This is a genomic window from Thermus thermamylovorans (assembly GCF_004307015.1).
GTDB classification, from domain to species: domain Bacteria; phylum Deinococcota; class Deinococci; order Deinococcales; family Thermaceae; genus Thermus; species Thermus thermamylovorans.
In genome coordinates this window covers 55,336-164,728 of record NZ_SIJL01000002.1, presented here as the reverse complement: position 1 = coordinate 164,728, position 109,393 = coordinate 55,336, and the positions used below count along the sequence as shown (strand labels likewise).

Here is a 109,393-nt window from a genome sequence, read left to right as displayed (position 1 = left end):
CGCCCGGCACGCATCACCGCCAGGCGGTCGGACATGACCAGGGCCTCCTCCTGATCGTGGGTCACGAAGATGAAGGTGGTACCAAGCCGCCTCTGGAGCTGCATGAGCTCCACCCGGAGCTCCTGGCGGAGCCGGGCGTCCAGGGCGGAAAGGGGCTCGTCCAGGAGGAGGACCAAAGGCTCCAGCACCAGGGCCCGGGCCAGGGCCACCCGCTGCCGCTGTCCACCAGAAAGCTCCCGGGGGTAGCGCCCCTCCAGGCCCAGGAGGTCCACCAGCTCCAGGGCCCAGGCCACCTTCTGGCGCACCTCCGCCTGCGGCAGCCCCTTCATCCGCAGGCCGAAGGCGATGTTGCCCTCCACGGTCATGTGGGGGAAGAGGGCGTAGTTCTGAAAGACGGTGTTCACCGGCCGGTCATAGGGAGGCACCCCCGCCATGTCCCTACCCGCGATCTCGATGCGGCCCGCGTCCGGGGTCTCGAACCCCGCCAGGAGCCTTAAGAGGGTGGTCTTGCCGCAGCCGGAAGGCCCCAGGAGGCTGAAGAACTCGCCCCTTCTGACCTCGAGGTCCACCCCGTCCAGGGCCGCCACCCCGCCAAAGCTCTTGCGCACCCCAAAGAGGCGCACCAGCGCGTCCCCGGCCACGGGGCCCAGTTTAGGGCCCGGGGCGCTAAGCCACAACCCCATCCCGCAGGCGGTCCCGGTGGACCAGGAGGACCAGCCCAAGGGCCAGGAGGGTGGCCATGAGGCTAGACCCCCCGTAGGAGAAAAGGGGCAGGGTGAGGCCGGTGACAGGCATCACCCCCAAGGCCACTCCCAGGTTCACCAGGACCTGGAAGCCCAGCATCCCCCCTATCCCGGCGATGAAGAGGCGGTCGGCAGCCCGGGGACAGGCCAGGGCCAGGCCGAAGAGGCGGGCCAGGAGTAGGGCGTAAAGCCCCAGGAGAGCCACGGTGCCCACAAAACCCCACTCCTCCGCCCACACGGCGAAGATGAAGTCCGTGTGGCGGAAGGGCACGAAGCCCAGCTGGGTCTGGGTGCCCTGGCCGTAGCCCTTGCCCAGAAGCCCCCCCGAGCCGATGGCGATGGTGGACTGGATCACCTGGAAGCCCTGGCCCAGGGGGTCGCGGTAGGGGTCCAGGGCGATGAGCACCCGGTCCCGCTGGTAGGGCTTGAGGTTGGGCCAGACCGCGGTGGGCACTAGGAGGGCCAGGGCCAGGGTCCCCACCAGGAGGTGCTTCCAGGGTAACCCCCGTACGAAGAGAACGGCGAAGGCCCCGAAGAGGACCACCAGAGTTCCCCCCAGGTCAGGCTGGCGTAGGAGAAGCAGGAGCACGGGAAGGGTGAAGAGGGCAGGGAAAAAGTAATCCCAGACCCGGCTTATTCTACGTTTTTCCAGAAATTTGGCCAGGGCCAGGACCACCGCCACCTTGGCGAGCTCCAGGGGCTGGAACTGCAGGGGGCCGAAAACGAACCAGGACTTGGAGCCGTTGATCTCCCGGCCCAGGAAAAGGACCAGGACCAGGAGCAAAAGGGCTAGGGCGTAAAGGGGGTAGGCCAGGGCGAAGACCTGGCGGCGGGAGAGGAACTGCACCCCTACCGCCAGGAAAAGCCCCAGGAGAAAGGCGAGGAGCTGCCGGGAGAGGAGAGCGGGCTCAGGAAGGGCGCTTTTTAGGTTGAAAAACCCCAAGGCTGCGATGGCCAGGACCAGGGCCACCAGGCCCCAGTCGTAGGCCAGGAGGTTAGGCCGCCGGAGGACCATCCCCCCTCCCTACCTTAGGGGGATGTCCGCCACCAGGACCATCTTCTCCCCCCGCTCCTCCAGGGCCACGGAAAGCCCCTCCTCCTGGGCGGGGAAGTAGCGGCGGAGGACCTCCAGGAGGTCCCGCTTGAGGTTCTCCACCAGGCCCGGGGAGAGCTTGGCCCGGTCGTAGGCTAGGACCAGCTTGAGCCTTTCCTTAGCCTTTTCCTTGCTCCTTTTGCGCCACCACATCAGCGACCTCCGAAAAGCCGGCGGATCGCCGCCATGAGGCCCTGGGCCTCGTCCAGACTGCGGAAGGGGACCTCCTCCCCCCGGATCCTGCGGGCGGTGTCCAGGTAGGCTAGGGCAGCGGGGCCCGTGCCCTTAAGCACCAGAGGCTCCCCCTGGTTGGTGGAGACGATCACCCCCTCGTCCTCGGGAATGATGCCGATGGGCTTGAGGCCCAGGATCTCCACCACGTCCTCCACGGAGAGCATGTCCCCCCGGGCCACCATCCTGGGCCGGAGGCGGTTGACGACGAGGTAGTTCTCCCGGATCTCCCGTGCCTCCAGGAGGCCGATGATGCGGTCGGCATCGCGGACGCTACTCACCTCCGGGTTCACCACCACCAGGGCCCCTTCCGCGGGGGTGGCGGCGGTCTGAAAGCCCTTCTCGATGCCGGCGGGGGAGTCGATGAGCACCCGGTCAAATCCCTCCTCCTCCAGGAGGAACTGGATAAGCTCCCGGAAACGGGCAGGGTTCAAAGCTTCTTTGTCCCGGGTCTGGGAGGCGGGGAGGAGGAAGAGGTTCTCCACCCGCTTGTCGCGGATGAGGGCCTGGCGCGGCTTGGCCCGGCCCTCCAGGACGTCCACCAGGTCGAAGACCACCCGCCCCTCCAGGCCCATGACCACATCCAGGTTCCTGAGGCCCACGTCCACGTCTACCACGGCCACCTTCTCCCCCAACTTGGCCAGGGCCGCCCCCAGGTTGGCGGTGGTGGTGGTCTTCCCCACCCCCCCCTTGCCCGACGTCACCACGATGGCTCTCGCCTTCACGGCCTACCCTCCTGAATCGGCTCCAATACGGTTTCCAATCCCTGCAGGAACTCGAGGACCCGCTTGCCTCGCGGGGTCAAGGTGTATTCTACCCGGGGTGGGACCTCGGGGTAGGCCCGCCTGTCCACCAGGCCCAGGAGGTGGAATTCCCTTAGCCGCTCGGCCAAGGTGCGAGGGGAAAGCAGCAGAAAGGTCTCCAGATCGGAGAAGCGGGCGGAGCCCCGGCTTAAGGCAAAGAGGACTTCGGGAGCCCCCCTGCGGGCCAGAACCTTGAGGACCTTGCGGGCGTTCTTGGACAGGACCATGGCCTAATGCTAGCAAAGGAGCTTGTAGCTATGCGGAGGAAAAGGGTTACGCCCCCAAGGGCGGGAAGGGGAGCGCCTTGCCGCCTCCAGGGGGAAGGGTTATCCTGAGGGAGATGCCGGAAGATCCGCGGCCCGACTGGAAGGACTTCCTGGCCCTGGTGCTGGCGGCCTATAGCCTGCTCCTGCCCCCTCTTTTCCTGATCCTGGGGGCCTTCGTCCTCTTCCTCCTCCTGGTGCGCTTCGTCCTGTAAAACTAGGGGCATGGAGGGCCTCTTCGAATCCCTGCCCGCAGGCTACCGGGAACGGCTGGGCCGCCCGGGGGAGTACCCTTTTACCCGGGGCATCTACCCCCGGATGTACCTGGAAAGGCTTTGGACCATGCGCCAGTACGCGGGCTTCTCCACCGCGGAGGAGTCCAACGCCCGCTACCGCTACCTCCTCGCCCAGGGGCAGACGGGCCTCAGCGTGGCCTTCGACCTCCCCACGCAACTGGGCTTGGACCCCGACCACCCCATGAGCGTGGGGGAGGTGGGCCGGGTGGGGGTGTCCATCGCCACCCTGGAGGACATGCGGAGGCTCTTCGACGGCATCCCCCTGGACCGGGTCTCCACCAGCATGACCATCAACGCCCCGGCCATGATGCTCCTGGCCCTCTACCTCCTGGTGGCCGAGGAGCAGGGGGTATCTTGGGACAAGGTCTCGGGTACCGTGCAGAACGACATCCTCAAGGAGTACTTCGCCCGGGGCACCTACATCTACCCCCCCGGGCCCTCCATGCGCCTGGTGACGGACGTCTTCGAGTTCTGCGCCCAGCGCGTGCCCAGGTGGAACACCATCTCCATCTCCGGCTACCACATCCGCGAGGCGGGGGCCACGGCGGCCCAGGAGATCGCCTTCACCCTGGCGGACGGCAAGGCCTACGTGCGGGCCGCCTTGGAGCGGGGCCTGGAGGTGGACGCCTTCGCCCCCCGGCTTTCCTTCTTCTTCGCCGCCCACGGGGACATCTTTGAGGAGGCCGCCAAGTTCCGCGCCGCCAGGAGGCTTTGGGCCCGCATCATGCGGGAGGAGTTCGGGGCCAAGGACCCGAAGAGCTGGGCCCTCCGCTTCCACACGCAGACGGGAGGCTCCACCCTCACCGCCCAGGAGCCCCTCAACAACGTGGTGCGCACCGCCTACCAGGCCCTGGCGGCGGTGCTGGGGGGCACCCAGAGCCTCCACACCAACGCCTACGACGAAGCCCTGGGCCTCCCCACGGAGAAAAGCGCCCTTCTCGCCCTGCGCACCCAGCAGATCCTGGCCTTTGAAAGCGGGGTCACCCGGGCCGTGGACCCCTTAGGGGGAAGCTTCTACGTGGAGCACCTCACGGAGGAGCTGGAGCGGGAGGCGGAGAGGCTCATCGCCGAGATCGACGCCCTAGGAGGCGCGGTGGCCGCGGTGGAGGCGGGCTACTTCCAGCGGGCCATCGAGGAGTCGGCCTGGCAGTTCCAGAAGGAGGTGGAGGAGGGGCGGCGGGTCATCGTGGGGGTGAACCGCTTCGCTGACCCGCAAAGCCACCTCAACGAGCCCACCCCGGTGCAGCGCATCGACCCCGAGCTCCACGCAAGGCGCAAGCGGGAGCTGGCCGAGTTCAAGGCCAGGCGGGATGGGGAAAGCGTGCGGGTGGGCTTGGAGAACCTGCGGCGGGCCGCCAGGGGAAGCGAGAACCTCTTCCCCTACGTGCTGGAGGCCTTCCGCCGCCGGGCCACCCTGGGGGAGGTCTGCGGGGTCCTGCGGGAAGAGTGGGGGGAGTACCAGCCGGGGAGGTAAGAAGGCCCTGCCTGGCCTCCGTCAGGGCGAGAACCTCCGCAAGGGACCTTCCCGAACCCGCGAAAGGGGGTACGAAGGAGGTAGGGATGGAAGGCGAGGCCGAGCTCTGGAGCTTTTTGGAAAGGCACCTGAGGAGCATCTACGAGGGGGACCCCGAGGGCTACCGGGCCACCACCCACGAGGAGCTCGCCCTCTACGAGTGGTTCGTGACCCCCCACCGCTTGGACGGCCTGCCCTTCCACCTCTACATGACCGAGCGCCGCTTCGCCACGGGGGGAAGGCCCTACCGGATCGATCTCCTGGAAAGGCGCCTCCAGCGCTACGGGGAGGTGGCCATCTTCAGCTACACCCTCCTCCTCACCGTGGAGGCGGAAGAGGGCCTCCGCCACCGGGCGGTGAACGAAAGCCGCATAGCGGTGCGCTTCCCCGAGGGCTGGAAGGTGGTGCACGTGCACAAGAGCCCGGCGGGGTAGCCCAGGCCCCCACCTGGTTCCAGGATGGGGTGGCCTAAAGGGGGCCGGGTTTCCCCGGCCCCTCCCCTTCTCCTAGGGCTACGCCCCCTCCTTCAGGCGCTCCACCACGGAGCGGTCCTCGAGGGTAGAGGTATCCCCCTTGATCTCCTTCTCCCCGGCGGCGATCTGCCGCAGGAGGCGGCGCATGATCTTGCCGGAACGGGTCTTGGGCAGGGCGTCGGTGAAGCGCACCTCGTCGGGGCGGGCGATGGCCCCGATGGCCTTGGCCACGTGGGCCTTGAGCTCCTCCCGCAGGGCCTCGGAAGGCGCGTGGCCCTCCTTGAGGGTCACGAAGGCCACGATGGCCTCCCCCTTGATGGGATCGGGGCGGCCCACCACCGCGGCCTCCGCCACCGCCGGGTGGGCCACCAGGGCGGACTCGATCTCCATGGTGCCCAGGCGGTGTCCGGCCACGTTCAGGACGTCGTCCACCCGGCCCTGGATGAGGTAGTACCCATCCCGGTCGCGCCGGGCCCCATCACCGCTGAAGTAGGCTCCCGGGTGCTGGCTGAAGTACTGCTGCAGGAAGCGCTCGGGGTCCCCCCAGACGGTGCGGAGCATGCCGGGCCAGGGGCGCAGGAGGCACAGGTGCCCCCCCTCGTCGGGGTTTTCCACGGGGCGGTGCTCGGCGTCCAGGATCTCCGGTACCACCCCGAAGAAGGGCTTCCCCGCATGGCCCGGCTTCATAGGGTGGGCCCCAGGCAGGGTGGTGATCATGATGCCCCCGGTTTCCGTCTGCCACCAGGTGTCCACGATGGGGCAGCGCCCCTTGCCGATCACGTGGTAGTACCAGAGCCAGGCCTCGGGGTTGATGGGCTCCCCCACGGTACCGAGGAGGCGCAAGGAGTCCAGACGGTGACGGGCGGGCCAGCCCTCCCCCCACTTCATGAAGCTGCGGATGGCGGTGGGGGCGGTGTAGAAGACGCTCACCCCGTACTTGTCCACCAGCTGCCAGAAGCGGTCGGGCTCAGGCCAGTTGGGGGCCCCCTCGTACATCACCGTGGTGGCCCCGTTGAGGAGGGGGCCGTAGACCACGTAGGAGTGGCCGGTGATCCAGCCCACGTCGGCGGTGCACCAGTAGACGTCCTCCTCCTTGAGATCGAAGACCAGCTTGGTGGTGAAGTAGACGTAGGTCATGTAGCCCCCCAGGGTGTGCAGGACTCCCTTGGGCTTCCCCGTGGAGCCCGAGGTGTAGAGGATGAAAAGGGGCTCCTCCGCCTCCATGGGCTCGGGGTCCGAGCGGTCAGGGGCGCCTTCCATGAGCTCGTGCCACCAGTGGTCCCGGCCCGGGGTCCAGGGCACCTCCTCCCCGGTGCGCCGCACCACCACCACGTGCTCGATGGTGGAAACGTCTCTTAGGGCCTCTTCGGCGTTCTGCTTGAGGGGCACCACCTGGCCCCGGCGGAAGCCGCCGTCAGCGGTGATGAGCACCTTGGCCTCGGCGTCCTTGATGCGATCGGCCAAGGCGCTGCTGGAGAAGCCCCCGAAGACCACGGAGTGCACCGCCCCGATGCGGGCCGAGGCCAGCATGGCGATGGCCGCCTCGGGGATCATGGGCAGGTAGATGGTAACCCTATCCCCTTTCCGCACCCCCAGGCGCTTGAGGACGTTGGCGAACTTCTGCACCTCCCGCCAGAGGTCGTGGTAGGTGAGGACCCGCTCCTCCCCCGGCTCGCCCTCCCAGACGATGGCGGCCTTGTTCCGGCGCCAGGTGGCCACATGGCGGTCCAGGGCGTTGTAGGCCAGGTTGGTCCTGCCCCCTACAAACCACTTGGGATGGGGTAGGCCCCCTTCCAGGACCTTCTGCCAGGGATGGAACCAGTGGAGCTCCGCGGCCACCCGGCCCCAGAAGCCCTCTGGATCTTGGATGCTCTCCTGGTAGAGCCTTTGGTACTCCTCCTCGCTCCCGATGTGGGCCCTTTGCCGGAAGGCCTCGCTGGGGTAGAAGACCCGCTCCTCTTTGAGAACACCCTCAATCCGGTCCATGCTCCCTCCTTTGTCCTTGAGGATAGGTTCGCTTCCAGGCAGGGTCAAGAAAAGGGGGGTTTTTCACCATTTGCCAAAGGAGGCCTTTCTTGACAGGGGCCCCCTGCCTTTGGAAGATGAACCCAGATGGCCAGGAAGAGGAGCCTCTCCACGGTCCAGGGGGCCCTGCGTATCCTGGCCCACCTGGCCGAGCACCCCGAGGGGGTGGGGGTCAAGGAGGTGGCCCGCCTCCTGGGGAAAAGTCTCTCCACCGCCTACGCCCTCCTGAACAGCCTGGTGGAGGAGGGCTTCGCCGTAAAGGCCGAGCGAGGTTACCGCTTGGGAAGTGCCAAGAACGTAGCAGCGGAAGCCCTTCCCCCGGTCCCAGGGCGAAGCCCCTACCTGGAGGAGGCCTTGGAGGAGCTCTACCTGCGCACCCGGGAGCGCTGCTACCTGGCCCTCCTCACCCCCGAAGGGGTGCGGCTCAAGACCCGGGGGCGGCAGGGCCAGCCCCACCCCCTGGGGGAGACCTTTCCCCCGGAGTGGCACGCCTTGGCCCTGGGCAAGGTGCTCCTGGCCTTCGGGGCCTTCCCCCTGCCTCCCCTCACCCCCAAGACCCCCTACACCCTCACCGACCCCCTGGCCCTGGAGGAAGAGCTCAAGCGGGTCAGGGCTTCGGGGCTGGCCGTGGAGATGGAGGAGTACGCCCTGGGCATCTCCGGCCTGGCCGCCCCCCTGCTGGACGGGGAAGGGAGGCTTTTGGGGGCCATAGGGGTTAAGATTCCCACCCGGCGTTTCCCCTTCGCCTTCGGCCGCCTGGCCCAGGCCCTAGCGGAGGTGGCCCAGGTTTCCGCCTACCTCAGCCCCCCTGAGCCCCCGGCTCCCCCTCCCCTTCCCGAACCCAGCCTCCGGATCGAGGCAGTAAGCCCCCCACCCGCCCTTGTGGAGAAGGCCAACCTCCGGGACTATGCCGAGGCCTACCGGGCAAGCCTGGAGGACCCCGGGGCCTTCTTCGGCCCCTTCGCCCGGGAGTTCATCTGGGAAAGGCCCTGGAAGGAGGCCTACGATCCGCAAAGCCGCCTCTGGTTCAAGGGCGGGCGTACGAGCGCCGCCTGGAACGCCTTGGAGCGCCACCTACCCGAACGGGCCCAGCAGGTAGCCCTCATCACCCTGGACGGGGAGGGGCGACTGGAGAAGTGGACCTACCGGGAGGTATGGGATCTCTCCCGCCGCCTGGGCGGGGTGCTCAAGGCCCTGGGGGTGAGGGTGGGGGACCGGGTGGCCCTCTACCTGCCCACGGGGGCGGAGGCGGCCCTAAGCCTCCTGGCCCTAGCCCGGCTGGGGGCGGTGCACGTAGCCCTGCCGGTGGGTCTCGGCCCCGAGGCCCTGCGGGAAAGGCTTCTGCAGAGCGGCGCCCGGCTCCTCATCGCCGCGGACGGCTACTACCGCCGCGGCCAGCTCGTCCCCTTGCGGCCGGTGGTGGAGGCGGCGGTCTCCGGCCTAGACCTCCCCGTCCTCTGGCATCCAAGGGGCTCCACGGAGTTCCTGGAACGGGCGTCGGAGGGGAGGCCGGTGGAGGCGGCGCCCGTGGAAGCCCAGCACCCCCTCTTCCTCCTCTACACCTCGGGCTCCACGGGGCGGCCCAAAGGGGTGGTCCACGGCCACGGCGGGTACATGGTGGGGGTGGCCTGGGCGCTCCGCTACCTCTTTGACCTGAGGCCCGGGGAGGTCTTCCACACCACCGCCGACCTCTTCTGGGTGGTGGGCCACTCCTTCGGCCTCTACGCCCCCCTCCTCCTAGGAGGAACGAGCCTCCTGGTGGAGGACCGGCCCGACCACCCGAGCCCCCCCGCCTTCTACGAGAGGCTTGGGCGCCTGGGGGTGGACGTCCTCCTCACCTCCCCCACGGTCCTCCGCGCCCTAAGGCGGCACGGGGAGGCCCGGCCCACGGGGCTTCGCCTGGTGGGGAGCGTGGGAGAGGCCCTGGCCCCCGAGGTCTGGCGCTGGGCCCAGGAGCACCTGGCCTGGCCCCTGGACAACTGGTGGCAGACGGAGCTGGGGGCCCCGGCCCTGGCCACCCCCCTTCCCCTCCCCGCCAAGCCGGGGTACGTGGGGGTGCCCCTCCCGGGGGTGGAGGCAAGGGTGGTGGACGCCGAGGGGCAGGTGCTCCCTCCGGGGGCCAAGGGTCACCTGGTGCTCCTGCGGGCGGGACCGGCCCAGATGGTGGACCTCCTGGGGGGGGAGAGCCCCTGGCAGAGGGGGCTTTACTGGACCGGGGACCTGGCCACCGGGGACGAGGAGGGGTACTTCCGCATCCTGGGGCGCACGGATGAGGTGATCAAGGTGGGGGAGGCCCGCCTGGGCACCGCCGAGGTGGAGGCCGCCGTCCTCACCCACCCCCAGGTGGCGGAGGCGGCGGCCATCGGGGTGCCCGGGGAGGAAGGGGAGGAGATCGCCGTCTTCGCCGTCCCTCGGAACAAGGATCTCCCCCAAGAGCTCAAGCCCCTCCTGGCCGAGAAGCTCAAGGCCCACCTGCTGCGCCACCTGGGCCCCGTGAATCCCCCCCGGATTTACTTTGTGGAAAGCCTCCCCCGCACCCGCAGCGGCAAGATCCTGAGGAGGCTTCTGAAGGCGGAGCTTTTGGGTTTGGATCCCGGGGACACCTCGGGCCTGGAGGAGGAATATGGCGCTGGAAAAGCTTCTTAAGGCGGAGGAAAGGCTTTGGGCACCCGAGGCCCTCAGAGGGCAGGCCAACCTGCAGGACTTTGCCGGGGAGTACCGGAGGAGCCTGGAAGACCCCGAGGGCTTCTGGGGCGAGTGGGCCCGGCGCTTTCACTGGGAAAGGCCTTTTGAGCAGGTGCTGGAGTGGCACCCCCCCGAACACCGCTGGTTCTTAGGGGGCACCACCAACATCGTCTACAACGCCCTGGAGAGGAACGTGGCCCGGGGCCTCAGGAACCAGGTGGCCCTCCTCTACCTGGGGGAGGACGGGCGGGAGGAGAAGCTCACCTACGGGGAGCTTTTGGACCGGGTGCGCCGCCTGGCCACGGGGCTTAGGCGCCTGGGGGTGGAGAAGGGGGACCGGGTGGTGATCTACATGCCCCTGACCCTGGAGGGGGTGCTGGCCATGCTGGCCACCGCCTACCTGGGGGCCATCCACAGCGTGGTCTACGCGGGGCTTGGGGTTTCCGCCCTGCGCGAGCGCATCCTGGACGCGGGGGCCAAGCTCCTCATCGCCGGGGACGTGAGCTACCGGAGGGGCAAGGGGGTGGACCTGCGCTCCATCGTGGAGGAGGCCATCCGGGACCTATTCCTAAAGGTGGTCTGGTTCCAGCGGGCCTTTCAGGCGGAGCTTCCCGAGGGGCACTATGACTTCCAGGAGCTCCTCTGGGGAAGCCCCCCCGAGGCCCGGGCGGAGATGGTGGAGGCGGAGCACCCCCTCTTCATCCTCTACACCTCGGGCTCCACGGGGAAGCCCAAGGGGGTGGTCCACGCGCACGGGGGGTACATGGTGGGCACCACCTACCACCTGCGGGCCTTCTTCGACCTCAAGGATGAGGACGTCTTCTGGACCACCAGCGACATCGGCTGGATCGTGGGCCACTCCTACATCGTCTACGCCCCCCTCCTGGAGGGGATCACCAGCCTCCTTAGGGAAGGGGCCCCCGATCACCCCGACCCCGGGGCCTTCTGGCGGGTGGTGGAGCGCTACCGGGTGAACGTGATGTTCACCGCCCCCACCGCGGTGCGCCTTTTCATGAAGTATGGCCCCGAGTGGCCCGCCAAATACGACCTCTCCTCCCTACGCCTCCTCGCCGTGGCCGGGGAGCCCTTAAACCCCGAGGCCCTGCGCTGGGCCTACCAGCACCTGGCAGAAGGGGGCAGGCGGGGCTTCGTGGCCGACAACTGGTGGCAGACGGAGCTGGGCGGCCCCACCCTGGGCACCCCCCTCGTCCTCCCCGCCAAGCCGGGCTTCGCCGGGGTAGCCCTACCGGGGGTGGAGGCGGCGGTGGTGGACGAGGCGGGGCGGGAGGTGCCCCCAGGGCAAGGGGGGCTCTTGGTGCTCAAGCGCCCCTTCCCCCACATGATGCGCACCGTCTGGGGAAACCACGAGCGCTACCTCCAGTACTGGCGGGAAGTGCCCGGGGGGGTCTACGCCAGCGGGGACGTGGCCAGCCGGGACGAGGAGGGTTACTATAGCGTCCTCGGACGGGCGGATGACGTCCTGAACGTGGCTGGGCACCGCATCGGCACCGCGGACGTGGAAAGCGCCCTGGTCTCCCACCCCGCGGTGGCCGAGGCCGCGGTCATCGGGGTGCCCGACCCTCTCAAGGGGGAAGCCATCAAGGCCTTCGTGGTCCTGCGCCTGGGACAGGCCCCCTCGGAAGAGCTCAAGGAAAGCCTCATCGCCCACGTACGCCGGGAGCTGGGCCCCATCGCCACCCCCGCGGAGGTGGTCTTCCTGGACCGGCTCCCTAAGACCCGCTCGGGCAAGATTCTGCGCCGCCTCCTCAAAGCCCAGGAACTGGGAAAGGACCCTGGGGACCTGTCTACCTTGGAGGAGTAAAGCCTCAAGGACCCCGAGGCTTCCTGTTGGGCTGGAGCCCATTCTTTTGCCACCTTGCCGCCAGGGCAGGCAGCGTGCCTGCGCGACCTTGCGAAAAAGCCGGGATTTCAGGTATTCGCCAAAAGGCCCTTTTCTTGACGGCCCGTAGAGGAGGGACTAAAATCCCCACCAGCAAGCGGGATAACGGTTTGCGCGGCGCGAGCCCTGCTTGCTCCTTTGCTTGAGGGAGGGAGGTATGGACAGAATCCCTGAGGCGGTCAAGGAGTGGTACTGGGGGGAGGTCAAGCGGCTCACCCTGCGCTCGCTCTTCTACTGGATCCTCATCGCCATCGTATTGCCGGTGCTTTCCCCCCTTTTCAAGGGGGTGATCATCGGCCCCCTGCCCTCCTTGCATTGGTACATCAACGGCTTCGTCGTGATCGTGCTGGGTGTCATTCTCATTTTCTGGTACGCTGCCCGCATGAATCGGCTGGACCAAGAGCTGGAGCAAAGGCTCCGGGAAGGGAGGTAGCGGATGGCTCCTGCCAAAGGCATGTCCCCTGTGGTGCGCAACCCCTTGCTGACGGCCATCGTGGTGGTGCTTCTGGCCCTCTTGGCCTACCCCGTGGGGCAGGAGTACCTGACCTCCTTGATCCTCATCATCGGCAGCATCCTGGTCTACCTGGTCCTGGCCCTCACCATCCGCTCCCAAGCGGTGGCCGACTTCTACGTGGCGGGCCGCTCCATCCCCCCAGTGGTGAATGGGGCCGCCACTGCCGCCGACTGGATGTCGGCTGCCAGCTTTCTCTCCATGGCGGGCATTATCGCCTTCTTGGGCTTTGACGCTATGCCCTACGTGATCGGCTGGACCCTGGGCTACACCTTGATGGCCTTCACCATCGCTCCCTTTGTGCGCAAGTCCGGAACCTACACGGTACCCGAACTCATAGAGCGCCTGGCGGGCAACTGGTCCACAGCCCGGGTTATCGCTGTGCTCATGGTTTTCATTACTTCGCTCACCTACCTCACTGCCCAGCTGGTGGGGGTGGGCGTGGTCTTCTCCCGTTTTCTGGGCATCCCCGCCACCATCGCTGTGTTCGTGGGTGTGTTTGGGGCCTTGGCCTACGCTTGGACCAGCGGTTGGCGCAGCATCACCTGGGTGCAGTTCGTCCAGTACTGGGTCCTGATCTCCATGTACCTCCTGCCGGTCCTCATAGCTGCCGCTTTCCTGGGGCTTTACCCCATCCCCCACTTGCAGTACGGCCCCTTGATGGCCGAAGTAGAGGCCCGGGAAGCAGCCGCAGGAATTAGCCCCTTATGGACCGAGCCCTTGGCCCGGCCCTTTGCCGGGGGCACGGGGATGCTGAACTGGATCCTGGCCGCCCTGGTCCTCATGCTGGGCACCATGGGCCTACCCCACATCCTGGTGCGCTTTTACACGGTCACCAACGTGCATGCCGCTCGCCTCAGCGTGGGCTGGGCCCTCCTTTTCATTGGCCTCCTATACACCACGGCCTCCATCTATGCTGCCATCGCCCGGCTCTCCATCAGCAACCTCTGGAACAAGCCCGTGGACGAGGTGATGAACACCCCTTGGATCCAAAAGTGGCTCCCCACGGGCCTGGTGAGGGTCAACGACGCCAACGAGGACGGAATCATCCAACCCGGGGAACTTGCCTTCCACAACGACATCGTGGTGGTGGGCATGCCTGACATGTTTGGGATGCTCTGGCTGATCTCGCCCCTGGTAGCCGTGGGCGGTCTGGCGGCAGCCCTCTCCACCGCAGACGGCTTGCTTCTCGCCATGTCCACGGCCATCTCGCGCGACATCTACAAGCGCTTTATCAATCCCCAGGCCTCGGAGGCGGGCGAGGTGGGCTTCGTGCGGGCCATGCTGGTGGTCATCGGCCTTATTGGCGGCTTCCTGGGCTACCTGGCCATCCGTGACCCCGGCTTCAGCCGCTACGTGGCTCTCCTGGTGGGCTGGGCCTTTGTCTTCGCCGCTTCCACCTTTACCCCCGCCATCATGCTGGGGATCTTCTGGAAACGACTCAACCGCTATGGGATCGTGGCGGGGATGATCGTAGGCATGGCCGTGGCCCTGCCCTACGTGCTGGCGGTGGGGATCTTCGATGCCCAGCCCCTGGTACTCTTTGGCCAGAAGATCGGCACCATTGCTTGGGGGGCCATCTCCTTCCTGGCCAACGCCCTCACCGCCATCGTGGTCTCCCTCCTTACCCCGCCTGAGGGCAAGGAACGGGAGGCCTTTGTGGACCACATGCGCATGCCCGATTAGCGCTAGGCCTTACGGGGGGGCCAGGCTACCCTGGCCCCCTTTTTGAACGCCGTGAGGACCAGGAGACGGAGGCGGCCAAAGCGGTAGACCTGGGTAACGGCCAAACGCAGACCCTCCCACTCGTCATAGCAGAAGACCCGGCGTCCCCCGAGAAGACGCTCCAGAGGCCCTGCAGCTTCGTCAAAGCACGTTACCGGGCGCCGGAGTTCCCCCTTGGTCCAGACGAAAAGGTGGCAAGCGAGGTTGTCTTCCAAACGACGCATCCTCCCCGGGGTTGGCACAAACCGCTCCACGTACTCCGCCAGCCTGGCGTAGATGGCCTCCCTCTCCTCCTCCATCACTTCTTCCATCATAATGGAGAGGACTGCAACGATGGCAACAGACCTCCTGGCCCGCACACCCCCCTTCGACCGGCTGCCGCCGGTGGAGCGGGAAGCCCTGGCCCAAATGGGGCAGACCCTTTCCCTAGGCCCAGGAACCTTACTCCTAGAACAGGGTGGAAATCCAGCCACCAACCTCTACCTCCTTCTAGAGGGCAAGGTAGCTCTTTTGGACGGGGACCGGGAGGTTGGGGTTCTGGGAGCGGGGGAGTTCTTCGGCTACCCCTCCCTCCTCTCGGGGGAACCCCCGGCCTTCAGCGTGGTGACTAAAGGCCCCGCGCAGGTCCTGGCTTTTCCCAAAGAGGCCTTTGAGCGACTCCTGGCCCATCCTGCTGCAGCCCGCTACTTTGGCCAGGGCCTGGTGGAGCGGATCCGCCTCCTCAGGGAGGCCCAGGACCTCTCTTTCATTACCCCTGTGGGCAAGCTAGTGCGCCGAGGGCCCGTGTTCATAGAGCCTTCGGCCACCGTGGCGGAGGCCGCCTGGAGGATGCGCCAGGAGGGGATCAGCAGCCTCCTGGTGGCCGGGGAGCCCCTGGGCATCCTCACCGACCGGGACCTAAGGAACCGGGTGCTGGCGGAAGGCCGCCCCCCCAGCACCCCCGTGGCCGCGGTGATGAGCGCCCCCCTCTTCGCCCTCCCCGCCGAAACCCCCCTCTACGAGGCGGTGGCGGCCATGGTGGAGCGGGGCATCCACCACCTCCCCCTCACCGAGGGGGAGAAGGTGGTGGGGATCGTCACCCACACCGACCTCCTCCTCAGCCAGGTGCAGAGCCCTCTCCTCCTCCTCCGGCGCATCGAAAGGCTCGATCTGGAGCGGTACAGCCTCGAGGTGGCCCGCCTGGTGGAAACCCTCCACGCCCAGGGCCTGGGGGGGATGGAGATCGGGCGGGTGGTGGCCTCCCTGAACGACGCCCTCCTCCGCCGCCTGGTCAAGGAGGCCGAGGCCGCCTTGGGCCCGCCCCCCGTGGCCTACAGCTTCATGGTCTTCGGCTCGGAGGGCAGGCGGGAGCAGGCCCTCCTCACCGACCAGGACAACGCCCTGGTCCTGGAGGAAGAGGGGCACGAGGCCTACTTTCAGGCCCTGGCGGAGCGGGTGGTGGGGGGGCTTTTGCGGGCGGGGATCCCCGAGTGCCGGGGGGGGTACATGGCCACCCGCTGGCGCCTGCCCCTCCCCGAGTGGGTGGCCACCTTCCGCAGGTGGATGGAAGCCCCCGAGCCCCAGGCGCTTCTGGAGGCGCAGATCTTCTTCGACTTCCGGGGGGCCGCGGGGAGCCTGTCCCTGAAGCCCCTGGAGGAGGCCGTCCTGGAAGGCAGCCGAAAGGGGATCTTCCTCTACCACCTGGCCCGGGCGGCCCTGGAGTTCCGCCCCCCCCTGGGCCTCTTCGGCCGGGTGCGCACCGAGGAAGGCCAGGTGGACCTCAAGCGGGGCGCCCTGGCCCCCATCGTGGCCCTGGCCCGGCTTTACGCCCTCATGGCGGGAAGCCTGGCCAAGGGCACGCCGGAGCGCCTGAAGGCCGCGGCGGAAGGGGGCACCCTGAGCCCGGAGGGGGCGGAGGGGCTCCTGGAGGCCTACCGCTTCTTCTTCGGCCTGCGCCTGGCCTACCAGCTCAGGGCCCTCCAGCAGGGTCAGCCCATCGGCAACCGGGTCCTCTGGGCCGCCCTCACCCCCCTGGAACGGCGGAGGGCGCTGGAGGGTTTCCGCCTCATCCTGGAACTCCAGGAGAGCACCGCAGGCCGCTTCCAGATGCGATGAGGGAGAAAGCCTTCGCCCTCTTCCTCCTGGCCCTTTTCCTCTTCACCCTGCCTCTAGGCCTCCTCTTCCGGGAAGCCTGGGGGCCCTTGGGCCTGCCGCCCCTCTACCTCTACCTCTTCGGGGCCTGGGGGCTTACCCTCCTCCTGGCCTTCCTCCTCTACCGGCGGCCATGAACCCCTTCTGGCTCCTCCTCCTCCTCCTGACCTACCTGGGCCTCCTCTTCCTGGTGGCCCTCTTCGGGGAAGGCCGGGGGCGGCGCCTGGCCCAGGGCCCCTGGGCCTACGCCCTCTCCCTGGCGGTCTACGCCACCGCCTGGACCTTCTTCGGGAGCGTGGGCCGGGCGGCCACGGAAGGGGCCACCTTCCTGCCCATCTACCTGGGCCCCACCCTGGTCCTTCTCCTCTGGCCCTTTTTGCACCTTCGGCTCCTGCGCCTGGCCAAGGCCTACGGCCTCACCTCCTGGGCGGATTTCCTGGCGGTGCGCTTCGGGCGGGACCCGGGGCTGGGCGCCCTGGTCACGGGCTTTTTGGTGGTGGGCCTCCTCCCCTACCTGGCCTTGCAGCTCAAGGCCATCGCCCAGGGCTTCCTCTTCCTGAGCGGGGAGGAGGCCCCCCTGGCGGACGCGGCCCTGCTCACCGCCTTGGCCCTGGCCCTCTTCGCCATCCTCTTTGGCACCCGCCGCCTGGACCCCGCCGAGCGGCACGAGGGGCTGGTGCTGGCGGTGGCCTTCGAGTCCCTGGTGAAGCTCCTGGCCCTCCTCCTCGTGGGGGGGTTCGTCCTCCTCCGCCTGGGGAACCCCTTCCCCGAGGCCCGAGGGAGGCCCGACCTCGAGGCCCTCCTCCTCTTCCCCACGGATCTGGAGGCCTACCTCTCCTGGGGAGCCCTGGTGGTCCTTTCCGGGCTGGCCTTCCTCTTCCTGCCCCGGCAGTTCCACGTGAGCGTGGTGGAAAACGTGAAGGAGGAGCACCTGCCCAAGGCCGCCTGGGGGTTTCCCCTCTACCTTTTCCTCATCAACCTGCCCATCCTGCCCCTGGCCCTCTACGGCCGCCTCCTCCTCCCCGGGGAAAACCCCGACCTCTACGTGCTCGCCCTCCCCCTCACCCTGGGAGGGGAGGGCATCGCCCTTTTGGCCTTCCTGGGGGGGGTTTCCGCCGCCACCGCCATGGTGATCGTGGAGAGCCTGGCCCTCTCCATCATGGTCTCCAACCACCTCCTCTCCCCCCTCCTCCTCCGCTTCCGGGCCCTGGGGAGCCTCCTCCTCTGGCGGCGGCTCGCCATCCTCCTGGTGATGCTCCTGGCCTACCTCTACTTCCGCCTGGCCGGGGAGGCCTACGCCCTGGTGGCCATGGGCCTCATCTCCTTCGTGGCCGTGGCCCAGCTGGCCCCGGCGGGGCTTTTGGGCCTCTTTTGGAAGGGGGCCACCCGCCAGGGGGCCCTGGCGGGGCTCCTGGGGGGGATGGCCCTTTGGGCCTACACCCTCTTCCTCCCCGCCCTGGCCCGCTCGGAGTGGCTGCCCGAGGTCTTCCTCACCGGACCCCACCCCCTCCTCCACCCCGAGGGGCTCCTGGGGATCCGGGGCCTGGACCCGGTGACCCATGGCTTCCTGGTGAGCCTCACCGCCAACCTGGCCCTGCTCCTCGGGGTGTCCCTCCTCACCGGCAAGGAGGGGGCCGAGGCCCGGGAGGCGGAGGCCTTCGCCCGAGGCCGGCCCCAGGCCGGCCGCCTGGGGGAGGCGGAGGAGCTGGCCCAGCTCCTCGCCCGGGTCCTGGGGCCGGAGGCCGGGGAGGCCTTCCTCCAGCGGGCGCAGGGCCTGGCCCCCTCGGAGCAGACGGCCCAGGCGGAGGCCATGCTGGCCGGGGCGGTGGGACCGGCCACGGCCCGGCTCCTCCTGGCCAGCGCCACCCGGGAGGCCCCCCCTGAGGCCCTCCTGGAGGAGGCGGCCCGGGAGTCCCGGGAGGTGCGGGCCTACGCCCGGGCCCTGGAGGAGGCCAGGCGGGAGCTGGCCGAGGCCTACGAGCGCCTCAAGGCCCTGGACGAGGCCAAGGACGAGCTCCTCGCCGCGGTCTCCCACGAGCTCAAAACCCCCCTCACCGCGGTGCGGGCCCTGGCGGAGATCCTGGAGGCCCACCCCGACCTCCCCGAGGGGGAGCGCCGCCGCTTCACCGCCCTCCTGGTCAAGGAGGCGGCCAGGCTCTCCCGCCTGGTGGAGGAGGTGCTGGCCTACACCCGCCTGCAAGCGGGCCTGCCCCTGGCGCAAAGGCCCACGGACCTCAGGGCCCTGGCGGAGGAGGCCCTGGCCCTGGTGGAGCCCCTGGCCGGGGAGCAGGGGATTAGAATGGAGGCCCACCTGGCCCCCCTCCGCGCCTTCACCGACGGCGACCGGGTCCTACAGGTGCTCCTCAACCTCCTGCACAACGCCCTGCGCCACGGGCGAAGCCGGGTGCGGCTGGAGCTTACGGCCGAGGGGGGGGAGGCCCTCTTCCGGGTGGCGGACGACGGCCCCGGGGTGCCCGCAGAGGCCCGGGCCCTGGTTTTCGAGCCTTTCCAGAGCTTTTCCGGGGGCACGGGGCTGGGGCTTTTCCTGGCCCGCAGGCTGGTGGAGGGCCTGGGAGGGCGGATCTGGCTGGAGGAAGGGCAAGGGGCTGCCTTCGCCTTCACCCTGCCCCTGGAGGTGAGCCATGAGGATCCTGGTGGTGGACGACGAGGAGAGCATCCTGATCCCCCTGGAGTTCCTCCTGAGGAGGGCCGGGCATGAGGTGGACCTGGCCCGGACGGGGGAGGAGGCCTTGGCGTGGCTGGGGGAAGGGACCTTTGACCTGGTGGTGCTGGACCTGATGCTCCCGGGGGTGGACGGCTTTGCCGTTTTGCAGCGGATCAAGGGGCAATCCCCCTCCCCCAAGGTCCTGGTCCTCACCGCCCGGGGCCGGGAGGCGGACCGGGCCAAGGCCCTGGCCCTGGGGGCTGAGGCCTTCATGGCCAAGCCCTTTGGCACCGAGGCCCTTCTGGCCGAGATCCGGCGCCTCTTGGAGGAGGGGTGAGGGAGGCCTTGCGCTTTCTGGGGGCCCTCCTCCTGGGCCTCCTCCTGGTGGGGGGAGCGGTGGGCCTCGGCCTCTTCCTCCTCCTCCAGGGGGAGGAGGCCCTGGGGCGGGAGCTCCTCCGGGTGGCCGGGGAGCGGTTCCCGGCCCTCCTTTTCGTGGGTGCCCTCTTTGTCCTGGTGCTGGCCGCCCTCCTCTACCCCCTCTTCCTGGGCTACCTGGCGGCCACCCGGGCCCTGGGCCAGGAGGCGGAGGTGCTCCTCGCCAACCCCGCCCACCGCCTGCGCCTCCGGGGGCCCTTTGAGCTCCAGGCCCTGGCGGGCCTCATCAACCGCCTGGCGGCGCATAGGGAAGCCCTGGAGAAGGAGGTGGAGGCCCGGGTCAGGGAGGCCAAGGCCCTCCTGGAAGGGGAAAGGCAGAGGCTTGCCGCCCTCATCGGCCACCTGCCCCAAGGGGTGGTGCTGGCCACCCCCCGGGGCCAGGTCCTCCTCTACAACGCCCCGGCCCGGCGGCTCCTGGGGGAGGGCCTGGGGGCGGGCAAGAGCCTCTTCGGCCTCCTGGACCGGGGGCTTCTGGTCCACGCCCTAGCCCTGCCCGAGGAGCGCTTCCTGGCCCCGGGGCCCAAGGGGCTCCTCCAGATCCAGGCGGTGCCCCTGGAGGGGGAGGGTGGCTTCCTGCTCCTCCTGGAGGAGGCCCAGGAGGGGGGGGGTCCGGAGGGGGCTACCTTGCACCGCCTCAAGGACAAGCTCGCGGGGCTCAAGGCCCTGGTGGAGGCCCTGGGGAGCGAGACCTTACCCGAGGGCCTGAAACCCCTGCTCCGCACTGCCCGGGCCACCGCGGAAGAGCTCTCCGCCCTGGCGGCCCGCCTCGAGGCCCCCCCCAGGGCGGCGGAGGTGCGGGCGGAAGACCTCCTCTCCCTTCTGGCCCAGGCCCTGGAACGGGAGGCAGGGGTCTCACCGGGGCTGGCCCTGGAGGAGGAGGCCAAGGGCCTCTTGGTGCGGGCCGACACCTACGCCCTGGTCCGGGGCCTGGCCGCCACCTTGCGGGAGGAAGAGGAGGTCTTCCTCCAGGGGGAGCGGGCGGGCGGGCTTCTGCGCCTCACCCTCACCCTCCCCCACCCCATCCCCGACCCCCATCCTTCCCTGGAGGAGGCCGTGGAGCGGGCCGAGGGCAGCCTGTGGCGGGAGGGTTTCAGGCTCCACCTCCTCCTGCCGGCCCGGGAAGCCCCCCGGCTCCCCCCCAGGGAGGGTCCTCCCCCCCGGGCGGAGGTCTTCGACCTCTCCCTCCTCGCCATTCCCGAGGAGCTGGAGGAGGCCCCCCTGGAGGGGCTTCTCTACACCGCCTTCGACCTGGAAACCACGGGCCTGGACCCCGAAAAGGACGCCATCATCGCCCTGGGGGCGGTGCACCTCCTGGGCCGCCGGGTGCTCCGGCAGGAGACCTTCGAGGCCCTGGTGGACCCGGGCCGCCCCATCCCCAGGGCTTCCACCGAGATCCACGGCCTCACCTGGGAGATGCTGCAGGGCAAACCCCGGCTGGAGGAGGTGTTGCCAGGCTTCCGGGCCTTCTTGGAGGACACCGTGCTCCTGGCCCACAACGGGGCCTTCGACATGGCCTTCCTGCGCCGGGCCGGGGTGGACCAGCCCCCCCTGGTGGACACCCTCCTCCTCTCCCACCTCCTCTTCCCCGACCTTCAGGACCACCGCTTGGAGCGGCTGGCGGAGCGCTTCGGGGTACCGGTCCTGGGCCGCCACACCGCCTTAGGGGACGCCCTCATGACCGCCGAGGTCTTCGCCCGCATGGTCCCCCTGCTGCGGGAGCGGGGGTACCGGACCCTGGGGGAGGTGCTCCGGGACTGCGCCCGGCTCCCCCTGGCCGGGCTCAGGTACTAGGCCGCCCCAGGGCCCTCCTCCCGATGTCCCGGCGGTAGACCGCCCCTGGAAAACCCACCTTCGGGAGGAAGGCGTAGGCCCGTTCCCGGGCCTCCCCCAGGTCCTTCCCCAGGCCCACCACGTTCAGGACCCGGCCCCCCGCGCTCACCAGACCCTCCCCTTCCCGCCTGGTACCCGCGTGGAAGACCAGGACCCCCTCGGGGGGCTCGGGGACGCGAAGGGGAATGCCCTTCCGGGGAGCCTCGGGGTAGCCCGGGGCCGCCAGAACCACGCAAACCGAAGCCCCCTCCCGCCAGGCGAGGCCGGCCCCCGTAAGCCGCCCCTCGGCCACCCTTAGGGCCAGCTCCACCAGGTCGCTCTCCAGAAGGGGCAGGAGGGCCTGGGCCTCGGGGTCCCCGAAGCGGGCGTTGAACTCCAGCACCTTGGGGCCCTCCCGGGTAAGCATGAGGCCGGCGTAGACCACCCCCCGGTAGACCACCCCCTCGGCCCGCAGGCCCCGGAGGAGGGGCCTCAGGATCTCCTCCTCCACCCGCCGCAAGGTGGCCCCATCCATGGGGTAAGGGGCCACCGCCCCCATCCCCCCGGTCATGGGCCCCTGGTCCCCGTCCAGAAGGCGCTTGTGGTCCTGGGAGGGGAGGAGGGGCAACAGGGTTTCCCCATCGGTGAGGGCCAGGACCGTGGCCTCCTCCCCCTCGAGGTACTCCTCGATGACCACCTCCCCCCCCTCGGCCCGGTTGAGGATGTTGGCCACCGCTTGCTTGGCGGCGTGGAGGTCGAAGGCCACCGTCACCCCCTTGCCCGCCGCCAGCCCGGAGTCCTTGACCACCACAGGCACCCCCACCTCCTCCAGGTACTCCAGGGCCAGGATCGGGTCCTGGAAGGTCCGGTAGCGGGCGGTGGGGATGCCGTAGCGCTCCATGAGGCCCTTGGCGAAGGCCTTGGAGCCCTCGATCATGGCCGCCTTTTGGGTGGGACCGAAGATGCGCAAACCCCGTTCCAAAAAGGCGTCGGCGATGCCCTCCACCAGGGGGGCCTCCGGGCCCACCAGGGTGAGGTCGATCCCCTCGCTCAAAGCCCAGTCCGCCAGGGCCTCCACCTCCCCGCTCCAGGGGACGAGCTCCGCCAAGGCGGCCATCCCGGCGTTGCCGGGGGCGGCGTAGAGCCTCTCCACCAGAGGGCTTTGGGCCGCCTTCCACAGGAGGGCGTGCTCCCGCCCCCCGGAACCCACCACCAGGACCCTCATAGGGGGGATTCTACCCGCTTCAGGGCCCCCAGGACCGGCCCCCGCACCGGTTCGGGGAGCTCTGCGGCCTCCTCCTTCAGGGCCGGGTGGGGACAGGCGAGGAGATGGGCAGCGAGGAAGGCCCCCCGGACCCAAGGGTCCCGCCCCCCCTCCCCAGGCTGGGGGGCGGCGAGGGCCTGAAGGGCCTCTCCCAGGAGGTCCTCCCGGCCCCAGGCCCGGAGGAGGGCGAGGGCCTTCAGGCCCAGGGCCCGCTCCCGGGGGGGAAGGGCGAGGAGGGAAGGCGCCAGGGGTCCGAAGGCCTCCGGGGGCCGGGCGAGACCCAGGAGGACCAGGCGCACCGCCTTGGGGTAGAGCCGGTGTTCCAGGCGGAGCACCCGCCTCTCCAGAAGCTCCGGGGTGTCCCCGGGGAGGACGGGCACCCGCCCCTGGAGCACGATGGGGCCGGTGTCCATCCCCTGGTCCACGAAGTGGACGGTGCTCCCCGTCTCCCGCTCCCCGGCCTGGAGCACCCGTTGGTGGACGCGAAGCCCGGGGTAATCGGGAAGGAGGGAGGGGTGGATGTTGAGGAGGCGGCCGTACCACCTCCCCACGAAGGCCGGGGAGAGGAGGCGCAGGAAACCCGCGAGGAGCACCAGGTCCACCCTCCGCTCGGCCAGGAGGGCCAGGGCCTCCCCCTCGAAGGCCCGCCGCCCCCGCCAGGGGAGGAAGAGGGCCTCCACGCCCCGCCCCCTCGCCCGCTCCAAGGCGAAGGCCTCGGGGTTGTCGGAGAGGACAAGGACCACCTCCCCCAGGGGGTGGCCCTGGGGAAAGGCCTGGAGGAGGGCCTCGAGGTTCGTCCCCCGCCCCGAGGCGAAAACGGCCATCCGCGCCGGGCGGCCTAAGGGAAAGGGGCTCAGCATCCTATGCCAGCGCCTCCGGATGGTGCTTCTGCCAGTAGCGCACCAGGCCCTGCAGGTTCATGAAGGGGGGATCGGCGAGCTCGTAGAGGTGGACCCCCGCCTCATCCACCCCAGCCCGCAAAAGCCCCTCCCGCCAGTAGGCCTCGAAGCGGGGGGTCAGGGCCTCGGGGGAAAGGCCCTCCTTGAGGCGGCTTAAGGTCCAGCCCGCCCAGTCCTCCAGGGCCTGGCGCAGGGCCAGGAGGTGGGCCTCCACGTCCCGGTAGGCCCCGAAATGGGTGAGGTAAAGGGCCTCGGGGCGGAGGGCCAGGACGCGGTCCAAGGAGGCGTACCAGCTCTCCAGGTGGATGTCGGGAGGGGGGGTGGGGGGGAGGACGGGCCCGGGGGCGATGCGCACCCCGGCGATGTCCCCGGCAAAGAGGGCCCCGTCCACCAGATAGGCGTGGTGGTGGCTGGCGTGGCCCAGGGTCTCCAGGGCCTGCACCCTAAGCCCTCCCAGATCCACCACCTCCCCGTCCCCCAGGACCCGCACCCTTTCCTCGGGCACCCCCCGGAGTTCCCCCCAGAGGGGCCTCAGCATGGGGCCGTAGATGCGCTCGGCGGAGGCCAGAAGGCGAGAGGGGTCCAGGAGGTGGGGAGCGCCCCGGGGGTGGACGTACACCGTGGCCCCCCCCTCCGCCAACCGCCAGGCGGCCCCCGCGTGGTCCAGGTGGATGTGGGTCACGAACACGTGGCGCACCTCCTCCGGGGCGACCCCCTCCTCCCGCAGGGCCTCCACCAGCCGGGGGTAGGTGCTCTCGGGCCCGGTTTCGATGAGCACCGGGCCCTCCCGGGAATCCAGGAGGAAACTGGCGATGACCCGCTCCGCCCCCTGGAAGCGGAGGTCCAGGACCCTCACCACGGGCGCACCTCCTTGGGGCCGATACGGGTGTGCAGGGTACCGATCCCCTCCACCGCCACCTCGATGCGGTCCCCTGGGTTCAGAACCCCCACCCCCTCGGGGGTGCCGGTGAGAACCACGTCCAGGGGCTCCAGGGTCATGAAGCTGGAGATGTAGGCCAGAATCTCCGCCACGCTGAAGATCATGGCCGAGGTGTGCCCCTCCTGCCTTAGCTCGTCGTTCACGTAGGTGCGCACCCAGGTGTTCTGCGGGTCCAGGCCGGTTTCGATCCAGGGCCCCAGGGGCAGGAAGCCGTCGGCGCTCTTGGCCCTGACCCACTGCAGGTCCCGCCTCTGGGCGTCCCGGGCGGTGATGTCCACGGCGATGGTGTAGCCCAGGACGTGGTCCAGGGCCTTTTCCGGGGGGACGCGGCGCATCCGGTCCCCGATGACCACCGCCAGCTCCCCCTCGTAGTGGAGCTCCTGGGTGAAGAAGGGGTAGGGCACCGCCTCCCCGGTGTTCCAGGGGTCCCGGGGATTCGCCGGGTGGGCCAAGGCGTTGGGGGCCTTGAGGAAGAGGCCCGGCTCCTTGGGCAGGTCCTGGCCGAAGTCGTGGCCCATCTCCCGGATGTGCTCCCGGTAGTTCCGCCCCACGCACACGATCTTGCTGGGGGTAGCGGGCACCAGGAGGCGCACCGCTGCCAGGTCGTAACGCCTCCCCGTGGGGTTGCCCCCGGGGCCGTCCGTCTCCACCACCGTCTCCCCCTCCAGGATCCCCCAGCGGCCTCCGCCAAAGCGCAGGATCTTCATGCCCCAAGGCTACCACCTTCCCCGGAGAATCTGCACGCCCCTCAAGGCCACCAAGGCCGCCACCAGGGCCGCCCCCAGCCGCCCCCCCTCGGGGACCAGGAGGAGGAAGGCCAGGTAGCCGAAGGCGGCGCCGAAGGGAATGGGGTAGATGCCCCGCCGGCGCAAGCGCCAGTAGAGGGCGTGGTAGAGCCCCGCCACCCAGAGCCCCACCCCGGCCGCCGCCAGGGTCTCCCCCGGAAACCAGACCAGGAAGAAGCCCAGGGAAGGGGCGATGCCCCCGCCCCCCCGGAAGCGGAAAAAGAGGGGCCAGTTGTGCCCCGCCACCACCGCCGCCCCCGCCAGGGGCCGCCACTCCAGGGGGGTGAGAGAGGCGGCCAGGGCCCCCTTGCCCAGGTCGAAGAGGACCACCAGGGCCGAGGCCAGAGGCCCCTTGCGCCGGAAGACCCCCGAGCCCCCGGGGAGATCCCGCCCCCGCACCTCCGGGAAGAGGAGGAGCCCCGCCACCAAGGAGCCCAGGAGGTAAGCCAGGACCAGGTAGCCCACGGCCCCATTCTTGCAGGAAGGGCCTCCCTGCCCTATCCTGAGGGTGGAAGTTTCCACGGGCGCGCTCCCTCTTTGCCCCGATCCCACCATGAAAAGGAAAAGACCTACCATCCACGAAGTGGCCACCCGGGCCGGGGTGGGCCTGGGCACGGTGAGCCGGGTGCTCAACAACCACAAGGCGGTGCGCCCGGAAACCCGGGCCCGGGTTCTCCGGGCCATGGAGGAGCTGGGCTACACCCCCAACCCCCACGCCCGGCGCATCGCCGGGGGCCGGAGCTACACGGTCTCCATCCTCCTCCCCTTCGTGGCCACGGAGTTCTACCGCAGGCTCATCGAGGGCCTAGAGGGCGTGCTCCTGGAGAAGCGCTACGACCTGGCCCTCTTCCCCATCCTCTCCCAGAACCGCCTCCGGCGCTACCTGGAGAGCACCACCCTGGCCTACCTCACCGACGGGCTCATCCTGGCCTCCTACGACCTCACGGAGCACTTCGACGGGGGACGCTTGCCCACGGACCGCCCCGTGGTGCTGGTGGACGCCAGAAACCCCCGGTACGACTCGGTGTACCTGGACAACTCCCTGGGCGGCCGCCTGGCGGGGGAGTGCCTAGCCCGCTTTCCCGGGGCCATCTTCGCCATCAAGGTGGAGGAGGAGCCCGACCGCGCCTTCCGGCACACGGTCTTTGCCGAACGGATGGCGGGTTTCGCCGAGGCCCTGGCGACGGCGGGGCGCCCTTTCCCTCCGGAGCACCTGTACACCACGAGGCTCTCCCAGGAAGGGGGGAGGCTGGCCCTGCGGTACTTTCTGGAGAGAACCTCTCCCCCCCTCAACGTCTTCGCCGGGGCCGACCTGGTGGCCCTGGGGGTCCTGGAGGAGGCGGGGCGCCTGGGCCTGACCGTGGGGCGGGAGGTGCGGGTGCTGGGTTTTGACGGCCACCCCTTCGCCGAGGAGGTGGGGCTTTCCACCATCGCCCAGCCGGTGGAGGCCATGGGGGCCAAGGCGGCCCAGCTCCTCCTGGACCGGATGCAAGGCTACACCGGCCCTCCCCGCGAGGTCCGGTTCGAGCCCATCCTGATCGAGCGCGAGTCCACCGGAGCGGGCGCAGGGGCGCCCTACGTTCCCTAGGGCCATGGGGGCCCACCTGGCCACCACCCTGGCGCGGATCGCCCTCCTCCTGCCCATCGGCGCCATCTTCCTGGGAGGCATCTACTTTGCCGTGCAGTCCCTCCTCCTGGTCCTCGGGGCCTTGCCCCTGGAGCTCAACGAGGCCCTTCCCCGCCTCATCAAGGCGGTGGAGGTCTCCCTTCTGAGCGCCACCTTCTTCATCTTCAGCCTGGGCCTCTTCGAGCTCTTCATCCGCTCCCTGCCGGAGACCAGCCGGAGCGTCTTCTTCGTCCAGAACCTTTCCGGTTTGAAAAACCGGCTGGGGGAGGTCATCATCACCCTGCTCCTGGTCATCTTCTTCGAGCGGGTCCTCTTTCTGGAGCTGGAGGCGGCCCTGGACTACCTGCTCTTCGCCGCCGCGGTCCTCCTCCTGGCGGCGGCCCTTTGGCTCCTGCGCCGCCAGCGGGAATAGGTGCCATGCTGGTCTACCTGGACCAGAACTACGCCAGCCGCATGGCCAAGCACCTCCTGGGCCAGGGGGGGCACGAGGCCTTCGGCCGGCTCTACCGGGCTCTCAAGGGCCGGGCCCTGGCCCCGCCGAGCCCCTTCCACGTCCTGGAAACCCTACACCCCGTGCGGGGGCCGGAGGAGAGGGTGGGCTACCTCCTCCCGGCCCTCCAGGAGGTTTTCGCCGCCCTTTCGGGAGGCCTTTGGGTCCGCCCTTGGCAGGAGGTGGCCTGGAGGCAGGCCCGGGGGCTCTTTCGGGAAGACCTCCTCTGGACGGGGGGGAGCTGGGAGGTCCCCGCGGACCTCTCCCCCTTCCTGGGCCTGCCCGAGGCCCTGAGGGGCCTCCCCTACCGGGAGGCCCTCGAGGCCGCTCTGAAGGAGGTAAAGGGGCGCACCGGCCTGGGCGAGGTTCCCTTCGTGCGCCTCCTCGCCCGCCTCCTCGCCCTCATGGCCACAGACCCTCACCGCAAACCCCGCCCCTCCGACCTCTTGGACGCGGTGATGGCCGCCACCTTGTACCCCTACGCGGACCTCCTCCTCACCGACCGCTACCTCCGGAACCTCCTGCCGGAAAGGAGCGTGGGGGGAAGGCAAAAGGAAGTGGAAGCCCTGGTCGACCGCCTCTCCCACGGAGTAGACTCCTCCCCGTGAAGGGGATCAGAGACCCCAGGCTCCTCCCCATCGCCGAGAAGGTGGAGGCGGGGGGACGGCTTTCCTTCCAGGAAGGCCTCGTCCTCTACGAGACCCAGGACCTCCCCACCCTCATGCGCCTGGCCAACCGGGTGCGGGAGCGGAAGCACGGCCACAAGACCTACTTCGTTCACTCCATCCGCGTTTCCCAGACCAACATCTGCTACGTGGGCTGCACCTTCTGCGCCTTCCAGCGCAGGTTCGGGGAGGAGGGAGCCTGGGACTGGGAGGTGGAGGAGGTGGTGGCCTGGGTGCGGGAGCGCTACCAGCCCGGCCTCACGGAGATCCACCTGACCGCGGGCCACCACCCCAAAAGGCCCTTTACCTACTATCTGGACCTGGTGCGGGCCCTGAAGGCCAGTTTCCCCGGGGTGCAGGTGAAGGCCTGGACCGCGGCGGAGATCCACCACTTCTCCAAGATCGCCCGCCTGCCCTACCGGGAGGTGCTCCAGGCCCTCAAGGAGGCGGGCCTGGATGCCATGCCCGGGGGCGGGGCGGAGATCTTCGCCGAAAGGGTACGGCGGCGGATCGCCCGGGCCAAGGTCTCCGCGGAAGGGTGGCTTTCGGTCCACCGCACCGCCCACCAGCTGGGGATCCCCACCAACGCCACCATGCTCTACGGGCACATCGAGACCCTGGAGGAGCGCCTGGACCACATGGACCGCCTGCGCCGCCTCCAGGACGAGACCGGGGGCTTCATGAGCTTCATCCCCCTGGCCTTCCAGCCAGACGGAAACCCGCTGGCCCGGGAGCTCGGCAAGCGGGAGCACACCACGGGGCTGGACGACCTCCGCAACCTGGCGGTGGCCCGGCTTTACCTGGACAACATCCCCCACATCAAGGGGTACTGGGCCACCCTGACCCCGGAGCTGGCCCAGGTCTCCTTGGACTGGGGAGTGACGGACATCGACGGCACCCTCATCGAGGAGCGCATCGTGCACATGGCGGGAAGCCCCACCCCCGAGGGGCTTTCCAAGGAGGCCCTGGCCCAGATCATCCTGGCCGCGGGGCGGATCCCCGTGGAGCGGGACGCCCTCTACCGGGAGGTGCGGGTCTGGGACCGGGTGGGAGCCTGATGGCCTACGTCCTGGGGGTTCCCCTTTACGCCAACACCGCCCCCCTCTACCGCTTTCTGGAGCCCGATGGCTGGACCCTGCGCTACGGCGTGCCCTCGGAGCTCAACCAACAGGTTCGCTCAGGGGAAATAGGGCTTTCCCTGGTCTCCAGCTACTTCTACCTGAAACACCAGGAGGAGCTCGCCCTCCTTCCCGACTTCTCCGTGGCCGTTTTGGGCCGGGTCTACTCGGTGAACCTTTTCCACCGGGGGGAGCTTGCCCACCTGAAGCGGGTGGCCCTCACCACGGAAAGCGCCACCAGCGTGGCCCTCCTCAAGCTCCTTCTCCGCGAGCAGGGCCTGGCGCCCAGGTACGAGCGGGCGGAAGGAGGGTTGGAGCTTCTGGAGGCCTACGACGGGGTGCTCCTCATCGGCGACCGGGCCATCCAGGCCTACGCCCGCCTCCTCCCCGCCCTTCCCGAAACCCCCCACGCCCTCCCCACCCGCTTTGGGGAGGTAGGGGTGGAGGACCTCTCCATGCTCTGGTTTGCCCGCACCAAGCTCCCCTTCGTCTTTGCCGTCTGGGCCTACCGCAAGGAGAACCCGCCCCCTAAGGCCCTGGTGGCGGCCCTGAGGCGGGCCCGGCGGCTGGGCCTGGCCCGCCTGGGGAAGGTGGCCGAGGCCGAGGCCCGGCGGCTTGGGGTCCACCCCGCCCTGATGGAGCACTACCTTTGGAACTTCCGCTACCACCTGGAGGAACCGGACCGCCTGGGGCTTTCCGCCTTCGCGGAGGCCTTGGGCCTGCCCTTCGCCCCTATGTACTACTCTGAATAGTGCTTGACTTTATATAGCACACCGCGTAGCATGGCCTTGGGCCCCAGGCCCGAAGGGAGGAAAGGATGCGTTGGAACCTAGACCCCGCCCACACCAGCGTGGAGTTCGCCGTGCGTCACATGATGATCGCCACGGTGAGGGGTACCTTGAACCTCAAGGAGGGCTACGTGGAGACGGACGGGGCGGGAAGGCCCCTCAAGGTGGAGGCCCGGCTGGACGCCCAGAGCATCCACACGGGGGTGGCCGACCGGGACGCCCACCTGCGCTCGGCGGACTTCCTGGATGCGGCCAACCACCCCGAGATCCTCTTCCGAAGTGAGCGGATCACGCCCCTCGGGGAAGGCCGTTACCGGGTGGAAGGGGAGGTCACCATCCGCGGCGTCACCCGGCCGCTGGCCTTTGAGGTGGAGACCTTTGGACCCGCCAAGGATCCCTGGGGCAACGAGCGCATCGCCGCCCACTTCCAGGGCAGGCTGAACCGCAAGGACTTCGGCCTCAGCTGGAACGTGGCCCTGGAGATGGGCGGGGTGCTGGTGGGGGAGGAGGTGCGCTTCAGCGTGGACACAGAAGCGGTCAAGGCGCAGGAGGCGGTGGCGCGGTAATGGCCTTCCCTAGGCGGCTCCTAGGCCTGGCCCTCAGGGTGCGGGACCTGGGAGCCGCCTTGGGCTTTTACCGGGACCTCCTGGGGCTTGGGTTAGAGGAGGGTTGGTCCCGCTACCGACTGGCCCCCGAAGGGCGGGGCTTTTACCTGGAGCTTCTTCACGATCCTCAGGCTCCCATGAGGCCCTACCCCTCGTTAGGCCTCTACCACTTTGCCCTCCTCCTGCCTGACCGGCGAGCCCTGGCGGGGGTGGCCAGGAGGCTTTTGCAGGGCGGGGCCACCTTTGAGGGCGCAGCAGACCACGGGGTCTCCGAGGCCCTTTACTTCCGCGACCCGGAGGGGAACGGCCTCGAGCTCTACTGGGACCGGCCGCAGGAGAGGTGGCCCGGAGGGACACGGATGTTCACCGCCCCCCTGGACCTGGAGGGGCTCCTCAGGGAAAGCCCTGGGCCGAGCCCCCTCGCCCCGGAGGCGCTCCTCGGCCACATCCACCTGCACGTGGCTAGCCTCCAAGAAGCGAGACCTTCTTCGCCGGGGCTCTGGGCATGGCCACCACCCTGCGCACCTACCCGGGCGCCCTCTTCTTCGCCTGGGACGGCTACCACCACCACGTGGGGGCCAACACCTGGGCGGGCAAGCGCCCGGCCCCGCAAGGGGCCACGGGGCTCCTGGGCTATGCCCTCCTGGACCCCTTGGATCGGGAGGAGGAGTTTCTGGACCCCTGCGGGGCCAAGGTCCGCCTGGTGCGAAAGGTGGCCTAACCCCGGCCCGCGCCCCTTGACAAGGCCCGGGGCCTCGCCTAGGCTTAGGGGCAATATGCGGACCTTCGGGCGCCCCTTCGGCTTTTATCCTCCTGCCGGGGGCGCTTTGCGGTCTGCATAGGCTTTGGCCGCAAGTGGGCGCCCCCAAAAGGGGGCGCCCCAGGCTTTTTAGGAGGGGAGCATGCTGATCGTGATGCGGCACGGGCATACGGAGGAGGAGCTTTCCCAGGTGATCCGGGAGATCGAGCAGGTGGGGTACCGCCCCCACCTCTCCCGGGGGGTGGAGACCACCCTGGTGGGGGCCATCGGCCGGGGGCCCACCCCCGAGCTCATGGAGCACTTCCGGGCCCTGCCGGGGGTGGCGGAGGTCATCCCCATCTCCAAGCCCTGGAAGCTGGCAAGCCTCGAGGTCCAGCCCTTCCCCACCGTCCTGGAGTTCCCCACGGGCAAGACGGGGGGCGGGCACGTCCTGGTGGCGGCGGGCCCCTGCGGGGTGGAGTCCAGGGAGCAGACCCTAAAGGCCGCCCGCTACGCCAAGGCCCACGGGGCGGGGATGCTCCGGGGCGGGGCCTTCAAGCCCCGGACGAGCCCCTACGCCTTCCAGGGCCTGGGGGTGGAGGGCCTGAAGATCCTGGCGGAGGCCCGGCGGGAAACGGGCCTCCCCGTGGTCACCGAGGTGCTCTCCCCCGAGCAGGTGGCGCTGGTGGCGGAGTACGCGGACGCCCTCCAGATCGGGGCCCGGAACGCCCAGAACTTCGCCCTCCTCCAGGCGGTGGGGGAGGCGGGCAAGCCCGTCCTCCTCAAGCGGGGAATGAGCATGACCCTGGAAGAGTTCCTGATGAGCGCGGAGTACATCCTCTCCCGGGGGAACATGCGGGTGATCCTGGTGGAAAGGGGGATCCGCACCTTCGAGCGGGCCACCCGCTTCACCCTGGACGTGGCCGCGGTGCCCGTGCTCAAGAGCTGGACCCACCTCCCCGTATGGGTGGACCCCTCCCACCCCGCAGGGCGGCGGGAGTGGGTCATCCCCCTGGCCCTGGCGGGGCTCGCCGCGGGGGCGGACGGCCTCATCGTGGAGACCCATCCCGAGCCGGAAAAGGCCCTCTCCGACGCGGCCCAGCAGCTCCAGGAGGAGGAGTTCGCCGAGCTGATGCGCCGGGTCCGGTCCCTGGTGGGGGCTTTGGGCAAGGCGCTTTCCGCGCCGGCGGCGGTATGAAGCCCCTTTTTGGCAAGGTGGGGATCTTCGGGGTGGGCCTCCTGGGGGGAAGCGTGGCCCTGGGCCTCAAGGAGCGCTTCCTGGCCCAGGAGGTCCACGCCTACGACCAAGACCCCCTGGCCCTGGAAAAGGCCCTCTTCCTGGGGGTGGTGGAGCGGGTGCACGCGGGGCTCGGGCCCTGGGTGGGGGAGCTGGAACTCGGCATCCTGGCAGCCCCCGTGGGGGCGCTACCGGGCCTGGGCCGGGCCCTGGCCCCCCTGGCCCACCCCCAAAGCCTCTGGACGGACGTGGGGAGCGTGAAGGGGGAGGTGGTGGCCGCCCTGGAGGGCCTCTTCCCCCGCTTCCTGGGGGGGCACCCCATGGCGGGGAGCGAGCGGGCGGGGGTGGAAAACGCCCACGCCGGGCTCCTGCAGAACGCCGTCTGGGTTCTCACCCCCACGGAAAGGACGGCCCCTGAGGCCAAGGAGAGGGTGCGCCAGCTGGTGGAGGCCCTGGGGGCCTACCCCCTGGAGATGCCTCCCCTCCTCCACGACCGGCTGGTGGCCCGGGTCTCCCACCTCCCCTACCTCCTGGCCGTGGCCCTGAACCGCATGGTGGCGCGAAGCCCGGAGCGGGACCTCCTGATGTTCCTGGCCGCCGGCGGCTTCCGCGACCTCACCCGGGTGGCCTCGGGCTCCCCCCGGATGAGCCGGGACATGGTGGTGACCAACCGGGAGGCCCTCAGGGAGGCGGTGGAGGAGCTGCGGGGCCTCCTCCTGGAGCTGGAGGAGCTTCTGGAGCAGCCCGAGGCCCTCCTGGAGGCCGCCGAGGAGGCCAAGCGCACCCGGGACGCCCTGCCCATCGTGCGGCGCAGCCTGCTTCCCGAGATGCACGACCTGGTGGTCCAGGTGCCGGACCGCCCCGGGGAGATCGCCCGCGTGGCTACCGCCCTCGGGGAGGCGGGGGTGAACATCAAGGACCTCGAGGTCCTCACCATCCGGGAGGAGGCCGGGGCCCTCCGCCTCTCCTTCGCCACCCGGGAGGAGCGGGAGACCGCCCGGAGGGTCCTGGCCCGGGCGGGCTACCGGCTCCCCTGAGGGGCCCCCCCGGGGCCCGGGTGGCGCTCCACCCGGTCCTTACCCCGGCGCTTGGCCAGGTAGAGGGCCTCGTCGGCCTGGCGGAAGAGGGCCGCCAGGTTCCCTCCGTAGCCCGCCACCCCGAAGCTGGCGGTGACCCCCAGGGCCTTCAACCCCTGGCGGAGCCGGTGGGCCAGGACCTCGGCGCGGTGCGGGTCGGTGGCGGGCAGGAGGAGGGCGAACTCCTCCCCGCCCCAGCGCCCCACCAGATCCCCCCGGCGCACCCGGGCGACCAGGTAGCGGGCCACCTCCCGCAAGAGGCGGTCCCCCTCAGGGTGGCCCTTCTGGTCGTTCACCCGCTTGAAGTCGTCCAGGTCCAGGAGGATCAGGCTGAAAGGCCTCTCCCCCCGCTCCACCCGGGCTACCTCCCGCTCCAGGGCCATCTCCAGGGCCCGGCGGTTGGGCAGGCCCGTAAGGGGGTCGGTGAGGGCCTGCTCCCGCCAGAAGCGCACCTGGCCGGAAAGCTCCCGGAAGCGGGCCAGCAGGACGGTGAGGGCCAAGAGGACGGGCTGGGCCAGGGCCAGGTGGGCCCACAAGGGCCCGGTCTCCCGGCCCAGGGCCGGGGGCAGGAGCACCAGCAGGCCCCCCCAAAGGAGGCCGTGGAAAAGGGCCCAGGGCGGCCCGTAGGCGAAGGCGGCCAGCAGGTACAAGGCAGGGGCCCAGAAGCCCACCCCTACCCAGGCCTCCCCCGAGCGCAGGAGTTCGAAGAGGAAGTAGGCCCCCAGGAGGGGGACGAGGAGGCGGGGAGCCCGCCTGGGGCCCCGGACCAGGGCCAGGAGAAAGAGAAGGGCGAAGGCCAGGTAGGGGAGGCCCGTAAGGCCCTGGGGAGGGAAAAGGCGGACCTGCAGACCCATCCCCAGGAGGAGCCCCACCCAGGCGGCCCAGTAGAGTGCCCGCGCCAAGCCTGCCACGGCTTCAGGCTAGGCCTCTGCCATAAAAAGCCCGTGAAAAGGGAAGGCATCCCGCCCCCAAGGCGGGGGCCCTCAGGGGTCAGGGAGGAGCTTGCCCGGGTTCAAGAGCCCCTGGGGGTCCAGGGCTTCCTTCACCCGGAGAAAGGCCCCCAGGGTTTCGGGATCCACTGCCTCGGCCATGAAGGCACGCTTCATGAGGCCGATGCCGTGCTCCCCGGAAAGCACCCCCCCGTGGCGCAGGGCCACCCGGGCAATCCCGTGGGCCAGCTCCCAAACCTTCGCCTCAGGCTCCACCTTGGGGTCGAAGAGGATGTTGGGGTGCAGGTTCCCGTCCCCGATGTGGCCGAACTGGGCCACGACCAGGCCAAAGGCCCGCCCCAGGGCCTCGATCTCCCCCACCACCCGGGGCAGGGCGGAGCGGGGGACGGCGATGTCCTCGTTCACCCGCTTGGGCCGGATGCGGCCCAAGGCCGGGCTCACCGCCCGCCGGGCCCGCCACAGGGCCTCAGCCTCCTCCCCGCCCGCGGCCCGCTCCACCTGCGCCCCCAAGTCCAGGGCTGTCCTCTCCACCAAGGAGAGCTCCTCCTCCACCAGCTCGGGGTCGTCCCCGTCCGTCTCCGCCAGGAGGAGGGCCCGCCCCCGGGGGAGGCCCATCCCCAGGTAGTCCTCCACCGCCCCCACGCAGACGGGATCCATAAACTCCAGCTTGGCGGGGAGCGCCCCCTGGGCCACGGCCCGGGACACCGCCTCGGCCAGAGGCTCCACCCCGGGGAAGAGGGCCATCAGGGTGGCCCGGTGCCGGGGGAGGGGGAGCAGCCGCACCCTGGCCCCGGTGAGGAGGGCCAGGGTGCCCTCGGAGCCCACGAGGAGGCCCGGCAGGTCGTAGGCCTCTCGGGAGAGGCGGTGAGCCTCCCCGAAGGCGTCCACGAACTCCAGCTCCAGGAGGTAGTCCCCCGTGACCCCGTACTTGAAGCACAGGGGCCCCCCGGCGTTCTCCCCCAGGTTCCCCCCCAGGGTGCTGGTGCGCCAGGAGGCGGGATCCGGAGGGTAAAAGAGCCCGTAAGGCCTGGCCTCCTCCGAGATGCGGGCCGTGGGAACCCCCGCCTCGGCGAAGGCCGCCTGGGCCTCGGGGTAGACCTCCAGACGGAGCATGCGGGTGAAGGCCACCACCAGGCTGCCCTCCTCGGGCACCGCGCCCCCCGAGAGGCCGCTCCCCGCCCCCCGGGGCACCAGGGGGAAGCCATAGCGGCGGGCGAGGCGCACCAGGGCCTGCACCTCCTCAAGGCTCTCCGGGAGGACCACCGCCAGGGGCTCAGACCCCACCAGGATGGCGTCGTAACGGTAGACCCCCTTTTCCGGCCCCAGGAGGGCCCGGGGACCGAAGAGGGCCTTGAGCTCCCTTTGCACCGCCTCGAGGACCCCCATGCCTTAAGGCTACCAGAGGGGGTCGCAGGCGGAGGAAGCGTCAGGGCGGACGGGATTTCGGGCAGGGACAAAGGGCCCCGCCACCCCCCCGGTGAAGCCCCTAAGCCAAAGCCTGCGCTCCGGCAGGGGCTCCACCACGATCCCCTGGGGCAGGACTTCCCCCTGGCTCTGGGGGGTGGTGAGGGAAACCGCCCGGATCTCCCCGGAGGGGGTAACCTGGAGCCAACCCCGCAAGGAACCTCCCCGGATAGGACCCCAGAGGGCATACCTCTCTCCGGGCCGGGCGTCCTGGGGACGCTGCCCCTCGGCAAGCCAGTAAAGCTCCAAGCGGTCCAGGCTCCCTTCCAGGAGGAAGCGGAAGTCCACCCGGGTGTCCCCGTAGGTGCAGTAGGTCCTCTGGGTCTCCAGCCCCGAGATGCGGTGGCCGGGGTAGACTAGCTCCAGGGTCAGGGTGCAGGCGGGGAGTAGGGCCAGGAGGGGGAAGAGCAGGAGCCGGGCCATGCCCCCATCCTCCTCGCGGGAACCCCGCAAGGGGCTTGGCCCCGGCTAAAGACCCCTTTAGACTCCAGGGCATGGCCTACTGGCTCCTCAAGTCCGAGCCCGAGGTGTACAGCATCCTGGACCTCAAACGGGAGGGAAGGGCCATCTGGGACGGGGTGCGGAACTACCAGGCCCGCAACTACCTGATGCAGATGCAACAAGGGGACCTCTGCTTCTTCTACCACTCGGGCGCCAACCCTCCGGGGATCGCCGGGCTCTGCCGGGTGAAGGGGACCCTTCTCCCCGACCCCACCCAGTTTGACCCCCATAGCCCCTACTTCGACCCCAAGGCCACGCGGGAAAGGCCCCGCTGGTACACGGTGGAGGTGGAGTACCTGGAGGCGTGGCCCCTGGTGCCCCTCGCCGAACTCAAGGCCTGCTTCCCCCAGGACCACCCCCTGGTGAAAAGGGGGAACCGGCTCTCCGTGATGCCGGTTCCCCCGGAGGTAGCGGAGAGGCTCATTGCACGGAGAGGGTGCCGATGATGCGGAAGAGGGGCAGGAACATCCCCGCCACGATCATCCCCACGATCACCCCCAGGAAGATGATCATGAGGGGCTCGATGGCCGCGGTGAGGCTGGCCACCGCCTCGTCCACCTCCCGCTCGTAGAAGTCGGCGATCTTGGAGAGCATGGTGTCCAAAGCCCCCGTCTCCTCCCCGATGGCCACCATGGAGCTCACCATGGGCGGGAAGACGAAGGGGTGCTGGGCCAGGGTGAGGTTCAGGGGGTCGCCCTGCTGGATCCGCAGCTTGGCCGCCTCCACGATCTCCTCCACCACGCTGTTGCCCGCGGTGCCCTTGGTGATGTCCAAGGACTCCACGATGTTCACCCCGCTCTGGAGGAGGAGAGCCAGGGTGCGGGAGAAGCGGGCCACGGCGGTCTTGCGGTTCAGGTTGCCGAAGACGGGGATGCGCAGCTTGATCCGGTCGATGGCCTTCCGGCCCTGGGGGGTGCCGTAGTACCAGCGGTAGGCGAAGACGAGGACCACGAGCAGGAGAAGGAGGGGCAGGGTGGCGGCCCGCAGGAGGTCGGAAACCGCGATGAGGAAACGGGTGAGGAGGGGAAGCTCCGAGCCCAGGTCGGTGAGAATCTGGGCGAACTGGGGCACGATGCCGGTGAGGAGGAAGTAGGCCACGCCCACGGCGAAGATGAATACGATCACGGGATAGGTCATGGCGCTGCGGATCTTGCCCCTCAGCTCCAGCTCCTTCTCCAGGAAGGCGGCCAGGCGGTCCAGGATCACGTCCAGCCCCCCCGAGGTCTCCCCCGCCCGCACCAGGTTCACGTAGAGCCGGGAGAAAAACTTGTGCTTGGCGAGGGCTTCGGAGAAGGCCATCCCCCCCTCGATGTCCGTACGCACCTGCTTGAGGATCTCCCGGAACTTCCTGTTTTCCGTCTGCCGCTCCAGGATGGCCAGGGACTGGAGGAGGGTGAGCCCGGCCCCCAGCATGGTGGCCAGCTGCCGGGAGAAGATGGCCAGGTCCTTGAGTCCCGGGCCCCGCTCCAGGGCGGGGATCCGGACCTCGGCCTGAAGACCCTTCCCCGGCTCCTTGATCTCGGCCACAAAAAGCCCGCGGTCTCGGAGGAGCCTGGCGGCGGTGCGCAGGTCCTCGGCCTCGATGGTGGCCTCCACCAGGCGGCCCTGCCGGTCCCGGGCCTTATACTGGTAGACTGGCATGGCCGAAGTATACCAGAAGGAGCTCGCCGAGGCGGTGGCGGTCCTGCAAAGGGGCGGTCTGGTGGCCTTCCCCACGGACACCGTCTGGGGGGTGCTGGCCCGTATGGAGGACGAGGCCGCCTGCCGCCGGATCTACGCCCTGAAGGGGCGGGAGGAGAAAAAGCCCCTCCAGGTGCTGGTGGCGGACCTAGAAGCCGCCTTGAGGCTTGCGGAACTGGGTCCCTTGGAGGAGAGGTTTTTGCGCCTGGCCCAGGCCTTCTGGCCCGGGGGGCTCACCGTGGTGGTGCCGGGAAAGGGGATTCCCCTCTGGATCAGCCCGGACGGCTCCGTGGGCCTCAGGATGCCCGCCCACGAGGCTCTGCGGGAGTTTCTCCGGCGGGTGGGGGGGCACGCGGCGGCCACGAGCCTCAACCGGAGCGGCGAGCCCCCGGTGCGCAGCGAGGCCGAGGCCCGGGGCTTCGCCGTGGACTACGTCTTCCCCGGAGAGGCAGGAGGCCTCGCCTCCAGCGTGGTGGACCTGCGCACCGGGGAGGTGCTCCGGGAAGGGGCTATCCCCCGGGAAGCCCTCCTGCCCTACCTGCGGGATGCCTGACCTCAAGGGGGAGCTCCTGGCCGTCCTCTTCGCCGCGGGGAGGCCCGTGGGCCTGAGGGAGCTGCGGGCCCTGGGCCACCCGGAGGAGGCCTTGCTGCGGGCCCTCGCCGCCTTGGCCGAGGACCTCGAGGCGGGGCACCTGGGGGTGGCCCTAGAGCGGGTGGCCGGAGGATGGCGGCTCGTGGTGCACGAGCAGGCCCTCCCGGCGGTGGAACGGGTGCTGAAGCCCTCCCCGCCCCGCCTGTCCAAGGCCGCCCTGGAGGTTCTGGCCCTCATCGCCTACCACCAGCCCGTGGCCCGGGGGGAGCTGGAGGCCATGCGGGGGAAGAGCGTGGAGGGTGTCCTGGAAAGCCTTTTGGAACGAGGCCTCATCCGGGTGGTGGGGGAGAAGGAGGCCCCGGGACGGCCCAGGCTCTACGGCACCACCGAGCGCTTCCTGGAGGTCTTCGGCCTGGAGAGCCTAAAGGACCTCCCGCCCCTCGAGGGCGGCCCACCCCTCCTCCTCCGGGGCTAGGACCCCGTGGGCGGGGATGGGGAGGGGAGTAAAGAGCTCGTTTTGCCGCACGAAGGCCAGGAGGAAGCGCGATAGGAGCCGCATCTGGCTGCGGTGGGCCCGGATGGCCTTCTCTTTGAAGCGCACCTCCTCCTCGGTGAGGGGAAAGCGGCGCCAGAAGAGGCCCCGGCCCCTAGGGGGCGGGTAGAGGGGCAGGCGGGGATGGAGGCCCTTGGGCAGGGGGTACTGGTACCCCCCGTGGACCAGGTAGTACTCCAGATGCCGCTCCATCCCCAAGGCCGCCGCCGCCCGCATGCCGAAGTAGGCGGTGGCCTGGTGGTCCCGGTGGGCGTCCAGGGGGCTCGGCAGGAGGATGCGGGTGGGCCTGAGGTCCCTCAGGAGCTCCACCAAGGCGGTCTCCAGGGCCTTCCCCGTGTAGGGGAGCCCCGGGCGGTAGCACCCGGGGTAGGCCACCCCCCGCAGGCCCGTGTGGGGGCTCTCGTAGGGGAGGTAGTAGTGGGCGGTGAAGAGCTGGAAGAGCCCCTGGTCGGGGAAGCCCAGGAACAGGGCGCTTTCCCGGGAAAGGCCCAGGGCCTCCAGGCCCCGCCAGGCCTCCACCATGCGCCTCAAGGCCAGGCGGCGCAGGGCTTCTTGGGAGGAAAGGGGACCTCCTGCTGCCAGGTCAAAGGCGTCCCCGGAGGTGAGGTAGACCACGCTCACCCGCCCCCCCGCCAGGAGGGTGCGGCGCATGCGGCCCGCGGCCGCCAGCACCTCGTCGTCGGGGTGGGGGGCCAGAACCAAAAGGTGCTCCCCCGGCGCAGGCTCCTCGGCGGGGGGCAGGCGGCGCACCCGCAAGGAGGTGGCCAGGGCGTGGTAGTAGGCAAAGACGAAGCGCCCGTTGATGAAAGCCCAGACCGCCAGGGCCGCGAGGAGGAGGGCCACCCGTTCGGCCCAGAGGAGGCCGAGCCAAAGCCTCAGGGCCTCGGCCAAGAAGGCGTAGAGGAGGAGGAGCAAGAGCAGCCACTGCCACGGGGCCAGGCGGCGCACGGGGGCATTTTACCCCCGGCCGGAGGAGGGTCCTTGGCCGCTACCGCGGCGAGGGATACCTTCCCTGGCAGGGGGCGGGAAAGGGCCCTTAGACTGGTCCCATGGCCTGCCTGCGCCCCGCCCGGGAGGACGACCTTCCCGCCATCAGCAGGCTTTCCCACGGAAGCCTCCTCCTGGGCCGGGAAGGGCAGGGGGTCTTCCCCAGCCAGAGGCTCTGGGAAGAGCTCTTCGTGGCCCCCTACCTCCGGCGAGGATGCTGCAACCTGGTGGTCGAGGAGGAAGGGGCGATCCTGGGCTACATCCTGGGGGCCTGTTCCGAACTGGCCCTGGCCCTCTACCTGGTCCCCCGCCTGCCCCTACTCCTCCTCGGCCTCCTCCTGGGGCGCTACGGCCCGCCCCTCCCCCACCTGCGCTACCTCCTCCGCCTCCTCCTCTACCCGGGGCCCAAGGCCCCCAAGGGGCGCTACCCCGCCCACCTGCACATCGCGGTGAGCCCCGAGGCTCAGGGCCGAGGGGTAGGAAAGGCCCTCCTCGGGGCCTTTCTGGACTGCCTGGGCCACAAAGGGGTGCGGGGGGTGCAGCTCTCCACCACCCGGGCCAACGCCGCCGCCCGCAGGCTTTACCGGTCCCTGGGCTTCCGGCTTTACGCCAAGCGGGCCAGCCCCTTCTGGGCCCCCTACCACGGCCATCCTGTGATCCACGAGGTCTGGGTGAAGGAGCTCTAGGGGGAGCCATAATGGAGGGGTGCTGCCCGAGGCCCTGAGGGGATGGGGGAGCTACCGGGAGTGGCTGGAGGCCGACCCCGAGTTCCGGGGCCGGGTGGCCTTCGCCCGGATCCTGCCCGCAAAACCCCCCCGGAGCGCCCCCTACCGGGGAGCCTTCGCTGGGGTGCTGAAGGCCCTGGGCCTTGTGCCCTTCGCCCACCAGAAGGAGGCCCTCCTCCGGGTGGAGGAAGGGGAAAACGTGGTCATGGCCTACTCCACCGCCGCCGGCAAAAGCCTGGTCTTCCAAGCCCCGGTGCTCAAGGCCGCCCTGGAAGGGGGCACGAGCCTCCTCCTCTTCCCCACCAAGGCCCTGGCCCACGACCAGCTGAAGCGCCTGAGGGCCATGGCCGAGGCCTTGGGGCTGAGGGGGGTCTACCCCTACGACGGGGATACGGGAGGCCACCTGAGGCGGAAAGCCCGGGAGGAGGGCCTCGTCCTCCTCTCCAACCCCGACATGCTCCACCATGGCCTCCTGCCCCGCCACGGCCCGTGGGCTCCCTTCCTCTCCCGCCTCCGCTACCTGGTCCTGGACGAACTCCACGCCTACCGGGGGGTCTTCGGCACCCACGTGGCCCTGGTCCTCTTCCGCCTCCTGCGGCTGGCCCGGCACTACGGGGCCAGCCCCCAGGTGATCGCGGCCAGCGCCACCATAGGAAACGCCAAGGAGCACGCGGAGAACCTCACCGGCCTCCCCTTCGTGGAGCTCAGGGAGGAGGTTGCCCGCTCGGAAAGGGAGCTCCTGGTCCTTCTCCCCAAGGCGCTGGACCGCAAGGGGGAAAGGCGCCGGAGCCCTCTTCTGGAAGCCGCCTACTTGGCCCGGAGCCTGGCGGAAGGGGGCCTCCGGGCCATCGTCTTCGCCGGTGCCAGGAAGAGCGCCGAGCTCATCGCCCGCTACGCCGCCCACCCCGTGGTGCGCCCCTACCGGGCGGGCTACACCGCCCGGGAAAGGCGCCGCCTGGAGGAGGCCTTGAAGCAGGGGGAGGTGCGGGTCCTGGTCTCCACCAGCGCCCTGGAGCTGGGGGTGGACATCGGGGAACTGGACGCCGTGGTCCTGGTGGGCTACCCGGGCTCGGTCTCCGCCTTTTGGCAGCGGGCGGGAAGGGCGGGCCGGGGGGAAAGGCGGGCCCTGGTGGTCTTCATCCCCCGGGAAGACCCCCTGGACGAGTACTTTCTCCAGCGCCCCGAACTCCTCTTGCAAAGCCCCCCGGAGCACGCGGTGGCCGATCCCCAAAACCCCGTCCTCTGCCCCCTGCACCTGCACGCCGCCGCCTGGGAGAAGCCCCTGACCAAGGAGGAGGTGCTCTGCCTCGAGGCTTTGGGGGAACTCCGGGAGCGGAACGGGCTCTACCATACCCCCAGGCGCCACCCCCACCGGGACCTTTCCCTAAGGGGCTTGGGGTCCACCTTCACCCTGCGGGGCCCCGAAGGGGAGGTTCTGGGCCACCTGGACGAGCGCCAGGCCTACTGGGAGGCGCACCCGGGGGCGGTCTACCTCCACGGGGGGGAGGGCTACCTGGTGCGGAACATCGACCGGGAGAGGCGGGAGGTGTGGCTCCTCCCCGCCTTGGAGGACTACTACACCGAGCCTCGGGCGGAAACGGACCTGGAGGTGTCGGAGGGGGAACCCCTGGGCCATGGGGTTTGGGTGGGCAAGGTGGTGCTGCGGGAGCGGGTGGTGGCCTACGTGAAGAAGCGCTTCTTCACGGGAAGCGTCCTGGAGGAAGTGCCCCTTTCCCTCCCCGAGATCAGCTTCCCCACCGAGGCCCTCTGGTTCCACCCCCCCGAGGCAGTGCCCCCCCACCAGATCCCCGGGGGCATCCACGCCCTGGAACACACCCTGATCGGGCTCCTGCCCCTCTTCGTCCTGGCGGAGCGGCAGGACATCGGCGGGCTCTCCTACCCCTTTTACCCCCGGCCCCTGCCCTCGGGAGGGGGCCCCACGGTCTTCATCTACGACGGCTACCCCGGGGGGGTAGGCTACGCCCGGACCGCCGCCCGGCGCTTCCCCGAGTGGGTGCGGGCGGCCCTGGAGCTCCTGAAGCGCTGCCCCTGCGGGGAGGGTTGCCCCCGCTGCGTCCTCTCCCCCAAGTGCGGCAACGGCAATCAGTACCTGGACAAGAAGGCGGCCCTTATGCTGGCCGCGGGCCTGGCCTTCTCCCTCCCCCGGCGGACGGTGCATTAGACTCCCCTCATGAGCCCTAGGGGCCCCGCCATCGAGGAAAGTCCGGAGAGCTTCTTTGCCCGCTTTCAGGAGCACGCCCTCGTGGCCCACCTCTTCCCGGAACCCTGGGGGAGCCCCCTCCTGGAGGTGCTGGCCGAGGGGCACCTGGTCTACGCCTTTGACCGGGGAGCCCCCCCGGCCCCTACGGGGAAGCAGCCGGTCCTCCTCCACGGGGTGGTGCGGGAGGCCCGGCCCCTGGAGCGGGAGCCTTTCCTGGAGCGGGAGGGTGCCGCCTACCGCCTGGGGGGGCGGGCCGTCTTCCTGGGGGAAGGGTTTTACCTGCTCCAAGGCCCCTTGCGGGTGGTGCTTCACGCCGAGGTGCCCCTGCCGGAAAGCGCCGAGGTCCTCCTCTGGCCTCCCCTCATGCTCTTCCGGGAGTGAGATGCGCTGCGAGTGCGGAGAGAAGAACCCCCCGGAGGCCCGCTTCTGCATGGCCTGCGGCCGGGCCCTGGGGGCGCTTTTGTCCGAAGAGCGGCGCTTCGTCAGCGTGGTCTTCTTCGACCTGGTGAATTCCACCCAGGGCTTCGCCCAGGACCTCCACACCGCCTACCACCGCCTGCAGGAGACCCTGGAGGGAGCGGCCCGGGCGGCCCGGGCCCGGGGAGGGTTCGTCCACCGCTTCCTGGGGGACGGGATCCTGGTGCTTTTTGGCGCTCCCCGGGCCCGGGGCAAGGAGCCCTGGCGGGCCCTCGAGGCGGCCCTGGCGATGGTAGGGACCTCCCCCCTCCCCGCCCGGGCCGGGGTGGCCAGCGGGGAGGTGCTCTGGGCCCCTCTGGGGGATGGCCAGGCGGGGGAACCCACCGCCGTGGGACCGCCGGTGATCCTGGCCGAGCGGCTTTCCAAGCAGGCGGAAGGCGGCCAGGTGCTCACCGAGCCCGCGACCCTGGCCCTGGCCCCCGGGGTGCGGGCGCGGGGCTTGGGCGCCAGGGAGGCCAAGGGTCTGGGGGAGGTGGAAGCCTTCCAGGTGGAGGCCGTGGCCGTGGACCTGGGTCCGGAAGGAGAGCGGCTTTTGCGCCTCCTCCAGCGCACCTTCCTCCGCGCCCCCGCCCGGCTGAACCTGGTGGGCCCCCCGGGAAGCGGGAAGAGCCTTCTCCTGGAGCAGTTTCTGGCCTCGTACCCGCACCCCGCGGTGGTCCTGGAACGCATGGGCCCGGAAACCCCCCTGCGCTCCACCCTCCGCCAGGCGGTGGAACGGACCTTCGGTCAGGCGGAGGCTTTGCTGGCGCAGGCCCAGCTTCCCCAGGAGCTCGCCCTGGCCTGGCGCTACAGCCTGGGCCTGACCCCCCGGCCCCCTTGGGACCGGGAGGCTTTGGCGGAGGCCATCCTCGAGGCCTGGCGCCAGGTGCTGCTGGCCCTGCCCGAGCCCCTTCTCCTGGTGCTCAAAGACCTCCATGCCCCCGACCCCACCCTGGCCCGGCTCCTGCAGCACCCCTTCCCCCATCTCCTGGTCCTGGCGGAAAGCCGCAAGCCCCTCTTCGCGCCCACCCTGGAAGTGCGGGGCCTGAAGGCTCCTCCCCTGCCCTCCCTGCAGCCCGCCCTGGACGCCCTGCCCCTGGCCGAGCGCCAAGCCCTCCTGGCCCTGGGCCTCCTGGAGGAGGCCCCGGCGGAACTCCTCCGCCAGCTGGTGGGCCCCTTCTCCCTGGAACGCCTGGAGCGGGAGGGGCTGGTGGAGGGGGGAAGGCCCGTGCCCGAGGTGGCGCTGGCGGCGCAGGCCATGGTCCCCGAGGCCCAGGCCCAAGCCTGGCACCGCGAGGCGGCCCGCTTTTACCGGGAGGCCCAGCGCCCCCTGGCCATGGCCCGGCACCTGCGGCAGGGAGGGCTGGGCCGGGAAGCCGCCCAGGCCCTGCGCATCCTGGCGCAGCGGGCCTGGCGGGAGGGGCGGCCCGAGGAGGCCATCCCCCTGTACGGGGAAGCCCTGGAGGCCGCTCCCGCGGGCTGGCGCCAGGCCCTTTCCCTGGAGCTCCAGGACGCCAAGGCCTCCCTGGGCCAGGCGGAGGAGGCCCGGGAGGGCCCTCGAGCCCAGGACCCCGTGCTCCAGGCCCTGAAGCAGATCCAAGACCCCCTGGCCCTCCTCCCCCTCCTGTCCGGGCTCAAGCCCTACCCCCTGGAGGAGGCCCAGGCCCGCTTGCTGGCGGCCGGGGCCCTGTGGCGGACCTTCCAGCCCCGGCTGGCCCTGGAGGTCCTCACCCCACCCCACCCCCTGGTGCCCCCCGCCCTCCAGCTCCACCACCGCAGCCTGAGGGCGGGCCTCCTCATGGACCTGGGGCGGTATGGGGAAGCGAAGGCCCTTCTCGGCCCCCCGGAGGGAGGAAGTCTGGGGCTGGAAGGGGTGGACCTCGAGGCCCGCGTGCGCTTCCACGCCACCCGCCTCCGGTTCCTCCTGGAGGTAGGGCGCCTGGAGCGGGCGGTGGCGGAAGGGGAGGCCATCCACCGCGAGGTGCCCCACCCCTGGCTGGCCGCCGCCCTCCTCAGCACCTGGATCCTCAAAGGACGCTTCCGCGAGGACCTCTTCTTGGAAGCCCTGCAACACCCCGACGGCAAGGGCCTGGCGGTCTTGGCCCTGGCCCACCACCGCTGGCGGAGGGGCCAAGACCCCACCCCCCTCCTCAAGGAGGCCCTCAAGGAGGGGCGGCGCCTGGCCAACCCCTACGTCTACCACCTGGCCCTCACCTCCCTGGCCCTCCACCTCTGGCCCCGCTCCCCCAGGAAGGCCCAGACCCTCTCCCAGCACCTCCTCTACCAGACCCACCGCACGGGCTTCGCCGTGCACCAGGAGGTGGCGAGGCTTCTAAGGGCCCAGCTCCTCCTGGAGGAGGGGGAAAGGGTGGAGCACCTCCTGGGTTTCACCCCCTCCGTGCCCCTGACCCGGGCCTGGCAGGCGGTCTTGGCCGGGGAACAACCCCAAGAGGACCTCCGCGGGTACGGTATCCTGGGAAGGTGGGTACGGGAGCTTTGGCGTAAGCGGGGGGCAGGATGGACACGGCTCAGGCGGTAGAGGCCATCAAGCGCCGCCTCTCCTTGAGGGAGGTGGTTTCCCGTTACGTGGCCTTGAAGCCCGCAGGCCGGGGCCGCTTTAGGGGCCTCTGCCCCTTCCACCAGGAGAAGACCCCCTCCTTCTACGTGGACGAGGAGAAGGGTCTTTTCCACTGCTTCGGCTGCAAGGCAGGGGGCGACCTCTTCGCCTTCGTGGAGAAAATAGAGGGCCTGGACTTCCTGGGGGCGCTGGAGCGCCTGGCAGAGGAGGCCGGGGTGGAGATCCCCCAAAGGGGCGCCCCGCAAAACCGCCGGGAGCTTTTGGAGGTCCTGAGGCTCGCCCAGGCTTACTTCCTGGAGGGGCTTAAGGCCTCCCCGGAGGCCCAGGCCTACCTGAGGGGACGGGGCCTTTCGGAGGAGAGCCTGGCCCGCTTCGGCCTGGGCTACGCCCCCCCCAAGGCGGAGGGCCTCCTCCTCTACCTGAGCCGCCACGGGGTGAGCCCGGAAGAAGGGCTGAAGGCCGGAGTGCTGGCGGAGAAAGACGGGCGCTTCTACGACCGCTTCCGCCAGCGCATCACCTTCCCCATCAAGGACCCCCTGGGGCGGATCGTGGCCTTCACGGGCAGGGCCCTGGGGGACGAGGCCCCCAAGTACCTGAACTCCCCGGAAACCCCCCTCTTCCGCAAGCGGGAGGTGCTCTTCGCCTACCCCGAGGCCAAGCCCAGGCTCCGGGAAGGGCGGGCCATCGTGGTGGAGGGGCTTTTTGACGCTATCGCCCTGCACCAGATGGGCTTTGCCGAGGCGGTGGCCGTCCTGGGCTCGGGGCTTTCCGAGGAGCAGGCCCGCCTCCTCAAGGGCCAGGAGGTGCGGGAGGTGTACCTGGCCTTTGACGCGGACGAGGCCGGGCAGAAAGCCGCCCTCCAGAGCCTGGACCTGGCCCTGGCCCGGCAGTTTCTCTTTTACGCGGTGCGGCTTCCCGCCAAGGACCCAGGCGAGCTCCTCCTCCACCCGGAAGGCCCCGCCCTCTTCCAAAAGGCCCTGGAGGAGGCCCTCCCCGAGGTGGCCTTCCGCTTCCAGGAGGCCGCCCGGGGCCTGGACCTCTCCCGCCCGGAGCACAAGCGCAAGGTGCTGGAGGCCCTCACCCCCAGGATGCTCTCCTCCGAGCCCTTCGACCCCGTGGCCGAGCGGCTCAAGGCCCTGGTGGTGGAACGCCTGGGCCTCCCCCCACGCCAGCTGGAGGAGTACCTCCTGAGCCGTAGGCGGGGCAAGGTCCCCCCTCCTCCCCCACCCAGGGCCGAGCCCAAAAACCGGACCCTCCTTCTGGAGCTGGACGTGATCGCCCTCCTCCTCACCCTGGACGAGGCCCGCTTCGTCCCTTGGATAGCCTACGTGGCCGACCACGTCTGGCCCCCAGAGGGCTCCCTCCTTGCGGAGTTCCTGGACCTGGCCCGCAAGGAACCCCGGCGGGACCACCTGCGCCAAGTCCTGAGCCGCAAGAAGGCGGGGGGTATCCTCTTTGAGCGGCTGATGATGGCCCCCAGCGTGGAAGAGCCCCGGCTTCAGGAGGTCCTAGAGAAGACCCTGGCCCGCCTGCGGGAGGCCTACTACCTGGAGCGGCGGTCCAAGCTCAAGGAGGCTCTGCAGCAAAACCCCAGCCTGGACATCCTGCGGGAAATCCAGGAGCTGGATCAGGCCATCGAGGCGGAAAGGCGCATCTACCGCAGGCTCTAGGGGTAGAATGCCCCTGGGCGGAAGCCCGTGGGAGGTCAAACCATGAAAAGCCCCGTTCGGGTGGCGGTAACCGGCGCCGCAGGCCAGATCGGCTACAGCCTCCTCTTCCGCATCGCCGCGGGGGAGATGCTGGGCAAGGACCAGCCCGTGATCCTGAAGCTCCTGGAGATCCCTCAGGCCCTCCGAGCCCTGGAGGGGGTGGTGATGGAGCTAGAGGACTGCGCTTTCCCTCTCCTGGCAGGGGTGGAGGCCACCGACAACCCTAGGGTAGCCTTCCAGGACGTGGACTACGCCCTCCTGGTGGGGGCCGCCCCCCGGAAGGCGGGCATGGAGCGCCGGGACCTCCTGGAGATGAACGGCAAGATCTTCACCGAGCAGGGCCGGGCCCTGGCGGAGGTGGCCAAGCGGGACGTGAAGGTCCTGGTGGTGGGCAACCCTGCCAACACCAACGCCCTCATCGCCTACAAAAACGCCCCCGGGCTCGATCCCAGAAACTTCACCGCCATGACCCGCCTGGACCACAACCGGGCCAAGGCTCAGCTGGCCAAGAAGACCGGGGTGGGCGTGGACCGGATCCGCCGGGTGGCGGTTTGGGGCAACCACTCCTCCACCATGTTCCCCGACCTCTTCCACGCGGAGGTGGACGGCAAACCCGCCCTGGAGCGGGTGGACATGGGCTGGTACGAGAAGGAGTTCATCCCCACCGTGGCCCAAAGGGGCGCGGCCGTCATCCAGGCCCGGGGGGCTTCTAGCGCCGCCAGCGCCGCCAACGCCGCCATCGAGCACCTCCGCGACTGGGTCCTGGGCACCCCGGAGGGGGACTGGGTCTCCATGGCCGTCCCCTCGGACGGCGCCTACGGCACCCCCGAGGGCATCGTCTACTCCTTCCCCGTGACCGCCAAGGGCGGGGAGTACCGGATCGTGGAAGGCCTGGAGATTGGCGAGTTCGCCCGGAAGCGGATGGAGATCACCGCAAAGGAGCTTCTGGACGAGATGGAGCAGGTCAAGGCCCTAGGGCTCATCTGAGGACACCCCGCCCTCAGCCCCTGGGGCCTGAGGGGTGGGGGCTCCGGCGTGGGGCTGCCGCGGGCCTTCCCCCGCGCCTAGGGGAGGGGTGGGAAGGGTTTGGCGGGAAAGGGCATCAGGTTTTGTCCAGCTCAAAGGCCTGGTGTACCGCCCTCAAGGCTGCCTCCGCGTACTGGGCGGGGATGATGACGGAGATGCGCACCTCGCTGGTGGCGATCATCTCGATGTTGGCCCCGGTGGAGGCCACCGCCCGGAACATCTTGGCGGGGATCTCCGGGGCCGAGGCCAGCCCCACCCCCACGATGGACACCTTGGCGATCTCCGGGCGGAGGATGGCCTCGCCGCCGATCTCGGCGAGTACGGGCTCGAGGGCCTCCAAGGCCTCCTGGGCGAAGTCCCTTTTCACCGTGAAGGCCATCTGCTGCCGGGAGGGGTCGTGGCCGGGCACCCCCTGGATGATCATGTCCACGGCGATGCCCCTTTCGGCCAGGGCCTGGAAGACCTTAGCCGCGATCCCCGGCTGGTCGGGGATGCCGATGAGCCCGATCTGGGCGTGGTCCAGGTCCAGGGCCACCCCCGTCACCGCCTTGCCCATTTCCATGCTGACCTCCTTCACCAGGGTACCGGGGTTGTAGGAGAAGCTAGAGCGCACGTGGAGCACCACCCCGTAGCGCTTGGCGTAGTAGACCGCCCGGGGGTGGAGGACCCTGGCCCCCAGGGCGGCCATCTCCAGCATCTGGTCGTAGCCGATGGTTTCCAGCTTCCTGGCCTCGGGGATCAGGTGGGGGTCGGTGGTGTAGACCCCTTCGGTGTCGGTGTAGATCTCGCACTCCTTGGCCCCCAGGGCGGCGGCGATGGCCACGGCGGTGGTGTCCGACCCCCCCCGGCCCAGGGTGGCGATCTCCCCCTCCGCCGTGGTACCCATGAAGCCGGCGATCACCGCCACATAACCCTGGTCCAGAGCCTCTTGGATGCGGCTGGGGTCCACCTCCAGGATGCGGGCGTCCCCGTAGCGCCCGTCGGTCCGGATGCCAATCTGGTGCTGCACAAAGCCCCTGGCGGGGATACCCATGGCCCAAAGCTGCATGGCAAGGAGAGCCACCGAGACCTGCTCTCCCGTGGTGGTGAGGAGGTCCAGCTCCCGGAAAGGGGGTCTCGGGTTCACCCTTTTGGCCAGGGCGATGAGCTCGTCGGTGGTGTGGCCCATGGCCGACACCACCACCGCAAGTTTATGCCCCTTCTCCCGGTAGTGGGCGATGCGCTGGGCCACCTTGTGGATGCGCTCCAGGTCGCCCACCGAGGTGCCGCCGTACTTCTGTACCACCAGGGCCACGCGCGCCTCCTTCCCGCCCAGGGGGCGGCTTGAAGAGGAATACTATCACATTTGCCCTCCCGCCCCAAGACCCGTATCCTGGAGCGTCGTGGCCCTGACCCTAGCGGAATACCACCGCCTAACCCCCCTGCCCCGGTCCGGGGGGGTGCTTTACGTGAAGCCGGGGGCCCGGGGCTACCGGGACCCCGTCTACGGCCTGCTGCAGCAGACCGTGGCCCCCTTCGGGGAGCGGGCTTTGGACCTCAACCCCGGGGTGGGCTGGGGCAGCCTCCCCCTGGAGGGGCGGATGGCCGTGGAGCGGCTGGAGACCTCGAGGGCCGCCTTCCGCTGCCTCCGGGCAAGCGGCCTCTCTGCCCGCCTCGCCCCCCCTTGGGAGGCGGAAGAAGAGGCCTACCACCTGGTGGTCTTGGCCCTGCCCGCGGGCCGGGGAACAGCCTACGTGCAAGCGAGTTTGGTGGCCGCTGCGCGCGCCCTGAAGATGGGGGGGCGGGTGTACTTGGCGGGGGACAAGAACAAGGGCTTCGAACGCTACCTCAGGGAGGCCAAGGGCCTCTTGGGCTACGGGGAGGTGCTGCGGCGGGAAGGGTCGGTGCGGGTGGCCCTGTTGGAGAAGGAGAAGGAGGCCCCGCCCTTTGCCCCCCTCTGGCGGAGCTTTCGCGCCTGCCTCCTGGGGGAGGAGTACGCCTTCTTCCACCTCCCCGGGGTCTTCTCCGCGGGCAAGGTGGACCGGGCCTCCCTCCTGCTCCTGGAGGCCCTCCTGGGGGAGGTGGGCCGGGAAGGGGTGCGGGGCCAAAGGGTCCTGGACCTGGGGGCAGGCTACGGGGCCCTCACCCTGCCCTTGGCCCGGATGGGGGCCGAGGTCACCGCGGTGGAGGACGACCTGGTCTCCGTCCTCTCCCTCCAAAGGAGCCTGGGGGGAAACGGCCTCACGGCCCGGGTCCTGCACTCCGACGTGGACGAGGCCTTGACGGAAAGGGAGCGGTTTGACATCATAGTGACGAACCCCCCCTTTCACGTGGGGGGTGCGGTCATCCTGGATGTGGCCCAGGCCTTCGTGGAAGCGGCGGCGGCCCGGCTGAAGCCGGGCGGTGGGTTTTTTCTGGTGGCCAATCCCTTCCTCAAGTACGAACCCCTGCTGGAGGAGCGTTTCGGCGCTTTTAGGACCCTTTTGGTACGGGAGTACAAGGTGCTCTTCGCTGAAAAGTCGAGGCCAAGCCAGCCTTAGGGAGGTCGGCGTTGAAGAAGGCCAAGAGCAAGAAGACCAAGACCATGGCGAGAGAAACAGGCGAGCACCCGAACCCCCGGGGCGAGGGGCAGGAGGAGGTGGAGGCCCCCTCCAGGACCCAGGTACTGGAGGTGGAAGCCCTCCCGGAGGAGCCTCCGGACCTCCCCGAGCCCGACCCCGAGCTCCTGGAGGCCGACCCGGACCTAGGCGCCTTGGACGAGCCCTTGGACCTCGAGGCCGACGACCTCCTTCTGCCCGAGGGCGAAGGCGAGGAGCTCTTCGAGGAGGAGGAGCTCGCCCTCCCCAAGGTCTCCACCTCCGACCCTGTGCGCCAGTACCTGCACGAGATCGGCCAGGTCCCCCTCCTCACCCTGGAGGAGGAGATCGAGCTGGCCAGGAAGGTGGAGGAGGGGATGGAGGCCATCAAGAGGCTCTCCGAGGCCACGGGGCTGGACGGGGACCTCATCCGCGAGGTGGTGCGGGCCAAGATCCTGGGGGCGGCCCGCATCGCCGAGATCCCCGGGCTCAAGGAGAAGCTGGACCCCAAGGTGGTGGAAGAGGTAGACGCCGGGCTCAAGGGCCTCCCCAAGGAGCTCAAACGCTACCTGCACCTCGCCCGGGAGGGGGAGGCCGCAAGGCAACACCTCATCGAGGCCAACCTACGCCTGGTGGTGTCCATCGCCAAGAAGTACACGGGCCGGGGCCTGTCCTTCCTGGACCTCATCCAGGAGGGCAACCAGGGCCTGATCCGGGCGGTGGAGAAGTTCGAGTACAAGCGCCGCTTCAAGTTCTCCACCTACGCCACCTGGTGGATCCGCCAGGCCATCAACCGGGCCATCGCCGACCAGGCGCGCACCATCCGCATCCCGGTGCACATGGTGGAGACCATCAACAAGCTCTCCCGCACCGCTCGCCAACTCCAGCAGGAGCTGGGCCGCGAGCCCACCTACGAGGAGATCGCCGAGGCCATGGGCCCGGGCTGGGACGCCAAACGGGTGGAGGAGACCCTCAAGATCGCCCAAGAGCCCGTCTCCCTGGAGACCCCCATCGGGGACGAGAAGGACAGCTTCTACGGGGACTTCATCCCCGACGAGCACCTGCCCTCCCCCGTGGAGGCCGCCGCCCAGAGCCTCCTCTCCGAGGAGCTAGAGAAGGCCCTCTCCAAGCTTTCCGAGCGCGAGGCCATGGTGCTCAAGCTCCGCAAGGGGCTCATCGATGGCCGGGAGCACACCCTGGAAGAGGTGGGGGCCTACTTCGGGGTTACCCGGGAGCGCATCCGCCAGATCGAAAACAAGGCCCTGAGGAAGCTCAAGTACCACGAGTCCCGCACCCGCAAGCTGCGGGACTTCCTAGACTAAAGGCTTTTGTCCGGTTTCCGCTGGGCCAGGGAACGGGACAGCCTCACCCAGGACCCAGGGGGAAGCGGGCGATCTCCACCAGGTCGTCTCCCTCCTGGTCCTTCACCAAGGCCACCTCCCGGACCAGGAAGGAACCGCGGGGAGGCGGAGGCAGGCTTCGAAGCAGGCGTTGCGCTTCCTCCTCGGGAAGCTCCAGGGCTAGGGTCAGATGGGGCACATAGCTTGGCCCCTCGATCTCCTTAAGGGGTGGGGCCAGGGGTTCCAGGGCGTGGTAAAGCCGCCTGAAGGGGGTCCCCCCGTAGGCCCTGAGGTAGACGACCCCTTGGGGAAAATACGCCCATCCCCCAAGGCGCAGGCGAAAGGGAGCGTGCCCACGCAGGATACCCGCAAGGGCGATCTTCAGGGCCTCCTCTTCATAGGGCCAGTCAAAGGGCTGGCGGAGGTTCAGGTGGGGCGGGCCGAAGCCCTTCACCCCATGGGCCGCCTGAAGTTCCTCCATAAAGGCCATAAGGTCGGCGGGCGGCCAAACCAGAACCCCGTACACGCCGCCAGTATACACCCCCGGTTTATTAAATTAAATCTAGTTTACCCCGGTAAACCCGGCCCATGGACCTCCTCCCCTCCCAGAGGGTAAGGTCGGCCCGCATCCTTGGCTCCAGGCGGCCGTAGTCCCGCCAGCCCGCCGCCAGGGAAGCCCCTTCCGCGGGCGCCCAAAGGACCTTTTCCGGGGAAAGGCTCTCCTCGGGAACCAGGGGGTGGGAGGTGGCGGCGAGGAAGTTTCGCCCGTACCCCAGCGGGGCCACCGGGGCGTCGGAGCCGAAGGCCAGGGTTCCGCCCTCCGGAGCAACCTTCGCCCTGATGTCCCAAAGAGGGAACCGAGCCTTAATCTCAGCACCCAGCTTGCCGGGCCCTCAAGGTAGCCATTCCCCTCCCGGCAAGGGTCTACTTGATTAAGCGATTTTCTATTAGGTAAATATCATTAAAAAGACGCAAAACTTCTACCTTAGTAAGGGACTGATTACCCTTGACTTTCATTATAGTTGGGGTAAACACTACCCACAACCAAGGGAGGTAACCATGAAAAAAACCGTTTTGGCCTCTCTGTTTTCGATTCTGCTGTTGGCTTCTTTCAGCGCATCCACCATTCCCCGGGAGTGGGCGGAAAGCCCCCACAACAACAGGGAAATGGGTTCCCAAACCCTCCAGCAGGTTCCCGTGGAAATCCGGGGAGAGGGAACCCGCCATTGTGCCCGCTGCCACAGCGAGCAGGGCTTTTTGGCCTGGCTAGAGCAGTTAAAGCAGGGAAATCCTGGTCATCTGGTAGGACCCGACGGCAGGCTCGCCACGGTGGAGCACTTGCGATCTTTGGGCCTCACCCAGGCCGACGTCCGACCCATTACCTGCCAAACCTGCCATGACGCGGACTGGAACCTGCGCGTGGTCAACAACACCCCGGTACTGCCCTCCGGCTTCCAGGCCAGTGCGGTGGGTGCGGGCGCCCTGTGCATGGTTTGTCACAGCACCCGCGAAGGGAAGATCAGCTGGAATGCCGCCGATCACGGACGCTACACCTCCCCCCACTATTCTGCCCAGGGCGATGTGCTTCTGGGCAAGAACGCCTACTTCGTGGACGACACGCAGGAATGGCTGAACCCCCACGCCCACTTCACTGGTGGCTCCTGCGTTACTTGCCACATGCGGCTCACCCGGGAGGAGTACACCAGCCACACCTTTAAGGCCCCAGAAAACCTTTGCACCTCCTGCCATGGTCCGAAGTTCCAGCGGGAGATGGTGGCCCAAGGCTTTGAACAGCTGATGAAGCAGGTAGAGGCCCGCATCAGCCAGCGGGTAGCAGCGGTCTCCAACCGCATCAGGACGGTACGGGCCTACAACCCAGAAACAGGGCAGTTTACCCCCAACGTGGCCGTGGAGGGACGGGTAAGGAGGGTAGAAATCCTTTCGGCAGCGGGACAAATCGCCTTGCGGCTCGTCTTGGAAGACGGTAGGGAACTCATCAGCCAGCTAGGAGATATCCGAGACGGGGAAGGGCAGCCTGTGTTTCCCACCGGAGACCCTGTGGTGCGGGCTGCCTGGAACTACCTCCTCCTGAAGTACGGGGGAGCCAGAGGAGTGCACAACCCTACCTACACCTATACAGTCCTTACCGCCACCCTGGAAGCTCTGAAGTAACTCCCCGCTCTCACCACAGGCCCCGGAGCACGCCCCGGGGCCTTCCCTTAAGATGGGGCCGTGGAGCGCACCTATCTCTACCGGGGCCGCATCCTGAGCCTGGCCCTGGAAGGCCGTTACGAGATCGTGGAGCACAAGCCGGCGGTAGCCATTTTGGCCGTGCGGGATGGGAAGATGCTCTTCGTGCGCCAGCACCGCCCGGCGGTGGGGCTCGCCCCCTTGGAGATCCCCGCGGGGCTTATTGAACCCGGGGAAGATGCCCTGGAGGCCGCCAGGCGGGAGCTGGCCGAGGAAACGGGCCTCACCGGGGACCTCACCCCCCTCTTCAGCTACTTCGTCTCCCCCGGGTTCACCGATGAGAAGACCCACGTCTTCCTGGCGGAGAACCTGAGGGTAGCAGAAGCCCCTCCCGACGAGGACGAGAGGATCGAGGTGGTCTGGCTGGAACCGGAGAGGGCTTTGCAGCTTCACCGCCGGGGCCAGGTGGAATTCTCGGCCACCGGGATCGTAGGGATCCTCTACCACCATGCTTTTCTCCGAGGTCGCTGACGTACCCCAGGGGCCCAAGGTGGTGGCCGTGGGCTCCTTTGACGGGGTGCACCTGGGCCACCAGCACCTCCTTCGCCAGGCCCTGGCCGAGGCCAAGGCCTTGAAAGAACCCCTCCTGGTCTACACCTTCGACCCCCCCGCCAAGGTCTTCACCCGGGGAGAGGGCTTCCTCATGGACCTCACGGAAAAGGTGGAGGCCTTAAGGGCCCTGGGGGTAGAGCTGATCCTGGCCGTACCCTTCAACGAAACCTTCGCCAGGAGGCGGGCGGAGGAGTTTCTGGAAGACCTGAGGGCTTTGGGGGCCAGCCGCATCCACGTGGGGGAGGACTTCCGCTTCGGCCAGGGGCGGAGGGGGGGCCCGGAGGACCTGGCGCAGGTGGCCCCGGTGCGCACCGTCCCCCTCCTCACCCTGGGGGGGGAACCGGTGAAGTCCAGCCACATTCGGGCCCTCCTCCAGGAGGGCCGGGTAGAAGAAGCCCGCCACCTCCTGGGCCGCCCCTACGGGGCCTACGGGGTGGTGGTGGAGGGGGATGGGCTGGGGCGGAGGCTGGCTTTCCCCACCGCCAACCTGGCCGTCCATCCCAAGAAGGTCCTCCCCCCCGGGGTCTACGCGGTGGAGGCCCAGGGGGCTTTCGGCCGCTACCGGGGGGTGGCCAACGTGGGTACCAGGCCCACCTTGGGCGGAGGGGAACGGCGGCTTGAGGTCCACCTCTTGGGTTTCGCCGGGGAGCTTTACGGGGAGGAGGTACGTGTGTCTTTCCTGAAACACCTCCGGGAGGAAAAGCGCTTCGCCAACCCAGAGGAACTCAAGGCCCAGATCGCCAGGGACGTGATGGCTGCCCGGGCCTACTTTGGCCTCTAGGGACACCTTTCCCCCCAAGGCGGGCGTAGGCTGGAACCGTGGACTGCACCCGTCTGGCCGAGGTTCTAAGCGAGGCCCGGGGACGACAGGAGGTTTTTCGCCGGGCCCTTACTGCCCTGGAGGAGGCGGGGGTTATCCGCTGCGGCGAGGCCTACTGGGTGGGAGAGAGCCTCTCCTTATTGCAGATGCAAGCCTGCCGCGCGAACTGCTCTCTAGCACCCTGGTCCCGGGCCCTGGCGGAGGAAGCCCTACGGCAGGGAACCCGGGTGGAAAGGGATGGTTTCGTGGCCCTGCCCCTGCGGCAAGGGAGCAGAACCTTGGCCGTGTTGGTGCTAAAGTTAGAATTGGGTCAGAAAATTCCAGAAGCCCTCCCTGCCCTCCTCCTCCTGGCCTTAAGGCGCCCCGGGCTGGAGCTTTCGGGAAGGCTCCTTTGGGCCCAGGAGGAGGAAAGGCGCCGGGTGGGCCGGGAACTCCACGACGGAGTAGGCAGCCTCCTCACCGCTGCTCTCCTCACCCTGAAGGTGGCAGAAAGGCGGCCGGAACAGCTTGCCGAGGCCCGGAGGCGTGTGGCGGAGGCCCTGGAGGAGGTCAGGAGGCTCTCTAGAGAGCTCCGCATGCCACTTTTGGACGACCTGGGCCTTAAGGAAGCCCTCAAACGCTATCTAGAGGAGTATCGCAAGGGAGGGGTGGAGGTCGAAGCTCATCTGGAGATCCCACCCCTGCCCAAGGAGAAGGAGGTAGCCCTCTTCCGGGTGGTGCAGGAGGCCCTCACCAACACCCTGCGCCACGCCCAGGCCCAGCGGGTGCAGGTGCGCCTGTGGCGGGAAGGGGACCGGCTTTTCGGGGTGGTGGCGGACGACGGGGTGGGCTTTGACCCGGAGAAGACCCCGGCCTCCGTAGGGATGCTGGGCATGCAGGAGCGCATCCAGGGCCTGGGGGGAAGCCTCCTGGTCCACTCCGTCCCGGGGCAGGGAACACGGGTGGAGTTCGGGGTGCCCCTATGAGGGTGGTGCTCCTGGAGGACCACCACCTGGTCCGGAAAGGGCTCCGCCTCCTCCTGGAGGAGGGGGGGCACCGGGTGGTGGCGGAGTTCGCCACCGCCGAGGAGGCCCTGGCCGCCCCCTGGGAGGCGGACCTGGTCCTTTTGGACCTGAACCTTCCGGGGATGGGGGGCCTCGAGGCCCTCCCGGAGCTGGCCAAGCGGGCCAAGGTGCTGGTGGTCTCCATGCACGACGAGCCCGCCTACGTGGCCCGGGCCTTTCAGCTCGGAGCCCGGGGCTACCTCCCTAAGCACGCCCTGGACCAGGAGCTCCTGGAAGCCATGGAGCGCCTGAGGCGGGGCCTGCGCTACCTGCACCCGAGCCTCACCGAGGCCCTCCTGGATGGGCAGGCCGAGCCCGGCCCCGAGGCCCTTTCGGAACGGGAAAAGGCGGTGGTAGCGCTCCTCGCCCATGGCTACACCCTTTCCCAGGCCGCCGAGCGTCTGGGGCTTTCCGTAAAGACCGCCTACACCTACAAGCAGCGGGCCCTGAACAAGCTGGGCCTTATGGACACGCCGGACCTGGTGCGCTGGGCCCGGGAGCACGGCCTGGCCTGACGGCCTCCCCTCCCGGGCAGGGTAGACCCCGGGTGGGCACTCGGGACATTTTTCCCAAGGACATTTGCCTTAGGATCCCTTCCGACAGGAAGCGGTAAACCCTTCCGTCTTGTGAAAGAGAGGGCAAGCTCTAGCTTGGAACCAGGAGGTGCGCGATGGAACTCCTGGGCTGGGTTACCGCAAGCCTCTTCGCACCACCGGGGGAGGCCCTCTTCCGAGGGTTTGGGGCAGGAACCCTGGAGGAGGCCTTGGAGGAGCTTACCGGCCACCCCGTGGTCCTGCCTCGGGTGCCCCCAGAGGAGCTCCAGGCCGCCTACACCGCCCTTTTTGTAGCCAATCCCAGGGGCGTCCCCGCTCCCCCTTACGCCGGTTACGCCCTGGACGGGGAGCTTCTCGGCCCTTCCCTCCACCGGCTCCTGGCAGTCTACCGGGAGGGGGGCCTCGAGGTGCAGGAGTCCTGGCGGGACCTGCCCGACCACCTGGCGGCCCTGGGGGAGGCTATAGCCCTCCTGGGCCCCCGTCGGCCCGACCTGGCCCGAAGGCTCCTGGAGGAGTTCCTGGGCCCCTGGCTGGGGCGCTTCGGTCAGGCGGTAAAGGCCCACGACCCCACCGGCTTCTACGGCACGCTGGTGGGCCTGTTGGAGGAGGCCATCCATGCAAAGACGGGAGTTTCTCAAGCTTAGCGCCCTGGGCGTGGGGGTAGGGGCCCTGGCCCTCAAGGGGAGCGGCCCCGCGAGGGCCCTAAAGACCCCTTGGTACGCCCAGGAGGTGCGGACGGTCTACCAGATCTGCGAAGGGTGCTTCTGGCGCTGCGGCATCGTGGCCCACGCGGTGGGCAACCGGGTCTACAAGGTGGAGGGGTACGAGGCCAACCCCAAAAGCCGGGGCCGCCTCTGCCCCCGGGGCCAAGGGGCGCCCCAGACCACCTACGACCCCGACCGCCTGAAGCGGCCCCTGATCCGGGTGGAAGGGAGTGAGCGGGGCGAGGGCAAGTACCGGGTGGCCACGTGGGAGGAAGCCCTGGACTACGTGGCCAAGAAGATGCTGGAGATCAAGGAGAAGTACGGCCCGGAGGCCATCGCCTTCTTCGGCCACGGCACGGGAGACTACTGGTTCGTGGACTTCCTGCCCGCCGCCTGGGGCAGCCCCAACGCCGCCAAGCCCTCCGTATCCCTCTGCACCGCTCCCCGGGAGGTGGCCGCCCAGTGGGTCTTCGGCCGTCCCATCGGCGGCCACGAGCCCATCGACTGGGAAAACGCCCGCTACATCGTCCTCATCGGCCACCACATCGGGGAGGACACCCACAACACCCAGCTCCAGGACTTCGCCCTGGCCCTGAAACGGGGGGCCAAGCTGGTGGTGGTGGACCCCCGGCACTCCACCGCCGCGGCCAAGGCCCACCTCTGGCTTCCCATCAAGCCGGGCACGGACACCGCTTTGCTCCTCGCCTGGATCCACGTGCTCATTTACGAGAACCTTTACGACAAAGAGTACGTGGAGAAGTACACCACGGGCTTCGAGGAGCTCAAGGCCCACGTGAAGGACTTCACCCCCGAGTGGGCCGAGGGGCACACGGAAATCCCCGCGGAAACCATCCGCCGGGTGGCCCGGGAGATGGCGGCCCACAAGCCTAAGGCGGTGCTGCCCCCCACCCGGCACAACACCTGGTACGGGGACGACACCTACCGGGTGATGGCCCTCCTCTACGTGAACGTGCTCCTGGGGAACTACGGGCGGCCGGGCGGCTTCTACATCGCCCAAAGCCCCTTCCTCCCCGAATACCCCACGCCGCCGCTTCCCCTCAAGCCCGCGGCCGGGGGGTGCGCAGGGCCCGCGGTGGGCGACGCGGAACCCGAGGGCTTCCGCCCCAGGGCGGACAAGGGCAAGTTCTTCGCCCGCACCACGGCCATCCAGGAACTCATCGAGCCCATGATCACCGGGGAGCCTTACCCCATCAAGGGCCTGTTCGCCTACGGGGTGAACCTCTTCCACTCCATCCCCAACGTACCCCGCACCAAGGAGGCTCTCCGGAAGCTCGACCTCTACGTGGCCATCGACGTCCTGCCCCAGGAGCACGTGATGTGGGCGGACGTGATCCTGCCCGAGGCCACCTACCTGGAGCGCTACGACGACTTCGTCCTGGTGGCCCACCAGCGGCCCTTCATCCAGCTCCGGGTCCCCGCCCACGAGCCCCTCTTCGACACCAAGCCCGGCTGGTGGATCGCCCGGGAGCTGGGCCTCAGGCTGGGCCTGGAGGAGTTCTTCCCCTGGCAGACCATCGAGGAGTACCTGGACACCCGCCTGCAGGCCATCGGCTTCGACCTGGAAACCCTGAAGGGCATGGGCACCCTGGTGCAGCGGGGCCGGCCCTGGCTGGAGGACTGGGAGCGGGAAGGCCGCCTCCCCTTCGGCACCCCCTCGGGAAAGATCGAGCTCTACTGCCAGGCCTTCAAGGAGGCGGGCCACCAGCCCCTTCCCGTCTTCACCCCCCCGGAGGAGCCCCCGGAGGGCCACTATCGCCTCCTCTACGGCAGAAGCCCCGTGCACACCTTCGCCCGCACGCAAAACAACTGGATCCTCATGGAGATGGACCCGGAAAACGAGGTCTGGATCCACCGAGAGGAAGCCCAGAAGCTCGGGCTCAAGAACGGGGACTACGTGACCCTGGTGAACCAGGACGGGGTCAAGGAGGGCCCGGTGCGGGTGAAGGCCACGGAGAGGATCCGCAAGGACTGCGTCTACATCGTCCACGGCTTCGGCCACAAGGCCCCCCTCATGAAGGTGGCCCACGGCCGGGGAGCCTCGGACAACTACCTGCAGACCCGGTACAAGCTGGACCCCATCTCCGGCGGGGCGGGCCTAAGGGTGAACTTCGTCCGGCTAGAGAAGGCAGAACGCCCCAGGCTCCCCTCCCTCACCGCCTTGGCCAAGCGGCCCTTTGACGAAAGGAGGACGTGATGCCCCGGTACGCCATGGCCATAGACCTTAGCCTCTGCGTGGGCTGCGCCGCCTGCGCGGTGGCCTGCAAGATGGAAAACCAGGTGCCCCCAGGGGTCTTCAACCTCTGGATAAGGGAGCGGGAGGTGGGGGCCTACCCGGACCTCACCGTGGAGTTCCGCCCCGAGCAGTGCCTGCACTGCGAAAACCCCCCCTGCGTCCCCGTCTGCCCCACGGGGGCAAGCTACCAGAGGGAGGACGGGCTGGTCCTGGTGGACCCCAGGCGGTGCATCGCCTGCGGGGCCTGCATCGCCGCCTGCCCTTACGACGCCCGCTACCTGCACCCCGCGGGCTACGTGGAGAAGTGCACCTTCTGCGCCCACCGCCTGGAAAGGGGCCAGGCGCCCGCCTGCGTGGCAACCTGTCCCACCTTCTGCCGCACCTTCGGCGACCTGGACGACCCGGAAAGCCCGGTTTCCCGGGCCCTGCGGGAGGCGGGGCGGGTGGACGTGCTTCGGCCGGAGCTGGGCACCAGGCCTAAGCTCTTCTACCTCAACGCCCCCTCCAAGCGGGGGCTCACCCAGGAGCGGCAGGTGAAGGAGGTGCGCCATGACTGAGTTCTACGGCCTCCCCAACGCGGGGGAGTTCTGGCACTGGACCAACGCCCTCCATTTCGTGCTGGTGGGGCTAGCGGGGGGGATGGCCCTTCTCGCCGCCCTCCTCCACCTCAAGGGGCACGAGGAGGCGCGGCGCTACACCCTCCTCGCCCTCCTCTTCATCGCCCTGGACCTCTTCGTCCTCTGGGCGGAATCCCCGGCCCGCTTCCGCTTTAGCCACGCCTGGCTCTTCCTCTCCTTCCAGCCGGCAAGCCCCATCTGGTGGGGAGCCTGGGGGCTGGCCCTGGGCTTCCTCGCCTCCGGCCTCCTCTACCTGGGCAGGGGGCCGCGGAAGCCCCTGGCCTGGGCCCTGCTCCTCTGCAGCCTGGTAGCCCTGGCCTACCCGGGGATGGCCCTGGCGGTGAACGCGGGCCGTCCCCTCTGGAACGCCCTCATGGCGGGGATCTTCCCCCTCACCGCTCTAGCCCTCACCCTGGGGGTGGCGGCCCTCCTCCGGGGCGTCTGGGCCCTCTACCCCTTGCGGCTCCTTCTCGGGGCTTCCCTCCTCCTGGCCTTCCTCTACCCCCTCACCTTAAGCCCCGAGGCCCGGGGGCACCTGTGGGAAGAGGGGGGGATTCTCTACGGCCTCATCCTCCTCCTGGGCCTGGGGGTTTTCTGGCGGGAGCGGCTTGCTCCTTGGGCGGGCTTCTTGGCGGCAGCAGGCCTACGGGCCCTTTTGGCAATGGTGGGGCAGTGGCAAGGTCTTGGCCTTTAAGGGGTCTTACCCCTTGAGCGCAAAGGAGGTGTAGGATGAAAGGCTACAGGTTCGCTTGGCTCGGTCTCCTTCTGGTCCTTCCGGTTCTGGCCCAGGCCACTACGGCCACCTTCTCCGCCATGACGGTGCGGGAGGTAGGCAACTTCCTCTCCACCCTGCCCGCGGGGTTCTACGCCATGGCCCCGGCGGTGGCCAAGCAGCAGATGGACGCCATGGACGTCTTCCTCCTGGACGTGCGGGAGCCCAGCGAGTTCCAGGCGGAGCGGATCCAGGGAGCGGTGAACATCCCCATCCGCGACCTGCCCCGGCGCATCGGTGAGGTGCCCAAGGGCAAGCCGGTGATCGTGTACTGCAAGGTGGGCCACAGGGGCGCCATGGCCACGGTCTTCCTGCGGGGCCAAGGCTACAACGTCCAAAGCATCAGCGGCGGGCTGGACGCCTGGAAGGCCGCGGGGCTTCCCGTGGTGAGGTAGATGGAAGTAGGCGGGGGCGGGGCCTTTAGCCCCGCCCCCTTTTCCCCTAGGGAAGACCCGGCTCGTCGAAGTGGGTGAGCTTGGGCTGCCGGTTGGCCCTGAGCTCATCCAGGCGGCGCACGGGGGTGGAGTAGGGGGCGCCCTCGAGCCACTCCTTGGGCTTTTGCAGGAGGGCCCCCATGGCCTCGGCGAAGGCCTCGAGAGTCTCCTTGCTCTCGGTCTCCGTGGGCTCCACCATGAGGGCCTCCTTGACGATCAAGGGGAAGTAGACCGTAGGGGGGTGGAAGCCGAGCTCTAAAAGGCCCTTGGCGATGTCCAGGGCGCGGAACCCCTGGGGGGGTTGGGCCACGAACTCGTGCATGCAAGGCCCCTCGTAGGGCACCCGGTACCCCTTCTCCTTGAGGAGTTCTTCCAGGTAGCGGGCGTTGAGAACGGAGAGGGCCGCGGCCCGCTTGAGGCCCGGAAGGCCCAGGGTGCGGATGTAGGCCCAAGCCCGCACCAGGGCCAGGAAGTTCCCGTAGAAGCTCCGCACCCGGCCGATGCTCTTGGGGCGGTCAAAGCTGAGGTAAACGCCCTCCTCCCCCCGCTCCACCGTGGGCACGGGCAGGTAGGGGGCCAGGTGGGCCCTCACCCCCACCGGCCCCGAGCCCGGTCCCCCGCCCCCGTGGGGCACGGTGAAGGTCTTGTGCAGGTTCAGGTGGACCACGTCGAAGCCCATGTCCCCGGGGCGGGCCCAGCCCAGGATGGCGTTCAGGTTGGCCCCGTCGTAGTAGAGCTGGACCCCGGCCTCCTTGGCCAGGCGGGAGATCTCCAGGATGCGCCGCTCAAAAAGGCCCAGGGTGTTGGGGTTGGTGAGCATGATGGCCGCCACGTGGGGGCCGAGCTCCCGCTTCAGGGCCTCGAGGTCCACCTCCCCGTCGGGCCCCGAGGGCACCTCCTTCACCCCGTAGCCCGCCATGCTGGCGGTGGCGGGGTTGGAGCCGTGGGCGGAGTCGGGAACCAGGACGAGCCTGCGGGTCTTCCCTTCCCCCCGGTCCTCGTGGTAGGCGCGGATGATGAGGATCCCCGTGAGCTCCCCGTGGGCCCCAGCCGCAGGCTGCAGGGTGATGGCGTCCATGCCGGTGAGGGCCTTCAGGTACTCCGCAAGCTGCCACATGAGCTCCAGGGCGCCCTGGGCCGTCCCCGGGTCCTGGTAAGGGTGGAGGTGGGCGAAGGGCCTTACGGCCTCCTCGTGGAGCTTGGGGTTGTACTTCATGGTGCAGCTCCCCAGGGGGTAGAAGGTGGTGTCCACCCCCACCTGGCGGCGGGAGAGCCCCGTGTAGTGGCGCACCAGGGTGAGCTCGTCCACCTCGGGGAGGCGGGGGGGGCTTGGCCGCAGGAACTCCTGGGGAAGGAGGTCCTCCGCGGGGGGCACCCCCTTCACGAGCCTCAGGCCCCGCCTGCCCTTGCGGCTCCGCTCGAAAATCAGGGGAAAGCTCATGCCAGCACCTCCTTGAGGGCGTCCCTAAGCCGGAGGAGGTCTTCCTCCGTGTGCAGCTCGGTGGCGGCGAAGAGGGCCAGGTTCTCCCCGTACTCCCGGGGCACGGGGGTGGCGGCGTGGAGGCCCCTTTGGGCCAGGGCCCGCCGCACCTCCACGGGGGGCTTGGGAAGCCTCAGGGCGAACTCGTTGAAGAAGGGCTTCGGGGTAAAGGGCTCCACCCCCGGGATCTCCAGAAGAAGCTCCCGGAGGCGGTGGGCCATGGCCACCCCCTGCAGGGCCACCTCCTTAAGCCCCTCTGGCCCCAGGGCCGCCAGGTACATGGCCCCCATGAGGGCGGTGAGCTGGGCGTTGGTGGTGATGTTGCTCTTGGCCTTGGCCCGGCGGATGTACTGCTCCCGGGCCTGGAGGGTGAGGATGAAGCCCCGCCTCCCCTCCGCGTCCACCGTCTCCGAGACCAGCCGTCCGGGGATCTGGCGCACAAAGGCCTTCTTCGTGGCCAGGTAGCCAAAGTGGGGCCCGCCAAAGCCCATGGGCAGCCCCAGGCTCTGCCCGTCCCCCACGGCGATGTCCGCCCCGTAGGCCCCCGGGGGCTTGAGCACCCCCAAGGAGAGGGGGTCGGCCACGACCACGAAAAGCGCCCCCGCGGCGTGGGCGGCCTCCGCCAGGGGGGAGAGGTCCTCCAGGGCCCCCAGGAAGTTGGGGTTTTGCGCCACCACCGCCCCCACCCCCTCGGGCACCTCCCCCAAGGGGGTGCGGCCCCCCTCCAGGGGCAGGGTGTGGAGCCCCGCCCCCACCGCCTCGAGGTAGCTCCCCAGCACCTGCCGGTACTCGGGGTGTACCCCCTGGGAGACCAGGACCCGCATCCTGCCCGTCTCCCGGAGGGCCAGGAGCACCCCCTCCGCCAAGGCGGTAGCCCCGTCGTAAAGGGAGGCGTTGGCCACCTCCAGGCCCGCAAGCTCGGCGATCATGGTCTGGTACTCGAAGGTGGCCTGCAAGACCCCTTGGCTCACCTCCGGCTGGTAGGGGGTGTAGGCGGTGAGGAACTCCCCCCGGGAGCCCAAGGCCTGGACCACCGGGGGGGTGTGGTGGCTACGGATCCCCCCGCCTAAGAAGGCCCTGTGGGCGGGCTGGTTCCTCGCGGCAAGGCGGTTTAGCTCCTCCAGGACCGCCCACTCGGGCAGGGGTTCGGGCAAGGCGATCCCTGGGTTCAAGATCTCCTCGGGCAGGTGCCGGTAAAGGTCCTGAAGGCTTTCCGCCCCCACCTTCTCCAGCATGGCCCGGATCTCCTCTTCCGTGTGGGGCGCGTAGTCCATACTCCCATCCTTAAACAAAGGCCCCGGGCCATTTGACCCGGGGCCACAGAGGGGGCTTGCCGACCCCTTAGGCGCCGGACCCGGCCAAGCCCCCGGGCCGCCATGGCCTCAGGCCTCACCCTCCAAAGCCTCCTGGTACCCCTCCGCGTCCAGGAGGTCGTCCAGGTGGTCTATGTCCAGGGGGCGGATGCGGAAGATCCAGCCCTCCCCATAGGGGTCCTGGTTGATGAGCTCCGGGGTCTTCTCCAAGGCGGCGTTCACCTCCACCACCTCCCCGGCCACGGGGGCGTAGATGTCGGAGGCGGTCTTCACGCTCTCCACCACCGCCACCGCTTCGCCTTTTTCCACCTTCCGCCCTACCTCGGGAAGCTCCACGTAGACCACGTCCCCCAAAGCGTCCTGGGCGTAGTCGGTGATACCCACCAGCACCGTGTCCCCTTCGGGCAGGGCCCATTCGTGGGTCTTGGTGTAAAAGCGGTCCTTGGGTATGTCCATGGCGCCTCCTAACCCCCGCTATTTTAGCGGCACGAAGGGCAGGGGGCTAAGGGAAGCCCGTACCAGCCTGCCCCGTATCTCCACGAAGAAGGGCTCCCCCGCCTCCTGCCCCACGTAGGCGAGGGCGATCCCCTTTTCCAAAAGGGGCGAGAAGCCCCCGCTCGTCACCCGGCCCACCCGCTCCTCCCCGGAAAGCACGGGGTAGCCCTCCCGGGGGATGCCCGTCTCCAGCACCAGGCCGACCAGCTTTTCCTGGCAAGGAGAGGCGAGCAGGGCCCCCTTGCCGTAGAAGTCCTTTTCCCTTTTCACCACCCAGGCCCAGGGGGTGCACAAGGGGTTGGTGGCGTCGGTGAGCTCGTGGCCGTAAAGGGGAAAGCCCGCCTCCAGCCTCAGGGTGTCCCGGGCCCCGAGGCCACAAGGGGTAGCCCCCGCCTCCAGGAGGGTTTCGAAGACGGGCTCGGCATCCTCGGGGGCCAAGAAGAGCTCAAACCCGTCCTCCCCCGTGTACCCGGTGCGGGCCAGCCGGGCGGGCCTCCCCGCCACCTGGGCCTCCCAGACATCGTTTTTCCTCTTCGTGGCCAGGTCGGTATCCGTGAGGCCCTGCAAAAGCTCCGCCGCCTTGGGCCCCTGCAAGGCCAAGAGCGCCGTTGCCTCGGAAACGTCCTGGAGCTCCGCCCGGAAACCCCGGGCCAACCCTTGGAGGTGGGCCAAGTCCTTGGCGATGTTGGCTGCATTCACCACCATGAGGTACGCCTCCTCCCCCAGGCGGTAGAGGTAGATGTCGTCCACCACACCCCCCTGGGCGTTGGGGAGCATGGAGTACTGGGCCCGGCCCACCTTCAGCCTGGCGGCGTCGTTGGCCGTGGCCCACTGGAGGAAGGCCTGGGCCTCAGGACCCTGCACAAGGAACTCCCCCATGTGGCTCACGTCGAAAAGCCCCACCCCTCGGCGCACCGAAAGGTGCTCCTCGCGGATGGAGGCGTACTGCACCGGCAGGGCGTAGCCCGCGAACCCCACCAGGCGCCCCCCGTGGCGCAGGTGGGCTTCATAAAGTGGGGTCTTCTTCATGGCAAGGCCATCTTACCCCCAGGACGGAGGCCTCCCCGTGGGTTCCTCGCGCGGCCCAGCTGCCACCCCCAGGAGGCGTCAGAAGAGTTCCCGCCTGAGCGCCTCCGCGGAGTTGTCCTCCAGGACCTCCTCCCGCTTGGTGGCCCAGGCGGGGAAGGGGAAGCGCACGAGGAGGGGCACGGGGATCTCGGGCTGGGAGAGGATCACCGCCCCCTGAGGCAGGATGAGGGCCCGCTGGCGGAAGGAGGCGGGCAGGTGGCGGTACTCGGGCCGCTCGGCCTCGGCGGCGTCCAGACGGCCCACCACCCGGATGGCGGCGTTGCCCACCACCCTGCGCTCCACCTCGCTCGCCGTCTGCTGCGCCCCGATGAGGATCACCCCTAAGGAGCGGCCCCGCTCGGCGATGTCCAGGAGGACGTCCTTGATGGGGCTTTCCTCGTCCCGGGGGGCGTACTTGTTGAGCTCGTCCAGGACGACGAAGACCTGGCCCCGGTACTGGCCCCGCTCCTTGCGCTCGAAGAGGTCCTTGAGGAGAGCGCCCACCACGAACATCTGCGCCTGGGGCCGGAGCTTGGCCAGGTCCACCACGTGCACCTGCTCCCCCTTCAGGGGGTCCGGGGGGTTCCCGGGGCGGTCCCCCCGGAGGAGGTGGCCCACCCCTTCCACGCTGGCCCGCAGGCGCCGCACGAAGGCCTCGAGGGTGGGGCGGGCCTGGCGGGCTGTCCAGGCCCGGTCCCCCTCCCCTTCGCCGCTTTCCGGGCCCAGGAGCTTGAACTCCAGGTAGGCTACGAGCTCGGCAAAGCCCTTGAGGCGCACCTTGCCCAAGGCGTCGAAGGTGATGCCCTCGGGCAGATCCTCCCCTGGCCAGTCCTCCACCAGGAGGGCCGGCCCCTTCTGCCCCTGGGCCAGCCGCCTGAGCTTTTCCGCCACGTGGGCCACCAGGAAACCCAGGTTGGAAAGGGCCCCCTTGTCGGCGAAGAGGAAGGGGAGGAGGCCCCTTTGGGCGAACTGCACCAGGTCCCAGTGGTAGGCCCTGACCCCCTCCAGCCGGGTGTCCACGTCCGGCAGGTACCCCTCCTTTTTGGGGGGGGCCAGGAAGGCCACGCTGCCAAAGGGGGTGGCGGGGAGGCCCAGCCGGGCATAGGCCGCCCTGGCCTCCTCCGTGAGGCGGGCGTTCTTCTTGTCCAGGAAGAAGAGGTCTTCCCCCTTCACGTTGAAGAGGAGCACCTTGGCCTGGTGGGCCTCCTCCAGGACCCCACTTTCCAGGAGGCTTTTGAGGAGGAATGTGGCGTAGCTGGTCTTGGCCGCCACGCCGCTGATCCCGGAGATGTTCACGTGGCCCCCCTTTGCCCCGTTCAGGAACTCCAGGTTGAGGTAGGCCACCTCCCCGTTCTTGAGGAGGCCCGCGGGGAGCTTGGTGCTCCCCCGCTGGTTGCGCATGGCCTCGTAGTAGAGGGCAAGCTCCAGCTCTTCCCCTTGCGCGAGGTAGACGGGGGAGCCGGGGTCCGGGGGGAAGAACTCCTCGGGCAGGATGCGGGTCACGCTCACGTGGGCCACGTAGGCCAGGCTCACGGGGATCTTCCCCTCCACCGCCAAAAAGGTGTCCGTGTCAAAACTCTCCCCCTCGTGGACCTTGGCCACGCGGTCCACCATGCCGAAGTAGCGCACCCTGCCCACCTTGGGGTGGTGGCCCTCCACCACCACCAGGTCGTCCAGGCGCAAAAGCCCTCCCCCCTCCACCCCCACCCAGAACTCCAGGGGGGTGGCCTCCCGGCTGCCCAGCACCACACCGATCCGCTCCACTATCCACCTCCCAGGTACCGGGCCAGGATGCGGCCCACCACCTCGCGGCTCCCCATCCTTCGGGCAAGCTCCCGCTCCAGCCCCCCCACGGGCAGGAGGTTCTGCGGGGCCCGAGGGTCTTTCAACGGGTGGGAGGCCAAGGCGGGAAAGAGGCTCAAGGAAAGGTCGGCCAGGGCGCGGAAGTCCCCCAGGAGGGGGGTTTCCACCCGGAGGAGGCCGCTTTCCGGGGGGCGCACCCCCTCCGGGGCAAGGGGCAGGCGCAGGTACCAGCTGGCAAGCTCCATCCCCTTCCTGCGCACCCGGAAAAGGGGGGTGCGCTCCCCTGGGACGAGCCTCCGGAGGAGGCCCTCCTGCTCCCTGGGCAGGTAGCGGGCCCAGTGGGTTTTGATGTAGCCCAACACGGGGCCTTCTCGCACCCAGCGCACCGGCCCATCCACCACCAAAAGCCCCCCCACCAACCCCTTAGCCAGCTCCCGCTCCAGGCCAGCCCGGGCCTGGCGCAAGCCCTCTTGAAGGCCCTCGAGGCCCTCCCCCACGGGGGGCACCGCCCCGTAGGCCAGCTCCCCCACGGAAAGGGGCCCCTCCAATCCCACCCCCACCCGGCGCACGAGGGGAGCGTGAAGGCGCATCCGCCCTCCTTCCCACACCGCGGCTCCCGCAGCCACGCACCCCAGGAGGGCGAGCCTACTCCCCTCCGCCACCAGGGCTTCCACCCGCTCCCGCCCATCCAGGAAGCAAAGGGGCTCTGGCCAAGGCGTGGGAGGGGCGGCCTTGGCCTCCCAGGGCTCCTCCAGGGGATGGAACGCTTCCGGTTCACTCCCCTGGGGAAGGGCCTCCTCCACCTCCCGCAAGGGAAGCTCCAGGGCGTAAAGCCGCCAGGCCATGCCCCTAGATTACCGGGGCCGGGCGGTAGGGGAGGTACCGGGGCTCCCAGAAGCGGGAGCGCACGAACTCCATGAGCCCCTTGAGGGAAAGGCCCAAGACCCGCTCCTCCTCCGCCACCCCCTCCTCGAGGGCCCTCCCCATCACCCGGGCGGCCACGTAGGGGGAGACCTCCCTGAGGCGGGCCACCGGGGGGTAGAGAAGGTGGGGGAAGTGAGCCTCCGTGTAGTCGTAAAGGGCGTAGGCTGCCTCCAGGACCATCCCGTCCGTGACCTCCCGGGCCCGGGCCAAGACCGCCCCCAGGCCCAGGCCGGGGAAGACGAAGGCGTTGTTCCCCTGGCCCACGGGGAGGGTGCGCCCCATGTACCCCACCGGGGGGAAGGGGCTCCCCGCCGCCACCAGGGCCCTTCCCTCCGTCCAGTAGATGAGGTCGTCGGGCANCACCGGGGGGAAGGGGCTCCCCGCGGCCACCAGGGCCCGCCCTTCCGTCCAGTAGATGAGGTCATCGGGCAGGGCTTCGCAGGCGGAAGTGGGGTTGGAAAGGGGGAAGATCACGGGCCTTTGGGTGTTTTCCAGCATGGCCCGGGCTACGGGCTCGCTGAAGCTCCCCCCCTGGCCGGAAAGGCCCAGAAGCACGGTGGCCCGGGCGTTGCGGATGGTTTCCAGGAGGTTGGGGTAAGGACCCGCAAACGCCCATCCCGCGATGCGCCCCCGCCTTTGCGCGTAGGGCTGCTTGTAGGCCTCCATGCTCCGCCCCTCCACCAAAAGCCCTTTGGAGTCCAGGACCAGAACCCGGGCCTTCGCCTCCTCCTCGGAGAGGCCCTCCCGCTTCATGCCCTCCACCAGGGCCCAGGCCACCCCGATGCCCCCCGCCCCGGCCCCGTAGACCACCACCACCTGGTCCGAAAGCCTTTCCCCCTTCAGGCGGCAGGCGGAGAGCACCCCCGCCAGGGCCACCGCCCCCGTGCCCTGGATGTCGTCGTTGAAGGAGGGCACCACCTTGCGGTAGCGCTCCAAGACGGTGAAGGCGGTTTCTTTGGCGAAGTCCTCCCACTGGATGAGGGCCTTGGGGTAGCGCCTGCGCACCGCCTCCACGAAGCGGTCCAAAAAGCGGTAGTACCCCTCTCCCCGGAGGCGCCGGTGCCGCACCCCCAGGTAGAGGGGGTCCGTGAGGAGGTCCTCCCGGTCGGTGCCCACGTCCAGCTCCACGGGCAGGGTCTTGTCCGGCCCCACCCCCCCTGCGGCGGTGTAGAGGGTGAGCTTGCCGATGGCGATGGCCATGCCCCCGTACCCCTGGTCCCCGATGCCCAGGATGGCCGAGGAATCGGTGGCCACGATGAGGCGCACCTCCTCCAGGGGAACGTTCGCGAGCGCCTCCTCCACCCGGTCGATGTTCCCCGTGCTGGCGGTGAAGCCCCGGGGGTAGCGGTAGATGTGGGAGAACTCCCGCACCGCCTCCCCCACGGTGGGGGTGTAGAGGATGGGGAGCATCTCCTCCAGGTGGTCCACCAGAAGGGCGTAGAAGAGGACCTCGTTGCGGTCCTGGAGATGGCGCAGGTAGATGTGCTTCTCCAGGGGGCTCGTGATGAGGCGGTAGCGGCGGTAGACGCGCTCCTTCTGCTCCTCCAGGGTGTTCACGTAAGGGGGAAGGAGCCCCTCCAGGCCCAGGGCCCTCCGCTCCTCCTCGGTGAAGGCCGTGCCCTTGTTGAGGAGGGGAAGCCTCAGCAGGAGGAAGCCGGAAACGTAGGGCTCCAGATACCGCTCGCCTCTTTCGTCCCGCTTGACGTCGTAATAGCGGCTGACCGGCACAACCCTATTTTCACACGTTGAAGCCGAACATGCGCATCATGCGCTTGCCCTCCTCGGTCATCTTGGCGGGGGTCCAGGGGGGCGTCCAGACGAACTCCACGTTCACCCCCTGCACCCCGGGCAGGCGCATGACCGCCATCTCCGCGTCCGCCTTGACCACGTCCTGGGCCGGGCAGCCGATGGCGGTGAGGGTCATGGTGACCTCCACCACCCCGTTCTCGTGGACCTCCACGTCGTACACGAGGCCCAGGTCCACGATGTTCACGGGGATCTCCGGGTCGTAGACCACCTTCAGGGCCTCGAGGACCTGCTCCTTGGTGGGGAGCTCCTTCACCTCCCTGTCCATGCCCCCAGTATAGCCAGGAAACCCCATCCCCTTTTGGGTATAATGGCCCCGGTTGGGGAGTAGCCCCAAGCCGGCCTCCCGTCAGGACGGGCCCCAGGGCCCCGGGAGGCCGGGGGCAGGAAGCCCGGGCAAGACCACCGCAGGAAGCGGTGGTCCTTTCTTTTGGAGGGGTGAATGGAAGCGGGCGTTCTCTCGGTGATCCTGATCCTGGTGGCCCTGGAGGTCATCCTCTCGGCGGACAACGCCCTGATCCTGGGGGTGATGGTGCAGAAACTCCCCCACCACCTGCGGCGCAAAGCCCTCTTCTACGGCATCCTGGGGGCCTACGTCCTCCGCGGCCTGGCCCTCCTCTTCGCCGCCTTGGTCATCAAGCTCTGGTGGGTGCAGGCCCTGGGGGCGGCCTACCTCCTCTACATCGCCCTCAGGCACTTCCTGAAGCCGGAGGAAGCCCACGCCCCCCCTCCTTTGGAGGTAAGCGCCGCAGGGTTTTGGAAGGTGGTGGCCCAGGTGGAGCTCATGGACCTGGCCTTCGCCGTGGACTCGGTCCTGGTGGCCGTGGCCCTCTCCGACAAGCTATGGGTCATCTACACCGGGGTCTTCCTGGGGATCCTGGCCCTAAGGATGCTGGCCAGCCTGGTGGTGAGCCTCCTGGACCGCTACCCCCGCTTCAAGCACCTGGCCTACGGGGTGGTGGGCCTGGCGGGGGTGAAGCTCCTGCTGGGCGGCTGGGACAAGTTGGCCAAGGAAGCCCTCCATCGCCCCGAGCTGGCGGTGGGCCTGGACAAGGAGACCTTCAGCCTCCTCATCCTGGGGGTGCTCCTCCTAGGGAGCCTCTGGGCCTTGCGCAAGCCGGCGCCCCAAGCCTCTTAAGATGAACGCCTCCTGGCCCTACCTGGTCCCCACCCTCCTCCTCTTCCTGGAGGTGGGCTTTCCCTTCGGCCTCCTCGTCCCTGGGGGGGATACCCTCCTCCTGGCCCTGGGGGCCCTGGCCGGGGAAGGGAGGCTTGGCCTCTTCCCCCTCCTTCCCCTCCTCTTCCTGGGCAGCTACCTGGGGCACGGGGTGGGGTACGCCCTGGGCCGGGCCTTGGGGCCCAGGGTGAGGGCCCGTTTCCCCCAGGGGCTTATAAGGCGGGCCGAACGGCTTCTCTTGCGCTATGGCCCTTCCGCGCTGCTCCTCGCCCCCTTCGTGCCGGGGATGCGCACGGCGGTGCCCTTCCTGCTTGGGGCCCTAGGGTTCCCCCTGTTGCCCTACCTTCTCCTCACCGCCCTGGGAAGCCTCCTCTGGACCCAGGGCCTGGTCCTTTTGGCCTTCTTCCTGGGGCAGACGGTATCCCCCTGGATCCTCTGGCCCACCCTGCTCCTCCTGGCCCTTTTGCCCCTCCTGCACCGGAAGCTCAGGGCGCCTGGGGCCTGAGGGGCTGAACCGAGGCCTACACGTACTTCTCCCCCCGGACCACCCAGACGTTCTCCACGTAGGCGATGACGGCGTAGTGGGGGAAGTAGGCCTCCTGCAGGCGGGCGAGGATCCTGAGGGCCACCTCCTCGGGAACGATGGTCTCCAGGCGGATGTTCTGCCCCTCCCAGTCGATGCTCCGCATCCCCCGGGAACCCTCCCCCCGGGCGGGTACAACGGTGTACCCCTTGGCCCCCAGGCGCTTGACCTCCTCCACCAGCTTCTTCTCCAAGACGCTTTCCGCCACGATGGTCACCAGCTTCAAAGGCACCAGGTCCATGCCTCACCCCCCTATCCACCTGGCCAAAGCGTGATACATGGGGATACCCAAGACCAGGTTAAAGGGGAAGGTCACCGCCAGGCTGGCGGTGAGGTACAGGCTGGGGTTGGCCTCGGGCAGGGCGATGCGCACCGCAGCCGGGGCAGCGATGTAGCTGGCGCTGGCGCTCATGGCTCCAAGCACGGTGGCCCCGCCCAGGGAAAGCCCCGCCAGGTGGCCGAGGTAGACCCCTATGGCCCCATGGAGGAGGGGGAGGAGGGTGCCGTAGAGCAGCAGGCGGAAGCCCATCTGCTTGAGGGTGGCGAACCTCGAGGCCGCTACCATCCCCAGGTCCAGGAGGAAGAGGGTGAGGACCCCGTAGAAGGGGTCCACGAAGAAGGGCTTGACCCGCTCCATCCCCGCCTCCCCCGAAAGCCCCCCCACGGCGAGCCCTCCCAGGAGGAGAACCACGCTCCTCCCCGTGAGCACCTCCTGGAAGGCCTCCCCCAGGTTCCCCCCACCCCGCTTGGCGAGGAGGAGGGCCAGGACGATACCTGGCACCTCCAAAAGGGCCACCAGGGTGGGGAGGAAGCCCTCCGGCCGGTAGCCCAGCCCCTGGGCGAAGGTGAGGGCGGCGAGGAAAGTGACCGCAGAGACGGAGCCGTAGTGGGCGGCCAGGGCCCCCGCGTCCACCCGGTCCACCCGGAGAAGGCGCCGGGCCGCCAGGTAGCCGGAGAGGGGTCGGGCCAGGCCCAGGAAGAGGGTGGCCAGCAGGGGCAGGAGGAGGACAGCCAGGGGCGTTTTGGAAAGCTCCACCCCCCCCTTGAAGCCGATGGCGAAGAGGAGGTAAAGGGAAAGGGCCGTGTACAGGGCCTCAGGAAAGGCCAGGTCGCTCCTGAGGAGGCGGGCCAAAACCCCCAGGGCGAAGGCCAGGACCATGGGGGAAAGGAGGTTGAGCCTTAGGAGTTCCAGGGCGTCCATGCCCTGCCTTCTACCACGGGGAAGGGGGCTTGGTACAATCCGGTACGATGCGGCCTTTGGTGGGCGTGATCATGGGTTCGAGGTCGGACTGGGAGACCCTGCGCCACGCGGCGGAGACGCTGGACGCCCTGGGCGTGCCCTACGAGGTGCGCATCGTCTCCGCCCACCGCACCCCGGACCTCATGGCGGAGTACGCCAAAAGCGCTAAAGAACGGGGCCTCTTGGTGATCATCGCCGGGGCGGGAGGGGCGGCCCACCTCCCCGGCATGACCGCCGCCCACACCCCCCTGCCCGTCCTGGGGGTGCCGGTGGAAAGCCAGGCCCTAAGGGGCCTAGACTCCCTCCTTTCCATCGCGCAGATGCCCGCGGGCGTTCCCGTGGGCACCCTGGCCATCGGCCGGGCGGGAGCGGTGAACGCCGCCCTCCTGGCCGCCAGCATCGTGGGGCTTTCCCACCCCGAGGTGATGGCGCGCCTTCAGGCCTACCGCCAGGCCCAGACCGAGGCCGTCCTGGCCCACCCCGACCCCCGGGAGGAGGCGTGAGGGTCGGCGTCCTGGGCGGGGGCCAGCTGGGGCGGATGCTGGCCCTGGCGGGCTACCCCCTGGGCCTTGCCTTCCGCTTCCTGGACCCAAGCCCTGAGGCCTGCGCCGGAGGGGTGGGGGAGCTCGTGGTGGGGGACTATCTGGACGAAAAGGCCCTCTTCCGCTTCGCCCATGGGCTGGACCTCATCACCTACGAGTTTGAGAACGTGCCCGTGGAGGCGGCGCGGAGGCTTGCGGAAAAGCTCCCCGTCTACCCGCCCCCCAAGGCCCTGGAGATCGCCCAGGACCGCCTTGCAGAGAAATCCTTCATGCAGAGCCTGGGAGTGCCCACCCCTCCCTTCCGCAGGGTGGACACCTTAGAGGAGCTTGGGGAGGGCCTGGCGGAGGTGGGCTTCCCTGCCCTCCTCAAGACCCGCCGGGGCGGGTACGACGGCAAGGGGCAGGCCCTGCTCACCTCATGGGAGGAGGCGGAAAAGGCTTTCCACGCCCTGGGGGGAGAGGGGTTGATCCTCGAGGGCTTCGTCCCCTTCCACCGGGAAGTGTCCCTCCTGGCGGTGCGGGGCCTTGGGGGGGAGGTGGCCTTCTACCCCCTGGTGGAAAACCGCCACCAGGGGGGCATCCTCCGGCTTTCCCTGGCCCCGGCCCCTGGAACCTCCCAAGCGTTACAGGAGAAGGCAGAAGGTTATGCCCAGAAGGCCATGGAAGCCTTAGGATATGTGGGGGTTCTAGCCCTGGAACTTTTTCAAGTGGGGGAAGAACTCCTCTTCAACGAGATGGCCCCCCGGGTGCACAACTCCGGCCACTGGACCCTCGAGGGGGCGGAAACGAGCCAGTTTGAAAACCACCTCCGGGCCCTCCTGGGCTTCCCCTTAGGCCCCACCGCCCCCCGGGGCCATAGCGCCATGGCCAACCTCATCGGGGTAAAGCCCGACTTCCGGGAGGCCCTGGCCCTCCCCGGCCTCCACCTCCACTGGTACGGCAAGGCGGTGCGCCCGGGGCGCAAGGTGGGGCACCTGACCCTCAGGCGGGACACCTGGGAGGACCTGGCCCGGGACCTTCCCCGCCTCCTCGCCCTGGCGGGGGCGTGGTAAACTTCCGGCAAATGCTGGAACGGGCCCTGGAAGCTTACCTAAAGGACTACCGGGAGGTCTTCCACCACCCCGCCCCGCCTCCCGGCTTTTCCCCGGAGGACCAGCTCAAGGTGCTGGTGCGGAACCTCTTCCGCCGCCTGGGCCTGGAAGCCTTCACCGAGGTGGCCCACCACAGCGTGGGGCGGCCGGATTTGGGCATCTTTCAGGGTACCCTCCTGGTGGGCTACGTGGAGGTCAAGGCCCCTGGGAAAAACCTGGACCCCAAGGCCTTCGCCGGGCACGACCGGAGGCAGTGGGAGCGCTTCAAGCACCTCCCCAACCTCATCTACACCGACGGCCTCACCTTCCTCCTCTACCGGGAAGGAGAACCCCTGCACCGGGCAGACCTGAGCCCCAAAGGCCCAAGCCCCGAGGAGGTGCGGGCCTTTGAAGCGCTTCTCCTGGACTTCAAGGGCTGGGGCCTTGCCGCCCCCAAGGACCCCCAGGAGCTGGCCCAGCTCCTCGCCCCCATCGCCCGCTACCTGCGGGAGGAGGCCCTGGAGGCCCTGGAGGCCCCCCCGCCTCGAGGGGAAAGCCTGAAGAAGCTCTACGAGGAGTGGCGGCGCACCTTCCTGCCCGGGGCCGACGAAAAAGCCTTCGCCGACGCCTTCGCCCAGCTCCTCACCTACGCCTTCCTCCTGGCACGGCTGGAGTGGAGCGAGGCCAAAGGGCCCTTCGCCCTGGAAAACATCCTGGCCTACCTCCACGAGGGCCACGGCCTCCTAATGGACGCGCTTTTCCTGGCCAACCATCCCCTTGTCATTCAAGAAATCTACGCGGGCTATAACCTCCTGAGGCGGGCCCTGGCCGCCATAGACCCCCAGGCCCTGGCCAAGCGGGGAACCGAGCCCTGGCTCTACTTCTACGAGGACTTCCTGGCGGCCTACGACCCCGAGCTCCGCAAGGACATGGGGGTCTACTATACCCCCAAGGAAGTGGTGGGGGCCATGGNCCTGGCGGCCTACGACCCCGAGCTGCGCAAGGACCTGGGGGTCTACTACACCCCCAAGGAGGTGGTGGGGGCCATGGTACGCCTGGTGGACGGGCTCCTGAAGGGGCGCCTGAAACGGGCGGGGGGCCTGGGGCACGAGGGCGTGACGGTTCTGGACCCCGCCCTGGGCACCGGCACCTTCCTCCTTGGGGTGCTGGAACGGGCCCTGGAAAACGCCGAAGCCCTCTACGGACCGGGCTTCCGGGGCCAGAAGGCCACGGAGGTGGCCCAAAGGCTTTTTGGCTTTGAACTGATGCTCGGCCCCTACGCCGTGGCCCAGTTCCGCCTGAGCCGGGCGGTGCGGGAGGAAGGAGGCCAGCTTCCTGAAGGGGGCCTCAAGGTCTACCTCACGGACACCCTGGAAGACCCCTACGGGGGCAAGCCCCTGGAGCGCCTGGGCATGGTCTACGAACGTCTGGCCGAGGAGCACGAACGGGCCAGCCGGGTGAAGCGCGAGGAGCCCATCCTGGTGGTCCTGGGCAACCCCCCTTACGACCGGGTGCAGGGGGAAAGCGAGGAGGAAAGGCGCAGGCGGGCAGGCTGGCTCCTGCATCCCCGCGACCCGGAAAACGGCCAAAGCCCCCCCTTACTGGAAGACTTCCTGAAGCCCCTGGAGGCCCTGGGCCTGGGCGTCCACGCCAAGAACCTCTACAACCTCTACGTCTATTTCTGGCGCTGGGCCCTGTGGAAGGCTTTTGAGCAAGACCCCAGGCGCCCCGGCATCGTGGCCTTCATCACCGCCAGTTCCTACCTCACCGGCCCCGGCTTTGCGGGGATGCGGGCCCACATGCGCCGGGTGGCGGACGAAATCTACGTCCTGGACCTGGGGGGCGAGGGCCGGGGGGCGGTGAAGGAGGAAAACGTTTTCGCCATCCAGACCCCCGTGGCCATTGCCCTCGCCGTGCGCTATGGGGAGAAGGAGGAAGGCCGCCCTGCCCGGGTCTTCTACCACCGGGTGCCCGGGGCCACGCGGGCGGCAAAGCTCGCCCATCTGGCCGAAATGGAGGACCTAAAGAGGGTTCCCTTCCAGGAGGTAGGGCGGGGCCTTTACGACCCCTTTGTGCCCGAGCCCGCCGGGGCCTACGCCGCCTGGCCCAGGCTCACCCACCTCTTCCCCTGGCAGCACAGCGGGGTAGAGTTCAAGCGCACCTGGCCCATCGGCCCCACCCGGGAGGTGTTGGAGGCGCGCTGGCATGCCCTCCTCACCGCCACCAACCTGGAGGCGGCCTTCCGGGAGGAGCGGGACCGCCGGGTGGACCGCGCCTACCCCGCCATCCTGAGGGGGGAGAAGCTCCCTCCCTTGAGCTCCTTGAGCCCCACCGAACCCCCGGAGGCCATCCTGCGCTACGGCTATCGCTCCTTTGACCGGGCCTGGGCCATCGCGGACGGCAGGGTGTGCAGCTACCCTCGGCCTGCCCTTTGGCGCGTCTATGGCCCCAAGCAAATCTTCCTCACCTCCCTTCTCACAAGCCCCCTGGGGCAAGGGCCTGCCCTAACCGCCACCACCTACGTACCGGACCGGCACCACTTCTCTAACCGCGGCGGCAAGGACGTCATCCCCCTCTACCGGGACCGGGAAGGCCGGAGGCCCAACCTGGTCCCCGGGCTTTTGGAACTTCTGGAAGACGCTTACGGCTTCCCCGTGGCCCCGGAGGATTTCCTGGCCTACGTCTACGCCCTCCTGGCCCAGCCCGCCTTCAGCGAACGCTTCCGGGAGGAGGTGCGCCACCCCCCGGTGCGGGTGCCCCTCACCAAGGAGGGAACCCTCTTCCAAAGGGGGGTGGAGCTGGGAAGGCGCCTCCTTTGCTGCCATACCTTCGGGGAGCGGTTTGGGGGGGCCTGCCTCCTCCACGGGGAGGCCCGCTGGCAAAAGGCCCCCTCGAGCTACCCTCAGGACCACGCCTACGACCCAAAGACCCGGACCCTGAGGGTGGGGGACGGGGAGGTGGCCCCCGTGACCCCGGAGGTGTGGGGCTACGAAATCTCGGGCTTCCAGCCCCTCAAGGCCTGGCTGGACTTCCGCACCCGGGGGGCGGGCAGGAAGGGAAGCCCTCTGGACCACATTCTTCCCACCGCCTGGGGGCCCGACCTCAGCCGGGAGCTTCTGGAAGTGGTCTGGGCCCTGGAGTGCACCCTGCGCCTGCACCCGGAGCAGGAAGCCCTCCTCGACCAGGTGCTGGAGGGTCCGCTCTTCCAGGAAGAGGAACTCCCCAAACCAAAACCCGAGGAGCGCAAGCCCCCCGAGGAGGAAGCGGAAGAGGCGGGCGAAGCGGTCCAGGACCGGCTCCTCTAGGTCCCGGGGAGCGGCCGGTCCCGGTGGGGTATAATCCCCTCCCAAGGAGGCCAGCATGGACCGGATCGCCAGGCTCAGGGAGGTCATCCGCGCGGCTAAGGAACACCCTGTTTACCGGGAAAAGTTCAAAGGCGTGGACCCGGAAGGGGTCGGCCTGGAAAGCCTGGGGGAGCTTCCCCTCACCACCCGGGAGGAGTGGGTGGCCTACCTCAAGGAAAACCCCAGGCCGCCCACGGGGGCGAGCCTCATGCACCTCACCCCAAGCCCCCTCCTGGGCTGGATGCCCGAGTACCTCTCCCAGGACGACCTGCGCTACCAGGCCGAGGCCCTGGCGGAGCACTACCGCAGGCTCGGCCTCACCGGGAAAAAGGTGCTGGTAGCCTTCAGCTACCACGTCTTCGCTGGGGGGTGGCTTTTCCACCAGGCCCTCTGGCGCGCCGGGAACCTGGTCTTCCCCCACGGGCCGGGAGAGGCGGCCCGCATCGCGGAAATCGGCCAGGCCTATGGCTTTGACGTCCTGGTGACCAACCCCTCCTTCGCCCTCAAGGTGGGCCAGGCGGGGGGGCGCTTCCCCCTTCTCCTGGCCGGGGGGGAGCCCTTCACCTCCGTGCCCGGCTTCCGGGAGAAGGTGGAGGCCGTCCTGGGGTGCACTGCCCTGGACGCCTACGGCACCAGCGAGCTCGGCATCGTGGCCGGGGAGCGCCTGGAGAAAGACGGCCTCTGGGAGATCCCGGAGATGGCGGTGCTGGAGGTCCTGGACCCCGAGACCCTGAAGCCCATCCCCGAGGGGGAGAAGGGGGAGCTGGTGGTGACGGCCCTAAGCCGCACCCTCATGCCCATGGTGCGCTTCCGCACCGGGGACCTGGCCATCGCCGAGAGGCGGGAGGGGCTTACCGTGCTACCCCGGGGGGTCTTCGGCCGCACCGACCAGATGGTGAAGGTGAAGGGGGTCAAGCTCTACCCCACGGAGCTCGCCCCCATCCTGGGAGGCTTCGGCCTGGACCCCAAGGGCTTCCAAGTGGTGCTGGAGAGGAAGCTGGAGGGCACGGACAAGCTGGTCCTCCGCCTCAAGGCGGAGAAGGTGCCCCCGGGCCTCCTGGAGGCCATCCAGAAGGCCACGGGCCTGAAGGTGGACGAGGTGGAGCTCGCCTCCGAGCTGGAGGGGGGCCTGGTGGTGGACCGGCGCTTTTGAGCACCCCGCAGCAAGCCGGGAGCGGCCTCCCTGCGGGGAGGCCACTTTGTTATCGTCTTCTCATAACCTGCGGATATACTCTCCGGCAAAGCAACGGGGCCCTTGCGCTATAGTGGGGGTAAACCCTGCGCCTTGGCGGAAGGAGGCAAGATGCGGTTTTTCGTGCTGGGGGACGTTTCCGTGGACCTTCTCTTCTTCGTGGAGCGAATACCGGAACCGGGGGAGGAGATCCCCTCCCGCCGGGCCCTGATGAAGCCCGGGGGAGCTGGGGCTACCCTGGCGGCGCAGCTGGCGAGCCTGGGCCACCGGGTCTACCTGGCCGGTCGGGTGGGGCAGGACCCCTTCGCCGAGCTGGCCCTGGCCCGGGTGCGGGAGATGGGGGTGGACCTCCGCCACCTGCAGGAAGATCCCGAGCACACCACCAGCTCGGTGCTGATCCTCCTGGTGCCCGGGGGGGAACGGGCCATGGTGAGCGCCGAGGGGGCAAGCCGCCACCTGGACCCTTCCCTCTTCAAGCCCCGCTTCCTGGACCAGGCGGACGCGGTGGTCCTCTCTGCCTACGCCCTGGTGGGGGGGCCCAGCCGCAGCTACGCGGTGGAGGTCCTGGAGGCCGCCCGGAAGCGGGAGATGCCCGTCTTCGCCGACCTGGGCACGGGGGCGGTACGGGCGGCGGGCACGGAGCTCTTAAGGTACCTGCGGGGCGTAACCTGGCTTCTCATGAACCAGACGGAGCTTCTGGCCCTGACGGAGGCCTCCTCCCTCTCCGAAGGGGTGGGCCGTCTCCGGAAAGAGGGCTTCCACCGCCTGGCCATCAAGGTGGGGGCCATGGGCTCCATCGTGGTCACCCCGGAAGGGGAGGAGCTCATCGAACCCTTCCCCGTGGAGGACATCGTGGACTCCACCGGAGCCGGGGACGCCTACACCGCCGTCTTTGCCCACGCCATCCTGAGCGGGAAAACCCCGGTGGAGGCGGGCAAGCTCGCCAACCTGGCAGGCGCCCTGGCGGCCACGGGCCTGGGGGCCCAGGGGAGGCTCATCCGCCTAGAGGACTTGGAAGTAGCGGTGGGCCAGGGCTAAAAAGGCCAGGCCCGCCTTCCCGCTCTTTTCCGGGTGAAACTGGGGGGCCAGGAGGTTTTCCTTGGCCAGGAGGGCGGTAAAGGGGGTGCCCCCGTACTCCCCCCGGCCAAGGGAGTACGAGGTAAGGGGGCCATAGTAGGAGTTGGCGAAGTAAAAGTGCCGCCCCGAGAGCTCCGCGAAGAGGCCAGCAAAGGCCACCCGGTTCCAGCCCATCTGGGGCACGCGGCCGTGGGTAAAGCGCCGCACCACCCCCTCCACCAGACCCAACCCTTTAACCCCGGGAGCCTCTTCGCTCTCCTGGTACAGGACTTGCATCCCCACGCAGATGCCGAGGAAGGGAAGCCCCCTTTCCAGGTGGGCCAGGACCCGGTCCACGAAGCCGCTTCCCTGAAAGGCCCCCATCACCTGGCCGAAGTGGCCCTGGCCGGGGAGGACCAGGAGGCTGGCCTCGAGGTGCGCCCGAGGGTCTGAGGAAACGCTCACGGCAAAGCCCGCGGCCTCGAGGGCCTTGGCCGCGCTCCGGAGGTTCCCCGAGCCGTAGTCGATGAGGAGGGTCCTCACGGGCTAAAGCACCCCCTTGGTGCTGGGAAGCCCCTCCCCCGTGACCCGGGTGGCCCGGTGGAGGGCCCGGGCCAGGGCCTTAAAGCTGGCCTCCAGCACGTGGTGGGCCTCCCGCCCGGAAAGGAGCCGCAGGTGCAGGGTGAGGCGGCCGTGGTTGGCGAGGCCCCGCAGGAACTCCCGGAGGTGGTAGTGGTTCACCCCCCCCGCCTCTCCCACCACGGGCCATTCCTCCGGGCGGTACTCCAGGTGGGGCCTGCCCGAGAGGTCCAAGACGCAGAGCACCAGGGTCTCGTCCATGGGGGCATAGGCCTCGGCGTAGCGCTCCAGGCCCACCCCCTCCCCCAGGGCCTCCTTCAGGGCCTGCCCCAGGGTGATGCCCACGTCCTCCACCAGGTGGTGGGGGTCCACCTCGAGGTCCCCCCTGGCCTCCACCTCCAGGAGAAAGCGGCCGTGCCGCTGGAGCTGCAGGAGCATGTGGTCCAGGAAGGGCAGGCCCGTGGCCACCTTACCCCCCACGGGGCCATCCAGGCCCAGGCGCACCCGGACCCAGGTCTCCGCCGTGGCCCTTTCCACAGAGGCCTCACGCATAGGCCACCCCAAAGGCCGCCCGCAAAAAGGCGTCCATCTCCTCCTTGAGGCCCACGCTCACCCGCAGGCACCCCGCAAGCCCCGGGTAGCGGTCCTGGCGGCGCACCAGAACCCCCTGGGCCAGGAGGTGGCGGAAGGCCGCCTCCGCGTCCGGGGTGCGCACCAGGAGGAAGTTGGTGTGGCTGGGGTAGGGGCGCCAGGCGGGGTGGGCGAGGAGCCTCCCGTAGACCCTTTCCCGCTCCCTCCGCACGTAGGCCGCCACCTCCGCGGCGTAGCCGGGGTTTTCCAGCACCACCTCCAGGATGGCCCCGGTGTGGGCGGGGAGGACAAAGGGGGGGAGCACCTCCCGCACCACCCCCGCCACCTCGGGGGCGGCCAGGAGGTACCCTGCCCTCACACCCCCCAAGGAGAAAGCCTTGGAGAAGGTGCGCAGGAAGGCCACGTGGGGGTTTTCCCGCCCCAGGGGGCTAAAGTCGGTGCCGGAAAACTCCCGGTAGGCCTCGTCCACCACCAACAACCCCCCCACCTCCTTAGCCCGCTCCGCCAGAGCCCGCAAGGCTTCCTCCGGGAAAAGGGCCCCCGTGGGGGCGTGGGGGTTGGGCAGGAAGAGGATCCCGCCCCGGAAAGCCTCGAGGAGCCCCTCCAAGGGCAGGGCAAACCCCTCCCCCAGGGGCACCGCCCGGTAGGGGGTGCCCGCCATCCTGGCGGCGTGGGCGTAGTGGGGGAAGGAGGGACTTAGGTCCAGGACCTCCTCCGCCGCCAGGCTCAGGGCCAGGATGAGGAGGTTGGACCCCGGGGCCAGGACCACCCCCTCCTCCGGCCAGCCCGTGAGGGCGGCAAGCCTCCTCCGCAAGCCCTCCGCGTGGATCTCCGGGTAGCGGTTCCAGGGAAGCCGGGCCATGCGGCGCAGGGCCTCCTCCTTGAGGGGCTGGGGCAGGTCAAAGGGGCTTTCGTTCTGGTCCAGCTTCACCGGGGCCTCCGCCTTCTTGTAGGGGTAGGGGGAAAGGCCCTGGAGGTGCGCCTTGAAGGCCCGCATACCCTGGAGTATAGCCTGAAGTCGGTAAACTGGAAGGGTGAACCGGGCCAAGGACTGGTTCCTCCAGGCGGAAAGGGACCTGGAGATGGCCGAGATCGCCCGGGGAGCGGGAAGGCACGAGTGGGCCTGCTTCGCCGCCCAGCAGGCCGCGGAGAAAGCGGTCAAGGCCTTGCACCTCCACCTGGGCCAGGAGGCTTGGGGTCACCTCATCGCCCGGCTCCTCCGGGAGCTGCCCCTGGAAGTCCCCCCCGAACTGGTGGAAAAGGCAAGGTACCTGGATGGGCTCTACATTCCCACCCGCTACCCGGACGCCTTCCCCGAGGGCCCTTCCGCGGAGCACTACGGCCCCCTGCAGAGCGAGGAGGCCCTGCGCTATGCCCGTGAGATCCTTGACTTCACCCGTGCTCAGATGGCCTAGCCGGGAAGAGGTGGAGGAGGCCCTTCGGACCTGGCTTCGCCGCCACCCCATCCCCGGCCTCTTGGCCCTGGGCTACTTCGGTTCCTACGCCCGGGGGAACCATGGGGTGGGGAGCGACCTGGACCTGGTCCTGGTGGTGGCGGCCTCGGAACTCCCCCCCTGGCAAAGGCCCACCCGGCTCCCCCTGGAGGAGCTTCCCGTGCCCGCGGAGGCCCTGGTCTACACCCTGGAGGAATGGCGGGCCCTCTCCGGGCGAAGCCCCCGTTTCGCCAGGACCCTGGGGGAGGAAACCCAGTGGCTCCTAGGGGCGGAAGTGGTCGTACCCCTTTCGGGGAAGGGGTTCCCCCCGGAGGAAGACCCCCCTTCCCTCCCCCACCCGCCCCGCGCGGAAAAGGGGTAGGCCCCCCGCCTCCGCCCGGGCCAGGACCTGGGCCTCGGCCCCGGGGGGCACCACCAACACGGCCTCGAACTCTTCCCCCCCGTAGAGGACGAGGTCCAAAGCCGCCTCCTCGCTTCCCGCAAAGGCCAGGACATCGGGGTAGAGGGGAAGGGCTTCCAGGTCCACCCGCACCCCCAGCTCCGCCAGCTGCCAGAGGGTTTCCGCCAGGCCATCGGAGGAGTCCAGGCTACCCCGGGGAAGTCCCTCGAGGCTTAGGAGTTCCCGCCGGGGCAGGGGGTAAAAGGCCGCCTCCCGGATCTTCGGGTAGGCCCCCAGGTCTCTTTCCTGGTAGTGGGCCCGTATGGCCGCCCCCGTCCTGCCCCAACGGTCCCCGGCCAGGTAGAGGAGATCCCCGGGGAAGGCCCTTCGGGGCAGGGGGCTGGCGGTTCTGGCAAAGCCAGAAACGGTGAGGGCCACCTCGCGCCCGGCGTTGGTGTCGCCGCCGAGGAGGGGGGCCCCCAGCCGCCTGGCCGCCTCCGCCGCACCCTCCACCAGGTCCAGGACAAAGGACGCCTCGAGGTCCGGGGGCAGAAAGAGCCCCAGGGCAAACCCCAAGGGCCTCCCCATCTTGGCGATGAGGTCCGAGGCCGTGGCCGCCACCCCCCTAAAGCCCACCTCAAAGGGCCCCATGCCATGGAGGGCCACTTCCCGGTAGAGGAAGCCGTCGGTCTTCAGGAGCCAGGCCTCCCCCCCCACCCAAACCCCCCCGGCGTCGTCCCCTGGGGGCAGGGGGGCCTCCTCCGGGTAGCCCATGGGGGAAAGCCTCGCCAAAAGGGCCCGCTCGCCCAGGTCCTTGAGCCGCATACGCCCAGGCTAGGGTATCATGGCGGGGTGTGCCGGGTTGACCTCTGCCGGACACCGGCCCCCAATCCCCTAGTCCTGGTGGAAGCCCTGCCCGCAGGGAGCGTCCTTAGCCTGCTCTTGGCCCAAGGGGCCACAGAGGTCTGGGTGGCTCCAGGGCCCAAGGTGGCCCGCCTCCTGGCGGAGGAGCTGAAGGAAGAGGTTCTGCTCTTGGGTGAGGTGGAAGGCTTTCCCCCCGAGGGCTTCCACGGCCGCCTCTCCCTGGTGGACCTGACGGGGGCCGAGGTCCGGGGGAAGAAGGCCGTCCTGGTGGCCCCTATCCTGAACGCGAGCCTCCTCCCCGAGGAAGAGGAGGTCTACTTGGCCAACTTCCGCAACGCCAAGGCCGCCTTGGCGGCCCTGCGCTCCCTGCCAGGGCCCGTCCTGCGCCCCGCCGGAGCCCCCGAGCCCCTGCTTTCGGCGGTGGTGGCGGCAGGCTTTCTGGCCAAGCGCCTCTTTCCGGAAACCCCCCCCAGCCTGGCCACCGCCCTCCTCAAGGCTTTCCCCGACCCCCAGGAAGCCCTCTTCCAAAGCCCAGAGGGCCAGGCCCTGCACCGCCAGGGGCGCACGGAGGAGCTGGCCTGGGCCAGCCTCATCGGGGTGGATCCCGTGGTGCCCCGGCTCGCCGGGGTGCGCCGCTTCCCCAAGGAGGCCTTCGGCCTCACCCAGGACCGCTACGCCCAGAGGTTCGTGGCATGGAGCGCCTAGAGCTTTTGGGCCTCCCCCTGGACCCCGTGGGGATGGCGGAAGCCCTGGAGCGCATCGCGGGCTTTCTCCAGGCGGACAGGACCCACCAGGTGGTGACCCTGAACCCGGAGATCGCCGTGCGGGCCCAGGAGGACGGGGCCTTGAAGCGGGCCATCCTCGAGGCCGAGCTCGTCACCCCGGACGGGGTGGGCATCCTCTGGGCTGCCAGGCGGCTTTTGGGGGTGGAGCTCAAGGAAAGGGTCACCGGGGTGGACCTCACCCTGGCCCTCTTCGGCCGCTTCCCCGGGATCCGGGTCTACCTCCTGGGGGGCAAGCCCGGGGTGGCGGAGCGGGCGGCCCTCGAGGCGAGGCGCCTGGGGGCGGAGGTGGTGGGCTGCCACCACGGCTACTTCCGGGAAGAGGGGCCGGTGGTGACAGACATCCAGGGGAAGCGCCCCGACCTCCTCCTGGTGGGCATGGGGGAAAGGCAGGAGGTCTTCATCCACCGCCACAAGGCCCACCTGGGGGCCAAGGTGGCCATGGGGGTGGGGGGCACCCTGGACGTGCTGGCGGGGGAGGCCCAAAGGCCCCCCCTCTGGGCCCGGCGCCTGGGGGTGGAGTGGCTCCTAAGGGTGGGCCTGGACCCCAAGCGCTGGCGGCGGGCTCCCCGGCTTTTCCGCTTCGCTTACACCGTCCTCAGGAAAAAGGGCTAGAATGCCCCCGTGAAGTGGATTCTGGCTTCCCTCCTCCTTGGGGCCAGCGCCTTGGCCCAGGGCCTCGTCCTGCCCTTTGAGGGCCCCGAGGGCTTCCGCCTGGCCCAAGCCTTCGCCCAGGGGCTTTCAGCCCCGCCTCCCTCGGCGGTGGCCCTGGTCTTCCCCGACCTGCCCTGGCGGGGAAGCTACGACCTGGCGGGGGGGCTTTACACCCGGGCCGGGGCCCGCCTGGCCCAGGCGGCCACGGGGGCGGAATGGGTCCTCCTGGGCCGGCAGGAGGCAGGGGGCCTGAGGCTCATCCTGGCCCGGGAAGGGAAGGCCCAAGAGGGGATTTTCCGCACCCCGGAACTGGCCTGGCTCTGGCTCCAGGGGCAGGGCCTGGCCCCCAGGTTTAGTCCCCTCCCCTCCCCCACCCTCCCCGAGGCCCGCCTCCGGGCCCTAGCCCAGGGGGAGGACCCCGACCCCCTGCACCAGTCCGCCCTGGACCTGAGGGAGGGCAGAGGGGCCGGGCTTTTGGAGGGAATCCTGCCCCAAAGGCTCCTCCTCCTCTGGCAGGGGCGGCTTCCCCCCGCCTACCAGGCCTTCCGCCTCCTGGCCGAGGGGAGGCAGGGGGAGGCCCTGAGCCTGGCGGAGGCCATGCGCCAGGGAAACCCATTGGAGCGCACCGCCGCCCACCTGGTCCTCCGCATCCTCGAGGACGAGGGCTGGAAGGCCTCGGCCCGGGCCCTGGCACAGGCCTTCCCCGAGCTTTCCCTAGCTTGGGAAGAGGTCAGCTTCGCCGCCTTTGCGGAAGGGAACGGGGAGGAGGCCCGGGACGCCCTGCTCCAGGCCCTCAGGCTCCGGCCGGACTACTGGCTCTACTGGACCAACCTGGGCTGGGCCCACTACCTCACGGGAGACCTCCCCCGGGCCCTCCTGGCCTCGGAGCGGGCGGTGCGCCTTGGGCCCAACGCCACCGCCTACTACAACCTGGGGCTCTTCCGGGCCATCTACGGGGACTATCTGGGGGCCAAGGCCGCCTACGACCGGGCCCTCAGGCTGGACGAAGGGGACACCTTCCCCGAGGCACTGGAGGACCTGGTGCCCCGGGAAGAGCCCCTCCCCCTCTACTTCCGCGCCTACCTTTCCGAGCGGACCGGGCTCCCTGCCGAGGCCCTCTACCGGGCCTTCCTGCAGGCCCACCCCCGGCACCCCGCGGCCTTCGCCGCCAGGCGGGCCCTGGCCCGGCTGGGGGAGGCCCGGGGGGGCCTGGAGGTCCTCAAGCTCTCCCTCATCCCCGGGGACCGGGATGCCCGGCCCTTCCGCGCCGGGGAGGCGGTCTTCCCCGAGGTGCGCCTCTTTGGGGAGCCCTACCTGCCCCGGCAGGAGCTGGAGACCCTCCTTTACCGGGAGGGTGAGCTCCTGGCCCACGAGCGGAAACCCCTGGGGTTCCCGCCCCTCACCACCGCCCTGGAGGAGACCGCCCCCGCGGTCCTCCTGCCCGAGCCGGGGCGGTACACCCTGGAGGTCCGCTATGGGGAGGCCAGGGCCTCGCTGCCCTTGGAGGTGGGGCCGGAGAGCCTGGCCCGCAGGCTCTACGCCTTGGGCCTCGAGGCCCGGGACCTCTCGGGCCGGCCCCTCCTCACCCCTGAGGAGGCCCTGGGGGCAGAAGGGGAGGCACTCCTCCTGCAGAGAACGGCCGAGGCCCTGAGGGCCGCCGCCCCCCTGGCCACAGGCTCCCTCTTCACCGCCCCCCTTCCCCGCGGACCCTACGCGGGCCGAAGCGTGCAGGAACTGCTGCGGGAGGCCATCCCGGCAACGGTCCGCGTCTTCCTGGAGGCGGTCCTGGAGGCCCCTGAGCTGCTGGCGGAAAGCGATGTGGTGAACGCTTTCGTGAACTGGCTCCTGCAGGACGAACCTTGAGCTCCTAGCGACCACCCCTCAAATGAGTGGCTGAAGAGCATGACGATAGAGAGTGTGCCGCCCCGAGAAGCTGTTTGCGGCGAAAGGGAAGTCTATCGTCCCCTACCCTGCAAACCCCATCTAGCCCGTAGCAGCCCTGCCCCAGGAAGCAGGCCTCAACGTCCTTGGCGTGGTGACCGTTAGGCTGATAAGCATGTGGTGGAGGGTTCTGCTCCTAGTACTCCTTGCGGGCTGCAAGCCCCAGACCGCCTCCGCTCCTGCGTCTCAAAGCCCCACACCTTCTGAACTCATCCGCCTGGCGGTCTGGCCGGACGAGGACACCCGATGGCAGGTGTGCGAGAGCACCTGGGAAGAGTTTGCCAAGGGGGGCTACGTGAGCGAGGATGTGACCGCGGCGGCCTTCCGCTACACCCTGCCCGTGCCCCTTGAGGGGGTGCGGGGCGAGCTCCGCTTGTTCTGGCCCCTGGCGTCAGTGGTGCAGGAGTGCGGGGACCTTGCCCTGCGGGGCCTCCGCCCCTACCGCCCCAGCAACCGGCCTCCGGTCATGGTCCATCAGCCCTTCCTGGCCTACTGGGGCCCGGAGAAGCCCCCGAAGGACTGGCAGGCGCAGCTGGTGCTCTTGGACGGGCACGGGGATCGGGTGGGCTATTTGCCGTCCTCCCCCTTCCGGGGAGGAGACTGCCTGTTGGGCTCGTGTTCCGGCGAGATCACCTTCTGGGTGGCGTACCCTTCCCAGGACCTTGCCCAGGTCCAGCCCTCTTTGGAGGGGAGCTTTTTCCTGGAGGCCTTGGACAAGCAGGACGTGAAGGGGCTGCGCCTCGAGGTGTACTGGGGTGATTTAGGCACGGACATGGAGCTGGATTTGGGAGGGCTGCATGGCGCGCCGTAAGCGGGCCCTCATGGCGCTTATGGCCGAGCGCATGGGCCACGCCAACCCCAACATCACTCTGGGCATCTACCGCCACCTCTTGGAGGAGGAGCGCCGGGGGTGGGTGGTGGACCCGGAGGAGATCGCGGGAGCTCGAGCGGGAGGGTAGGCGATGGCGGGCGGTGAAGAGCCCTTCGACTTCTCCACTTCGCAGATCCACGCCTGGGAGGTGGAGCGCATCCGGCAAGCCTTTCGCCAAGGTAGGTATAGCATTGAAAAACATGCCTTTCGGCGCATGATGGAACGGGGCATCAGGCCAAATGAGGTGCGCGATGTGGTTATGAACGGAGCGGCTGTGAGCAAGGATCTGCCGGGTAATCCTCGGGATCGGAGACCGGGCATCAACTTCGAGCGCACCCTCGAGGATGACAGAAGGGTCCGGGTGAAAGTAAGCTGGAGGGAGGGGTACTTTGTCGTAACCACCCATGAGGTGTCGGGATGAACGGGGCGTTGGTAAAAAAGACCATCACGTACACCCACACCCTGCCCAGCGGCGCCGTGGTGGTCATCCTGGGCGTCCCTGCTCTTTGCGATGAGGAAAGTGAAGACGGCTTCTGTGCCTTTGAGCCCGAGGTAAGCGAACGCCTTTATGACCTCATCGATGCGGCCGCGGCCCGAAACCCGGCCCCTGGAGAAGTGGTCAGGCTGCTTTTCTCCGACGACCCGGAGACCGTTCGTCCCCAGGTGGACCTCGAGGTGCGCGTTCGGGGCAAGGGTCTGAACTTCGGGGAAATCCCCTTGAGCGCCCTGGAAAGGCTCGTGGAGAGCACCACAAAGGCGTACCGTATTGCGGCCAAGGCCGTGGCCAAGCGCCTGGGCGTTTCCAAAACCCCGCCTTATCCCACGGTGGCTTTTGTGGCTCCCGGCAGCGTAGTGCTCGGCTTGCGCAGCTCGGGGTCCACCCCCCTGTTTGAAGAGGCGGATGTGGGGCACATGGCCTTGGACCTCATCCTTCAGGGGGTGGAATGGGCTGGGGAGGGTGCCCCTCCCGGCGAGGATCCCGAGCTGGTGGCCGCTGCTCTAGAAAGCGTCATCGAACTCGGGAAGCAAGAAGGTGTGGTGGAGTTGGCCCGCTATGGCGAAGGGGGGCGCCAATGGAAGGGAGTTATCACGCCAGAGCTCCGCGCCAAGGGGGAAGAACGGCTAAGGGAAGTTGTGCGGGAAGCCAGCAGAAAGTCCCTCCAGGTTTTTGAGGGGCTTTTGGACGCCATCAAACTGGACGGGGAAGCCCATCTGCGTGAGCTTTCCCTGAAGCCCCAGGAATACACGGGCACCACCCTCAACTTCCGCTATGGACCAGACTTGCTTCCTAAGCTTTTGGAGCTTTTTGGCAAGCGGGTAAGGCTGGCAGCGGAAGAAAAGGCCGGGCCGGGCGAGAGGGACTTCCAAGCCCTCGAGGTTGAGGGGGCGAAGGAACTTCCCGAGGCCTAGCTACACCTTTAGCTACAAAGGCCCCCGGGGCTAGCTCCCCGGGGGCGGTTTTTTCGTCCTGCTGCTGGTGGAGCCGACGGGACTCGAACCCGTGACCTCCTGAGTGCGATTCAGGCGCGCTCCCAGCTGCGCCACGGCCCCACGCGCCCTATATGGTAGCGGGGGGCTTTAGCCTTGTCTAGTCCCCTTCCTTGAGGCGCACCTCCACCCGGCCCTTCTTGTCCTTCACGGAAAGCTTGGCCTTGGCCTTGCCCTTGCGGTACTCCGCTTTCCACTCCCCCCGCTTCACCTCGTACTTGACCCGCACCCAGCCCCGGCGGCGGAGGTCGGCGTCGTGGTGGCGGAAGATGGCCTCCGCCTGGGAGTAGCGGTAGACCACCACGAGCCCTTGCGGCTCCGGAAAGCGCTCCACCACCACCGCCTGGGGGAAGAGGTCGAAGACCAGGGTTCCCGAAAGCCGCACCTCCAGGGCCCAAGCCGACAGCAAAAACGGCAGGAGGAAAACCCAGCGCATGCCCCCATGCTAGGACAAAACCCGGCTACCCTCTTAAGTGCAGCCTTAAGTACACTTTAGGCATGGACGAAGTCTGGCAGAAGCTGGCCGAGCCTTTTCCCCCCGGCGAGGTGCAGTGGCGCATCGAGGCCCTGAGCCGGGACCGAAAGCGGGCCCTGGTGGTGCCCTACGTGGACGCCCGTACCGTTCTCGACCGGCTGGACCGGGTGGTGGGGCCCGAGGGCTGGCAGGACGCCTACGAGGTGCTCTCGGACCAGGAGCGCACCGTCAAGGACGAGCGGGGCGAGCGCCGGGAGCGGCTGGTGGAGGTGAAGTGCCGCCTCACCCTCCTGGGGGTGAGCAAGGAGGACGTGGGCGAGGGGGATTCCCTGAAAGCCGCCTTCTCCGACGCCCTCAAGCGGGCGGCGGTGAAGTTCGGGGTGGGCCGGTACCTCTACCGCCTGGAGAAGCAGTGGGTGGACCACGACCCGGAAAAGGGCCGCTTCACCCCGCCCAGGCTGCCCGAAGCCGGTGAAACCCCGGAGGGGCCTCCCGAAGAGGAGAAGCCCGAGGCCTACCGCCTCATCGACCAGCTCCTGGAGCGGCTCCGCGAGAAGGGGCTGGGCAAGGAGGCAGCCAAGATTGTGACCAGGTACGGGGGCTATGGCAAGACCCCCGAGGAAACCAAACGCCTCTACGGGGAGCTGAGGGCTCTCCTTAAGGGATGAGGGTTGTCGCTGTTGGGGACCTCCACGGAAACTTTCCCGCCCTCTGGCGCCTTCTGCGCCTCGAGGGCCTGGCCGACCAGGCCCTCAGGCCCACGGAGGACCTGCGCACGGGCCGCACCCGCTTGGTCCTCCTGGGGGATCTGGTCCATCCTAAAACCCGGAAGGACTACGAGCGCCTCACCGGCCTCGAGCCCTTCAACCCCCAAGACCCCACCCACCTCCGCCTGGCAGCGGGCTACCAGATCCGCGAGCTCTTCCGCCTGAAGGGCTTTCAGGAAGCAGCCGGCAGCCACCTGACCATCCTCCTCGGCAACCACGACGAGGCCGCCCTCAAGGGAGAGCCCCTCTTGGGCAACCGCCACCTCCAGCACCTGGAGTTCCACCCCGGGCGCGGGGGCAGGGCCCTGCCCGAGGCCCTCAGGGCCTGGATGGCCGCCTTCCCCCGGGAGGCCGTCCTCCACGGGATCCACTTCGCCCACGTGGGCCCCGTGCCCTGGCTGCAGGAGTACGACGAGCTCTTCTATGCCCAAAGCGAGCCCAAGACCTGGTGGTTCCGCACCCCCGACTACGTGGAGCGGATGGGGTACCGCTATGGTGTGTACGGCCACGTGCCCATGAAGGAGGGCATCCTCCTAAAGGAGCGCTTCGCCCTCATCGACGCCCTGGACCTGGGGCAGTACCTGGTGCTCCTCCCCGAGGAGGAACCCCTGCGCCCCCTCGTCAAAAGGCTTCCCCATGTCTAGGCTCACCTCGCCCAAGGAGGTGCGGGAGATCCTCCTGCGCCACGGCCTCTTTGCCGAAAAACGCCTCGGCCAAAACTTCCTGGTATCGGAGAGCCACCTCAGACGCATCGTGGAGGCAGCCCAACCCTTTACCGGACCGGTGTACGAGGTGGGGCCGGGCCTGGGAGCGCTCACCCGGGCCCTGGCCGAGGCGGGGGCGGAGGTTACGGCCATAGAGAAGGACGAGCGCCTGCGGCCCTTGCTGGGGGAAACCCTGAGGGGCCTTCCCGTGCGCCTGGTCTTCGGGGACGCCCTGCGCTACCCGTGGGAGGAGGTGCCAGAGGGAAGCCTTCTGGTGGCCAACCTCCCCTACAACATCGCCACCCCCCTCGTCACCCGCCTGTTGCAGACGGGCCGTTTTCAGCGCCTGGTCTTTCTGGTGCAGAAGGAAGTGGCCCTGCGCATGGTGGCCCGGCCCGGCACCCCCCCCTACGGCCTCCTCTCCCTACGGGTGGCCCATCACGCCCGGGCGGAAAAGCTCTTCGACCTACCCCCCGGGGCTTTCTTCCCTCCACCCCGGGTGTGGAGCAGCCTGGTCCGCCTCACCCCCAAGGGGGTTCCAGACGACCCGGAGCTTTTCCGCTTCATAGAGGCGGCCTTCGCCCAGCGGCGGAAGACCCTGAAAAACGCCCTCCTCGCCGCAGGGTACCCCAAGGAGCGGGTGGAAGCGGCCCTCCGGGCCCTGGGCCTCGGCCCGAACGTTCGGGCCGAGGCCCTGGATCTGGACAGCCTGCGTCGGCTCAGAGCGGTTATTTACACCCCTGTGTAGCTCCCGGACTGTAGGGGAAGCTGGATTACACCAGGTACCCCCGCCTCGGTGTACTCCCTCCCTATTGCCCCCGGGGGCGGGTGATAAGATGGGCGGGAGATGGGGCAGGGCTAGGGGGGCTTGGGCGCCTGCCTCGTGAAGAGATGCACGAAAGGAGGGAACCTTGGCGCCAATAGCGGAATACGTGAACATCCTGATCTACCTGGGGGTAGCCCTGTTCATCGGGTTGGCGGCCCTGGTGGTAGGAGCCCTCCTGGGACCCAAAAAGCCGGACAGGGCCAAGCTGATGCCCTACGAGTCGGGGAACGACCCCGCCGGGGAGGTGCGGCGCTTTCCCGTCCACTTCTATGTGGTGGCCATGCTCTTCATCCTCTTCGATGTGGAGATCGCCTTCCTCTGGCCCTATGCCGTGAGCGCCGGGGGCCTCGGGTTTTACGGCTTCCTCGGGGTCGTGGGCTTTACCCTCCTCCTCCTGGTGGGCTTCCTCTACGAGTGGTGGAAGGGGGTGATGCGGTGGCGCTGAAAGAACTCTTCGAGCGGGACGTGCAGGAGCTGGAAAGGGAGGGCATCCTCTTCACCACCCTGGAAAAGCTGGTGGCCTGGGGGCGCTCCAACTCCTTGTGGCCCGCCACGTTTGGCCTCGCCTGCTGCGCCATCGAGATGATGGCCTCCACCGACGCCCGCAACGACCTGGCCCGCTTCGGCAGCGAGGTCTTCCGGGCGAGCCCCCGCCAGGCGGACGTGATGATCGTGGCCGGGAGGCTTTCCAAGAAGATGGCCCCGGTGATGCGCCGGGTCTGGGAGCAGATGCCCGACCCCAAGTGGGTGATCTCCATGGGGGCCTGCGCCAGCTCCGGGGGGATGTTCAACAACTACGCCATCGTGCAGAACGTGGACTCGGTGGTGCCGGTGGACGTGTACGTGCCGGGCTGCCCCCCGCGCCCCGAGGCCCTCATCTACGCGGTGATGCAGCTGCAAAAGAAGGTGCGCGGGGAGGCCTACAACGACCGGGGGGAAAGGCTCCCCCCGGTGGCCGCCTGGCGCCGGGCAAGGGGGTGAGGCGTGCGGCTTCAGGGCGTGCTGGAGGAGGCCCGTACCAAGGGCTACGCCATAGAGGACAACGGGCTTGGGAACCTGTGGGTGGTCCTGCCCCGGGAGGCCTTCAAGGGGGAGATGGCCCGCTACCAGGCGCTCGGCTTCAACTACCTGGCGGACATCGTGGGCATCGACTACCTGGAGTACCCGGACCCCAAGCCCGAGCGCTTCTCCGTGGTCTACGAGCTGGTTTCCCTGCCAGGGTGGCGGGATGGGGATGGGAGCCGCTTCTTCGTCCGGGTCTACGTGCCGGAGAAGGACCCCAGGCTGCCCACGGTGACCGACCTCTGGGGGAGCGCGAACTTCCTGGAGCGGGAGGTGTACGACCTGTTCGGCATCGTCTTTGAGGGGCACCCGGACCTCAGGAAGATCCTCACCCCGGAGGACCTCGAGGGCCACCCCCTGCGCAAGGACTTCCCCCTGGGGGAAACCCCCACCCTGTTCCGCGAGGGGCGCTTCCTGGTGCCCTGGGAGTTCCGGGCCGCCCTCACCGGCAAGGACCCCGGCCTCACCGCCTACCGGGGGGGTAGCCGCAAGGGGTACCGGGCCCTTTGGGCCGACCTCCAGAAGGCCAGGGGAGAAAAGGGCCCCGGCAGGGGCTCGGTTGGCTAGGGAGGCCCGATGAAGGACTACCTGGACCTGGACCCAGAGGTGGCGGAGGAGCCCAAGGAGCTCCGCACCGAGGTGATGACCCTGAACGTGGGGCCCCAACACCCCTCCACCCACGGGGTCTTGCGGGTGGTGGTAACCCTTTCGGGCGAGGAGGTGCTGGACCTCGTCCCCCACATCGGTTACCTCCACACCGGCTTCGAGAAGAACATGGAGCACCGGACGTATACGCAGGTGATCACGTATACGCCCCGGATGGACTACCTCCACTCCTTCGCCCACGACCTGGCCTACGCCCTGGCGGTGGAGCGGCTGGTGGGGGCGGTGGTACCCCCGAGGGCCGAGACCATCCGCATCATCCTCAACGAGCTCTCCCGCCTGGCCAGCCACCTGGTCTTCCTGGGCACCGGGCTTTTGGACCTCGGGGCCCTCACCCCCTTCTTCTACGCCTTCCGCGAGCGGGAGGCCATCCTGGACCTCTTCGAGTGGGTCACGGGCCAGCGCTTCCACCACAACTACATCCGCATCGGCGGGGTCAAGGAGGACCTTCCCGAGGAGTTCGTGCCCGAGCTTAAAAAGCTTTTGCAGGTCCTGCCCCACCGCATCGACGAGTACGAGGCCCTCTTCGCGGAAAGCCCCATCTTCCACGAAAGGGCCCGGGGCGTGGGGGTCATCCCCCCCGAGGTGGCCATCGGGCTGGGCCTCACCGGGGGGTCCCTCAGGGCCAGCGGGGTGAACTACGACGTGCGCAAGGCCTACCCCTACGCGGGCTACGACACCTACCGGTTCGAGGTGCCCTTGGGGGAGCGGGGGGACGTGTTCGACCGCATGCTCATCCGCATCCGGGAGATGCGGGAGTCGGTGAAGATCATAAAGCAGGCCCTGGAGCGGCTGGAGCCGGGGCCGGTGCGCGACCCCAACCCCCAGATCACCCCCCCTCCCAGGCACCTCCTGGAGACCTCCATGGAGGCGGTCATCTACCACTTCAAGCACTACACCGAGGGCTTCCACCCCCCCAAGGGGGAGGTGTACGTGCCCACGGAGAGCGCCCGCGGGGAGCTCGGCTACTACCTCGTCTCCGACGGGGGGAGCATGCCCTACCGGGTGAAGGTGCGGGCCCCCAGCTTCGTGAACCTGCAAAGCCTGCCCTATGCCTGCAAGGGGGAGCAGGTGGCGGACATGGTGGCCATCATCGCCAGCCTGGACCCGGTCATGGGGGACGTGGACCGCTGAGGAGGGAAGATGGGGTTCTTCGACGACAAGCGGGAGTTTCTGGAGGAAACCTTCGCCAAGTATCCCCTCGAGGGCCGCCGTGCCGCCCTCATGCCCCTTCTCCGAAAGGTGCAGCAGGAGGAGGGCTGGATCCGGCCCGAGCGGGTGGAGGAGATCGCCCGCCTGGTGGGCACCACCCCCACCGAGGTCCTGGGGGTGGCGAGCTTTTACTCCTACTACCAGTTCGTGCCCACCGGCAAGTACCACCTCCAGGTCTGCTCCACCCTCTCCTGCAAGCTGGCGGGGGCGGACGAGCTATGGGACCACCTCACGGAGGAGCTGGGCATCGGCCCGGGGGAGGTGACCCCGGACGGCCTTTTCAGCGTGCAGAAGGTGGAGTGCCTGGGAAGCTGCCACACCGCCCCCGTGGTGCAGGTGAACGACGAGCCCTACGTGGAGTGCGTGACCCGGGAACGGCTCAGAGCACTTTTGGAGGGCCTAAGGGCAGGGAAGCGCCTCGAGGAGATCGCGCTCCCCGGCAAGTGCGGCCACCACGTGCACGAGGTGGAGGTATGACCGGGCCCATCGTTTCCGGAAAAGATCCCCGTTTTGAGCGGACCCTCTACGCCCACGTGGGGAAGGAGGGAAGTTGGACCCTGGACTACTACCTGCGGCACGGGGGCTACGAGACCGCCAAGAGGGTCCTGAAGGAGAAAACCCCGGAGGAGGTCATCGAGGAGGTGAAGCGCTCGGGCCTCCGGGGCCGGGGCGGGGCGGGCTTCCCCACGGGGGTGAAGTGGGGCTTCATGCCCAAGGACGGGAAGCAGCACTACCTCATCTGCAACGCCGACGAGTCCGAGCCCGGGAGCTTCAAGGACCGCTACATCCTGGAGGACGTCCCCCACCTCCTCCTGGAGGGGATGATCCTGGCGGGCTACGCCATAGGGGCCACGGTGGGGTACATCTACGTGCGCGGGGAGTACCGCAAGGCGGCGGACCGCCTCGAGGCCGCCATCCGGGAGGCCCGGGAACGGGGGTACTTGGGGGAAAACCTCTTCGGCACAGGGTTCTCCTTCCAGGTGCACGTCCACCGGGGCGCCGGGGCCTACATCTGCGGGGAGGAGACCGCCCTCATGAACTCCCTGGAGGGCCTCAGGGCCAACCCCCGGCTCAAGCCTCCCTTCCCCGCCCAGTCGGGGCTTTGGGGCAGGCCCACCACCATCAACAACGTGGAGACCCTGGCCGCGGTGGTGCCCACCCTGGAGCGGGGGGCCGACTGGTTCGCCAGCATGGGCACCGACCAGTCCAAAGGCATGAAGCTCTACCAGGTTTCCGGCCCCGTGCGGCGGCCCGGGGTCTACGAGCTCCCCATGGGCACCACCTTGCGGGAACTCCTCTACGAGTGGGCGGGAGGGCCCCTGGAGCCCATCCAGGCCCTCATCCCCGGGGGGTCCTCCACCCCGCCCCTCCCCTTCACCGAGGAGGTCCTGGACACCCCCATGAGCTACGAGCACCTCCAGGCCCAGGGCTCCATGCTGGGCACGGGCGGGGTCATCCTCATCCCCGAGCGGGTGAGCGTGGTGGACGCCATGTGGAACGTGACCCGCTTCTACGCCCACGAGTCCTGCGGCAAGTGCACCCCCTGCCGGGAAGGGGTGGCGGGGTTCATGGTGGAGCTCTTCGCCAAGATCGGCAGCGGCCAGGGGGAGGAGAAGGACGTGGAGACCCTGGAGGCCCTCCTGCCCCTCATCGAGGGCCGGAGCTTCTGCCCCCTGGCGGACGCCGCCGTCTGGCCGGTGAAGGGCTCGCTTAGGCACTTCAAGGACCAGTACCTGGCCCTGGCGCGGGAGGGGCGGCCCGTGCCCAGGCCGAGCCTTTGGAGGTGAAGGTGGTCAGGGTCAAGGTGAACGACCGCGTGGTGGAGGTGCCCCCGGGGACCAGCGTCATGGACGCGGTCTTCCACGCGGGGTACGACGTGCCCCTCTTCTGCTCGGAGCGCTACCTCTCCCCCATCGGGGCCTGCCGCATGTGCCTGGTCCGGATCGGCCTCCCCAAGCGGGGCCCGGACGGGAAGCCCCTCCTCACCGAGGGGGGAGAGCCCGAGATCGCCTGGCAGCCCAAGCTGGCGGCCAGCTGCGTCACCGCGGTGGCCGAGGGCATGGTGGTGGACACCCTCTCGGAGGTGGTGCGGGAGGCCCAGGCGGGGATGGTGGAGTTCACCCTCCTCAACCACCCCTTAGACTGCCCCACCTGCGACAAGGGCGGGGCCTGCGAGCTCCAGGACCGCACGGTGGAGTACGGGCTTTACGAGAAGTACTACCAGGAGGAGCCCCTGGCCCTTCCCGTCTACACCCGCTTTGAGTTCACCCGCCGCCACGTGGACAAGCACCACCCCCTCTCCCCCTTCATCGTCTTGGACCGGGAGCGGTGCATCCACTGCAAGCGCTGCGTGCGCTACTTCGAGGAGATCCCTGGGGACGAGGTCCTGGACTTCATCGAGCGGGGGGTGCACACCTTCATCGGCACCCTGGACTTCGGCCTCCCCTCGGGGTTTTCCGGGAACATCGCCGACATCTGCCCGGTGGGGGCGCTTCTGGACCTCACCGCCCGCTTCCGCGCCCGCAACTGGGAGATGGAGGAAACCCCCACCACCTGCGCCCTCTGCCCCGTGGGGTGCGGCATCACCGCGGACACCCGTAGCGGGGAGCTTTTGCGCATCCGGGCCCGGGAGGTGCCCGAGGTGAACGCCCTCTGGCTCTGCGACGCGGGCCGCTTCGGGCACGAGTGGGCGGATGAGGACCGCCTCACCACCCCCCTGGTGCGCAAGGACGGGAAGCTCCGGGAGGCCACCTGGGAGGAGGCCTTCGCCGCCATGCGGGAGGGCTTACGGGAGGCCCGGAAGGAGGAGGTGGGGATCTACCTGGCGGGGGACGCCACCCTCGAGGAGGCCCTGATGGCCAGCGAGCTGGCCAAGGCCCTAGGCACCCCCCACCTGGACTTCGAGGGCCGCACCGCCGCCCCCGCCAGCCTCTACCCGGCGGCCACCCTGGAGGACCTCCTCAGGGCCGACTTCGCCCTGGTCCTGGGGGATCCCACGGAGGAGGCCCCCCTCCTGCACCTGCGCCTTTCCGAGTTCGTGCGCGACCTGAAGCCCCCCAGGCGCTTCGCCCACGGCACCCCCTTCGCCGACCTCCAGATCAAGGAAAGGATGCCCAGGCGCACCGACAAGATGGCCCTCTTTGCCCCCTACCGCGCCCCCCTCATGAAGTGGGCCGCCCTCCACGAGGTCCACGCCCCCGGGGAGGAGCGGGAGCTCCTCCTGGCCCTCCTAGGTGAGAAGGAGGGGAGCGAGGCGGTACAGCGGGCCAAGGAAGCCTGGGAGAGGGCGCAAAACCCCGTCCTCATCCTGGGAGCCGGGGTCCTCCAGGACGCGGTGGCCGCGGAAAGGGCCAGGCTCCTCGCCGAGCGCAAGGGGGCCAAGGTCCTGGCCATGACCCCGGCGGCGAACGCCCGGGGCCTCGAGGCCCTGGGGGTCTGGCCCGGGGAGAAAGGGGCGGCCTGGGACGAGCCCGGGGCCCCCTACGCCTACTACGGCTTCGTCCCCCCGGAGGAGGCCCTCAGGGGCAAGCGCTTCCTGGTGATGCACCTGAGCCACCTCCACCCCCTGGCGGAGCGCTACGCCCACGTGGTCCTTCCCGCCCTCACCCCCTACGAAAAGCGGGGCTACCTGGTAAACCTGGAGGGCCGGGTCCTCCCCCTCTCCCCCACCCCCATCGCGCACGGGGAGGCGGAGGGGGCCATCCAGGCCCTGGCCCTCCTGGCGGAGGCCCTGGGAGTGCGCCCGCCCTTCCGGCTCGGACTGGAGGCGGAAAGGGAGCTTCGGGCCCGGAAGGTGCCCTCCGCCATGGGCCTCCTCGCCCACCGCACCAAGGCCCTGCGGCCCAAGGCCGGGGAGGGCCGCCTTTACCTCCGGCCCAGCATGTGGAAGGCCCACCAGCTCGTAGGCCGGGCGGGGGAGGCCGTGGCTCCCGAGCTTTGGGTCCACCCCGAGACCGCCCGGGCGGAGGCCCTCCCCGAAGGGGCCAGGGTGGCGGTGGAGGGACCCATGGGCCGGATGGAAGCCCAGGTGGTCCTGCGGGAGGACGTGACCAAGGGCTTCCTCTACCTCAGCGCCCTGGGCCCCTTCGCGGGGCGGCGGGCGGAGGCCCGGGTCCTGGTGCCCGCAGGGGGTGAGGCATGAGCTGGCCCTACCCCGTGGACCCCTACTGGATGGCGGCCCTGAAGGCCCTTCTGGTGGTGGTGGCCCTCCTCACCGCCTTCGCCTTCATGACCCTCATCGAGCGCCGCCTCCTGGCCCGTTTCCAGATCCGCTTGGGCCCGAACCGGGTGGGCCCTTGGGGCCTCTTCCAGCCCATCGCCGACGCCATCAAGAGCATTTTCAAAGAAGATCTGGTGGTGGCCCGGGCCGACCGGGTGCTCTTCGTCCTGGCCCCTCTCCTGGCTGTGACCTTCGCCCTCCTGGCCTTCGGGGCCATCCCCTTCGGTCCCCCGGGCAGCTTCTTCGGCTACAACCCCTGGGTCCTCAACCTGGACCTGGGCCTCCTCTACCTCTTCGCCGTGGGGGAGATGGCCATCTACGGCATCTTCCTGGCGGGCTGGGCCTCGGGGAGCAAGTACAGCCTCCTGGGCTCCCTGCGGGCCTCAGCGGCCCTCTTCAGCTACTCCTTGGGGCTGGGGGCCGCCCTCCTGGCCCCGGTCCTCCTGGTGGGGAGCCTCAACCTCAACGAGATCGTCCTCTGGCAGAGGGAAAACGGCTGGCTTATCCTCTACGCCTTCCCCGCCTTCCTCCTCTACAGCATCGCCGCCCTGGCCGAGGCCGCCCGCACCCCCTTCGACCTGCCGGAGGCGGAGCAGGAGCTGGTGGGGGGCTACCACACCGAGTACAGCTCCATCAAGTGGGCCCTCTTCCAGATGGCGGAGTACATCCACCTCATCACGGCGAGCGCCCTCATCCCCACCCTCTTCCTGGGGGGCTGGACCATGCCCTTTCTGGAGGTGCCCTACCTCTGGATGCTGGTCAAGATGGCCCTCCTGCTCTTCCTCTTCATCTGGATCCGGGCCACCTGGTTCCGCCTGCGCTACGACCAGCTCCTCCGCTTCGGCTGGGGCTTCCTCTTCCCCGCGGCCCTGGTCTGGTTCCTGGCCACCGCCCTGGTGGTGGCCCTGGACCTCCCCCGCTCCCTCCTCCTCTACCTCTCCCTGGCCGCGTTCCTGCTGCTCCTGGGAGCCCTCCTCTACAGCCCCAAACCCGTCCGCAAAGGAGGTGGCGCATGACCCTGAAGGCCTTGGCCCAAAGCCTCGGCATCACCCTCAGGTACCTCTTCTCCAAACCGGTAACCGTCCCCTACCCCGACGCCCCCGTGGCCCTGAAGCCCCGCTTCCACGGCCGCCACGTGCTCCTCCGCCACCCCAACGGCCTGGAAAAGTGCATCGGCTGCTCCCTGTGCGCCGCCGCCTGCCCCGCCTACGCCATCTACGTGGAGCCCGCGGAAAACGACCCGGAACACCCGGTCTCGGCGGGGGAGCGGTACGCCAAGGTCTACGAGATCAACATGCTCCGGTGCATCTTCTGCGGCCTCTGCGAGGAGGCCTGCCCCACGGGGGCCATCGTGCTGGGCTACGACTTCGAGATGGCCGACTACCAGTACTCCGACCTCATCTACGGCAAGGAGGACATGCTGGTGGAGGTGGCGGGCACCAAGCCCCAGCGCCGGGAGGCGAAGATGACCGGCAAGCCGGTGAAGCCGGGCTACGCGGTGCCCTACGTGCGCCCGGAGCTGGAAGGGGTCCAGGCTCCTTTGGAGGGAGGGCGGTCGTGAGTCCCTTTGAAGCCTTAACCCTCCTCCTCCTCCTGGCCACCGGGGCCCTGGTGGTCACCCTGAGAAACGCCATCCACGCCGCCCTGGCCCTCATCGCCAACTTCCTGGTCCTGGCCGGGGTGTACATCGCCCTAGACGCTCGCTTCCTGGGCTTCATCCAGATCATTGTCTACGCCGGAGCCATCGTGGTCCTCTTCCTCTTCGTGATCATGCTCCTCTTCGCCGCCCAGGGGGAGGTGGGGTTTAATCCCTTGGTGCGCTCCAAGCCCCTGGCGGCCCTGCTCTCCCTGGGGCTCGCCCTGGTCTTCCTCTCGGGGCTTTGGGGGCTAAACCTGGCCTTCGTCCGGGACCTGGGAGGAGGCTTACCCCAGGCCCTGGGGCCCCTCCTCTACGGGGACTGGCTCCTCGTGCTCCTGGCGGTAGGGTTCCTCCTCATGGTGGCCACGGTGGCGGCGGTGGTTCTGGTGGAAGTCCCTCCCCTCAAGAAAGCCCCTAAGCCCGCGGAGGAGAAGGAGGAGGTGGTACGGTGAGCTACCTCTTCGCCTCCGCCCTCCTCTTCGCCCTGGGGGTCTACGGGGTCCTCACCCGCCGTACGGCCATCCTGGTCTTCCTCTCCATCGAGCTCATGCTGAACGCCGCCAAGCTCTCCCTGGTGGGCTTCGCCCGGGCCCATGGCCTCGAGGGCCAGGTGGCCGCCCTCATGGTCATCGCCATCGCCGCCGCCGAGGTGGCGGTAGGCCTGGCCCTTATCGTGGCCATCTTCCGCCAGCGGGAGAGCACCGCAGTGGACGACCTCGCCGAGCTTAGGGGGTGAACATGGCCCTGCTCTTGACCATCCTCCTTCCCCTGTTGGGGTTCGCCCTCCTGGGGCTTTTCGGCAGGTGGATGCGGGAGCCCTTGCCCGGGGTCATCGCTTCGGGCCTGGTCCTGGCCTCCTTCCTCCTGGGGGCGGCCCTCCTCCTCCAGGGCGGGGCCCGCTACGAGGTGGGGTGGCTTCCCGGCCTCCCCTTCAGCCTCCTCTTGGACAACCTCTCCGGCTTCATGCTCCTCGTGGTCACCGGGGTGGGCTTCCTCATCCACGTCTACGCCATCGGCTACATGCACGGGGACCCGGGCTATAGCCGCTTCTTCGCCTACTTCAACCTCTTCATCGCCATGATGCTCCTCCTGGTCCTGGCCGACAGCTACCCGGTGATGTTCATCGGCTGGGAGGGGGTAGGCCTGGCCAGCTTCCTCCTCATCGGCTTCTGGTACCAAAACGCCCAGTACGCGGATTCCGCCCGCAAGGCCTTCATCGTGAACCGCATCGGGGACCTGGGCTTCCTGCTGGGGATGGCCATCCTCTGGACGCTTTACGGGACGCTTTCCATCAGCGAGCTCCGCGAGGCCCTGGAAGGCCCCTTGAGGAACCCCAGCCTCCTGGCCCTGGCCGCCCTCCTCCTCTTCCTGGGGGCCATCGGCAAAAGCGCCCAGGTGCCCCTCATGGTCTGGCTCCCCGACGCCATGGCCGGCCCCACCCCCGTTTCTGCCCTCATCCACGCGGCCACCATGGTCACCGCCGGGGTCTACCTCCTGGCCCGGAGCTCCTTCCTCTTCGCCAACCTGCCCGAGGTCTCCTACGCCATCGCGGTGGTGGGCCTCCTCACCGCAGCCTACGGGGCCCTCGCCGCCTTCGGCCAGAACGATATCAAGCGGATCGTGGCCTACTCGACCATCAGCCAGCTGGGGTACATGTTCCTGGCCGCGGGGGTGGGGGCCTACTGGGTGGCCCTCTTCCACGTCTACACCCACGCCTTCTTCAAGGCCCTCCTCTTCCTGGCCTCGGGGAGCGTGATCCACGCCCTGGGCGGGGAACAGGACGTGCGCCGGATGGGGGGGCTCTGGAAACACCTCCCCTACACCCGCTGGCATGGCCTCATCGGGGCCCTGGCCCTGGGGGGGCTTCCCTTCCTCTCGGGCTTCTTTTCCAAAGACGCCATCCTCGCCGCCACCCTCACCCACCCCTTCGGCGGGGTGGGCTTCTACCTGGGGGCCCTTCTGGTGGCCTTCCTCACCGCTCTGTACGCCATGCGCTGGTTCGTGCTGGTCTTCCTGGGGGAGGAAAGGGGCCACCCCCACCCCCACGAGGCGCCCCCCGTCATGGTCTGGCCCAACCACCTCCTGGCCCTGGGAGCGGTGGTGGCGGGGTACCTGGCCCTTCCCCATCCCCTGCCCAACGGGCTCTACCCCTTCCTGAAGCCCGCCCTGGCGGAGGTGGCCTACGAGCACCTGCCCCTGGCCCTGGAGTGGGCCCTGATCGCCCTGGCCGGCCTGGTGGCTCTCCTAGGGCTCTACCTGGGCTACCGCTTCTTCAGCCGGAAGATCCTCCCCGGCTGGTACCTCTCCTTTGAGGCCTGGAGCCGAGAGGGCTTTTACGCCGACCGGCTCTACAACGCCCTGCTGGTGAATCCCCTGAAGGCCCTGGCCGAGGCCCTCCTCCACGGGGATGGGGGCCTCCTCAGGGGCTACTTCGGCCTGGGCGGGGCGGTGGGACGCCTGGGCCAGGGGCTGGCCCGGCTGCAGGCGGGCTACCTCAGGGTCTACGCCCTGCTCTTCGTGCTGGGGGTCCTGATCCTCCTGGGGGTGATGCGGTGGTAGCGCTGGCCATTCTCCTGCCGATCCTCTTCGGCCTCCTCCTCCTCCTGGGCCTGCCCCGGGTCCTGGGGGTCTGGGGGGCGGCCTTGAGCTTTCTCCTCAACCTCTACCTCTTCCTGGCCCACCCGGGCGGGGTGGCCTACGAGGTGCAGGCTCCCCTCCTGCCCCAGGCCGGGGTCTACTGGGCCTTCGGCCTGGACGGGCTCTCCGCCCTCTTCTTCCTCACCATCGGCCTCACCGTCTTCCTGGGGGCCCTGGTGGCCCGGGTGGAGGGGCGGTTTTTGGGGCTGGCCCTCCTGATGTCCGGCCTCCTCCTGGGCCTCTTCGCCGCCCGGGATCTCCTGGCCTTCTACCTCCTCTTCGAGGCCGCCCTGATCCCCGCCCTCCTCATGCTGTACTTCTACGGGGGAGAGGGGCGGGTGCGGGCCATCTACACCTTCCTCCTCTTCACCCTAGCGGGCTCCTTGCCCATGCTGGCCGCCGTCCTGGCCCTCCGGGTCCTGGGGGGAAGCCCCACCTTTCTCCTGGAGGACCTCCTGGCCCACCCCGTGGAGGGGACCGCAGCCTTCTGGGTTTTCCTGGGCTTCGCCCTGGCCTTTGCGGTGAAGACCCCCCTCTTCCCCGTGCACGCCTGGCTGCCTCTCTTCCACCGGGAGAACCACCCCTCGGGGCTCGCGGACGCCCTGGGCACCCTCTACAAGGTGGGGGTCTTCGCCTTCTTCCGCTTCGCCATCCCCCTGGCCCCTGAGGGCTTCTACGCCCTGCAGGGGCTCCTCCTCCTCCTGGCGGCGGCAGGGGCCCTCTACGGGGCCTGGCTGGCCTTCGCCGCCCGGGACTTCAAGACCCTCCTGGCCTACGCCGGGGTCTCCCACATGGGGATCGCCGCCTTGGGGGTCTTCTCCGGGACCCCGGAGGGGGCCCTGGGGGGGCTTTACCTCCTGGCGGCGAGCGGGATTTACACCGGGGGGCTTTTCCTCCTGGCGGGAAGGGTCCACGAGCGGGTGGGCACCCTGGAGATCGGCCGCTACCGGGGCCTGGCGGCCAGCGCCCCTGGCCTAGCCGCCCTGGCCCTCTTCCTCCTCCTGGCCATGATCGGGCTCCCGGGGCTTTCCGGCTTCCCGGGGGAGCTTTTGGTCCTCTTGGGCGCCTACAAGGCCAGCCCCTGGCTTGCGGCCCTGGCCTTCCTCTCGGTGATCGCCGGGGCGGCCTACGCCCTCACCGCCTTCCAGAGGGTCTTCTGGGAGAAGGGGGAGTGGCGGATGGAGGATCTCAAGGGGGCGGAGTGGCCCTTCGCACTCCTGGCGGTAGCCGCCCTCTTCCTCATGGGAGTCTTCCCCGGGTTTTTCCTGAAAGGCCTCGAGCCCCTGGCGGAGGCCTTCGCTAGAATCCTCGGAGGTGGGGCATGACCCTCCTGGTCCTGGCCGCTTTTTCCGTGGGGCTAACCCTGCTGGGCTTCCTTGTCTCCCCTTCGGCCCTTAGGGGCCTTACCCTCCTGGGCCTCGTCCTGGCCCTCCTCTCCCTCCTCCTCACCTGGGGGGAGGGCTTCGCCTTCGGCCCTTACCGGGTGGACGGCGTCTCCCAGGTCTTCACCCTCTTGGCCCTCCTGGGGGCCCTTTGGACGGTGGGGCTGGTGCGCAGCCGGCGTTTCGAGTTCTACCTCCTGGTGCTCTACGCCGCCACCGGGATGCACCTCCTGGCCTCCACCCAAAACCTGATCCTGATGCTGGTGGCCCTGGAAACCCTCTCCCTGCCCCTCTACGCCCTCGCCACCTGGCGGCGGGGGCTGGGGCTGGAGGCGGCCCTCAAGTACTTCCTCCTGGGTGCTTTGGCCGCGGCCTTCTTCCTGTACGGGGCCGCCCTCCACTTCGGGACCACGGGGAGCCTGGAGGTGGGGGTGGCAGGGGAGGGGCCCCTCTACGCCCTGGCCCTGGGCCTTCTCCTGGTGGGCCTTGGCTTCAAGGTGGCCCTGGCCCCCTTCCACTTCTGGACCCCGGACGTGTACCAGGGGAGCCCCACCCCGGTGGTCCTCTTCATGGCCACCGGGGTGAAGGCGGCCGCCTTCGCGGCGCTTTTGCGGGTGGTGGCCCCGGGGGCCCCCGAGGCCCTGGGCCTACTCATCGCCCTCTCGGTTCTCATCGGCAACCTGGCGGCCCTCCTCCAGAAGGAGGCCAAGAGGCTCCTCGCCTACTCCTCCATCGCCCACGCGGGTTACATGGCCCTGGCCCTCTACACGGGCAGCCTGGAGGCCCTGGGCTTCTACCTCCTCACCTACGTCCTGGCCACGGGCCTGGCCTTCGCCGTGCTCTCCGAGGTCTCCCCGGACCGGGTGCCCCTGGAAAGCCTCCGGGGCCTCTTCCACCGCGATCCCCTTTTGGGCCTCGCCCTCTTCGTGGCCGCCCTCTCCCTCCTGGGCCTCCCTCCCCTGGCGGGCTTCTGGGGCAAGTACCTGGTCTTCCTCGAGGCCGCCCAGGCAGGGCAGTGGGGGCTTTTGGTCCTGGCCCTCCTCACCAGCGCGGTGAGCGCCTACTACTACCTGGGCCTGGGGCTCGCCGTGTTCCAAAGGGGACAGGCGGAGGCCGCCCCCCGGCCCTGGGCCCGGAGCGCGGCCCTCCTGGCCGCCCTGCTCCTCCTTTTCTTGGGCCTCGTTCCCGGCCTGGTCCTGCCCGCCCTGGCGGCGGGGAGCTGAGGCCCCCTTGCCCGTAGCCCCGTAGGGGGTCTAGAGTAAGGCCAAGCGGTGGACGACCCCCTGGCCCACCTGCCCCAGGAGCTCCTGCGCAAAGACCCCCTGGCCTACGTGGCCCAGGGGGCCCAGGCCCTTCCCCAGCGCCTGCGGGGGGCCTGGCTGCTGGGGGTGGTGAGCGGCTTCCTCTGGCCGGAAGCCCCTCCGCCCAAGGACCTTGCGGCCCTCTTCCGCCGGGCGGAAGGGGCCTGGCGGGAGGCGGAGGCGCACTTCCTGGAGACGGGGGTGGACTTCCCCGTCCTGGTGAGCGAGTGGGCCCGAAGCGCCCTGGAACCCCTCCTCCGCCGCCGGTCAGGGCCGGACTATCCGGAGCTCCTGCCCGCCTACCTGCGGGGCCAGGCCCTGGGCTGGCGCCTGCGGCGCGGGATCTCCTAAGCACCCCGTCGTGGCTTGCGCCACGACGGGGGCCCTAGAAAACCCATGGAAAAGCCACCCGAGCCTTTACCCATGGGGCAACCTTGGTGCACAGGCACTTGGGCTTGCGCCACCGCAGGGGCCCCAAGAAGGCCGTGGGCGGGGCCTTTCACCCCGCGAGGCAACGTCTGCGCGCGGACGCCTAGAGGATGCGCTTCCCCAGGAGGCTCGAGGCCAGGCCCACCATCATCTCCGCGGTGCGGTTTCTCTCGTCCAAGACGGGGTTCACCTCCACCAGGTCCAGGCTCCGCACCCGGCCGGACTGGGCCAGGATCTCCATGAGGAGGTGGGCCTCCCGGTAGGTGAGGCCCCCGGGCACCGGGGTGCCCACCCCCGGGGCGAGGGCGGGGTCCAGGACGTCCGCGTCCAGGGAAACGTGGAGGGGCAGGCCCTCGAGCCTTTCCAGGACCTCCTCGGCGATCCTCGCCACCCCCAGCCGGTCCACCTGGTGCATGGTGTAGATGGAAACCCCCGCCTCCCTGAGGAGACGTTTTTCCCCAGGGTCCAGGCTCCGCACGCCGATCAAGACCACGTCCTCAGGCTCCACCGC

110 protein-coding genes, 1 tRNA gene and 2 pseudogenes (2 of these 113 running past the window's edge) are annotated in these 109,393 nt (G+C 69.1%); 76 read left to right on the top strand and 37 right to left on the bottom strand.

Features of this window, described 5'->3' with window-relative positions; genetic code table 11:
* The 5 genes in view from ETP66_RS02355 to ETP66_RS02335 are tightly spaced (at most 9 nt apart) and all read right to left on the bottom strand, a layout consistent with a single transcriptional unit that may run on beyond the window.
* Positions 1-683, bottom strand: the 5' portion of a protein-coding gene (locus ETP66_RS02355; RefSeq protein ID WP_130840243.1) for an ABC transporter ATP-binding protein. The gene continues 430 nt to the left of window position 1, outside the view; 683 of the gene's 1,113 nt are visible here — the first part of the coding sequence; it begins with the start codon at positions 681-683; its stop codon lies beyond the left edge, outside the window.
* A complete protein-coding gene (gene rodA, locus ETP66_RS02350; protein WP_130840241.1) occupies positions 667-1,758 on the bottom strand; it encodes a rod shape-determining protein RodA in 1,092 nt (363 codons plus the stop codon). Before rodA ends, ETP66_RS02355 begins: the two co-directional genes overlap by 17 nt.
* Before the next feature lie 9 nt (positions 1,759-1,767).
* Positions 1,768-1,989: a cell division topological specificity factor MinE gene (gene minE, locus ETP66_RS02345; RefSeq protein WP_130840239.1), complete on the bottom strand. Its 222-nt coding sequence runs from the start codon at positions 1,987-1,989 to the stop codon at positions 1,768-1,770.
* Entirely contained in the window at positions 1,989-2,792 is an 804-nt protein-coding gene (minD, locus tag ETP66_RS02340; RefSeq protein WP_130840238.1) for a septum site-determining protein MinD, read from the bottom strand. The genes minE and minD overlap by 1 nt, the downstream gene beginning before the upstream one ends.
* A complete protein-coding gene (locus ETP66_RS02335) occupies positions 2,789-3,097 on the bottom strand; it encodes a winged helix-turn-helix transcriptional regulator (protein WP_130840236.1) in 309 nt (102 codons plus the stop codon). Before ETP66_RS02335 ends, minD begins: the two co-directional genes overlap by 4 nt.
* Before the next feature lie 113 nt (positions 3,098-3,210).
* Between ETP66_RS02335 and ETP66_RS11975 the strand changes: the two genes are divergently transcribed.
* The 3 genes from ETP66_RS11975 (at position 3,211) to ETP66_RS02325 (ending at position 5,376) form a co-directional block, all read left to right on the top strand.
* Positions 3,211-3,348 carry a hypothetical protein gene (locus ETP66_RS11975; protein WP_201738448.1) on the top strand — a complete coding sequence of 46 codons (138 nt, stop codon included), beginning with the start codon at positions 3,211-3,213 and terminating at the stop codon, positions 3,346-3,348.
* 10 nt (positions 3,349-3,358) lie between these two features.
* On the top strand, positions 3,359-4,903 hold the full coding sequence (locus ETP66_RS02330; protein ID WP_130840234.1) for an acyl-CoA mutase large subunit family protein: 1,545 nt from the start codon (positions 3,359-3,361) through the stop codon (positions 4,901-4,903).
* An 86-nt stretch (positions 4,904-4,989) separates the two neighbouring features.
* Entirely contained in the window at positions 4,990-5,376 is a 387-nt protein-coding gene (locus ETP66_RS02325; RefSeq protein ID WP_130840232.1) for a nuclear transport factor 2 family protein, read from the top strand.
* A gap of 78 nt (positions 5,377-5,454) precedes the next feature.
* Here ETP66_RS02325 and acs read toward each other — a convergent pair whose 3' ends face one another.
* On the bottom strand, positions 5,455-7,401 hold the full coding sequence (gene acs / locus ETP66_RS02320; protein ID WP_130840230.1) for an acetate--CoA ligase: 1,947 nt from the start codon (positions 7,399-7,401) through the stop codon (positions 5,455-5,457).
* A gap of 126 nt (positions 7,402-7,527) precedes the next feature.
* Here acs and ETP66_RS02315 point away from each other — a divergent pair, with 126 nt between their 5' ends.
* From ETP66_RS02315 to ETP66_RS02300, 4 genes are all read left to right on the top strand, one after another.
* The gene (locus tag ETP66_RS02315) at positions 7,528-10,086 is read left to right on the top strand and encodes an AMP-binding protein (protein ID WP_130840229.1); all 2,559 of its coding nucleotides are present in this window, start codon (positions 7,528-7,530) and stop codon (positions 10,084-10,086) included.
* The gene (locus ETP66_RS02310) at positions 10,064-11,947 is read left to right on the top strand and encodes an acetate--CoA ligase (protein ID WP_130840227.1); all 1,884 of its coding nucleotides are present in this window, start codon (positions 10,064-10,066) and stop codon (positions 11,945-11,947) included. Before ETP66_RS02315 ends, ETP66_RS02310 begins: the two co-directional genes overlap by 23 nt.
* 235 nt (positions 11,948-12,182) lie before the next feature.
* Positions 12,183-12,458, top strand: a complete 276-nt coding sequence (locus ETP66_RS02305; protein WP_130840225.1) for a DUF4212 domain-containing protein — start codon at positions 12,183-12,185, stop codon at positions 12,456-12,458.
* Positions 12,459-12,461: 3 nt separating this feature from the next.
* Complete coding sequence (locus ETP66_RS02300; protein WP_201738447.1) at positions 12,462-14,222, top strand: VC_2705 family sodium/solute symporter; 1,761 nt, start codon at positions 12,462-12,464, stop codon at positions 14,220-14,222.
* Positions 14,223-14,224: 2 nt separating this feature from the next.
* On the opposite strand, the gene ETP66_RS02295 is transcribed toward ETP66_RS02300, so the two are convergent.
* The gene (locus ETP66_RS02295) at positions 14,225-14,560 is read right to left on the bottom strand and encodes a hypothetical protein (protein ID WP_130840223.1); all 336 of its coding nucleotides are present in this window, start codon (positions 14,558-14,560) and stop codon (positions 14,225-14,227) included.
* Between the two features lie 34 nt (positions 14,561-14,594).
* On the opposite strand from ETP66_RS02295, the gene ETP66_RS02290 reads away from it, so the two are divergent.
* From ETP66_RS02290 to ETP66_RS02275, 5 genes are read left to right on the top strand one after another with little or no spacing between them, the layout of a single operon-like run.
* On the top strand, positions 14,595-16,355 hold the full coding sequence (locus ETP66_RS02290; protein ID WP_130840221.1) for a DUF294 nucleotidyltransferase-like domain-containing protein: 1,761 nt from the start codon (positions 14,595-14,597) through the stop codon (positions 16,353-16,355).
* On the top strand, positions 16,352-16,528 hold the full coding sequence (locus ETP66_RS11890; protein WP_161569058.1) for a hypothetical protein: 177 nt from the start codon (positions 16,352-16,354) through the stop codon (positions 16,526-16,528). Before ETP66_RS02290 ends, ETP66_RS11890 begins: the two co-directional genes overlap by 4 nt.
* Positions 16,525-19,110, top strand: coding sequence for an ATP-binding protein (locus ETP66_RS02285; RefSeq protein ID WP_130840219.1), 2,586 nt, complete (start codon positions 16,525-16,527; stop codon positions 19,108-19,110). The genes ETP66_RS11890 and ETP66_RS02285 overlap by 4 nt, the downstream gene beginning before the upstream one ends.
* Positions 19,034-19,393, top strand: coding sequence for a response regulator transcription factor (locus ETP66_RS02280; protein WP_130840217.1), 360 nt, complete (start codon positions 19,034-19,036; stop codon positions 19,391-19,393). Before ETP66_RS02285 ends, ETP66_RS02280 begins: the two co-directional genes overlap by 77 nt.
* Positions 19,390-21,282, top strand: a complete 1,893-nt coding sequence (locus tag ETP66_RS02275; protein ID WP_130840216.1) for a 3'-5' exonuclease — start codon at positions 19,390-19,392, stop codon at positions 21,280-21,282. The genes ETP66_RS02280 and ETP66_RS02275 overlap by 4 nt, the downstream gene beginning before the upstream one ends.
* Here ETP66_RS02275 and purD read toward each other — a convergent pair.
* The 5 genes from purD to ETP66_RS02250 are packed head-to-tail and all read right to left on the bottom strand — an operon-like array spanning position 21,272 to position 25,653.
* Positions 21,272-22,525, bottom strand: a complete 1,254-nt coding sequence (gene purD, locus ETP66_RS02270; protein WP_130840214.1) for a phosphoribosylamine--glycine ligase — start codon at positions 22,523-22,525, stop codon at positions 21,272-21,274. The two genes, ETP66_RS02275 and purD, sit on opposite strands and share 11 nt — an antisense overlap.
* A complete protein-coding gene (gene purN / locus ETP66_RS02265; RefSeq protein ID WP_236630074.1) occupies positions 22,522-23,424 on the bottom strand; it encodes a phosphoribosylglycinamide formyltransferase in 903 nt (300 codons plus the stop codon). Before purN ends, purD begins: the two co-directional genes overlap by 4 nt.
* 1 nt (position 23,425) lies before the next feature.
* Positions 23,426-24,322: an MBL fold metallo-hydrolase gene (locus ETP66_RS02260; RefSeq protein WP_130840213.1), complete on the bottom strand. Its 897-nt coding sequence runs from the start codon at positions 24,320-24,322 to the stop codon at positions 23,426-23,428.
* Positions 24,316-25,110, bottom strand: a complete 795-nt coding sequence (locus ETP66_RS02255; RefSeq protein ID WP_130840211.1) for a fumarylacetoacetate hydrolase family protein — start codon at positions 25,108-25,110, stop codon at positions 24,316-24,318. Before ETP66_RS02255 ends, ETP66_RS02260 begins: the two co-directional genes overlap by 7 nt.
* Positions 25,111-25,119: 9 nt before the next feature.
* Positions 25,120-25,653: a glycerol-3-phosphate acyltransferase gene (locus ETP66_RS02250; protein ID WP_201738446.1), complete on the bottom strand. Its 534-nt coding sequence runs from the start codon at positions 25,651-25,653 to the stop codon at positions 25,120-25,122.
* 88 nt (positions 25,654-25,741) lie between these two features.
* Here ETP66_RS02250 and ETP66_RS02245 point away from each other — a divergent pair, with 88 nt between their 5' ends.
* From ETP66_RS02245 to ETP66_RS02205, 9 genes and pseudogenes are all read left to right on the top strand, one after another.
* Positions 25,742-26,776, top strand: a complete 1,035-nt coding sequence (locus ETP66_RS02245) for a substrate-binding domain-containing protein (protein ID WP_130840209.1) — start codon at positions 25,742-25,744, stop codon at positions 26,774-26,776.
* 4 nt (positions 26,777-26,780) lie between these two features.
* Positions 26,781-27,227, top strand: coding sequence for a YqhA family protein (locus ETP66_RS02240; RefSeq protein ID WP_130840208.1), 447 nt, complete (start codon positions 26,781-26,783; stop codon positions 27,225-27,227).
* A 5-nt stretch (positions 27,228-27,232) separates the two neighbouring features.
* Positions 27,233-27,913 (top strand): hypothetical protein, encoded by a 681-nt coding sequence (locus ETP66_RS02235; RefSeq protein WP_130840206.1) that lies wholly within the window; start codon positions 27,233-27,235, stop codon positions 27,911-27,913.
* Positions 27,910-29,028: an aminofutalosine synthase MqnE gene (gene mqnE / locus ETP66_RS02230; protein ID WP_130840204.1), complete on the top strand. Its 1,119-nt coding sequence runs from the start codon at positions 27,910-27,912 to the stop codon at positions 29,026-29,028. The genes ETP66_RS02235 and mqnE overlap by 4 nt, the downstream gene beginning before the upstream one ends.
* Positions 29,028-29,840: a menaquinone biosynthetic enzyme MqnA/MqnD family protein gene (locus tag ETP66_RS02225; protein ID WP_201738445.1), complete on the top strand. Its 813-nt coding sequence runs from the start codon at positions 29,028-29,030 to the stop codon at positions 29,838-29,840. Before mqnE ends, ETP66_RS02225 begins: the two co-directional genes overlap by 1 nt.
* Positions 29,841-29,905: 65 nt before the next feature.
* Complete coding sequence (locus ETP66_RS02220) at positions 29,906-30,442, top strand: YceI family protein (RefSeq protein ID WP_130840202.1); 537 nt, start codon at positions 29,906-29,908, stop codon at positions 30,440-30,442.
* Positions 30,442-31,202 (top strand): annotated as a pseudogene (locus ETP66_RS02215) (VOC family protein). Before ETP66_RS02220 ends, ETP66_RS02215 begins: the two are co-directional and overlap by 1 nt.
* Positions 31,203-31,383: 181 nt before the next feature.
* Positions 31,384-32,418 carry a 3-deoxy-7-phosphoheptulonate synthase gene (gene aroF / locus ETP66_RS02210; protein WP_130840200.1) on the top strand — a complete coding sequence of 345 codons (1,035 nt, stop codon included), beginning with the start codon at positions 31,384-31,386 and terminating at the stop codon, positions 32,416-32,418.
* Positions 32,415-33,494, top strand: coding sequence for a prephenate dehydrogenase/arogenate dehydrogenase family protein (locus tag ETP66_RS02205; protein ID WP_130840199.1), 1,080 nt, complete (start codon positions 32,415-32,417; stop codon positions 33,492-33,494). The genes aroF and ETP66_RS02205 overlap by 4 nt, the downstream gene beginning before the upstream one ends.
* Here ETP66_RS02205 and ETP66_RS02200 read toward each other — a convergent pair.
* The 3 genes from ETP66_RS02200 to ETP66_RS02190 form a co-directional block, all read right to left on the bottom strand.
* Positions 33,479-34,444 (bottom strand): GGDEF domain-containing protein, encoded by a 966-nt coding sequence (locus ETP66_RS02200; protein ID WP_236630073.1) that lies wholly within the window; start codon positions 34,442-34,444, stop codon positions 33,479-33,481. The two genes, ETP66_RS02205 and ETP66_RS02200, sit on opposite strands and share 16 nt — an antisense overlap.
* Before the next feature lie 72 nt (positions 34,445-34,516).
* A complete protein-coding gene (locus ETP66_RS02195; RefSeq protein ID WP_130840197.1) occupies positions 34,517-35,869 on the bottom strand; it encodes an FAD-binding oxidoreductase in 1,353 nt (450 codons plus the stop codon).
* A 9-nt stretch (positions 35,870-35,878) separates the two neighbouring features.
* A complete protein-coding gene (locus ETP66_RS02190; protein ID WP_130840195.1) occupies positions 35,879-36,370 on the bottom strand; it encodes a hypothetical protein in 492 nt (163 codons plus the stop codon).
* A 71-nt stretch (positions 36,371-36,441) separates the two neighbouring features.
* Here ETP66_RS02190 and ETP66_RS02185 point away from each other — a divergent pair, with 71 nt between their 5' ends.
* Positions 36,442-36,894, top strand: coding sequence for an EVE domain-containing protein (locus ETP66_RS02185; RefSeq protein ID WP_130840193.1), 453 nt, complete (start codon positions 36,442-36,444; stop codon positions 36,892-36,894).
* On the opposite strand, the gene pilC is transcribed toward ETP66_RS02185, so the two are convergent.
* A complete protein-coding gene (gene pilC / locus ETP66_RS02180) occupies positions 36,869-38,089 on the bottom strand; it encodes a type IV pilus assembly protein PilC (RefSeq protein WP_130840191.1) in 1,221 nt (406 codons plus the stop codon). The two genes, ETP66_RS02185 and pilC, sit on opposite strands and share 26 nt — an antisense overlap.
* Between pilC and ETP66_RS02175 the strand changes: the two genes are divergently transcribed.
* Positions 38,088-38,681: an L-threonylcarbamoyladenylate synthase gene (locus tag ETP66_RS02175; RefSeq protein ID WP_130840189.1), complete on the top strand. Its 594-nt coding sequence runs from the start codon at positions 38,088-38,090 to the stop codon at positions 38,679-38,681. The genes pilC and ETP66_RS02175 overlap by 2 nt on opposite strands.
* Positions 38,674-39,195 (top strand): SMC-Scp complex subunit ScpB, encoded by a 522-nt coding sequence (scpB, locus tag ETP66_RS02170; RefSeq protein WP_130840187.1) that lies wholly within the window; start codon positions 38,674-38,676, stop codon positions 39,193-39,195. Before ETP66_RS02175 ends, scpB begins: the two co-directional genes overlap by 8 nt.
* Here scpB and ETP66_RS02165 read toward each other — a convergent pair.
* Positions 39,142-40,221 (bottom strand): PIG-L deacetylase family protein, encoded by a 1,080-nt coding sequence (locus ETP66_RS02165; protein ID WP_130840186.1) that lies wholly within the window; start codon positions 40,219-40,221, stop codon positions 39,142-39,144. The genes scpB and ETP66_RS02165 overlap by 54 nt on opposite strands.
* Before the next feature lie 101 nt (positions 40,222-40,322).
* Here ETP66_RS02165 and ETP66_RS02160 point away from each other — a divergent pair, with 101 nt between their 5' ends.
* From ETP66_RS02160 to ETP66_RS02135, 6 genes are read left to right on the top strand one after another with little or no spacing between them, the layout of a single operon-like run.
* Positions 40,323-40,946: a GNAT family N-acetyltransferase gene (locus ETP66_RS02160; protein ID WP_130840184.1), complete on the top strand. Its 624-nt coding sequence runs from the start codon at positions 40,323-40,325 to the stop codon at positions 40,944-40,946.
* A gap of 19 nt (positions 40,947-40,965) precedes the next feature.
* Positions 40,966-43,167 (top strand): DEAD/DEAH box helicase, encoded by a 2,202-nt coding sequence (locus ETP66_RS02155; RefSeq protein ID WP_130840182.1) that lies wholly within the window; start codon positions 40,966-40,968, stop codon positions 43,165-43,167.
* Positions 43,168-43,176: 9 nt separating this feature from the next.
* Complete coding sequence (locus ETP66_RS02150) at positions 43,177-43,587, top strand: hypothetical protein (protein WP_130840180.1); 411 nt, start codon at positions 43,177-43,179, stop codon at positions 43,585-43,587.
* Position 43,588: 1 nt separating this feature from the next.
* The gene (locus tag ETP66_RS02145; protein ID WP_130840178.1) at positions 43,589-46,201 is read left to right on the top strand and encodes an AAA family ATPase; all 2,613 of its coding nucleotides are present in this window, start codon (positions 43,589-43,591) and stop codon (positions 46,199-46,201) included.
* Complete coding sequence (dnaG, locus tag ETP66_RS02140; RefSeq protein WP_130840176.1) at positions 46,180-47,910, top strand: DNA primase; 1,731 nt, start codon at positions 46,180-46,182, stop codon at positions 47,908-47,910. The genes ETP66_RS02145 and dnaG overlap by 22 nt, the downstream gene beginning before the upstream one ends.
* 42 nt (positions 47,911-47,952) lie before the next feature.
* Positions 47,953-48,936: a malate dehydrogenase gene (locus ETP66_RS02135; RefSeq protein ID WP_130840174.1), complete on the top strand. Its 984-nt coding sequence runs from the start codon at positions 47,953-47,955 to the stop codon at positions 48,934-48,936.
* A gap of 115 nt (positions 48,937-49,051) precedes the next feature.
* On the opposite strand, the gene ETP66_RS02130 is transcribed toward ETP66_RS02135, so the two are convergent.
* Complete coding sequence (locus ETP66_RS02130) at positions 49,052-50,269, bottom strand: aspartate kinase (RefSeq protein WP_130840172.1); 1,218 nt, start codon at positions 50,267-50,269, stop codon at positions 49,052-49,054.
* Between the two features lie 88 nt (positions 50,270-50,357).
* Here ETP66_RS02130 and ETP66_RS02125 point away from each other — a divergent pair, with 88 nt between their 5' ends.
* Together ETP66_RS02125 and rpoD are read left to right on the top strand one after the other, a co-directional pair.
* On the top strand, positions 50,358-51,494 hold the full coding sequence (locus ETP66_RS02125) for a class I SAM-dependent methyltransferase (protein ID WP_130840171.1): 1,137 nt from the start codon (positions 50,358-50,360) through the stop codon (positions 51,492-51,494).
* An 11-nt stretch (positions 51,495-51,505) separates the two neighbouring features.
* Positions 51,506-52,852 carry an RNA polymerase sigma factor RpoD gene (gene rpoD / locus ETP66_RS02120; protein WP_236630072.1) on the top strand — a complete coding sequence of 449 codons (1,347 nt, stop codon included), beginning with the start codon at positions 51,506-51,508 and terminating at the stop codon, positions 52,850-52,852.
* Between the two features lie 43 nt (positions 52,853-52,895).
* Here the strand turns inward: rpoD and ETP66_RS02115 are convergent, their stop codons facing one another.
* Together ETP66_RS02115 and ETP66_RS02110 are read right to left on the bottom strand one after the other, a co-directional pair.
* On the bottom strand, positions 52,896-53,396 hold the full coding sequence (locus tag ETP66_RS02115) for a 2'-5' RNA ligase family protein (RefSeq protein WP_130840169.1): 501 nt from the start codon (positions 53,394-53,396) through the stop codon (positions 52,896-52,898).
* 25 nt (positions 53,397-53,421) lie between these two features.
* Positions 53,422-53,655: a hypothetical protein gene (locus ETP66_RS02110; RefSeq protein ID WP_236630071.1), complete on the bottom strand. Its 234-nt coding sequence runs from the start codon at positions 53,653-53,655 to the stop codon at positions 53,422-53,424.
* 274 nt (positions 53,656-53,929) lie between these two features.
* Between ETP66_RS02110 and ETP66_RS02105 the strand changes: the two genes are divergently transcribed.
* From ETP66_RS02105 to ETP66_RS02060, 10 genes are all read left to right on the top strand, one after another.
* Complete coding sequence (locus tag ETP66_RS02105; RefSeq protein WP_130840167.1) at positions 53,930-55,042, top strand: cytochrome c3 family protein; 1,113 nt, start codon at positions 53,930-53,932, stop codon at positions 55,040-55,042.
* A gap of 60 nt (positions 55,043-55,102) precedes the next feature.
* Positions 55,103-55,591 (top strand): NUDIX domain-containing protein, encoded by a 489-nt coding sequence (locus tag ETP66_RS02100; RefSeq protein ID WP_130840165.1) that lies wholly within the window; start codon positions 55,103-55,105, stop codon positions 55,589-55,591.
* The gene (ribF, locus tag ETP66_RS02095) at positions 55,569-56,453 is read left to right on the top strand and encodes a riboflavin biosynthesis protein RibF (RefSeq protein ID WP_130840164.1); all 885 of its coding nucleotides are present in this window, start codon (positions 55,569-55,571) and stop codon (positions 56,451-56,453) included. Before ETP66_RS02100 ends, ribF begins: the two co-directional genes overlap by 23 nt.
* A gap of 38 nt (positions 56,454-56,491) precedes the next feature.
* Positions 56,492-57,457: a sensor histidine kinase gene (locus ETP66_RS02090; RefSeq protein WP_130840162.1), complete on the top strand. Its 966-nt coding sequence runs from the start codon at positions 56,492-56,494 to the stop codon at positions 57,455-57,457.
* Positions 57,454-58,050: a response regulator gene (locus tag ETP66_RS02085; protein ID WP_130840160.1), complete on the top strand. Its 597-nt coding sequence runs from the start codon at positions 57,454-57,456 to the stop codon at positions 58,048-58,050. The genes ETP66_RS02090 and ETP66_RS02085 overlap by 4 nt, the downstream gene beginning before the upstream one ends.
* Positions 58,051-58,205: 155 nt before the next feature.
* Positions 58,206-58,733, top strand: a complete 528-nt coding sequence (locus ETP66_RS02080) for a TorD/DmsD family molecular chaperone (RefSeq protein ID WP_130840158.1) — start codon at positions 58,206-58,208, stop codon at positions 58,731-58,733.
* The gene (locus tag ETP66_RS02075; RefSeq protein WP_130840156.1) at positions 58,705-61,008 is read left to right on the top strand and encodes a molybdopterin-dependent oxidoreductase; all 2,304 of its coding nucleotides are present in this window, start codon (positions 58,705-58,707) and stop codon (positions 61,006-61,008) included. The genes ETP66_RS02080 and ETP66_RS02075 overlap by 29 nt, the downstream gene beginning before the upstream one ends.
* Entirely contained in the window at positions 61,008-61,604 is a 597-nt protein-coding gene (locus ETP66_RS02070; protein ID WP_130840154.1) for a 4Fe-4S dicluster domain-containing protein, read from the top strand. The genes ETP66_RS02075 and ETP66_RS02070 overlap by 1 nt, the downstream gene beginning before the upstream one ends.
* Positions 61,597-62,358 carry a polysulfide reductase NrfD family protein gene (locus ETP66_RS02065; protein ID WP_130840152.1) on the top strand — a complete coding sequence of 254 codons (762 nt, stop codon included), beginning with the start codon at positions 61,597-61,599 and terminating at the stop codon, positions 62,356-62,358. The genes ETP66_RS02070 and ETP66_RS02065 overlap by 8 nt, the downstream gene beginning before the upstream one ends.
* A 35-nt stretch (positions 62,359-62,393) precedes the next feature.
* Positions 62,394-62,831: a rhodanese-like domain-containing protein gene (locus ETP66_RS02060; protein WP_130840150.1), complete on the top strand. Its 438-nt coding sequence runs from the start codon at positions 62,394-62,396 to the stop codon at positions 62,829-62,831.
* 46 nt (positions 62,832-62,877) lie between these two features.
* Here the strand turns inward: ETP66_RS02060 and gcvPB are convergent, their stop codons facing one another.
* From gcvPB to ETP66_RS02020, 8 genes are all read right to left on the bottom strand, one after another.
* Positions 62,878-64,311, bottom strand: coding sequence for an aminomethyl-transferring glycine dehydrogenase subunit GcvPB (gcvPB, locus tag ETP66_RS02055; RefSeq protein WP_130840149.1), 1,434 nt, complete (start codon positions 64,309-64,311; stop codon positions 62,878-62,880).
* Complete coding sequence (gene gcvPA / locus ETP66_RS02050; protein ID WP_130840147.1) at positions 64,308-65,624, bottom strand: aminomethyl-transferring glycine dehydrogenase subunit GcvPA; 1,317 nt, start codon at positions 65,622-65,624, stop codon at positions 64,308-64,310. The genes gcvPB and gcvPA overlap by 4 nt, the downstream gene beginning before the upstream one ends.
* A gap of 108 nt (positions 65,625-65,732) precedes the next feature.
* On the bottom strand, positions 65,733-66,119 hold the full coding sequence (gcvH, locus tag ETP66_RS02045) for a glycine cleavage system protein GcvH (protein WP_130840145.1): 387 nt from the start codon (positions 66,117-66,119) through the stop codon (positions 65,733-65,735).
* A gap of 18 nt (positions 66,120-66,137) precedes the next feature.
* The gene (gcvT, locus tag ETP66_RS02040) at positions 66,138-67,187 is read right to left on the bottom strand and encodes a glycine cleavage system aminomethyltransferase GcvT (protein ID WP_130840143.1); all 1,050 of its coding nucleotides are present in this window, start codon (positions 67,185-67,187) and stop codon (positions 66,138-66,140) included.
* Between the two features lie 78 nt (positions 67,188-67,265).
* Entirely contained in the window at positions 67,266-68,990 is a 1,725-nt protein-coding gene (locus ETP66_RS02035; RefSeq protein WP_130840141.1) for an ATP-binding protein, read from the bottom strand.
* On the bottom strand, positions 68,990-69,874 hold the full coding sequence (locus tag ETP66_RS02030) for a DNA double-strand break repair nuclease NurA (protein ID WP_130840139.1): 885 nt from the start codon (positions 69,872-69,874) through the stop codon (positions 68,990-68,992). The genes ETP66_RS02035 and ETP66_RS02030 overlap by 1 nt, the downstream gene beginning before the upstream one ends.
* Positions 69,875-69,878: 4 nt before the next feature.
* Positions 69,879-71,681 carry an NAD-dependent malic enzyme gene (locus ETP66_RS02025; RefSeq protein WP_130840137.1) on the bottom strand — a complete coding sequence of 601 codons (1,803 nt, stop codon included), beginning with the start codon at positions 71,679-71,681 and terminating at the stop codon, positions 69,879-69,881.
* Between the two features lie 10 nt (positions 71,682-71,691).
* A complete protein-coding gene (locus tag ETP66_RS02020) occupies positions 71,692-72,027 on the bottom strand; it encodes a metal-sulfur cluster assembly factor (protein ID WP_130840135.1) in 336 nt (111 codons plus the stop codon).
* 174 nt (positions 72,028-72,201) lie between these two features.
* Here ETP66_RS02020 and ETP66_RS02015 point away from each other — a divergent pair, with 174 nt between their 5' ends.
* Entirely contained in the window at positions 72,202-72,897 is a 696-nt protein-coding gene (locus tag ETP66_RS02015) for a TerC family protein (protein WP_130840133.1), read from the top strand.
* 1 nt (position 72,898) lies between these two features.
* Positions 72,899-73,441, top strand: a complete 543-nt coding sequence (locus ETP66_RS02010; protein WP_130840131.1) for a DedA family protein — start codon at positions 72,899-72,901, stop codon at positions 73,439-73,441.
* 16 nt (positions 73,442-73,457) lie between these two features.
* Here the strand turns inward: ETP66_RS02010 and ETP66_RS02005 are convergent, their stop codons facing one another.
* Positions 73,458-73,760: a P-II family nitrogen regulator gene (locus ETP66_RS02005; RefSeq protein WP_130840129.1), complete on the bottom strand. Its 303-nt coding sequence runs from the start codon at positions 73,758-73,760 to the stop codon at positions 73,458-73,460.
* Positions 73,761-73,763: 3 nt separating this feature from the next.
* Positions 73,764-74,720 carry a sodium-dependent bicarbonate transport family permease gene (locus ETP66_RS02000; RefSeq protein ID WP_130840127.1) on the bottom strand — a complete coding sequence of 319 codons (957 nt, stop codon included), beginning with the start codon at positions 74,718-74,720 and terminating at the stop codon, positions 73,764-73,766.
* A 47-nt stretch (positions 74,721-74,767) separates the two neighbouring features.
* Between ETP66_RS02000 and purE the strand changes: the two genes are divergently transcribed.
* From purE to ETP66_RS01975, 5 genes are all read left to right on the top strand, one after another.
* Positions 74,768-75,262: a 5-(carboxyamino)imidazole ribonucleotide mutase gene (purE, locus tag ETP66_RS01995; RefSeq protein ID WP_130840125.1), complete on the top strand. Its 495-nt coding sequence runs from the start codon at positions 74,768-74,770 to the stop codon at positions 75,260-75,262.
* Positions 75,259-76,353, top strand: coding sequence for a 5-(carboxyamino)imidazole ribonucleotide synthase (locus tag ETP66_RS01990; protein WP_130840123.1), 1,095 nt, complete (start codon positions 75,259-75,261; stop codon positions 76,351-76,353). The genes purE and ETP66_RS01990 overlap by 4 nt, the downstream gene beginning before the upstream one ends.
* Before the next feature lie 11 nt (positions 76,354-76,364).
* A complete protein-coding gene (locus ETP66_RS01985) occupies positions 76,365-79,676 on the top strand; it encodes a type ISP restriction/modification enzyme (protein ID WP_130840121.1) in 3,312 nt (1,103 codons plus the stop codon).
* 55 nt (positions 79,677-79,731) lie between these two features.
* Positions 79,732-80,868 carry a phenylacetate--CoA ligase family protein gene (locus tag ETP66_RS01980; protein WP_130840119.1) on the top strand — a complete coding sequence of 379 codons (1,137 nt, stop codon included), beginning with the start codon at positions 79,732-79,734 and terminating at the stop codon, positions 80,866-80,868.
* 150 nt (positions 80,869-81,018) lie between these two features.
* Entirely contained in the window at positions 81,019-81,945 is a 927-nt protein-coding gene (locus tag ETP66_RS01975) for a carbohydrate kinase family protein (protein ID WP_130840117.1), read from the top strand.
* Here ETP66_RS01975 and hisH read toward each other — a convergent pair.
* Genes hisH through ETP66_RS01960 form a run of 3 tightly spaced genes read right to left on the bottom strand, consistent with a single transcriptional unit; the run spans position 81,910 to position 84,130 of the window.
* Positions 81,910-82,506 carry an imidazole glycerol phosphate synthase subunit HisH gene (gene hisH / locus ETP66_RS01970; protein WP_130840115.1) on the bottom strand — a complete coding sequence of 199 codons (597 nt, stop codon included), beginning with the start codon at positions 82,504-82,506 and terminating at the stop codon, positions 81,910-81,912. The genes ETP66_RS01975 and hisH overlap by 36 nt on opposite strands.
* Positions 82,507-82,509: 3 nt before the next feature.
* Positions 82,510-83,094: an imidazoleglycerol-phosphate dehydratase HisB gene (hisB, locus tag ETP66_RS01965; protein WP_130840113.1), complete on the bottom strand. Its 585-nt coding sequence runs from the start codon at positions 83,092-83,094 to the stop codon at positions 82,510-82,512.
* Positions 83,087-84,130, bottom strand: a complete 1,044-nt coding sequence (locus ETP66_RS01960) for a pyridoxal phosphate-dependent aminotransferase (protein WP_130840111.1) — start codon at positions 84,128-84,130, stop codon at positions 83,087-83,089. Before ETP66_RS01960 ends, hisB begins: the two co-directional genes overlap by 8 nt.
* A gap of 37 nt (positions 84,131-84,167) precedes the next feature.
* Between ETP66_RS01960 and ETP66_RS01955 the strand changes: the two genes are divergently transcribed.
* Both ETP66_RS01955 and ETP66_RS01950 read left to right on the top strand, forming a co-directional pair.
* The gene (locus ETP66_RS01955; protein WP_130840109.1) at positions 84,168-84,548 is read left to right on the top strand and encodes a HEPN domain-containing protein; all 381 of its coding nucleotides are present in this window, start codon (positions 84,168-84,170) and stop codon (positions 84,546-84,548) included.
* Positions 84,505-84,852: pseudogene (locus ETP66_RS01950) on the top strand (nucleotidyltransferase domain-containing protein); the annotation flags it as partial. The gene ETP66_RS01955 and the pseudogene ETP66_RS01950, both read left to right, overlap by 44 nt.
* On the opposite strand, the gene ETP66_RS01945 reads toward ETP66_RS01950, so the two are convergent.
* The gene (locus tag ETP66_RS01945) at positions 84,850-85,791 is read right to left on the bottom strand and encodes a thiamine-phosphate kinase (protein ID WP_130840106.1); all 942 of its coding nucleotides are present in this window, start codon (positions 85,789-85,791) and stop codon (positions 84,850-84,852) included. The pseudogene ETP66_RS01950 and the gene ETP66_RS01945 overlap by 3 nt on opposite strands.
* A 27-nt stretch (positions 85,792-85,818) precedes the next feature.
* On the opposite strand from ETP66_RS01945, the gene ETP66_RS01940 reads away from it, so the two are divergent.
* The 7 genes from ETP66_RS01940 (at position 85,819) to ETP66_RS01910 (ending at position 91,488) form a co-directional block, all read left to right on the top strand.
* Complete coding sequence (locus tag ETP66_RS01940; RefSeq protein WP_130840104.1) at positions 85,819-86,535, top strand: 2-phosphosulfolactate phosphatase; 717 nt, start codon at positions 85,819-85,821, stop codon at positions 86,533-86,535.
* Positions 86,523-87,227, top strand: coding sequence for a WecB/TagA/CpsF family glycosyltransferase (locus tag ETP66_RS01935; RefSeq protein ID WP_130840102.1), 705 nt, complete (start codon positions 86,523-86,525; stop codon positions 87,225-87,227). The genes ETP66_RS01940 and ETP66_RS01935 overlap by 13 nt, the downstream gene beginning before the upstream one ends.
* Before the next feature lie 9 nt (positions 87,228-87,236).
* On the top strand, positions 87,237-89,129 hold the full coding sequence (locus tag ETP66_RS01930; RefSeq protein ID WP_130840100.1) for a tetratricopeptide repeat protein: 1,893 nt from the start codon (positions 87,237-87,239) through the stop codon (positions 89,127-89,129).
* Positions 89,130-89,322: 193 nt separating this feature from the next.
* Positions 89,323-90,018 carry a hypothetical protein gene (locus tag ETP66_RS01925; RefSeq protein ID WP_130840099.1) on the top strand — a complete coding sequence of 232 codons (696 nt, stop codon included), beginning with the start codon at positions 89,323-89,325 and terminating at the stop codon, positions 90,016-90,018.
* Positions 90,005-90,166, top strand: a complete 162-nt coding sequence (locus ETP66_RS01920; RefSeq protein WP_488225831.1) for a hypothetical protein — start codon at positions 90,005-90,007, stop codon at positions 90,164-90,166. The genes ETP66_RS01925 and ETP66_RS01920 overlap by 14 nt, the downstream gene beginning before the upstream one ends.
* 3 nt (positions 90,167-90,169) lie before the next feature.
* The gene (locus ETP66_RS12530; protein ID WP_130840097.1) at positions 90,170-90,499 is read left to right on the top strand and encodes a DUF4258 domain-containing protein; all 330 of its coding nucleotides are present in this window, start codon (positions 90,170-90,172) and stop codon (positions 90,497-90,499) included.
* Positions 90,496-91,488, top strand: coding sequence for a hypothetical protein (locus ETP66_RS01910; RefSeq protein ID WP_130840096.1), 993 nt, complete (start codon positions 90,496-90,498; stop codon positions 91,486-91,488). Before ETP66_RS12530 ends, ETP66_RS01910 begins: the two co-directional genes overlap by 4 nt.
* Positions 91,489-91,553: 65 nt before the next feature.
* On the opposite strand, the gene ETP66_RS01905 is transcribed toward ETP66_RS01910, so the two are convergent.
* Both ETP66_RS01905 and ETP66_RS01900 read right to left on the bottom strand, forming a co-directional pair.
* Positions 91,554-91,629: transfer RNA gene (locus ETP66_RS01905), tRNA-Ala, on the bottom strand.
* 37 nt (positions 91,630-91,666) lie between these two features.
* Positions 91,667-92,002: a penta-EF hand family protein gene (locus tag ETP66_RS01900; protein ID WP_130840094.1), complete on the bottom strand. Its 336-nt coding sequence runs from the start codon at positions 92,000-92,002 to the stop codon at positions 91,667-91,669.
* Positions 92,003-92,064: 62 nt separating this feature from the next.
* Between ETP66_RS01900 and ETP66_RS01895 the strand changes: the two genes are divergently transcribed.
* From ETP66_RS01895 to ETP66_RS01810, 18 genes are all read left to right on the top strand, one after another.
* Entirely contained in the window at positions 92,065-92,709 is a 645-nt protein-coding gene (locus ETP66_RS01895) for a Rad52/Rad22 family DNA repair protein (RefSeq protein ID WP_130840092.1), read from the top strand.
* Positions 92,706-93,452, top strand: coding sequence for a metallophosphoesterase (locus tag ETP66_RS01890; protein ID WP_130840090.1), 747 nt, complete (start codon positions 92,706-92,708; stop codon positions 93,450-93,452). The genes ETP66_RS01895 and ETP66_RS01890 overlap by 4 nt, the downstream gene beginning before the upstream one ends.
* A complete protein-coding gene (gene rsmA / locus ETP66_RS01885; RefSeq protein ID WP_130840089.1) occupies positions 93,445-94,260 on the top strand; it encodes a 16S rRNA (adenine(1518)-N(6)/adenine(1519)-N(6))-dimethyltransferase RsmA in 816 nt (271 codons plus the stop codon). Before ETP66_RS01890 ends, rsmA begins: the two co-directional genes overlap by 8 nt.
* Before the next feature lie 163 nt (positions 94,261-94,423).
* Positions 94,424-94,783 carry an NADH-quinone oxidoreductase subunit A gene (locus ETP66_RS01880; protein ID WP_130840087.1) on the top strand — a complete coding sequence of 120 codons (360 nt, stop codon included), beginning with the start codon at positions 94,424-94,426 and terminating at the stop codon, positions 94,781-94,783.
* Positions 94,774-95,319: a NuoB/complex I 20 kDa subunit family protein gene (locus tag ETP66_RS01875; protein WP_130840086.1), complete on the top strand. Its 546-nt coding sequence runs from the start codon at positions 94,774-94,776 to the stop codon at positions 95,317-95,319. Before ETP66_RS01880 ends, ETP66_RS01875 begins: the two co-directional genes overlap by 10 nt.
* Positions 95,320-95,322: 3 nt before the next feature.
* Positions 95,323-95,967: an NADH-quinone oxidoreductase subunit C gene (locus ETP66_RS01870; protein WP_130840084.1), complete on the top strand. Its 645-nt coding sequence runs from the start codon at positions 95,323-95,325 to the stop codon at positions 95,965-95,967.
* Between the two features lie 9 nt (positions 95,968-95,976).
* Positions 95,977-97,197, top strand: coding sequence for an NADH dehydrogenase (quinone) subunit D (gene nuoD, locus ETP66_RS01865; protein ID WP_130840083.1), 1,221 nt, complete (start codon positions 95,977-95,979; stop codon positions 97,195-97,197).
* Between the two features lie 9 nt (positions 97,198-97,206).
* Positions 97,207-97,752, top strand: coding sequence for a complex I 24 kDa subunit family protein (locus tag ETP66_RS01860; protein ID WP_130840081.1), 546 nt, complete (start codon positions 97,207-97,209; stop codon positions 97,750-97,752).
* Complete coding sequence (nuoF, locus tag ETP66_RS01855; protein WP_130840079.1) at positions 97,749-99,062, top strand: NADH-quinone oxidoreductase subunit NuoF; 1,314 nt, start codon at positions 97,749-97,751, stop codon at positions 99,060-99,062. Before ETP66_RS01860 ends, nuoF begins: the two co-directional genes overlap by 4 nt.
* A gap of 2 nt (positions 99,063-99,064) precedes the next feature.
* A complete protein-coding gene (gene nuoG, locus ETP66_RS01850; RefSeq protein ID WP_130840077.1) occupies positions 99,065-101,416 on the top strand; it encodes an NADH-quinone oxidoreductase subunit NuoG in 2,352 nt (783 codons plus the stop codon).
* On the top strand, positions 101,413-102,510 hold the full coding sequence (locus ETP66_RS01845; protein WP_130840075.1) for a complex I subunit 1/NuoH family protein: 1,098 nt from the start codon (positions 101,413-101,415) through the stop codon (positions 102,508-102,510). The genes nuoG and ETP66_RS01845 overlap by 4 nt, the downstream gene beginning before the upstream one ends.
* On the top strand, positions 102,507-103,055 hold the full coding sequence (gene nuoI / locus ETP66_RS01840) for an NADH-quinone oxidoreductase subunit NuoI (protein ID WP_130840073.1): 549 nt from the start codon (positions 102,507-102,509) through the stop codon (positions 103,053-103,055). The genes ETP66_RS01845 and nuoI overlap by 4 nt, the downstream gene beginning before the upstream one ends.
* Positions 103,052-103,585 (top strand): NADH-quinone oxidoreductase subunit J family protein, encoded by a 534-nt coding sequence (locus tag ETP66_RS01835; protein WP_130840071.1) that lies wholly within the window; start codon positions 103,052-103,054, stop codon positions 103,583-103,585. Before nuoI ends, ETP66_RS01835 begins: the two co-directional genes overlap by 4 nt.
* Positions 103,582-103,869 (top strand): NADH-quinone oxidoreductase subunit NuoK, encoded by a 288-nt coding sequence (gene nuoK, locus ETP66_RS01830; RefSeq protein WP_130840069.1) that lies wholly within the window; start codon positions 103,582-103,584, stop codon positions 103,867-103,869. The genes ETP66_RS01835 and nuoK overlap by 4 nt, the downstream gene beginning before the upstream one ends.
* Before the next feature lie 2 nt (positions 103,870-103,871).
* A complete protein-coding gene (nuoL, locus tag ETP66_RS01825) occupies positions 103,872-105,692 on the top strand; it encodes an NADH-quinone oxidoreductase subunit L (RefSeq protein WP_130840067.1) in 1,821 nt (606 codons plus the stop codon).
* A complete protein-coding gene (locus ETP66_RS01820; protein WP_130840065.1) occupies positions 105,686-107,095 on the top strand; it encodes a complex I subunit 4 family protein in 1,410 nt (469 codons plus the stop codon). Before nuoL ends, ETP66_RS01820 begins: the two co-directional genes overlap by 7 nt.
* Positions 107,092-108,375 (top strand): NADH-quinone oxidoreductase subunit N, encoded by a 1,284-nt coding sequence (locus ETP66_RS01815; protein ID WP_130840063.1) that lies wholly within the window; start codon positions 107,092-107,094, stop codon positions 108,373-108,375. The genes ETP66_RS01820 and ETP66_RS01815 overlap by 4 nt, the downstream gene beginning before the upstream one ends.
* Before the next feature lie 48 nt (positions 108,376-108,423).
* The gene (locus ETP66_RS01810; protein WP_130840061.1) at positions 108,424-108,804 is read left to right on the top strand and encodes a hypothetical protein; all 381 of its coding nucleotides are present in this window, start codon (positions 108,424-108,426) and stop codon (positions 108,802-108,804) included.
* 181 nt (positions 108,805-108,985) lie between these two features.
* Here ETP66_RS01810 and rocF read toward each other — a convergent pair whose 3' ends face one another.
* Positions 108,986-109,393, bottom strand: the end of a protein-coding gene (rocF, locus tag ETP66_RS01805; RefSeq protein ID WP_201738444.1) for an arginase. Its footprint extends 468 nt past the window's final position; the window shows 408 of its 876 coding nt (coding positions 469-876); its start codon lies beyond the right edge, outside the window — the gene reads right to left on this strand; the stop codon is at positions 108,986-108,988.

Coding starts and splice junctions, on each gene's coding strand:
- rodA (WP_130840241.1), bottom strand. CDS start 1,758: ATGGTCCTCCGGCGGCCTAACCTCCTGGCCTACGACTGGGGCCTGGTG.
- minE (WP_130840239.1), bottom strand. CDS start 1,989: ATGTGGTGGCGCAAAAGGAGCAAGGAAAAGGCTAAGGAAAGGCTCAAG.
- ETP66_RS02335 (WP_130840236.1), bottom strand. CDS start 3,097: ATGGTCCTGTCCAAGAACGCCCGCAAGGTCCTCAAGGTTCTGGCCCGC.
- ETP66_RS11975 (WP_201738448.1), top strand. CDS start 3,211: ATGCCGGAAGATCCGCGGCCCGACTGGAAGGACTTCCTGGCCCTGGTG.
- ETP66_RS02330 (WP_130840234.1), top strand. CDS start 3,359: ATGGAGGGCCTCTTCGAATCCCTGCCCGCAGGCTACCGGGAACGGCTG.
- ETP66_RS02325 (WP_130840232.1), top strand. CDS start 4,990: ATGGAAGGCGAGGCCGAGCTCTGGAGCTTTTTGGAAAGGCACCTGAGG.
- acs (WP_130840230.1), bottom strand. CDS start 7,401: ATGGACCGGATTGAGGGTGTTCTCAAAGAGGAGCGGGTCTTCTACCCC.
- ETP66_RS02315 (WP_130840229.1), top strand. CDS start 7,528: ATGGCCAGGAAGAGGAGCCTCTCCACGGTCCAGGGGGCCCTGCGTATC.
- ETP66_RS02310 (WP_130840227.1), top strand. CDS start 10,064: ATGGCGCTGGAAAAGCTTCTTAAGGCGGAGGAAAGGCTTTGGGCACCC.
- ETP66_RS02305 (WP_130840225.1), top strand. CDS start 12,183: ATGGACAGAATCCCTGAGGCGGTCAAGGAGTGGTACTGGGGGGAGGTC.
- ETP66_RS02300 (WP_201738447.1), top strand. CDS start 12,462: ATGGCTCCTGCCAAAGGCATGTCCCCTGTGGTGCGCAACCCCTTGCTG.
- ETP66_RS02295 (WP_130840223.1), bottom strand. CDS start 14,560: ATGGAGGAGGAGAGGGAGGCCATCTACGCCAGGCTGGCGGAGTACGTG.
- ETP66_RS02290 (WP_130840221.1), top strand. CDS start 14,595: ATGGCAACAGACCTCCTGGCCCGCACACCCCCCTTCGACCGGCTGCCG.
- ETP66_RS11890 (WP_161569058.1), top strand. CDS start 16,352: ATGAGGGAGAAAGCCTTCGCCCTCTTCCTCCTGGCCCTTTTCCTCTTC.
- ETP66_RS02285 (WP_130840219.1), top strand. CDS start 16,525: ATGAACCCCTTCTGGCTCCTCCTCCTCCTCCTGACCTACCTGGGCCTC.
- ETP66_RS02280 (WP_130840217.1), top strand. CDS start 19,034: ATGAGGATCCTGGTGGTGGACGACGAGGAGAGCATCCTGATCCCCCTG.
- purD (WP_130840214.1), bottom strand. CDS start 22,525: ATGAGGGTCCTGGTGGTGGGTTCCGGGGGGCGGGAGCACGCCCTCCTG.
- purN (WP_236630074.1), bottom strand. CDS start 23,424: ATGCTGAGCCCCTTTCCCTTAGGCCGCCCGGCGCGGATGGCCGTTTTC.
- ETP66_RS02255 (WP_130840211.1), bottom strand. CDS start 25,110: ATGAAGATCCTGCGCTTTGGCGGAGGCCGCTGGGGGATCCTGGAGGGG.
- ETP66_RS02245 (WP_130840209.1), top strand. CDS start 25,742: ATGAAAAGGAAAAGACCTACCATCCACGAAGTGGCCACCCGGGCCGGG.
- ETP66_RS02240 (WP_130840208.1), top strand. CDS start 26,781: ATGGGGGCCCACCTGGCCACCACCCTGGCGCGGATCGCCCTCCTCCTG.
- ETP66_RS02235 (WP_130840206.1), top strand. CDS start 27,233: ATGCTGGTCTACCTGGACCAGAACTACGCCAGCCGCATGGCCAAGCAC.
- ETP66_RS02225 (WP_201738445.1), top strand. CDS start 29,028: ATGGCCTACGTCCTGGGGGTTCCCCTTTACGCCAACACCGCCCCCCTC.
- ETP66_RS02220 (WP_130840202.1), top strand. CDS start 29,906: ATGCGTTGGAACCTAGACCCCGCCCACACCAGCGTGGAGTTCGCCGTG.
- aroF (WP_130840200.1), top strand. CDS start 31,384: ATGCTGATCGTGATGCGGCACGGGCATACGGAGGAGGAGCTTTCCCAG.
- ETP66_RS02205 (WP_130840199.1), top strand. CDS start 32,415: ATGAAGCCCCTTTTTGGCAAGGTGGGGATCTTCGGGGTGGGCCTCCTG.
- ETP66_RS02195 (WP_130840197.1), bottom strand. CDS start 35,869: ATGGGGGTCCTCGAGGCGGTGCAAAGGGAGCTCAAGGCCCTCTTCGGT.
- ETP66_RS02190 (WP_130840195.1), bottom strand. CDS start 36,370: ATGGCCCGGCTCCTGCTCTTCCCCCTCCTGGCCCTACTCCCCGCCTGC.
- ETP66_RS02185 (WP_130840193.1), top strand. CDS start 36,442: ATGGCCTACTGGCTCCTCAAGTCCGAGCCCGAGGTGTACAGCATCCTG.
- ETP66_RS02175 (WP_130840189.1), top strand. CDS start 38,088: ATGGCCGAAGTATACCAGAAGGAGCTCGCCGAGGCGGTGGCGGTCCTG.
- pilC (WP_130840191.1), bottom strand. CDS start 38,089: ATGCCAGTCTACCAGTATAAGGCCCGGGACCGGCAGGGCCGCCTGGTG.
- scpB (WP_130840187.1), top strand. CDS start 38,674: ATGCCTGACCTCAAGGGGGAGCTCCTGGCCGTCCTCTTCGCCGCGGGG.
- ETP66_RS02160 (WP_130840184.1), top strand. CDS start 40,323: ATGGCCTGCCTGCGCCCCGCCCGGGAGGACGACCTTCCCGCCATCAGC.
- ETP66_RS02150 (WP_130840180.1), top strand. CDS start 43,177: ATGAGCCCTAGGGGCCCCGCCATCGAGGAAAGTCCGGAGAGCTTCTTT.
- ETP66_RS02145 (WP_130840178.1), top strand. CDS start 43,589: ATGCGCTGCGAGTGCGGAGAGAAGAACCCCCCGGAGGCCCGCTTCTGC.
- dnaG (WP_130840176.1), top strand. CDS start 46,180: ATGGACACGGCTCAGGCGGTAGAGGCCATCAAGCGCCGCCTCTCCTTG.
- ETP66_RS02135 (WP_130840174.1), top strand. CDS start 47,953: ATGAAAAGCCCCGTTCGGGTGGCGGTAACCGGCGCCGCAGGCCAGATC.
- ETP66_RS02105 (WP_130840167.1), top strand. CDS start 53,930: ATGAAAAAAACCGTTTTGGCCTCTCTGTTTTCGATTCTGCTGTTGGCT.
- ribF (WP_130840164.1), top strand. CDS start 55,569: ATGCTTTTCTCCGAGGTCGCTGACGTACCCCAGGGGCCCAAGGTGGTG.
- ETP66_RS02085 (WP_130840160.1), top strand. CDS start 57,454: ATGAGGGTGGTGCTCCTGGAGGACCACCACCTGGTCCGGAAAGGGCTC.
- ETP66_RS02080 (WP_130840158.1), top strand. CDS start 58,206: ATGGAACTCCTGGGCTGGGTTACCGCAAGCCTCTTCGCACCACCGGGG.
- ETP66_RS02075 (WP_130840156.1), top strand. CDS start 58,705: ATGCAAAGACGGGAGTTTCTCAAGCTTAGCGCCCTGGGCGTGGGGGTA.
- ETP66_RS02070 (WP_130840154.1), top strand. CDS start 61,008: ATGCCCCGGTACGCCATGGCCATAGACCTTAGCCTCTGCGTGGGCTGC.
- ETP66_RS02065 (WP_130840152.1), top strand. CDS start 61,597: ATGACTGAGTTCTACGGCCTCCCCAACGCGGGGGAGTTCTGGCACTGG.
- ETP66_RS02060 (WP_130840150.1), top strand. CDS start 62,394: ATGAAAGGCTACAGGTTCGCTTGGCTCGGTCTCCTTCTGGTCCTTCCG.
- gcvPB (WP_130840149.1), bottom strand. CDS start 64,311: ATGAGCTTTCCCCTGATTTTCGAGCGGAGCCGCAAGGGCAGGCGGGGC.
- gcvPA (WP_130840147.1), bottom strand. CDS start 65,624: ATGGACTACGCGCCCCACACGGAAGAGGAGATCCGGGCCATGCTGGAG.
- gcvH (WP_130840145.1), bottom strand. CDS start 66,119: ATGGACATACCCAAGGACCGCTTTTACACCAAGACCCACGAATGGGCC.
- gcvT (WP_130840143.1), bottom strand. CDS start 67,187: ATGAAGAAGACCCCACTTTATGAAGCCCACCTGCGCCACGGGGGGCGC.
- ETP66_RS02030 (WP_130840139.1), bottom strand. CDS start 69,874: ATGGCCTGGCGGCTTTACGCCCTGGAGCTTCCCTTGCGGGAGGTGGAG.
- ETP66_RS02020 (WP_130840135.1), bottom strand. CDS start 72,027: ATGGACAGGGAGGTGAAGGAGCTCCCCACCAAGGAGCAGGTCCTCGAG.
- ETP66_RS02015 (WP_130840133.1), top strand. CDS start 72,202: ATGGAAGCGGGCGTTCTCTCGGTGATCCTGATCCTGGTGGCCCTGGAG.
- ETP66_RS02010 (WP_130840131.1), top strand. CDS start 72,899: ATGAACGCCTCCTGGCCCTACCTGGTCCCCACCCTCCTCCTCTTCCTG.
- ETP66_RS02005 (WP_130840129.1), bottom strand. CDS start 73,760: ATGGACCTGGTGCCTTTGAAGCTGGTGACCATCGTGGCGGAAAGCGTC.
- ETP66_RS02000 (WP_130840127.1), bottom strand. CDS start 74,720: ATGGACGCCCTGGAACTCCTAAGGCTCAACCTCCTTTCCCCCATGGTC.
- purE (WP_130840125.1), top strand. CDS start 74,768: ATGCGGCCTTTGGTGGGCGTGATCATGGGTTCGAGGTCGGACTGGGAG.
- ETP66_RS01980 (WP_130840119.1), top strand. CDS start 79,732: ATGGACCGGATCGCCAGGCTCAGGGAGGTCATCCGCGCGGCTAAGGAA.
- ETP66_RS01975 (WP_130840117.1), top strand. CDS start 81,019: ATGCGGTTTTTCGTGCTGGGGGACGTTTCCGTGGACCTTCTCTTCTTC.
- hisB (WP_130840113.1), bottom strand. CDS start 83,094: ATGCGTGAGGCCTCTGTGGAAAGGGCCACGGCGGAGACCTGGGTCCGG.
- ETP66_RS01960 (WP_130840111.1), bottom strand. CDS start 84,130: ATGCGGGCCTTCAAGGCGCACCTCCAGGGCCTTTCCCCCTACCCCTAC.
- ETP66_RS01945 (WP_130840106.1), bottom strand. CDS start 85,791: ATGCGGCTCAAGGACCTGGGCGAGCGGGCCCTTTTGGCGAGGCTTTCC.
- ETP66_RS01935 (WP_130840102.1), top strand. CDS start 86,523: ATGGAGCGCCTAGAGCTTTTGGGCCTCCCCCTGGACCCCGTGGGGATG.
- ETP66_RS01925 (WP_130840099.1), top strand. CDS start 89,323: ATGTGGTGGAGGGTTCTGCTCCTAGTACTCCTTGCGGGCTGCAAGCCC.
- ETP66_RS01920 (WP_488225831.1), top strand. CDS start 90,005: ATGGCGCGCCGTAAGCGGGCCCTCATGGCGCTTATGGCCGAGCGCATG.
- ETP66_RS12530 (WP_130840097.1), top strand. CDS start 90,170: ATGGCGGGCGGTGAAGAGCCCTTCGACTTCTCCACTTCGCAGATCCAC.
- ETP66_RS01910 (WP_130840096.1), top strand. CDS start 90,496: ATGAACGGGGCGTTGGTAAAAAAGACCATCACGTACACCCACACCCTG.
- ETP66_RS01900 (WP_130840094.1), bottom strand. CDS start 92,002: ATGCGCTGGGTTTTCCTCCTGCCGTTTTTGCTGTCGGCTTGGGCCCTG.
- ETP66_RS01895 (WP_130840092.1), top strand. CDS start 92,065: ATGGACGAAGTCTGGCAGAAGCTGGCCGAGCCTTTTCCCCCCGGCGAG.
- ETP66_RS01890 (WP_130840090.1), top strand. CDS start 92,706: ATGAGGGTTGTCGCTGTTGGGGACCTCCACGGAAACTTTCCCGCCCTC.
- rsmA (WP_130840089.1), top strand. CDS start 93,445: ATGTCTAGGCTCACCTCGCCCAAGGAGGTGCGGGAGATCCTCCTGCGC.
- nuoD (WP_130840083.1), top strand. CDS start 95,977: ATGAAGGACTACCTGGACCTGGACCCAGAGGTGGCGGAGGAGCCCAAG.
- ETP66_RS01860 (WP_130840081.1), top strand. CDS start 97,207: ATGGGGTTCTTCGACGACAAGCGGGAGTTTCTGGAGGAAACCTTCGCC.
- nuoF (WP_130840079.1), top strand. CDS start 97,749: ATGACCGGGCCCATCGTTTCCGGAAAAGATCCCCGTTTTGAGCGGACC.
- ETP66_RS01845 (WP_130840075.1), top strand. CDS start 101,413: ATGAGCTGGCCCTACCCCGTGGACCCCTACTGGATGGCGGCCCTGAAG.
- nuoI (WP_130840073.1), top strand. CDS start 102,507: ATGACCCTGAAGGCCTTGGCCCAAAGCCTCGGCATCACCCTCAGGTAC.
- nuoL (WP_130840067.1), top strand. CDS start 103,872: ATGGCCCTGCTCTTGACCATCCTCCTTCCCCTGTTGGGGTTCGCCCTC.
- ETP66_RS01815 (WP_130840063.1), top strand. CDS start 107,092: ATGACCCTCCTGGTCCTGGCCGCTTTTTCCGTGGGGCTAACCCTGCTG.